The sequence below is a fragment of the Streptomyces sp. NPDC004609 genome (assembly GCF_042873655.1).
Classification (GTDB): Bacteria; Actinomycetota; Actinomycetes; order Streptomycetales; family Streptomycetaceae; genus Streptomyces.
The window spans coordinates 56,861-170,907 of the sequence record NZ_JBIALS010000011.1 but is presented as its reverse complement, the minus strand read 5'-3'; the positions used below and the strand labels follow the sequence as shown (position 1 = coordinate 170,907).

Annotated in this window: 93 protein-coding genes, 1 tRNA gene and 4 pseudogenes (2 of these 98 running past the window's edge); 36 read left to right on the top strand and 62 right to left on the bottom strand. The window is 71.4% G+C overall.

Annotated features, from left to right (window positions below):
- The 4 genes from ACFYT4_RS14170 to ACFYT4_RS14155 all read right to left on the bottom strand — a co-directional run.
- A protein-coding gene (locus ACFYT4_RS14170; protein WP_389268004.1) for a Cys-Gln thioester bond-forming surface protein crosses the window boundary here: on the bottom strand, positions 1 to 239 show its 5' portion. It extends 1,174 nt beyond the left edge of the window; the window shows 239 of its 1,413 coding nt (coding positions 1-239); its start codon is at positions 237 to 239; its stop codon lies beyond the left edge, outside the window.
- Positions 240 to 503: 264 nt separating this feature from the next.
- Positions 504 to 995, bottom strand: a complete 492-nt coding sequence (locus ACFYT4_RS14165; protein WP_389268056.1) for a single-stranded DNA-binding protein — start codon at positions 993 to 995, stop codon at positions 504 to 506.
- A gap of 263 nt (positions 996 to 1,258) precedes the next feature.
- Complete coding sequence (locus ACFYT4_RS14160) at positions 1,259 to 3,235, bottom strand: GTPase (RefSeq protein WP_389268002.1); 1,977 nt, start codon at positions 3,233 to 3,235, stop codon at positions 1,259 to 1,261.
- A complete protein-coding gene (locus ACFYT4_RS14155) occupies positions 3,232 to 4,836 on the bottom strand; it encodes a dynamin family protein (RefSeq protein WP_389268054.1) in 1,605 nt (534 codons plus the stop codon). The genes ACFYT4_RS14160 and ACFYT4_RS14155 overlap by 4 nt, the downstream gene beginning before the upstream one ends.
- Positions 4,837 to 5,146: 310 nt before the next feature.
- Between ACFYT4_RS14155 and ACFYT4_RS14150 the strand changes: the two genes are divergently transcribed.
- Positions 5,147 to 5,219: transfer RNA gene (locus tag ACFYT4_RS14150), tRNA-Arg, on the top strand.
- 98 nt (positions 5,220 to 5,317) lie between these two features.
- On the opposite strand, the gene ACFYT4_RS14145 is transcribed toward ACFYT4_RS14150, so the two are convergent.
- The 4 genes from ACFYT4_RS14145 to ACFYT4_RS14130 form a co-directional block, all read right to left on the bottom strand.
- Positions 5,318 to 5,596 (bottom strand): tyrosine-type recombinase/integrase, encoded by a 279-nt coding sequence (locus ACFYT4_RS14145; protein WP_389268000.1) that lies wholly within the window; start codon positions 5,594 to 5,596, stop codon positions 5,318 to 5,320.
- A 556-nt stretch (positions 5,597 to 6,152) separates the two neighbouring features.
- The gene (locus ACFYT4_RS14140) at positions 6,153 to 6,419 is read right to left on the bottom strand and encodes a hypothetical protein (RefSeq protein ID WP_389267998.1); all 267 of its coding nucleotides are present in this window, start codon (positions 6,417 to 6,419) and stop codon (positions 6,153 to 6,155) included.
- A gap of 795 nt (positions 6,420 to 7,214) precedes the next feature.
- A complete protein-coding gene (locus tag ACFYT4_RS14135; RefSeq protein WP_389267996.1) occupies positions 7,215 to 8,456 on the bottom strand; it encodes a glycoside hydrolase family 18 protein in 1,242 nt (413 codons plus the stop codon).
- A gap of 169 nt (positions 8,457 to 8,625) precedes the next feature.
- The gene (locus ACFYT4_RS14130; RefSeq protein ID WP_389267994.1) at positions 8,626 to 9,669 is read right to left on the bottom strand and encodes a helix-turn-helix domain-containing protein; all 1,044 of its coding nucleotides are present in this window, start codon (positions 9,667 to 9,669) and stop codon (positions 8,626 to 8,628) included.
- A 563-nt stretch (positions 9,670 to 10,232) separates the two neighbouring features.
- On the opposite strand from ACFYT4_RS14130, the gene ACFYT4_RS14125 reads away from it, so the two are divergent.
- Entirely contained in the window at positions 10,233 to 11,477 is a 1,245-nt protein-coding gene (locus ACFYT4_RS14125) for a cytochrome P450 (protein ID WP_389267992.1), read from the top strand.
- A 175-nt stretch (positions 11,478 to 11,652) separates the two neighbouring features.
- Here the strand turns inward: ACFYT4_RS14125 and ACFYT4_RS14120 are convergent, their stop codons facing one another.
- Entirely contained in the window at positions 11,653 to 11,997 is a 345-nt protein-coding gene (locus ACFYT4_RS14120) for a toxin-antitoxin system YwqK family antitoxin (protein ID WP_389267990.1), read from the bottom strand.
- Between the two features lie 198 nt (positions 11,998 to 12,195).
- Between ACFYT4_RS14120 and ACFYT4_RS14115 the strand changes: the two genes are divergently transcribed.
- From ACFYT4_RS14115 to ACFYT4_RS14100, 4 genes are all read left to right on the top strand, one after another.
- Positions 12,196 to 12,966, top strand: coding sequence for an ABC transporter ATP-binding protein (locus ACFYT4_RS14115; RefSeq protein WP_389267988.1), 771 nt, complete (start codon positions 12,196 to 12,198; stop codon positions 12,964 to 12,966).
- Between the two features lie 7 nt (positions 12,967 to 12,973).
- Positions 12,974 to 13,432 carry a hypothetical protein gene (locus ACFYT4_RS14110; protein ID WP_389267986.1) on the top strand — a complete coding sequence of 153 codons (459 nt, stop codon included), beginning with the start codon at positions 12,974 to 12,976 and terminating at the stop codon, positions 13,430 to 13,432.
- Entirely contained in the window at positions 13,429 to 13,593 is a 165-nt protein-coding gene (locus tag ACFYT4_RS14105) for a hypothetical protein (RefSeq protein WP_389267984.1), read from the top strand. The genes ACFYT4_RS14110 and ACFYT4_RS14105 overlap by 4 nt, the downstream gene beginning before the upstream one ends.
- A gap of 195 nt (positions 13,594 to 13,788) precedes the next feature.
- On the top strand, positions 13,789 to 14,799 hold the full coding sequence (locus ACFYT4_RS14100) for an acyltransferase domain-containing protein (protein ID WP_389267982.1): 1,011 nt from the start codon (positions 13,789 to 13,791) through the stop codon (positions 14,797 to 14,799).
- Between the two features lie 266 nt (positions 14,800 to 15,065).
- On the opposite strand, the gene ACFYT4_RS14095 is transcribed toward ACFYT4_RS14100, so the two are convergent.
- The 7 genes from ACFYT4_RS14095 to ACFYT4_RS14065 all read right to left on the bottom strand — a co-directional run bounded on the left by ACFYT4_RS14095 (position 15,066) and on the right by ACFYT4_RS14065 (position 21,627).
- Entirely contained in the window at positions 15,066 to 15,578 is a 513-nt protein-coding gene (locus tag ACFYT4_RS14095; RefSeq protein WP_389267980.1) for a nuclear transport factor 2 family protein, read from the bottom strand.
- A gap of 110 nt (positions 15,579 to 15,688) precedes the next feature.
- Positions 15,689 to 16,450, bottom strand: coding sequence for an SDR family NAD(P)-dependent oxidoreductase (locus ACFYT4_RS14090; protein ID WP_389267978.1), 762 nt, complete (start codon positions 16,448 to 16,450; stop codon positions 15,689 to 15,691).
- Between the two features lie 129 nt (positions 16,451 to 16,579).
- The gene (locus ACFYT4_RS14085; RefSeq protein WP_389267976.1) at positions 16,580 to 17,551 is read right to left on the bottom strand and encodes a 3-keto-5-aminohexanoate cleavage protein; all 972 of its coding nucleotides are present in this window, start codon (positions 17,549 to 17,551) and stop codon (positions 16,580 to 16,582) included.
- Between the two features lie 158 nt (positions 17,552 to 17,709).
- On the bottom strand, positions 17,710 to 18,456 hold the full coding sequence (locus tag ACFYT4_RS14080) for a FadR/GntR family transcriptional regulator (RefSeq protein ID WP_389267974.1): 747 nt from the start codon (positions 18,454 to 18,456) through the stop codon (positions 17,710 to 17,712).
- Positions 18,453 to 19,415, bottom strand: a complete 963-nt coding sequence (locus ACFYT4_RS14075) for a DUF6081 family protein (protein WP_389267972.1) — start codon at positions 19,413 to 19,415, stop codon at positions 18,453 to 18,455. The genes ACFYT4_RS14080 and ACFYT4_RS14075 overlap by 4 nt, the downstream gene beginning before the upstream one ends.
- Before the next feature lie 20 nt (positions 19,416 to 19,435).
- Positions 19,436 to 20,506 (bottom strand): hypothetical protein, encoded by a 1,071-nt coding sequence (locus ACFYT4_RS14070; protein WP_389267970.1) that lies wholly within the window; start codon positions 20,504 to 20,506, stop codon positions 19,436 to 19,438.
- Between the two features lie 167 nt (positions 20,507 to 20,673).
- Positions 20,674 to 21,627: an LLM class flavin-dependent oxidoreductase gene (locus ACFYT4_RS14065; RefSeq protein WP_389267968.1), complete on the bottom strand. Its 954-nt coding sequence runs from the start codon at positions 21,625 to 21,627 to the stop codon at positions 20,674 to 20,676.
- 232 nt (positions 21,628 to 21,859) lie between these two features.
- On the opposite strand from ACFYT4_RS14065, the gene ACFYT4_RS14060 reads away from it, so the two are divergent.
- Genes ACFYT4_RS14060 through ACFYT4_RS14030 form a run of 7 tightly spaced genes read left to right on the top strand, consistent with a single transcriptional unit; the run spans position 21,860 to position 27,485 of the window.
- Positions 21,860 to 23,407, top strand: a complete 1,548-nt coding sequence (locus tag ACFYT4_RS14060) for a Rieske 2Fe-2S domain-containing protein (RefSeq protein WP_389267966.1) — start codon at positions 21,860 to 21,862, stop codon at positions 23,405 to 23,407.
- Positions 23,404 to 24,003 (top strand): 3-phenylpropionate/cinnamic acid dioxygenase subunit beta, encoded by a 600-nt coding sequence (locus tag ACFYT4_RS14055; RefSeq protein WP_389267964.1) that lies wholly within the window; start codon positions 23,404 to 23,406, stop codon positions 24,001 to 24,003. The genes ACFYT4_RS14060 and ACFYT4_RS14055 overlap by 4 nt, the downstream gene beginning before the upstream one ends.
- Positions 24,000 to 24,506: a hypothetical protein gene (locus ACFYT4_RS14050; RefSeq protein ID WP_389267962.1), complete on the top strand. Its 507-nt coding sequence runs from the start codon at positions 24,000 to 24,002 to the stop codon at positions 24,504 to 24,506. The genes ACFYT4_RS14055 and ACFYT4_RS14050 overlap by 4 nt, the downstream gene beginning before the upstream one ends.
- Complete coding sequence (hcaB, locus tag ACFYT4_RS14045; protein WP_389267960.1) at positions 24,503 to 25,360, top strand: 3-(cis-5,6-dihydroxycyclohexa-1,3-dien-1-yl)propanoate dehydrogenase; 858 nt, start codon at positions 24,503 to 24,505, stop codon at positions 25,358 to 25,360. Before ACFYT4_RS14050 ends, hcaB begins: the two co-directional genes overlap by 4 nt.
- A complete protein-coding gene (locus ACFYT4_RS14040) occupies positions 25,353 to 25,550 on the top strand; it encodes a ferredoxin (protein ID WP_389267958.1) in 198 nt (65 codons plus the stop codon). Before hcaB ends, ACFYT4_RS14040 begins: the two co-directional genes overlap by 8 nt.
- A complete protein-coding gene (locus ACFYT4_RS14035; protein ID WP_389267956.1) occupies positions 25,547 to 26,773 on the top strand; it encodes an NAD(P)/FAD-dependent oxidoreductase in 1,227 nt (408 codons plus the stop codon). The genes ACFYT4_RS14040 and ACFYT4_RS14035 overlap by 4 nt, the downstream gene beginning before the upstream one ends.
- Positions 26,766 to 27,485 carry a class II aldolase/adducin family protein gene (locus tag ACFYT4_RS14030; protein ID WP_389267954.1) on the top strand — a complete coding sequence of 240 codons (720 nt, stop codon included), beginning with the start codon at positions 26,766 to 26,768 and terminating at the stop codon, positions 27,483 to 27,485. The genes ACFYT4_RS14035 and ACFYT4_RS14030 overlap by 8 nt, the downstream gene beginning before the upstream one ends.
- Positions 27,486 to 27,585: 100 nt before the next feature.
- Here ACFYT4_RS14030 and ACFYT4_RS14025 read toward each other — a convergent pair whose 3' ends face one another.
- The 8 genes from ACFYT4_RS14025 to ACFYT4_RS13990 form a co-directional block, all read right to left on the bottom strand.
- Positions 27,586 to 28,482: an IclR family transcriptional regulator gene (locus tag ACFYT4_RS14025; protein ID WP_389267952.1), complete on the bottom strand. Its 897-nt coding sequence runs from the start codon at positions 28,480 to 28,482 to the stop codon at positions 27,586 to 27,588.
- A 59-nt stretch (positions 28,483 to 28,541) separates the two neighbouring features.
- The gene (locus ACFYT4_RS14020; RefSeq protein WP_389267950.1) at positions 28,542 to 28,982 is read right to left on the bottom strand and encodes a hypothetical protein; all 441 of its coding nucleotides are present in this window, start codon (positions 28,980 to 28,982) and stop codon (positions 28,542 to 28,544) included.
- A 255-nt stretch (positions 28,983 to 29,237) separates the two neighbouring features.
- Positions 29,238 to 29,681, bottom strand: a complete 444-nt coding sequence (locus ACFYT4_RS14015; protein WP_389267948.1) for a hypothetical protein — start codon at positions 29,679 to 29,681, stop codon at positions 29,238 to 29,240.
- The gene (locus ACFYT4_RS14010) at positions 29,678 to 31,774 is read right to left on the bottom strand and encodes a SulP family inorganic anion transporter (RefSeq protein WP_389267946.1); all 2,097 of its coding nucleotides are present in this window, start codon (positions 31,772 to 31,774) and stop codon (positions 29,678 to 29,680) included. The genes ACFYT4_RS14015 and ACFYT4_RS14010 overlap by 4 nt, the downstream gene beginning before the upstream one ends.
- Before the next feature lie 236 nt (positions 31,775 to 32,010).
- A complete protein-coding gene (locus ACFYT4_RS14005; protein ID WP_389267944.1) occupies positions 32,011 to 32,613 on the bottom strand; it encodes a carbonic anhydrase in 603 nt (200 codons plus the stop codon).
- A 356-nt stretch (positions 32,614 to 32,969) separates the two neighbouring features.
- On the bottom strand, positions 32,970 to 33,629 hold the full coding sequence (locus ACFYT4_RS14000; protein ID WP_361962446.1) for a response regulator transcription factor: 660 nt from the start codon (positions 33,627 to 33,629) through the stop codon (positions 32,970 to 32,972).
- Entirely contained in the window at positions 33,532 to 35,025 is a 1,494-nt protein-coding gene (locus ACFYT4_RS13995) for an ATP-binding protein (protein WP_389267941.1), read from the bottom strand. The genes ACFYT4_RS14000 and ACFYT4_RS13995 overlap by 98 nt, the downstream gene beginning before the upstream one ends.
- Before the next feature lie 48 nt (positions 35,026 to 35,073).
- On the bottom strand, positions 35,074 to 35,538 hold the full coding sequence (locus ACFYT4_RS13990) for a hypothetical protein (RefSeq protein WP_389267939.1): 465 nt from the start codon (positions 35,536 to 35,538) through the stop codon (positions 35,074 to 35,076).
- A 1,720-nt stretch (positions 35,539 to 37,258) separates the two neighbouring features.
- On the opposite strand from ACFYT4_RS13990, the gene ACFYT4_RS13985 reads away from it, so the two are divergent.
- Positions 37,259 to 38,110 carry a class I SAM-dependent methyltransferase gene (locus ACFYT4_RS13985; protein WP_389267937.1) on the top strand — a complete coding sequence of 284 codons (852 nt, stop codon included), beginning with the start codon at positions 37,259 to 37,261 and terminating at the stop codon, positions 38,108 to 38,110.
- 184 nt (positions 38,111 to 38,294) lie between these two features.
- On the opposite strand, the gene ACFYT4_RS13980 is transcribed toward ACFYT4_RS13985, so the two are convergent.
- The gene (locus ACFYT4_RS13980) at positions 38,295 to 39,239 is read right to left on the bottom strand and encodes a YbhN family protein (RefSeq protein WP_389267935.1); all 945 of its coding nucleotides are present in this window, start codon (positions 39,237 to 39,239) and stop codon (positions 38,295 to 38,297) included.
- A 453-nt stretch (positions 39,240 to 39,692) separates the two neighbouring features.
- On the opposite strand from ACFYT4_RS13980, the gene ACFYT4_RS13975 reads away from it, so the two are divergent.
- Positions 39,693 to 40,796 carry a class I SAM-dependent methyltransferase family protein gene (locus ACFYT4_RS13975; RefSeq protein WP_389267933.1) on the top strand — a complete coding sequence of 368 codons (1,104 nt, stop codon included), beginning with the start codon at positions 39,693 to 39,695 and terminating at the stop codon, positions 40,794 to 40,796.
- On the opposite strand, the gene ACFYT4_RS13970 is transcribed toward ACFYT4_RS13975, so the two are convergent.
- From ACFYT4_RS13970 to ACFYT4_RS13960, 3 genes are all read right to left on the bottom strand, one after another.
- Positions 40,771 to 41,265: a DUF1772 domain-containing protein gene (locus ACFYT4_RS13970; RefSeq protein WP_389267931.1), complete on the bottom strand. Its 495-nt coding sequence runs from the start codon at positions 41,263 to 41,265 to the stop codon at positions 40,771 to 40,773. The genes ACFYT4_RS13975 and ACFYT4_RS13970 overlap by 26 nt on opposite strands.
- Before the next feature lie 158 nt (positions 41,266 to 41,423).
- Positions 41,424 to 43,139 carry a von Willebrand factor type A domain-containing protein gene (locus ACFYT4_RS13965; RefSeq protein ID WP_389267929.1) on the bottom strand — a complete coding sequence of 572 codons (1,716 nt, stop codon included), beginning with the start codon at positions 43,137 to 43,139 and terminating at the stop codon, positions 41,424 to 41,426.
- A 134-nt stretch (positions 43,140 to 43,273) separates the two neighbouring features.
- A complete protein-coding gene (locus ACFYT4_RS13960) occupies positions 43,274 to 43,594 on the bottom strand; it encodes a hypothetical protein (RefSeq protein ID WP_389267927.1) in 321 nt (106 codons plus the stop codon).
- Between the two features lie 209 nt (positions 43,595 to 43,803).
- Here ACFYT4_RS13960 and ACFYT4_RS13955 point away from each other — a divergent pair, with 209 nt between their 5' ends.
- Complete coding sequence (locus ACFYT4_RS13955) at positions 43,804 to 44,505, top strand: DNA-binding response regulator (protein WP_389267925.1); 702 nt, start codon at positions 43,804 to 43,806, stop codon at positions 44,503 to 44,505.
- 105 nt (positions 44,506 to 44,610) lie between these two features.
- Here ACFYT4_RS13955 and ACFYT4_RS13950 read toward each other — a convergent pair whose 3' ends face one another.
- A complete protein-coding gene (locus ACFYT4_RS13950) occupies positions 44,611 to 45,468 on the bottom strand; it encodes an ABC transporter permease (RefSeq protein WP_389267923.1) in 858 nt (285 codons plus the stop codon).
- Positions 45,465 to 48,227 (bottom strand): alpha/beta fold hydrolase, encoded by a 2,763-nt coding sequence (locus tag ACFYT4_RS13945; protein WP_389267921.1) that lies wholly within the window; start codon positions 48,225 to 48,227, stop codon positions 45,465 to 45,467. Before ACFYT4_RS13945 ends, ACFYT4_RS13950 begins: the two co-directional genes overlap by 4 nt.
- Positions 48,228 to 48,748: 521 nt before the next feature.
- Here ACFYT4_RS13945 and ACFYT4_RS13940 point away from each other — a divergent pair.
- Positions 48,749 to 49,927, top strand: a complete 1,179-nt coding sequence (locus tag ACFYT4_RS13940; protein WP_389267919.1) for a S8 family peptidase — start codon at positions 48,749 to 48,751, stop codon at positions 49,925 to 49,927.
- Positions 49,928 to 50,028: 101 nt separating this feature from the next.
- Here ACFYT4_RS13940 and ACFYT4_RS13935 read toward each other — a convergent pair whose 3' ends face one another.
- The 6 genes and pseudogenes from ACFYT4_RS13935 to iolC form a co-directional block, all read right to left on the bottom strand.
- On the bottom strand, positions 50,029 to 50,610 hold the full coding sequence (locus ACFYT4_RS13935) for a DUF4291 domain-containing protein (RefSeq protein WP_389267917.1): 582 nt from the start codon (positions 50,608 to 50,610) through the stop codon (positions 50,029 to 50,031).
- Positions 50,611 to 50,763: 153 nt separating this feature from the next.
- Positions 50,764 to 52,266 (bottom strand): CoA-acylating methylmalonate-semialdehyde dehydrogenase, encoded by a 1,503-nt coding sequence (mmsA, locus tag ACFYT4_RS13930; protein ID WP_389267915.1) that lies wholly within the window; start codon positions 52,264 to 52,266, stop codon positions 50,764 to 50,766.
- A gap of 40 nt (positions 52,267 to 52,306) precedes the next feature.
- Positions 52,307 to 54,196, bottom strand: coding sequence for a 3D-(3,5/4)-trihydroxycyclohexane-1,2-dione acylhydrolase (decyclizing) (gene iolD / locus ACFYT4_RS13925; protein ID WP_389267913.1), 1,890 nt, complete (start codon positions 54,194 to 54,196; stop codon positions 52,307 to 52,309).
- A 224-nt stretch (positions 54,197 to 54,420) separates the two neighbouring features.
- Positions 54,421 to 55,344: pseudogene (gene iolB, locus ACFYT4_RS13920) on the bottom strand (5-deoxy-glucuronate isomerase); the annotation flags it as partial.
- Between the two features lie 25 nt (positions 55,345 to 55,369).
- Positions 55,370 to 56,254: a deoxyribose-phosphate aldolase gene (locus ACFYT4_RS13915; protein WP_389267911.1), complete on the bottom strand. Its 885-nt coding sequence runs from the start codon at positions 56,252 to 56,254 to the stop codon at positions 55,370 to 55,372.
- Complete coding sequence (gene iolC, locus ACFYT4_RS13910; RefSeq protein WP_389267909.1) at positions 56,251 to 57,510, bottom strand: 5-dehydro-2-deoxygluconokinase; 1,260 nt, start codon at positions 57,508 to 57,510, stop codon at positions 56,251 to 56,253. The genes ACFYT4_RS13915 and iolC overlap by 4 nt, the downstream gene beginning before the upstream one ends.
- Before the next feature lie 130 nt (positions 57,511 to 57,640).
- On the opposite strand from iolC, the gene ACFYT4_RS13905 reads away from it, so the two are divergent.
- Both ACFYT4_RS13905 and ACFYT4_RS13900 read left to right on the top strand, forming a co-directional pair.
- Positions 57,641 to 58,552, top strand: a complete 912-nt coding sequence (locus ACFYT4_RS13905) for a sugar phosphate isomerase/epimerase family protein (protein WP_389267907.1) — start codon at positions 57,641 to 57,643, stop codon at positions 58,550 to 58,552.
- Between the two features lie 529 nt (positions 58,553 to 59,081).
- Complete coding sequence (locus ACFYT4_RS13900) at positions 59,082 to 59,282, top strand: helix-turn-helix transcriptional regulator (protein ID WP_389267905.1); 201 nt, start codon at positions 59,082 to 59,084, stop codon at positions 59,280 to 59,282.
- Between the two features lie 184 nt (positions 59,283 to 59,466).
- Here ACFYT4_RS13900 and ACFYT4_RS13895 read toward each other — a convergent pair whose 3' ends face one another.
- Both ACFYT4_RS13895 and ACFYT4_RS13890 read right to left on the bottom strand, forming a co-directional pair.
- Positions 59,467 to 60,507 (bottom strand): IS30 family transposase, encoded by a 1,041-nt coding sequence (locus ACFYT4_RS13895; protein ID WP_389268052.1) that lies wholly within the window; start codon positions 60,505 to 60,507, stop codon positions 59,467 to 59,469.
- Between the two features lie 442 nt (positions 60,508 to 60,949).
- Positions 60,950 to 63,325: an MMPL family transporter gene (locus ACFYT4_RS13890; protein WP_389267903.1), complete on the bottom strand. Its 2,376-nt coding sequence runs from the start codon at positions 63,323 to 63,325 to the stop codon at positions 60,950 to 60,952.
- A gap of 162 nt (positions 63,326 to 63,487) precedes the next feature.
- Between ACFYT4_RS13890 and ACFYT4_RS13885 the strand changes: the two genes are divergently transcribed.
- Both ACFYT4_RS13885 and ACFYT4_RS13880 read left to right on the top strand, forming a co-directional pair.
- A complete protein-coding gene (locus tag ACFYT4_RS13885; RefSeq protein WP_389267901.1) occupies positions 63,488 to 64,336 on the top strand; it encodes a TetR family transcriptional regulator in 849 nt (282 codons plus the stop codon).
- A 101-nt stretch (positions 64,337 to 64,437) separates the two neighbouring features.
- Positions 64,438 to 64,752, top strand: a complete 315-nt coding sequence (locus tag ACFYT4_RS13880) for a heavy-metal-associated domain-containing protein (protein WP_389267899.1) — start codon at positions 64,438 to 64,440, stop codon at positions 64,750 to 64,752.
- 882 nt (positions 64,753 to 65,634) lie between these two features.
- Here the strand turns inward: ACFYT4_RS13880 and ACFYT4_RS13875 are convergent.
- The 8 genes from ACFYT4_RS13875 to ACFYT4_RS13840 form a co-directional block, all read right to left on the bottom strand.
- Entirely contained in the window at positions 65,635 to 66,924 is a 1,290-nt protein-coding gene (locus ACFYT4_RS13875) for a citrate synthase (protein WP_389267897.1), read from the bottom strand.
- Positions 66,925 to 67,149: 225 nt separating this feature from the next.
- On the bottom strand, positions 67,150 to 69,357 hold the full coding sequence (locus tag ACFYT4_RS13870) for an ATP-dependent RecD-like DNA helicase (protein WP_389267895.1): 2,208 nt from the start codon (positions 69,355 to 69,357) through the stop codon (positions 67,150 to 67,152).
- Positions 69,358 to 69,667: 310 nt separating this feature from the next.
- A complete protein-coding gene (locus ACFYT4_RS13865) occupies positions 69,668 to 70,669 on the bottom strand; it encodes a hypothetical protein (protein WP_389267893.1) in 1,002 nt (333 codons plus the stop codon).
- The gene (locus ACFYT4_RS13860) at positions 70,666 to 71,241 is read right to left on the bottom strand and encodes a SigE family RNA polymerase sigma factor (RefSeq protein WP_389267891.1); all 576 of its coding nucleotides are present in this window, start codon (positions 71,239 to 71,241) and stop codon (positions 70,666 to 70,668) included. The genes ACFYT4_RS13865 and ACFYT4_RS13860 overlap by 4 nt, the downstream gene beginning before the upstream one ends.
- Before the next feature lie 63 nt (positions 71,242 to 71,304).
- Positions 71,305 to 72,021, bottom strand: a complete 717-nt coding sequence (locus ACFYT4_RS13855; RefSeq protein ID WP_389267889.1) for a hypothetical protein — start codon at positions 72,019 to 72,021, stop codon at positions 71,305 to 71,307.
- 141 nt (positions 72,022 to 72,162) lie between these two features.
- Positions 72,163 to 72,960, bottom strand: a complete 798-nt coding sequence (locus ACFYT4_RS13850; RefSeq protein ID WP_389268050.1) for a sugar phosphate isomerase/epimerase family protein — start codon at positions 72,958 to 72,960, stop codon at positions 72,163 to 72,165.
- A 35-nt stretch (positions 72,961 to 72,995) separates the two neighbouring features.
- Positions 72,996 to 74,540, bottom strand: coding sequence for a dihydrodipicolinate synthase family protein (locus ACFYT4_RS13845; protein WP_389267887.1), 1,545 nt, complete (start codon positions 74,538 to 74,540; stop codon positions 72,996 to 72,998).
- The gene (locus ACFYT4_RS13840; RefSeq protein WP_389267885.1) at positions 74,537 to 75,688 is read right to left on the bottom strand and encodes a Gfo/Idh/MocA family protein; all 1,152 of its coding nucleotides are present in this window, start codon (positions 75,686 to 75,688) and stop codon (positions 74,537 to 74,539) included. Before ACFYT4_RS13840 ends, ACFYT4_RS13845 begins: the two co-directional genes overlap by 4 nt.
- A gap of 491 nt (positions 75,689 to 76,179) precedes the next feature.
- On the opposite strand from ACFYT4_RS13840, the gene ACFYT4_RS13835 reads away from it, so the two are divergent.
- From ACFYT4_RS13835 to ACFYT4_RS13825, 3 genes are all read left to right on the top strand, one after another.
- On the top strand, positions 76,180 to 77,292 hold the full coding sequence (locus ACFYT4_RS13835) for a LacI family DNA-binding transcriptional regulator (RefSeq protein WP_389267883.1): 1,113 nt from the start codon (positions 76,180 to 76,182) through the stop codon (positions 77,290 to 77,292).
- A gap of 721 nt (positions 77,293 to 78,013) precedes the next feature.
- Entirely contained in the window at positions 78,014 to 78,958 is a 945-nt protein-coding gene (locus tag ACFYT4_RS13830) for a GNAT family N-acetyltransferase (RefSeq protein ID WP_389267881.1), read from the top strand.
- Positions 78,959 to 79,056: 98 nt separating this feature from the next.
- Positions 79,057 to 79,845, top strand: coding sequence for a sugar phosphate isomerase/epimerase family protein (locus ACFYT4_RS13825; RefSeq protein WP_389268048.1), 789 nt, complete (start codon positions 79,057 to 79,059; stop codon positions 79,843 to 79,845).
- On the opposite strand, the pseudogene ACFYT4_RS13820 reads toward ACFYT4_RS13825, so the two are convergent.
- Positions 79,730 to 79,987 (bottom strand): annotated as a pseudogene (locus ACFYT4_RS13820) (EamA family transporter); the annotation flags it as partial. The gene ACFYT4_RS13825 and the pseudogene ACFYT4_RS13820 sit on opposite strands and share 116 nt — an antisense overlap.
- 375 nt (positions 79,988 to 80,362) lie before the next feature.
- Between ACFYT4_RS13820 and ACFYT4_RS13815 the strand changes: the two are divergent.
- Positions 80,363 to 82,201 carry a glycoside hydrolase family 3 protein gene (locus ACFYT4_RS13815; RefSeq protein ID WP_389267879.1) on the top strand — a complete coding sequence of 613 codons (1,839 nt, stop codon included), beginning with the start codon at positions 80,363 to 80,365 and terminating at the stop codon, positions 82,199 to 82,201.
- 251 nt (positions 82,202 to 82,452) lie between these two features.
- Entirely contained in the window at positions 82,453 to 83,127 is a 675-nt protein-coding gene (locus ACFYT4_RS13810) for a hypothetical protein (protein WP_389267877.1), read from the top strand.
- Between the two features lie 168 nt (positions 83,128 to 83,295).
- On the opposite strand, the gene ACFYT4_RS13805 is transcribed toward ACFYT4_RS13810, so the two are convergent.
- The 8 genes from ACFYT4_RS13805 to ACFYT4_RS13770 all read right to left on the bottom strand — a co-directional run bounded on the left by ACFYT4_RS13805 (position 83,296) and on the right by ACFYT4_RS13770 (position 94,888).
- On the bottom strand, positions 83,296 to 84,753 hold the full coding sequence (locus tag ACFYT4_RS13805) for a S28 family serine protease (RefSeq protein ID WP_389267875.1): 1,458 nt from the start codon (positions 84,751 to 84,753) through the stop codon (positions 83,296 to 83,298).
- Positions 84,754 to 85,102: 349 nt separating this feature from the next.
- Positions 85,103 to 85,522 (bottom strand): hypothetical protein, encoded by a 420-nt coding sequence (locus tag ACFYT4_RS13800; protein ID WP_389268046.1) that lies wholly within the window; start codon positions 85,520 to 85,522, stop codon positions 85,103 to 85,105.
- A 214-nt stretch (positions 85,523 to 85,736) separates the two neighbouring features.
- Complete coding sequence (locus ACFYT4_RS13795) at positions 85,737 to 89,516, bottom strand: ABC transporter ATP-binding protein (RefSeq protein WP_389267873.1); 3,780 nt, start codon at positions 89,514 to 89,516, stop codon at positions 85,737 to 85,739.
- A 138-nt stretch (positions 89,517 to 89,654) separates the two neighbouring features.
- Entirely contained in the window at positions 89,655 to 90,629 is a 975-nt protein-coding gene (locus tag ACFYT4_RS13790) for a serine hydrolase (RefSeq protein WP_389267871.1), read from the bottom strand.
- Positions 90,630 to 90,891: 262 nt separating this feature from the next.
- Positions 90,892 to 91,731 (bottom strand): serine hydrolase, encoded by an 840-nt coding sequence (locus ACFYT4_RS13785; RefSeq protein WP_389267869.1) that lies wholly within the window; start codon positions 91,729 to 91,731, stop codon positions 90,892 to 90,894.
- A gap of 163 nt (positions 91,732 to 91,894) precedes the next feature.
- On the bottom strand, positions 91,895 to 92,929 hold the full coding sequence (locus tag ACFYT4_RS13780; RefSeq protein ID WP_389268044.1) for an esterase-like activity of phytase family protein: 1,035 nt from the start codon (positions 92,927 to 92,929) through the stop codon (positions 91,895 to 91,897).
- A 199-nt stretch (positions 92,930 to 93,128) separates the two neighbouring features.
- The gene (locus ACFYT4_RS13775; RefSeq protein WP_389267867.1) at positions 93,129 to 93,953 is read right to left on the bottom strand and encodes an ABC transporter permease subunit; all 825 of its coding nucleotides are present in this window, start codon (positions 93,951 to 93,953) and stop codon (positions 93,129 to 93,131) included.
- Between the two features lie 2 nt (positions 93,954 to 93,955).
- Positions 93,956 to 94,888, bottom strand: a complete 933-nt coding sequence (locus ACFYT4_RS13770) for an ABC transporter ATP-binding protein (protein WP_389267865.1) — start codon at positions 94,886 to 94,888, stop codon at positions 93,956 to 93,958.
- A 108-nt stretch (positions 94,889 to 94,996) separates the two neighbouring features.
- Between ACFYT4_RS13770 and ACFYT4_RS13765 the strand changes: the two genes are divergently transcribed.
- The gene (locus tag ACFYT4_RS13765) at positions 94,997 to 96,166 is read left to right on the top strand and encodes a sensor histidine kinase (protein ID WP_389267863.1); all 1,170 of its coding nucleotides are present in this window, start codon (positions 94,997 to 94,999) and stop codon (positions 96,164 to 96,166) included.
- Between the two features lie 266 nt (positions 96,167 to 96,432).
- Positions 96,433 to 97,083, top strand: a complete 651-nt coding sequence (locus ACFYT4_RS13760) for a response regulator (RefSeq protein ID WP_389267861.1) — start codon at positions 96,433 to 96,435, stop codon at positions 97,081 to 97,083.
- A gap of 9 nt (positions 97,084 to 97,092) precedes the next feature.
- Here the strand turns inward: ACFYT4_RS13760 and speB are convergent, their stop codons facing one another.
- Both speB and ACFYT4_RS13750 read right to left on the bottom strand, forming a co-directional pair.
- Positions 97,093 to 98,061: an agmatinase gene (gene speB, locus ACFYT4_RS13755; RefSeq protein WP_389267859.1), complete on the bottom strand. Its 969-nt coding sequence runs from the start codon at positions 98,059 to 98,061 to the stop codon at positions 97,093 to 97,095.
- Between the two features lie 201 nt (positions 98,062 to 98,262).
- A pseudogene (locus ACFYT4_RS13750) lies at positions 98,263 to 98,472 on the bottom strand (sodium:solute symporter); the annotation flags it as partial.
- A gap of 237 nt (positions 98,473 to 98,709) precedes the next feature.
- On the opposite strand from ACFYT4_RS13750, the gene ACFYT4_RS13745 reads away from it, so the two are divergent.
- Together ACFYT4_RS13745 and ACFYT4_RS13740 are read left to right on the top strand one after the other, a co-directional pair.
- Complete coding sequence (locus ACFYT4_RS13745; protein ID WP_389267857.1) at positions 98,710 to 99,867, top strand: acyl-CoA dehydrogenase family protein; 1,158 nt, start codon at positions 98,710 to 98,712, stop codon at positions 99,865 to 99,867.
- Positions 99,868 to 99,895: 28 nt separating this feature from the next.
- On the top strand, positions 99,896 to 100,768 hold the full coding sequence (locus ACFYT4_RS13740; RefSeq protein WP_389267855.1) for an acyl-CoA thioesterase: 873 nt from the start codon (positions 99,896 to 99,898) through the stop codon (positions 100,766 to 100,768).
- An 87-nt stretch (positions 100,769 to 100,855) separates the two neighbouring features.
- Here the strand turns inward: ACFYT4_RS13740 and ACFYT4_RS13735 are convergent, their stop codons facing one another.
- Positions 100,856 to 101,635: a phosphatase gene (locus ACFYT4_RS13735; RefSeq protein ID WP_389267853.1), complete on the bottom strand. Its 780-nt coding sequence runs from the start codon at positions 101,633 to 101,635 to the stop codon at positions 100,856 to 100,858.
- Between the two features lie 105 nt (positions 101,636 to 101,740).
- Positions 101,741 to 102,334 (bottom strand): TetR/AcrR family transcriptional regulator, encoded by a 594-nt coding sequence (locus ACFYT4_RS13730; protein WP_389267851.1) that lies wholly within the window; start codon positions 102,332 to 102,334, stop codon positions 101,741 to 101,743.
- A 97-nt stretch (positions 102,335 to 102,431) separates the two neighbouring features.
- On the opposite strand from ACFYT4_RS13730, the gene ACFYT4_RS13725 reads away from it, so the two are divergent.
- Genes ACFYT4_RS13725 through ACFYT4_RS13710 form a run of 4 tightly spaced genes read left to right on the top strand, consistent with a single transcriptional unit; the run spans position 102,432 to position 108,206 of the window.
- Positions 102,432 to 104,048, top strand: coding sequence for a carboxyl transferase domain-containing protein (locus tag ACFYT4_RS13725; RefSeq protein ID WP_389267849.1), 1,617 nt, complete (start codon positions 102,432 to 102,434; stop codon positions 104,046 to 104,048).
- A gap of 13 nt (positions 104,049 to 104,061) precedes the next feature.
- Complete coding sequence (locus ACFYT4_RS13720) at positions 104,062 to 106,059, top strand: biotin carboxylase N-terminal domain-containing protein (protein WP_389267847.1); 1,998 nt, start codon at positions 104,062 to 104,064, stop codon at positions 106,057 to 106,059.
- Positions 106,052 to 107,035 carry a hydroxymethylglutaryl-CoA lyase gene (locus ACFYT4_RS13715; protein ID WP_389267845.1) on the top strand — a complete coding sequence of 328 codons (984 nt, stop codon included), beginning with the start codon at positions 106,052 to 106,054 and terminating at the stop codon, positions 107,033 to 107,035. The genes ACFYT4_RS13720 and ACFYT4_RS13715 overlap by 8 nt, the downstream gene beginning before the upstream one ends.
- Before the next feature lie 4 nt (positions 107,036 to 107,039).
- Positions 107,040 to 108,206, top strand: a complete 1,167-nt coding sequence (locus tag ACFYT4_RS13710) for an acyl-CoA dehydrogenase family protein (protein WP_389267843.1) — start codon at positions 107,040 to 107,042, stop codon at positions 108,204 to 108,206.
- Positions 108,207 to 108,867: 661 nt separating this feature from the next.
- On the opposite strand, the gene ACFYT4_RS13705 is transcribed toward ACFYT4_RS13710, so the two are convergent.
- Positions 108,868 to 110,301 carry an MFS transporter gene (locus ACFYT4_RS13705; RefSeq protein ID WP_389267841.1) on the bottom strand — a complete coding sequence of 478 codons (1,434 nt, stop codon included), beginning with the start codon at positions 110,299 to 110,301 and terminating at the stop codon, positions 108,868 to 108,870.
- 38 nt (positions 110,302 to 110,339) lie between these two features.
- Positions 110,340 to 111,527, bottom strand: a complete 1,188-nt coding sequence (locus ACFYT4_RS13700; protein ID WP_389267839.1) for a M20 family metallopeptidase — start codon at positions 111,525 to 111,527, stop codon at positions 110,340 to 110,342.
- A 108-nt stretch (positions 111,528 to 111,635) separates the two neighbouring features.
- On the opposite strand from ACFYT4_RS13700, the gene ACFYT4_RS13695 reads away from it, so the two are divergent.
- The gene (locus ACFYT4_RS13695; protein WP_389267837.1) at positions 111,636 to 112,856 is read left to right on the top strand and encodes an Lrp/AsnC family transcriptional regulator; all 1,221 of its coding nucleotides are present in this window, start codon (positions 111,636 to 111,638) and stop codon (positions 112,854 to 112,856) included.
- Between the two features lie 103 nt (positions 112,857 to 112,959).
- A pseudogene (locus ACFYT4_RS13690) lies at positions 112,960 to 113,408 on the top strand (integrase core domain-containing protein); the annotation flags it as partial.
- Here ACFYT4_RS13690 and ACFYT4_RS13685 read toward each other — a convergent pair.
- Positions 113,372 to 114,047, bottom strand: the final stretch of a protein-coding gene (locus ACFYT4_RS13685; RefSeq protein ID WP_389267835.1) for a beta-N-acetylhexosaminidase. Its footprint extends 908 nt past the window's final position; 676 of the gene's 1,584 nt are visible here — the last part of the coding sequence; its start codon lies beyond the right edge, outside the window — the gene reads right to left on this strand; the stop codon is at positions 113,372 to 113,374. The pseudogene ACFYT4_RS13690 and the gene ACFYT4_RS13685 sit on opposite strands and share 37 nt — an antisense overlap.

Here is a 114,047-nt window from a genome sequence, read left to right as displayed (position 1 = left end):
TCGACGGTCATCTCGAACACGCCGGCGTTCATGGTCTGGGGCTCTTCCTCCCCTTTCCAGTAGATCTTGGACCCGTCGAAGGTCTTCAGCCCGTCGAGCGTGGCGACGGCGCCACCCTGGTGCTGAGGACCGTCCGCGGCCGCGGCCGCACCCGCGCCCATCAGCGAGCCCGTCGCGACGAGACCGGTCACCGCCACGGCGGCGGCTATGCGACGAACGGTCGAACGACTGCGTCGCACCGACGCAGAGAACGTGGAAAACACAGAAATCCCCTCCGGGCGAGGCCATTCGCGGTGGTATCGCGTGGGGAGTGTGCCTCGCCTAACTGACTCAAGTGCCCCGTGAGTACCGGGGAATCCTATGGACGCAAGGCCGCACGGTCCCCAGTCATACCGTCAGATAAGCATTCCGACTCAAAATCGTTACCCCAGCGCCCCCGACTCTCTTTCCGAGTCGACAAATCTCCACGCTTTCAAAGGAGATGGAGACTGTTCCGCCCCAGGTCAGGGGCCGGATAGCGGAACCACCGCCACCGCCGCCGGACTTGTCCCGACCGCCGCATTCGACCCTTTTTCCGGATCACGCGATGGCTGATGTCCGGCCGTTTCCGGCGCGGACTTCATCCCCCGCCGGAATGCCGATGTCCCGCGTGAGAGATCATGTCCGACCGCCACCGCCTCGATGTCGACGAACGTCTTGCGCGGCCCGCCCGGCACATCGCCGTATCCTTCCCGGTCGCTCTCACGCACCTTCAGACGGCCATGGACCACCAGTGGTTCACCGACGGAAACGGAACCCGCCAGATTCGTGGCGAGCGACCGCCAGGCGAATACGGTGTAGAAGCTGGTGTGCCCGTCCGTCCAGGTCCCCGTCTGCCGGTCCCACCGTCGCGGTGTCACCGCCATCCGGAACCGCGCGACCCCGCCCGTCGCGCCCTCCTTGTACTCCACGCCCGTGGCGGCATTGCCCACCAGCGTCACCATGGTGTCGTGCACGGCGACCACCTCCCCGTCCAGTCGATCGCGCCGGGCGATCGCTTCGGTCGAACCGGCCGCCCTTGTGGTCCGGCCGGATCTCCATGCTGGACGGGCTCCAAAGATCCCGCCGGGGCCTGTGGACGACCGCGAGCATGTGGAAAACCCCGTCACCCCCACGCCCGCCTCGCACTCTCACGCACGTGTCACGCCCCCGGGGCACCGTCGGCCCCCGAAAGTGCACCCCGGTCCCGGGTCCCGCCTCCGCCGCCCCCCTTGCTCCTCTACCCGCGCCGCGGCGTCCCGTCCGCCGAGGGAACGAGTCCGCCGCGCGCGCCGCCCCCCGGACGCGTGCCGGCACCGCCGGCGCCCGCCCGGCCCGCGACCGTCGCGTACTGCTCCCGTACCTCCCGGTACCGCATCAGCTCCCCGGCGATCGGATCGAGCACCCTCGCCCGCCCACACCCCGCGGCCGCCTCCCGCAACCGGCGCTCGGCGTCCTGTCCGTACCGCCGCGCCGGCCCCCGGACCGCCGCCGTGCAGGCCCACTCCACCAGCGGCCCGCCGACGATCCCGGCGAGCATCAGCAGCGCGGGCAGGATCAGCCCCGGCTCCAGGACCCCGACGATCTGGCCGACCAGCCACAGGCCGCCGTAGATCTGCAGGAGTGTCATCGACGCCTGCGCCAGCACCGCCGCAGGCCACCAGGCGGGCCGCAGCGGGCGCCTGCACGTGGCTTCCGCCTCGCGGGCGGCCAGCTCGTCCAGGGCCTCGGGCAGCCCGTCGGCCCCGCGGACCGCCGCCTCGCGCACCGCCTGCGCCCAGGGCGCGGGCAGCCCGGAAGCCGCCTCGTCCGCGACCGTGCGCACGGCCTGTTCGACGCGCTGGCGTGCCGTCGGCTCCTCCTCCAGGGGAACCGTGACCGGGGACACCCCGCCCCCCGGCGTACGCGTGCGCTCGTACCAGCGCCAGAGCCGCAGCCATGGCGTCCCGCACGCCCGGCCCGCGTGCCTGCGCCACTCCCGCTCGGCGGCCTCGCCCGCGGCCCTGGCGCCGACCGCCTCCGCGAGCCGCGCCGCGAAGTCCTCGCGGGCCCGCTCGTCGAGACCCGTGCGCCCTTCGGCGACATACGCCGGACGCAGCTTCAGCGCCGCCGCGTCCACATCGGCGGCCAGCCGGCGCGCGGCGGCCGTCCTCTCCTGGACGAACGAACCGACGAGGTCTCGCAGTTCCCCGACACCTTCACCCGTAAGAGCGGACACCGCGAGCACGGTGGCCCCGGGTTCGCCGTGCTCGCCGAGCGCCATGCCGTCCTCGTCGAGGAGCCTGCGCAGATCGTCGAGTACCAGGTCGGCGGCCTCCCCGGGCAGCCGGTCGATCTGGTTGAGCACGACGAACGTCGTCTCGGCGTGTCCGGCGAGCGGGCGCAGATACCTTTCGTGCAGGGCGGCGTCCGCGTACTTCTCCGGATCGACGACCCAGATCACCGCGTCCACGAGTGCCAGCACCCGGTCCACCTGCTCGCGGTGTCTGACCATCGCCGAGTCGTGGTCGGGCAGATCGACCAGGACGAGCCCGGACAGCTCCTCCGCTCCCCCCGCGAGCGGTCTGCGGCGCAGCCTCGGCGGGATCGCGAGCCGGTCGAGCAGTCCGGCGGCCCCTTCCGACCAGCTGCACGCGATCGGCGCGGAGGTGGTGGGCCTGCGCAGTCCGGTCTCGGAGAGCGGGACCTCGGCGAGGGCGTTGAAGAGCGTGGACTTTCCGCTTCCGGTCGCACCGGCGACGGCGACGACCGTATGCCGTGAGGAGAGCCGCTGCCGGGCGGCGGCCTCGTCGAGCACCCGCCCGGCCTCGGTGAGCGCGCCGCTCTCCAGTCTCGTACGGGAGAGGCCGACGAGCTCGCGCAGGGCGTCCAGGCGCATGCGCAACGGTCCGCAGTAAGTACCGCCGATCGGTAGGTGCTCGTCGTCCGGCCCGGCGTCCTCCTCCGGCTCTCCCCCGGCCGTGTCGGGCCCGATGGCGCGGCGGGCGATCAGCCCGTCGTCCCAGCGCCCGCCGGCCCGACCGGACCCGTCGTCCCCGCGGTCGCCGGTGCGGCCCTGCGTAAGCTCGCCGAACCTATCTTCCGTACAACCGCCGGAGCCTCCGTCCGCACGGCCGTCCCCCGGGCCGTTCCCGTGCCCGCCCGTACAGCCGTCCGTACGGCAGTCCCCGGACCGGATCTGGTTCTCGTCGCCCGTGATGGCGCTCAACGCCGTCACCTCACCTTCTGCAGTACGGACAGCGCGGCGATCAGTTCGGCCTGTGGTTCGGGGGTCACATCGAGGGCGTCGAGGGGCGCGAGCCGCCGGTCGCGTTCGCTGTTCAGTACGCCGTCGATGTACGTGGTCATCAGCTCGCCGCCCCGGTCGCGCAGCCGGAGCGCGACCTGGGCGCCGAGCCGCTCGGCGAGCTGCTCGCCCGCGCCGCGGGTCCTCCGGCCGCCGAGGAGGGCCGCTGCGACGAGCGCGGCCACGGTCTCGGAGTCGGGCACGGCGCTCGGTTCCAGCCCGCGGACCTCCTCCTCGGCCAGTTCCTCCAGCTCACGGCGCCAGCGGCGTACGGCGATCCCGATGCGCTCGGCCGCCTCCAGATCGAGCCGCCCGTCGAAGGTGACCCCGGCCGCGCCCGGCTCCCTGCGCCAGGCGTCGTGGACATGCTCATCCGCGGCGGCGACGGCGCACTGCACCAGCGCGCACAGACTGCCGACCAGCGCGTCCAGCAGCTCGCCCGAGGAGCTGTCCCGGGGGAACCCGCGCCACCGCGTCCGCGCGTCCCCGGCGAGCACCGCACCCGAGGTGAGCTGACGGTTCACCCGTTCGCGCTCCTTCTCGTACGCCTCCTCGACGACACCCATGAGCCGTACGGCGGCGGCGTACTGCCCCGCGGCGGCCGAGGCCAGCTCGGGCATCCGCGCGTTGAGCGAGTCGATCACCCCCGTCGCCGTCCGCCCGAGTGCCTGCTGGCGGGCGGCCGGGTCCTGCGCCCGGTGGGCGAGCCAGGCGAACAGCGGCGCCACGGCGGTGGTGGGAAGCAGTCCGCTGCCGCCGCCCGCGGACTCCGGCAGCTCGGGGATGGTGAACCGGGGCACCTCGCCGAGCCCGGCCTTGGTGAGCAGGGCCGCGTACTGCCGTGAGACGTCGTTGATCACCTGGTGCGGCACCCGGTCGAGCACGATGATCAGCGTGGCGTTGTACTCCTTCGCGGTACGCAGCAGATGCCAGGGCACGGCATCCGCGTACCGGGACGCGGTCGTGACCATGACCCAGACGTCGGCGGCGCAGATGAGCCGGGCTGCGAGCAGCCGGTTCTTGACGACGAGGGAATCGATGTCGGGCGCGTCGAGGAGGGCGAGCCCCCGGGGCAGATTGGACGCCTTCTCGATCCGCAGCTCGTTCCCGCCGTCCGGTTCGGGGGCGCCCTCGTCGCTCTCCTCGACCGCCTCGTCCTGGTGGGGCAGCCATACGCGGCTGAGCTCGGGCAGCACCCGCATCCCCGCGAACCAGTGGTGATCGTCCGGGTGGCATACGAGAACGGGCGTCCGGGTGGTCGGCCTCAGCACCCCCGCCTCGCTGACCCGCCGCCCCACGAGCGAATTGACCAGCGTGGACTTCCCGGCCCCGGTCGACCCCCCGACCACGGCGAGCAGCGGTGCCCCCGGGGACTTCAGCCGCGGCACCAGATAGTCGTCGAGCTGGGCGAGCAGCTCGACCCGCGTCTGTCTGGCCCGGTGCGCGCCGGGCAGCGGCAGGGGCAGACGCACGGCGGCGACACGGTCGCGAAGGGCGGTAAGGGCGTCGATCAGCTGAGGCCGTGCATCCAAGGTCACCACATGCGAAGAATGCCTAATTTTGGCTGCTTTTTGAAGCGTATGGCCATGCCCTGCGCGCCGGTCGGACACACGGGACAGACGGGATGAGTGGGACGCAGGCATAACGAGTGCACAACACCCACGAGCCGAGGCGTGAAAAGCGATGCAGGAATCGCACCTGCCTGCGATTATCGGTTCGCTTCACCGAACCTCCACAAAGAGCCACGCAGGCGAAGCAACCGGGTCAAGGTGATGGGAGCCCTATCCTTGTCCCCGGCAAGGCCACGGACCCACGGGCTCCGGTATCCGCGGCCACCACCCGGCCCCCGTAGCTCAGTGGATAGAGCAGGCGCCTTCTAAGCGCTTGGCCGCAGGTTCGAGTCCTGCCGGGGGCGCACCGCCTGACCAGCAAAATCGCCCCGGAATGATCACTCATTCCGGGGCGTTTCGCGTCGCCGACGGCAGCGCTGACGGCAACGGCCTCACTCGTCGGTCAGCACTCGTCGGTCAGCAGGTTTCCCAGCCGGTCCAGCGCGGCCCGCTTCTCGGTCATGCCGGCATGCGCGTAGATGTTCATGGTCACGTCCAGCGCGCTGTGCCCGACGATGTCCCGGACGATGTGCGGCGGGACTCCGAGCCCGAGCAGCAGGGTGACGCAGGTGTGCCGGAGGCCGTGGAAGCGGACCTCCAGGCCCGGCCGCTCGCGGATCGGGTAGAAGTGCCAGTTGGGATTCCGCGGCTCGATGGCCGTGCCGCGCCTGGTGGTGAACACACGTCCGGATTCCTGCCAGCGCTCCCCCGCCGCCTTGCGCGCTCCGCCGCCTGGCCGGCCTGATGCCGGAGGAGGGCATCCACGCAGACGGCCGGGAGCGGTACGGGACGCTCCGAGCGGCGCGTCTTGGGAGCGGTCAGCGTCAGCGCGCCGTCGACCCGCTGGAGGGCGGTGCGGATCTCCAGCGATCCCCGGTCAAGCACCCGTCGTCGCTTCCCTCCTCCGGGCAGGCACACGGGCATGAGGTCAGAACACGTCGTGGCTGGGGCGGTCGGCTCCGCGACTTCAGCCAGCCACTTCAGCGCGAGCCTCGAAGATCATGGTCCCAACGTCGTGCTTTACGGGGCCGTGATCACTCGCGCCAAAGCAGCTCCCGGCCAAAGTCGCTACGCCAACCGCGTGCCTCAATGACCGCCGCATGATGAACCGCAGCGAGGCCGAACCTGCCGAAGCCCTGGGAGCCCACCCGGCACAACAGCCGGATCACTCACCTGCCTGCCAACGCCCCGACAAGCAAAACGGTCCGACGGGCGAACCGCCGGACCGCTATGAAAGATCAGTCTCCGAAGGTGATGATGTAGACCGGGCTGTTGGAGCTGCCCTCGTTATGCACTACCGGACAGGACGTCTTCTGCTTGCTGTCCTCGGTCTTGACCTGAATTCCGCAGAAGGGCGAATCGTCCCAGTTGAGCTTGTTGATGTTACTGAGCACGGGGATGTTGTCCCCCCCGTCACTGGGGGCAGCGCTGGCCCCAGTGACGCCAGCGAGAAGGATTCCGCAGGTGGCTACGGCCACCGAGGCAATCTTCTGGACGGTTCTCATATGTTCTCCTCCGCTGCTGTGCCCCGGATCGGGCAGATACATGGAGAACGATGCGCAAAAAGGATCAGAGCGTAACGTCACTCATCTTTTGACCACTCCCACGGCCGCATAAATCATGAAGCAACTGGACGAACTGAGCGGGCAAGAGACCTCGTTGCCCGTCGCGCCTGGCGTGACGCTGTCCAAGCCCGGGCTTATCCCTGGGGCCGTCTGTGGGCCGTCCGAGGGCGGCCGAAGACGACAGTTGAGCTACGGATCAGAAGGTCACACCGCACGAGACGGCTCGGCCACCCACCCGGCCGTCTCAGTTCCCGTCTCGTTCAGCCCCGTTCACGGTCGTTCAGGCGGGACCCGAAGCCCTCCCAGCGCCGAGGGCCAGGCGGCCATGAACGCAGGTGAATGCCCCTGCACACAGCCCTGACAGGCGCCAACACAGGTGGAAAGCGTGCACCTGAATCCGCGTCCTCATCGACGGCAACGATGACGGCAACGGGAGCAGACGAGGACAGCCGTCGGCGGCCAACCACGGCGGCAACGATGGCCTGGTAGGCCGGGTCCCAGGGGTGTGCCCACATCTTCTCAGCGCTTGGCCGCAGGTTCGAGTCCTGCCGGGGGCGCGCACACAGCCTCACCTGCGAAAACGCCGGTGAGGCTTTCTCGTGGCCCGGAGCACGCCGCTCATAGAGCAAGCGCCTTGACCATCCGCGATCGTGGACGGCACAGGCGTCGGCCGGGTTTCCGCCGCAGCCATCCTTCACCTGTGCCGCACGGTGATCCGGAGGAAACCGCCTCCCGTCAGCGGATCGCCTTGATCAGTTCACCGTCCGGGGTGTCGCCGCTCAGGTCCCACAGGAAGGTGCCTCCCAAGCCCTGCCGCTTCCCGTACGCCGCCTTTCCCGCGACCGTGTCCGGGGTGTCGTAGCTCCACCAGTCGGTACCGCAGTGCGCGTACGCGGTCCCGCCGACCCGCCCGGTGGCCGGGCATGTCGCCTTCAGTACGCGGTAGTGGTCGGCGCCCGGCTCGTAGGTGCCCTGCGCCGGGCCCGTCGCCGTTCCTCCCGGCGTCTGCCGGGTGACGCCCGTCCAGCCGTGGCCCTCGAAGGAGATGCCGAGCAACAGCTTGCCGGCGGGGATGCCGAGGTCCTTGAGCTTGCGGATCGCCGCGTCGGTGGTGGCGTACCGGCGCGGGATGCCCGGGTAGGCCCGCAGGGGCGAGTGCGGGGCGGTCGGGCCACGGGTGTGCGACGTGTGGTACAGCCCGTACGTCATCACGTTGAACCAGTCGACGTGGTCGGCCGCGCCCTCGTGGTCGGCCGCGTCGATCCCGCCGCCCGGAGCGGCGTCGGCGGTGATGGTCGCGGTCACCAGATCGTCGTCGAACTCCGCGCGCATCGCGGACATCAGCTTCCGGAGCGACTTCCGACCACCGTTGGGATACTTCCAGTCGATGTCGATACCGTCGAAGACATCGGCCCAGCGCGGATCCTCGACCACCGCGTGACAGGACCGGGCAAGCGCCTTGGCGTCGGCGGGCGCCTCGCCGAGGTCGTTCAACCAGGACCAGCCGTCGAACGACAGGAGCACCTTCAGACCCGGGTTGAGCTTCTTGAGCTTCCGGAGTTGGTTGAAGTTGCCCCACACCCGCTGTTCCCAGGTGTCGGCGACGCCGTCCACACTCTGCGCGGCGTGGTAGAACTTGTTGAAGTCGGCGTAACCATCCCCGAGTTGGCAGCCGGTACTCCCGACATAGCCGTGGAAGTATCGGATATGGGTCAGTTTCGCGGCCGAACCCGATGTCTGGATGTCCTTGACGTGGAAATTCCGGCCGTAGATGCTCCAGCTCGTATAGGTGCCGACCACCTTGTTCCGGGGCGGGGCGATCGGAGCCGTGGCCGCCGGGGGCGCCATCGCCACCGGCTCGCTCTCGCGTGCGGATGCGGTGGGGGTGCCGGTGAGCAGAGTCGCGCCGAGTGCGGCGGTGCAGGCCGCGGCGATCAGAACCCGTAATCGGGTGCGTGGACGGTGGGGAGTGGTCATCGGATCTCCTCAGGGGAGAACGAACGGGTGACTGTCGACCGTCTGGAGCGATGTGGCATGGGCATGGCCCTGCCAGGGGCACCGTAGGAGGACGCGCTCACCCGGTCAATGGGCCCTGCCGGTGCCGGGGCCGCACCCAGGGGAAATCGGCCAGGCCCACGCGGATGGCCTACTCGGGGCAGTCCGCCGAGGGTCCGTGAGGGCGTCGTCGGCCGGCCGGACGGGATGGCCGGCTCTCCGCGCCGGCCGCTCCTCGGCGGGCGTTGTCCCGGTGTTCGCTGGGTGTGATGCCGTACGCGGTGCGGAACGCGCGGCTGAAGTGGGCGTGCTGGGGGAAGCCCCAGCGTGCGGCGATGGAGTGGATCGACCGGGCGGACAACCGGGGATCGGCCAGGTCGCGCCGGACGCGGTCGAGGCGGAGTTCCCGGATGTACGCCGACACGGTGGTACCGCGCCGCTGGAAGTGCCGGTTCAGGGAGCGGGTGGAGATGTGATGGGCCCTCGCGACGGTCTCGGGCCCGAGCCGGGGATCGCCCAGGTGCTGGTGCACGAAGGCATCGATGCGCACGGCGAGTGCCTGGGGGTGGGCCTCGGGCGCGGCGGACGTGCCGAGGTGGTGTCCGAGGAGGGCTACGGACAGGTCGAGGACGACGGTGCCCAGCCGGGCGCTGTCCGACGGCCGCCCATGAAGCGAGGGTTGTGCCACGAGGCCGGTCAGGAACTGGGCGAGGAGCGCACCGATGCCGTCCCGGCCGGATATTCGCTTCCCGATCAGGCGGTCCGCCCTGCCGGAGGGAAGTGGCAGCAACGCCCGCGGAAGGAGAATGTCCTTCATCGCGACCCGGCGTCCGTCAGAGCCGAGCCACCCCTTGTACGGAAGGGATGTGGAGGCGAACCACAGATCCCCCGCCTCCAGCACCGCTTCTCTGCCGGCCTGGACGAAACCGCCCTGCCCCTCCACGACCAGGCACAGGAGATACAGCTCGGGATCGGACCGCCGGACCAGCCCGGCAGTTCGGCGCGCCCGCAGCGGCGGATGGTCGTACGCCGATACACGCACCGCTCCCAGACTCATCACCCCCATCGACGCCCGGAAGTCGGCGGCATGCTCACTGGTCACATCAGTCGGCGCATGAGCCTCGCAGGCCAGCTCCCGCCAGCACTCGAACCGGTCCGCCCGGTCCAGTTCCTCGCCCCGGAACACACTCTCCATCACGACGCATCCCTCCCGAATCCTCCGACGCTCCAGTGGACCGCCCCGGCCCGGCCACGAGACAGACCGCGTTCGGGCAAAGACCGAAGCACGTCGGACAGCGCGCGGGGAGGCCGCCGGGGTGCGCCCCGGAGTGGTGGGCGACACGGAGCACCGGCCGCGGGGACGCGGCGGAGGGTCCGGAATCGGGTGGGTGGTCCTACGTCTGTTGTGCGCGTACGGGAGGCCGGGCTCCCGGCGTCGGGCCATTCGGGTACGTCCGAGCGCCCGTGGGCATCATGGCCGGCACGTAGGCGGCGGGGGACGTTCCGAGGCCGGGGCCGTCCCCCGTCCGGCCCATGTCTCCTCGCACGTCGCCGGGGAAGCAGCAGATCGCCCGCCCCCGGAGGAAGCGACGGTGACCGAAGCCCGTGGTACCGCGACGGCGGGCCCGTGGCGGGAGCCCCGGGAAAGGAGCACGTGCGGTCTGGTGCCGGGGCCGGGGTTCCCCTTTCATGAGGGGCAGGAAATGCGCCTCGTCCCGTAAAGTCCGCAGAATTCCGCACGGCCACGGGAGGTTACCCATGACCAGCCCCCGCACCGATGACCTGGTGAGACTCGACAGCAGTGGCGGCCGACGCGTGTACGAGCAGATGGACCGGCTCCGGGAGGCCGGGCCGGCCGTGCGGGTGGCGTTGCCCGAAGGGGTGGTGGCCTGGTCCGTGACGCGCGGGGATGTGATCAGGCGGTTACTGACGCACCCGGGCGTCACGAGGGACGCGAGGAAGTCCGTGCCGGGGTACCGGCCCGGGGCCGTGAAGTGGCTGTTCCCGTGGGTGGACGTGGAGTCCATGTTCAACGCGGAGGGGAAGGACCACACGCGGCTCCGGAAGCTGGTGGGGCCGGCGTTCTCACCCCGGCGGATCGAGGCGATGCGTCCACGGGTGCAGGCGATCGTCACCCGTCAGCTGGACGTCCTGGCGGCGCGTGCCGGTGAGGAGCCGGTGGACCTGCGGGCCGGATTCTCGTACGGGGTGCCGACCGAGGTGATCTGCGACCTCTTCGGGGTTCCGGAGGACCGGCGGGCCGAGATGATGGAGGTCTTCGGCTCGGTCGCGGACACCGGTGCCACAGAGGAGGAGGCCGCCGCCGTCAACCGCGAGCTGATCTCCGTGGTGCAGCGGCTCGTCGAGCTGAAGCGGCGGGAACCCGGCGACGACATGACCAGCCTGCTCCTCGCCACCCGCGAGGAGGACGAGGACCGGCTCAGCGAGCAGGAGCTGCTGTCCACACTGTTCCTGATGATCGGTGCGGGCAGCCAGACCGCGATCTCCCTCATCGACAACGCGGTACGGGAACTCCTGGCCCACCGCGGGCAGCTCAAGGCCGTTCTGGCCGGGGAGATCGCCTGGCCGGAGGTCGTCGAGGAGACCCTGCGGCTGCATTCCTCGGTCATCCACATGCCGATGCGCTGGGCGACCGAGGACATCGATCTCGGGGAGGGGGTCGTCATCCGGGCCGGCGAGCCGATGCTCATCGGGTTCGGGGCCCCCGGCCGTGACCCCGGGGTCCACGACGATCCCGGCACCTTCGACCTCAGCCGCGAGGACAAGGCACACCTGGCCTTCGGGCACGGCGTGCACTACTGCATGGGGGCACCCCTGGGGCGGCTGGAGGCCGAAGTCGCGCTGCCCGCGCTCTTCGAACGCTTCCCCGTGATCCGGCTCGCCGTGGCGCCGGAGCGGATACAGCCGCAGCGCTCCTTCATAGGCAACGACATCGTCGACCTGCCCGTACTCCTCGGGTCCCCGAGCAGCACCGGGAGCTGACCCGCGTCCTTCGCGGCCCGGGGCACGGCGGGCCCGGGTCACGGCGGCCCGGGGCACGGCGGCGGTGTCGCACCGGGCACGCCCTCCCGGTGACGCCGCCGGCAATCCGGGGCCGTGGGCCGCACGGCGGCGGCGTGGTCAGCGGTGGGTCGTGGGCCCCGGCGGTCCGGCGCGGTCAGCGGTGGGTCCGCCGCCCGGTCTCCTTGCCCGCCTTGTCGTAGGTGACCCATTCACCGGTCTTCTTGCCGGCGTTGTACTCGCCTTCGTCCAGCAGTTCGCCGCTGTCGTGCCAGCGGCGCCAGGGGCCGTGCTGCAGGCCCTCCACAAAGGCTCCCTGCTGCAACAGGCCGCCGCCCTCGCGGTACCAGATCCACTCGCCGTCGAGCCGGCCGTCCTTGTAGACGCCCTCCGCCTTCACCCGGCCGTTCCGGAACCAGAAGGTCCAGGGGCCGGTGCGCTCGCCGTCCGCGTACTCGCCCCTGCCCGACAGGGTGCCGTCCTTGAAGTGCTCCTCAGCCATGGGGCCAGCATAGGAGCGCGGACCTCCGGAGTCCGGACGGCGAACGAGCCCTCCCGGACGGCCGTGGTGCGTCCGGTGACGGTCCCGTCCGGCCCGCGGTGTAGCGGGCTCCACCATCCCTACGGGAGGCAGACGGCTCGTCCCGGCCCACCCGCCCTTCCTAGCGTGTTCCCGAGGGCAAACGGAGGGCATGAATCGATGACAACGGTTGGTTACGCGTCCGCGAACGCGGTGGACTCGGGCACACTCGCCATGCGGCTGGAGTCCGTGACGCGGACGTACGGCACGGGGGACACGGCGGTCACCGCGCTGCGGGATGTCACTCTCGGGGTGCCGCGCGGGTCGTTCACCGCGGTCATGGGGCCGTCCGGATCGGGGAAGAGCACGTTCCTGCACGCGCTCGCCGGGCTCGACCGCCCGACCTCCGGGCGGGTCTACCTCGGGGAGACCGAGCTGTCGGGGCTGAAGGAGTCGGCGCTGACGGCGGTGCGCAGGGAGCGGATCGGCTATGTCTTCCAGGCGTACAACCTGATGTCCGCGCTGTCGGTGCGTCAGAACATCACGCTCGTCCCCCGGCTCGCGGGGAAGCCCGTGGACGAGGAGTGGCTGCGCGAGGTCGTCGACCGGGTCGGGATGAGCGGGCGGCTGGAGCGCAGGCCGCATGAACTCTCCGGCGGGCAGCAGCAGCGGGTGGCGATCGCCCGTGCGCTGGTGACCCGGCCCGACGCGCTGCTCGCGGACGAGCCGACGGGCGCGCTGGACACCCGGACCGGTCAGGAGGTCCTGAAGCTGTTCCGGCAGATCGTCGACGAGACCGGGCAGACCGTGCTGATGGTGACGCACGACCCGGTCGCGGCCTCGTACGCGGACTCGGTGGTGTTCCTGGCCGACGGCCGGCCCGCCGGGGAGCTGGTCCGGCCGACGGCCGAGCGGATCGCGGACCGTATGACCCACCTCGGGAACCGGTGAGCGCGCCGTGTTCGACATCGCGTGGAGCACGATCAAGAATCGCAGGGGCGGGTTCGTCGCCGCCTTCGTCGCCCTGTTCTGCGGGACCGCGGTCGTCACGGCCTGCGGTGTCCTGCTGATGTCGGGGCTCACGTCCGGGGTGTCGCCCGAGCGGTACGCGGGCGCGACCGTCATGGTCGGCGGGCGGCAGCACATGGACGTCGCCGAGGACTTCGACCCGGCGCACGCCGAACGGGTCACCGTGCCCGCCGGGCTGGTCCGCGAGGCGGCCGGGGTGCCGGGCGTTCGGAAGGTGGTCGCCGACCGCACGGTGGAGATGGGCATCGCGGACGAGCACGGGCGCCCGGTCGCTCTGGACGATCCGCTGTACGGGCACGGCTGGTCGTCGGCCGCGCTGGGGCCCTTCCGGCTGCTTGAGGGCGGTGAGCCCCGCACCGGGCGGGAAGCGGTGCTCGACGCCCGATGAAGCGATTGCTCTGGTTCCTGCTGTCGGTCGGCCTGGCCGCCGGTATCTGCGGCGACTTGCTGTTCGAGGGCGGCACCGAGCTCGCGGTGAACCTGAGCACGGACATCGTGGTGATCGGGGCGGCCGTGGGGCTGTTCCTGATGCGGAAGAAGCCCGTCTGAGAACCCGGCGCCGACGCCCTCGGCGCCGTGCGCCCCGCGCCCGGCCGGTCGGGGTCTCCCGGGCCGCTGAGGCGGTGAGCGGGCGGGCCGTGGGGATCACCGGTGAGGGGCGAGCGCGCGGGCCGTGGGCGGACTCGGCGGCTTCCGTACGTGTCGGTGGAGCGCTGCCCGGCCCACGGCCCCCAGCCTGGGGGCATGACACTCATTCATCGGCGCTCGGTGGTCCTGATGTTCCCGGGCACGGGGGCCCAGCATCCGGGGATGGCCGCCGGGCTGTACGGGCACGAGCCGGTCTTCACCGAAGCGGTCGACTCCGTCCTGGGCCTCCTCGGCCCGGAGTGCGAGGCGGTGCGGTCCGACTGGCTGGCGGACGACCCGGTCGAGCCGCTCGACACCGACAGCCGGTCGGCGCCGCTGCTGTTCGCGGTCGCCTATGCGATGGGGCGGCTGGCCGAGAGCTGGGGGCTGCGCCCGGACGCGTATCTCGGGCACAGCATGGGCGAGTTCGTCGCGGCCACGCTCACCGGGGTCTTCCGGCTGGAGGACGCGGTACGGCTGCTGTGGGAGCGCGTACGGATGCAGCGCGGCGTCCCCGCGGGCGGGATGCTCGCCGTGGTGGCCACCCCGGACGAGCTGGCGCCCTACCTCGGGGACGGTGTGGTCGTCGGCGCGGTCAACGGGCCCCGGCACACCGTCCTGTCCGGGTGCACGGAGCCGCTGCGCGCGGTGGCGGGCCGGCTCGCCGCGGACGGGCTCACGAGCCGTCCGCTCGCCACCCGTACCCCGTTTCACAGCCCGGCGCTGGCACCCCTGACGGGGCCGGCCGAGGCGCTGATCCGCGAGCTGGGTCCGGCTTCGCCGCGGACACCCCTGTACTCGGCGTACACGACCCGGCTGCTGAGCCCGGACGAGGCGGCCGACCCCGCGTTCTGGGCGGGCCATCCGACGGCTCCCGTGCTGTTCTGGCCGACGCTGGACCGGATTCTCGCGGACGGCGACCGGCTGCTCGTCGAAGCCGGTCCCGCGCAGAGCCTGTCGGTGATCGCGCGCGGCCACGAGGCGGTACGGTCCGGCCGCAGCGCGGTCCTCCCCCTGCTGCCGGGTCCGGGGGCGGGCCCCGAGGAGGACCGCCGCTCCATCCATACGGCCCGCTCCCGTCTCACCCCCTGCCCGTGGAGGTTCCCGGCGGACCTCCCGGTCTCGTAGGCCGCGTCGTCGACGTCCCGTCTGCCCCCGGGCGGACGACGCTGGTTCGACGGCGCCCCCCGGGCCGACCGGACCCTGCCGATCCGGCGCCCGCGCGGCCCGCGCCTGACCGATCCGACCCCGACCCCAACCCCGACCCCGCCCCCGACCCCGGCCGATCCGGCGCCGACCGACAGGACGGCCGTTCGGCCCGGACGCGCCGGCGTCCCGGCACCCGCCCACCGCGGGGAGACCGGCCCGGCCCGAGCCGGCCCGGCCCCGTCCGCTCAGTGGCCGCCCGCGAGTCCCGTCTCGTCGTCGCCCGCGGTCCAGGCGACCTCGATCTCGCAGCGCCGGATACGCCAGCCCTCGCCCGTACGCCGGAAGCGCCAGAGATAGGTGCCGGACTCGGTGAAGTACACCGCCGGCCGGTCGGCCCGGGGAATGTGGACCGCCTGGAACTTCGTGCGCCCGAAGGCGGTGTCCCCCTCCACGGTGATCTCGGCGTTGCCGCTCATGTGGTGGGTCTTCTCGAACGGCGCGAGCGCGGCCCTGCCCCATGCGCCGAGCCCCGCCGAACCGTCGTAGGACGCGAACGGCATACGGATCTCGGCGTCGGCCGTGAAGCACGCCTCCCAGTCGTCCCAGCGCTTGTCGTCCACACACCAGGCGTACGTGGTCAGCAGCCGCGCGATCTCGGCCTCGTCGACGATCCGCGCGACCGCGGCACCAGCCGCCGCCCCGGGAACATCCGTGCCACCCGTACCCGGAGCACTCGTACCCACTGCCGCAGCACCCACGTCCACTCCCACGTCCGCTCCAGCTTTCGCTTCGGTCTTTACTCCGGCTCCCGCGACGGCCGTACTCCGGCCCGCGCCATCCGGACCCGTACCGCTCCCGTTCGATCCGCTCATACCGCGAGATACCCCCCGTCCACCGAGATCGCCGCGCCCGTGACGAACGACGAGCTGTCCGAGAGCAGCCAGGCCACGGACTCGCCGATCTCGCCCGGCTTGCCGAAGCGGCCCATCACATGCCGCTGCCGCAGGGTGTCGAAGTACGCGGAGAAGGTGGGGTCGCCCGAGAGGCGGGCCACCATCGTCGTCTCCACGATCCCCGGCAGCACGGCGTTGACCCGGATCCCGTGCGTGCCGTAGTCCGCGGCGGCGGCCCGGGTGAGGCCGACGACTCCGTGCTTGGCGGCCACGTACTCGCTCGCGTTGGGGATGGCGGCCTGCCCCAGCGCGGACGCCGTGTTGACGATCGACCCGGCGGTGCCGGCGGCGAGCATGGCCGCGATCTGGTACTTGAGACAGTGGAAGACCCCGGTGAGGTCCACCCGGATCGCCCGTTCCCACTGCTCGCCGGTGAGCCGGTGGAGCGGAGTGGCGCACTGCTCGACACCGGCGTTGTTGAAGGCGCCGTCGAGTCTCCCGTACCGCTCCAGCGCCCCGGCCACGAGGGCTTCCGCCTCCTCCTCCACGCCGACGTCCGCTCTGATGAACTCCGCGTCCCCGCCGTCCTTGCGGATGGCCGCGGTGATCTCCCGGCCCGACTCGCTGATGTCTGTGACGACGACCTTCGCGCCCCGGTCGGCCAGCAGCCGCGCGGTCGCGGCGCCGATGCCACTGGCCGCGCCGGTCACGATGACGACCCGATCCCTGATGTCCATACGTCTGTGCTCCCTGTTCGGTTCGAATTCGGTTCGAAGCCCGGCCCGACGGCGCACCCCGCGGACCCACTCGTGGGTACGGCCGCGGCGACTCGGTTCGCCGCTGGTGGGGAAGTGGCGAAAAAACGTTCAGCCTCGCGGGGGCAGACCGATCTGCACCCGGTACTCGTCGGCCGTGGCGGGTGTGCGCCCCAGCTCCGCGGCGAGCGTGCGCGCCCGGCGGAACAGCTCCAGGTTGCTCGCGATCAGCTCGTCGCTGTTGGGGTTCTTCCAGCAGCTGTCCTCAAGACCGACCCGGATGTTGAGGCCCATCATCGTGGCGAGGGTGGTGATGTAGAGCCCGGCGCGTCCCGCGTTGCAGACGGTGACGGCGGCTCGCGGGTCCAGTCGGCGGATCTGCTCCACCATCAGGAAGAGGTGTGTCGCCATGGACTTGGCGTCGTCGGCCCAGGCGCCGGAGATCAGCGTGCGGCCGACGTCCACCGGAAGCCCGTACAGGATGATCCAGTTGGTCTGTTCGCCCGGCGCGATGATCCCGGTGTCGAACAGCCTGCGCTTGGCGAACTCCACCTCACCGGAGCTGTGGACGACGATCTCGGGGCTCACCCCGCACTCCAGCAGTGTCTTCACGGCCGGGGTGACGAACGCCTCGGGATGCCCGGCGGCGCAGGGCGCGACCTCCGCGAGGCCCTCGCGGGCGGGGCTGAGGCACTCGTCGAAGGTCTTGCCGTTGAGGACGTTCAGATTGGCGACGAAGTCATGGCCGAAGCGGGCCCGCAGCGGCTCCAGGACCAGACCGTATGCCTCGGTGGGCGGCAGATCCCGGTCCAGGCGGCGGCCCCCGGAGTCGGTGACCCAGGTGAAGTCGATATGGACTCCGCACGCGCCGGCCTCGATGACCTGCGACGCGGCGTCCACGTACTCCTCGATGTCCACGGGGTGGTCCGGGGAGCCGGCCGGTCCGGCGCGTCCGGCGACGGCGACGTTGATGGCGATCTTCTCGGGTACGTCCCACTGCGGCTGGAGGGCGGAGTCCGCGACGAACGCGTACTCCTCCATCTCCGCGCGAGCGGCGTCCCAGAGGGAGGGCGGGGTGGTCACAACGGCTTCCCTTGCATGGTGGATCGGACGGTGGAGAGCGAGGCACGACGCCACGGAGGCGTGAAGGTTCGGGGCACGAAAGGATCGGGGCACCAAGGGATCGGGGGGCCGGGGGCCGACGAGCCCGGTGCCGGGGAATCGGGGGTGAACGGGGAGGGTCAGACCGAGTAGATCTCGCCGACCGAGTCCAGGTGCTGGAGCAGCAGCCCGGTGAAGCGCGCGGAGTCGCCGTCCCGCAGCGCGGTCACAAGCCGGCGGTGCTCCTCGAAGAGATGCTCCCAGTCGTGCGGCGCCGAGGCGGAGTTGAAGGCGGGGACCCGCTGTCCCATGCGTACGAGCGCGATGAACAGCGCCTCCAGGACGGGGTTGCCGCTGGCCGTGGCGATGATCTCGTGGAACTCCAGGCTCAGCCTCAGCAGTTCGGCCGGGTCCGCGCCTTCTTCGTACGCCTTCCGCGAGTCGTCGATGTTCCGCTGGAGCCTTCTCAGGTCACCGTCGGTCGCGCCGCTGAGGACGGCGGCGGCCAGCGCCGGTTCCAGGGCGCGCTTGGCGGCGAGGTAGTCGGCGACGGTCACCCCGCTGTGGCGCAGATGGTTCTCCAGCGCCCGGTGCACGGAGTCCGCCCCCGGTTCGGCGACGAAGGCGCCGCCCCCGGAGCCGACCTGCACCTCGACCAGACCCTCGTGTTCGAGATTCATGGTCGCCTGTCTGGCCACCGCCCTGCTGACGCCGAAGGTGCTCATCAGCTCGGGCTCCGTGGGCAGCCGGTCGCCCGGGCGGTACCGCCCCGAGAGGATCGCCTCGCGCAGTTGCCGGGCCACGTCCTGGTAGAGGCGGAGGTGGCGCGCGGGCCGGAACCCGGGCGCGCCCGCGCCCGCCGCCGGGGAAGGCTCCGCGGACGTCACGATGCTCCGTTCTCCGTACGCCCGGCGGGCCCGTCCGGTCCACCGGGCCCGTCCGGTCCGGGGGTACGGCCTCCGGGTCCCGCGCCCCCGCCGGACCCGACGGAATCCCCGTACGCGACGGTGAGACCGCTCCACGCGGCCGAGACGCCCTGACCGTTCACGGACCGGCTGCCGTCCGGGCCGACGGGGTGCAGGGTGAAGATGCCGAGCCCGACCCGTACGCGCGAGGGGAAGGCGATGCCGTTGGCCTGATGGATCATCCGGCCGTCCACGACCCAGCGGACATGGCCCCCGGCGGTGTCGATCACCACCTGGCAGCGGCGGACGGCGCCCGTGCCCGGTGCCACCCCGGCGAACGGGTCCTCCACCATGCGGGTGAACGGCTCCTCGGGGGCGCCGGGCACCGGCAGCATCTCGTGGATGGCCCAGACGTGCTCGCTGTTGGCGGCCACGTCGAAGACCGAGCCGGTCTCCATGTCCAGGACGTTGAACGCGGCCACGCCGTCCCGGTAGTCGTGCCGGTCCCCGCCCCGGGAAGTGGCCCTCATGTCCACCGTGAAGACCGCCCGTCCGGCGTCGGGCAGGGCGAACTCCTCGGTGGACAGCAGCAGATACTTGGGATTGTCCATGATCTGTACGGTGTCGTGGGCGAGCCGGAAGCGCTCGATGTCCACCGCCAGGGTGCCGTCGCCGACGGCGGTCACCGCGCCGGGGTCGGCGCACCGCCAGGGCGGGCCGACCTGCATCGGGTACTCCAGATGGGTCCACTTGGCGGTGTCGAGTCCCGGCCCTGCGAAGTCGTCGTACGTCCGGGGCCCGGAACCGGGGGCCTCAGCCCCGGGAGTCCCGGTCACGGGGGCCTCCGCGTTCAGGGCCGCTGTCGCCGGGTCCGGTGTTTCCGGAACCCGTGTGTCCGGATCTGTCGTCCCCGGCACCTCGGTCAGGGGGGTTTCGGTCATGAGAGGTCTCCTCCGGGAGGTCAGGACGCCGGTCCGGCGGCCGTGGTGGGTGTCCTGGGCTCGAAGAAGTCGAACTGCCCGGTCTCCATGACGGCGCCGATGTCCCGGCCCGCCGGGGTCAGCGAGAGCGCGGCACGGGTCTCCAGCAGGAACGCCCGGTATCCCTCGGGCACCTCTTCCTCGGGGCCGTGGTGGATCAGGCCCTTCGGGGTCCACAGGACCGTGCCGGGCCTGTCGACCGCGCCGTAGTTCCCGGGCCCGGCGACGTAGAAGATGACCTCGTCGTAGTCCGCGTTGTGATGCACCGGAGGCCGGTCGCTGCGGCGGTTGCCGAGGTGGAAGACGAGGGTGCGGGTGCTGGAGTCGTTGAGCAGCCGTGGCGGCATGAGCCCGCCCTTCTCGACGCCGAGACCGTGCACGTTCTCCATGTTGAAGCGGCGCACGACGGGTGCGCCCGCCGTGGCGAGACAGGGCACCGGGTCGTAGTCGTAGAAGTACGTGGTGAACTCGCGGCCGTGTCTGATGATCACCTCGTAGTCGCCGGGCGGCCCCGCCGCGGGGTCCGGCACCGGGGCGTCGACGTGGAGGTCGACGTTGAGGACTCCGGGCGCGTTCTCCGGGTCGACGCGCATCTCGCTCTCGGTGACGATGAGGATCTCCCGCAGGGGCGAGGCGATCTCGCCGTAGCGGTAGGTCACCGAGCGCGGCAGCAGCACCATGTCGCCCGCCCGGACGTCGAGCACACCGAAGTCGGTCTCCAGCCGGCCCTCGCCCTCCAGGACGTAGTGCACCTCGTCCGCGAGGACGTTGCGGAAGGCCACCGCGCTCGGCTCGGCGCGCCGGGACACCTCCACGCTGACGCCGTCGCCTTCGAGGATCGCCACCGGCAGGGAGCGGCCCTCGGTGAAGGCGCCCTCGGACAGGTCGCCCACATCGAGGCGGTGGGGTGCGTAGGTGCCGCGGACGGCGGTGTACGCCGGGGAGTACTGGGCGCGGACGATGGTCGCCATCGGGCCGCTGAATCCGTTGCGGGTGTAGAGGTCGACGTTCGGGGGGCCCGCGGGGGCGGGTCCGTTGTCCGGGCTGGTCATGGTCGTTCTCCTTGGGGTCCTTGAGGGTCCTCGGGCGGCCGTGAGGGTCCGGGAAGGGCTTCCTCGGCGGGTTCCGGAGGGGATGTCCGACGGGATGGGCCGGGGGAGATGTCGCGTCGTGGGGCCGAGAGGCGGTGGGCCGTGGGCGGCGGCCCCGGGACGGCGCGTCAGAGCCGCGACGGCGCCTGCGCCGGCTGTCCGAGCCGGGGGATCACGGACATCGCGACGGTCTCGACGTCCCGGGCGAGCCCGGTGCTGAAGAGCAGGACGTTCACATGACGGGCTCCCGCCTCGCCGAACCGGCCGATGGTGTCCACCCAGCGGTCGGGAGTGCCGTACAGGCAGGCCGTTCCGTACTGGTCGAGTCCGCCCCCGAACAGACTCCGCAGGGCGGGTTCGAGTACGGCCTCGGCCCGGCCGGGCTCGGTGGCGATGGCGGCGAAGACATACGCGGCGGGGGTGAGGCTTCCCGGGTCCCGCCCCGCCGCCTCCGCGTGGTCGAGCACCCGCGCCCAGCCCGTACGGAACCGGTCGGGCCCGGCGAAGACGGAGAGCCAGCCGTCGCCGAGCCGCCCGGCACGTGCGTACGCCCCCGGTGAGTTGCCGCCGATCCACAGCGGGACGGGGGCGGCGGGCCGCGGGGCGAGGCCGATTCCCGAGCAGCGGAAGCCCGCGCCTTCGTGGTCGACCGACTCCTCCCGCCACAGCCGCCGCATCAGGCCGATGTACTCGTCGGTGAGCGCCGCCCGGCGGGCCATCGGCACCCCGGCGATCTCGTACTCGGCGGGTTCGAGGCCGCCGAGCCCGATGCCCGCGACCAGCCGGCCGCCGGAGAGATGGTCCGCGGTCGCGAGGGCGTGAGCGGTGAGCACCGGATTGCGGCGGGCCACCGACAGGACGGAGGTGCCGACGCGCACCCGGGTGGTACGGGCCGCGAGGGCCCCGAGCAGGGTGTGGGCCTCCAGCCATGGTGTGTTCGCGATGGTCCGGTCGGTGACCCAGACCGAGCCGAATCCGCTCCGGTCGGCCGTCTCCACGGCGGGCCAGAGCTGGTCGGGGTGGGCAGCGGGTGGAAGGACCAGCCCGAGTTCGGGAACCCGGGACGAGGGTGAGACCGGCACGACGCCTCCTTGCGCCTCCAGCATGTGCGACGTCCGTCACACCCCTGCATCAGAATCGACCAACCGTCGAAACGTCAAGCCTTAGAAGAAATCTTTTCTTTCACAGCGGGAGTTTTTCCGGGACATGAGGGGAGGCTTGACGCCAGAACCCTTCAAGGTCTCTACTGATCAGAGAGCTTCTCTTCTCAGCAGAGACTAAGGCCGACTGTATGGCCGGGACGGATGACAGTCGATGACAGACCAGACCGCGGTGCTGCGGGATGTGCGCCGGGGCATGATCCCCGCGCACATCTACAACGACACCGAGATGTTCGCCCTGGAGAAGGAGCGCCTGTTCGCCCGCGCCTGGATGTTCGTGGCCCATGAGTCCGAGATCGCCGGGCCGGGCGACTATGTGGTCCGGCGCGTGCTGGAGGACTCCTTCATCGTCACCCGCGACGAGCAGGGCGAGATCAGGGCCCACTTCAACATGTGCCTCCACCGGGGCATGCAGGTGTGCCGCGCCGAGATGGGCAACGCCTCGCACTTCCGGTGTCCGTACCACGGCTGGTCGTACCGCAACGACGGGCGGATCGTGGGGCTGCCCTTCCACCGGGACGCGTACGGCGGCGAGGCCGGATTCCGGCGCTCGGGGCAGCGGCTGCTGCCCGCGCCCGGCCTCGCCGTCTACAACGGGATGATCTTCATCAGCCTGGACGAGAACGCGCCTCCGCTGGAGGAGTTCCTCGGCGACTTCCGGTTCTACCTGGACTACTACACGAAGCAGAGCCCCAGCGGCATCGAGCTGCGCGGCCCCCAGCGCTGGCGGATCAAGGCCAACTGGAAGATCGGCGCGGAGAACTTCGCCGGGGACATGTACCACACCCCGCAGACGCACACCTCCGTCGTGGAGATCGGGCTCTTCCGCGAGCCCAAGGCGGAGAAGCGCAAGGACGGCTGCACCTACTGGGCCGGGAACGGCGGCGGCACCACCTACAAGCTGCCGCCCGGGGGCCTCGACGAGCGCCTGCGCTATGTCGGCTATCCGCAGGAGATGGTCGACCGGATGAAGGCGGCCTGGTCGCCCGAGCAGCTGGCGGTCATCGGCGACAACGGCTTCATGATCTCGGCGGCCTCCCTCTTCCCCAATCTCAGCCTGGTCCACAACTGGCCGCGTGTCGCCGACTCCGAGGACGTCCTGCCCTTCATCTCGATCCGGCAGTGGCAGCCCATCAGCGAGAACGAGACCGAGGTCCTGTCCTGGTTCGCGGTCGACGCGGAGGCCCCGGAGGAGTTCAAGGCGCTGTCGTACAAGGCGTATCTGATGTGCTTCGGCTCCACCGGCATGTTCGAGCAGGACGACGTGGAGAACTGGGTCTCCCTCACCAATACGGCGGCCGGGCCCATGGCACGGCGGCTGCTGCTCAACAGCCGGATGGGGCTGCTGGAGGACGGCGAGCCCGTGGTGCCCGCCCTCTCCCCCGGGCAGTTCGCCGGTCCCGGCACGGCCCGCACCGGCTACAGCGAGTACAACCAGCGCGAGCTGCTGAACCGCTGGGCCGACCATCTGGAACGTCCGCCGGCACGGGCGGCTTCCGTCGAGGTCGGGACGGGCAAGGGGGCGGGCGCGGGCACGGCGTGCGCAGGCCCAGGAAGCAAGGGCGCGGCCCCGGGCGCGGCAGACACCGCCGGCACCGGCCCGGGCACGGGTTCGGGCGCCGCGGACGACACGGACCGTACGGACCATCGGGCCGGCATCGGCGGCACCGGCAGCGCCCAGGGTCAGGGGGTCCGGGCATGAGCGACAGCACTCCCCCGCCCGTCGGCCGCTTGTCCGCGCTCTCGGTGCTCGGCCGCAACGCCCCCCGCCACCAGCGCACCGGCCGCCCGCTGCCCTTCGCCGACGAGCGCCACGCGCAGGCCCACCAGTGGCTGGTGGACGAGGCGTATCTGCTCGACGCGCAGGAGTACGAGGAGTGGCTGGAGCTGCTGACGGAGGACATCCACTATCTGATGCCGGTCCGGGTCACCACCGCGCTGGGCTCCGGCTACGACACCTCGCCCGGCATGGCCCACTTCGACGAGGACAAGTACTCACTGTCCCGCCGGGTGGCCCGCTTCCTGACCGAGCACGCCTGGACCGAGGACCCGCCGTCCCGTATGCGGCACTACGTCACCAACGTCCGCACCTTCGCCACCGCCGACCCGGACCACCTCGTGGCCGAGTCCGCCGTGCTGCTCTTCCGCAGCCGGGGCGATGTCAACGAATCGGCTCTGGTGTCGGCCGGGCGGGAGGACCTGCTGCGGCGCGGCCCGGACGGCTGGCTGCTCGCCCGCCGGACCATCCTGACGGACGAGTCCGTCCTGCGGATGCAGAATCTGGCGGTCTTCCTGTGAGCGGGGACCCCGGCCGGGACGGCGCGGGGGCGCGGCGGCCCGGCGGTGCCGCGCGGTCGGCCGCCGAGGAGCACGCCGGGCTGCTGGCGGCGGCGGACAGCGAACCGGTCACCGTGGCCAATGAGTTCGCGGAGATCCGGGTCGTCCGGGTGCGGACCCGCAACGGCGCCCGGCTGCTGGTCGAGTCGCCGCGGTCCGGCCAGTGGGTGACCCTGTGTCCGCTGGAGCTGGAGGCGCTGACCTGGCAGAACACGGCGACGTTCTCGGCGATGATCGGCAACCCGTTCGCCCCGCTGATCGGCGAGCCCGTCGAAGCCGTGGAAGCCGCCGGGTCCGACGATCCCCCGGGGCCCGGCGCTCCCGCCGAACCGGCCGAACCCGGTGTGTCCGGTGTATCCGCCGAGAGCGGCCGGGGTGGTGGCGACGACGGCGCGATTCCCGGGGCGGCTCCCGGCCGCTCGGAACCGGCCTCCGGACACCCCGAGGGCGGCGAGGCCGGATGAGCGGGGCGAACAGCGCGAACGGGGCGACCGGGACGGGCCGGATGAGCGGGAACGGCTGGCTGGCAGGGCGCCGGGCGCTCGTCGTCGGCGCGGGCTCCGGCATCGGCCGGGCCGTCGTGGACGCCTTCCGCGTCGAGGGCGCCCGTGTCGCCGTCCTCGAACGCGACCCGGACAAGAGCGCGCGCCTCACCGCCGAACTCCCCGACGTCCCGGTCACCGTCGGCGACGCGACCACCCCCGGGGCCAACAGCGCGGCCGTGACGGCCGCCGTGAACGCGTTCGGCGGGCTGGACGTCCTCGTCAACTGCGTCGGTGTCTTCGACTTCTACCGGGGCGTCGCAGAACTCGACGCCGAGGTGATCGACCGTGCCTTCGACGACATGTTCCGCGTGAACGTCAAGAGCCATCTGCTCTCGGTCAAGGCCGCCCTGCCCCATCTGCGGGCCTCCCGCGGCTGCGTCCTGCTGACCGAGTCGACGTCCGCGTACTACCCCGGGCGCGGCGGGGTGCTGTACGTGGCCTCCAAGTTCGCCGTACGCGGCCTGGTCACCGCGCTCGCGCACGAACTCGCGCCCGAGGTGCGGGTCAACGGCGTCGCGCCGGGCGGCACGCTCGGCACCGATCTGCGCGGCCTGCCCGGCCTCGGCCTGGAGGACCGGCGGCTCGACGACACCCCCGGCCGCGCCGAGGCCCTCGCCGCCCGGACCCCGCTGGGTGTCGCCCTCTCCGGCGACGACCACGCCTGGTCGTACGTCTTCCTCGCGTCCGAGCGCAGCCGGGGCATCACCGGCGGCTCGGTCCACCCCGACGGCGGCATGGCCGTTTCCACCGCAAGGAGAGAAGAACATGCCTGAACTCACAGCGGATCCGACCGCCTGCCAGGGCTACGCGAACTGTGTCGTCGCCGCGCCCGACACCTACGACATCGACGACGATGGGCTGGTGGTGCTGCTGCGCACGAGCATCCCGGAGGAGGACCGGGGGCGGGTCGCGGAAGCGGCCCGCAGCTGCCCGGTGTCCGCGCTGACGATCGAGGACCGGTGAACGGCACGGCGGTTGTCGTCGGGGCCTCCGTCGCGGGGGTGCGGACCGCGCAGGCGCTGCGCCGCGAGGGCTGGCGGGGGCGGCTGGTCCTGGTGAGCGACGAGCACCACACCCCGTACGACAGGCCACCGCTGTCCAAGCAGCTCCTGACCGGCGCCTGGGACGCGGCGCGCGCCGGGCTGCTCGACGAGGCGGCCGCGCGCGAGTCCGGAATCGAGCTGATCCTGGGCGCTGCCGCCGAACGGCTCGACCCGGCCGGGCGCGAGGTCCACCTCGTCGGCGGTTCCGTGCTCCCGTACGAGATCGTGGTGCTGGCCACCGGGGCCGCCGCCCGGCCCTCGCCGTGGCGGCCCGCCTCCGGGCTGCACGTCCTGCGCACGCTCGGCGATGTCACCGCGCTGCGGCGCGATCTGGAGCGGCCGGGCCCGGTGGTCGTTGTCGGGGGCGGTTTCATCGGCGCCGAGGTCGCCTCGGCCGCGCGGGCCCTCGGACGGGAGGTGACGGTCGTCGATCCGCTGCCCGTCCCGATGGGCCGGGCCATGGGCGACGCGATCGGGCGGCTGTTCACCGGGCTCCACCACCGCCACGGTGTCGCCACCGCCTTCGGAGTGGGGGTCGAGGACGTGACCGGTGAGGCGGGCGCGCTGGACGTGCGCCTAGGCGACGGGCGTTCCCTGCCCGCCGCCACGGTCGTGGTGGGCATCGGGGCCGTACCGAACGACGGCTGGCTCCGGGGGTCCGGGCTGCCGGTGGACGACGGTGTGCTGTGCGACGAGCACGGCCGGGTGCCCGGACACGACGGGGTGTACGCGGTGGGGGACGTGGCGCGCTGGCACCATCCGGGGCGCGGCGGGCGGGTGCGCGTCGAGCACTGGACCAACGCGGTCGAGCAGGCGGCCTGTGTGGCGCACACCGCCGTCCACCCCGGGTCGCCCCGGGCCCACGCGCCCGTCGAGTACGTCTGGAGCGATCAGTACGACTGGAAGGCGCACATCGTGGGCCGGCCCGCTTCCGCCCCGACGCACCGGATGATCGGGGACCCCGGCGGGACCCCGGCCCGTTTCGCGGCCCTCTGCAGCGACGACGGATCGCGGCTGACCGGGGCGGTGGTGGTCAACTGGCCGAGGGCGATGCTGCGGGCCCGCCGGATGACGGCCGCGGGTACCGGCTTCGCCGCGGCGGTGGAGGAGCTGTCCTCGACGGTGGTGGCCGCCCGTGCGTGAGCGCATCGCGACGGCGTGCCGGGTGCTGGCGGCCCGCGGCCTGGCCGACGGCATCCTCGGGCACATCAGCGTCCGCACCGGTGAGGACGAGGTCCTGGTGCGCTGCCGGGGACCCCGGGAGCGGGGTCTGGCCTGGACCGAGCCGGCCGACATCCACGCCGTCGGGCTCGACGGGGTCCCCCGGGACGGCATCGGGGACTGGTCGGTGCCGAACGAACTCCCGCTGCATCTGGAGGTGCTGCGGTCGCGCCCCGATGTGACGGCGGTCGCGCACGCCCATCCGCCCGCCGTGGTCGCCGCCGATCTCGCCGGGCTCGCGATCCGGCCCGTCGTCGGCGCGTACGACATTCCGGGGGCCCGGCTCGCGGCCGGGGGTGTGCCCGTGTATCCGCGCGGGGTGCTCATCCGCACCCGGCGGCTGGCGCGGGAGATGACCGACAGCCTCGGGGACCGGCCGGTCGTCGTGCTGCGCGGCCACGGCCTCACCAGTACCGGCGCCACTCCCGAGGAGGCCGTGCTGCGCGCGATCTCCGTGGACACGATCGCCCGGCTGTCGCTGACGATCGCCTCGGCGGGCGGTACCCCCGCCGATCTGCCGGCCGAGGACCTGGCGGAACTCCCCGACCTGGGGGGCGCGTTCAACGAGAGCGTCGCCTGGCGGCACGAGGTCGCCGGACTCCAGCCCGAGGGCGGGGGCAGGCCCGGTTCGTGATCCGGCCCCGGGCGCCGACGTCCCGGCGTCACGGGCGTGGTGTCCCGGGGCCTGCGTCGCGGGCGCCGGTGTCCCCGGCGCCCGGATGCCGTGCTGTGGGTCAGTGCAGGAGCCGGGACGCCTCCTCGACGGTGCCGACGAGCAGCTCCCCCATCCGGCGCTCCCCGGCCCGGTCCATCCGCCCGACCGGCACGGCCACATTGAACGCGATCTGCACCGGCAGCCGCCGGGCCGGGAACGCGACCGCCACCGAGGCGACCCCTTCCTCGCTCTCCTCGTCACTGGTGGCGTATCCGCGCCGCCGGATGCCCTCGATCTCGTGCTCCAGCTCCTCCCGGCTGCGGATCGAGTTCGCGGTCAGCCCCTCCAGCTGCTCGTCCGGGTACAGCCGCCGCAGCTCGTCGTCCGGTAGCTGCGCCAGCATGGCCTTCCCGGTCGAGGTGCAGTGCGCGGGCTTCGACTGCCCGAGCCGGGAGGCGACCCGTACCGCCCGGGGGCTCTCGATGGCGTCGATGAAGCGCACGGTGGTGCCTTCCAGCATCCCGGTGTGCACGGTCTCGGCCACGGCCTCGTTCACCCGCTGGAGGAACGGCCTCAGAGTGTCGCGTACGTCGAACCGCTGGAGGATCGAGAAGGCCACCCCGGTCAGGGCCGTCCCGGGAAGGTACGCCTTGGAGCGGGGGTCCTGGCGGATGAATCCCCGGTAGTGCAGCATGGCGAGCAGCCGGTGAGCCGTCGACGACGCCACCCCGAGGAAGTCCGAGACCTCCGTCAGCCGCAGTTCGTCGCGCTCGCCGAGCAGGAGCAGAATCCTCAGCGCGTTGTCGACCGACTCGATCGGATACTGGGGCGCGGGGCCCACGCCCACGGCCGTGCCCGCGTTCCGGGCCGCCCTCGGTCTCCTCCCCGCAGTCGGGGTCGGGTCCGGGACCGAGTCAGGGGCCGAGCTCGTGTCCGAAGCCGGCATCGAGTCCGTCACCGCAGTGGATTTCTTCATAGCAGAACTCTACGCCCTCATTGTTCTGCATCTCGAAGGCCCGGCGGACAGGGCACCCGTCACACGCCCGCCTCCGGGGGCTCACCGGCCAGTGCGCGGGCGGCGGTGACGGCGGGCCCGTCCAGGCCCCACTGCCCCTCGTCCCGGCGCTGCTCGGACTGCTCGTCGATCCAGCGGCTGTGGGCCTCCCAGGCGGCCTGCTTGCTGGTGCCGAGGGCCGCGCCGATCTGGGACCAGGAGGCGCCCGCGCGCCGGGCGGACCGTACGGAGAGCTGGCGGCCGTATCCCGCCTTGCGGGCGATCAGCTCGCCCAGCGCCAGGAGTTCCAGCGCCTCGGCCCGGGTGAGGGGCTCGGCGTCCGGGTCGAGCGGCTCGGTGCCGTCGGGGCCGTCATGACCTCCGGGCGGTGCCGCGAGGGCGTCACGGGTGCGCAGCGCCTCGTGGCGGGCGACCGCGGTCAGCAGCGTGAGTCGGCGTTCCAGCTCGTCGGGAGTTGCCATGAGCCGAGCATGCGCGTCAGGCTGCCTTGACGTCAAGCCCTCCTCACGTCAAGACAGCCTGACAGCCTGGGGTTCCGCCGGCCGGGTGGCGGCCGGACGGTCGAGAGCCCCCTCCCTGCACGGGGGACAGTGGAAGGGGCTCTCAAGGGCCTAGTGGGGGAAGCGCGTTACCGCTCAAAGGCCCTGGGGGTCGCCCACGGACCCTGGGGATAGTCGGTTCCGTGGGCGACGCTCTGGGAGGCCGCCGGGGGCGTTCTACGGCTGGGTGCCGTCGTCCGCCTTCCGGTCGGCGTGGCCCACGGACTCCGCGTGCTCCGCGGAGCCCGTGTGGCCTGCCGTCGCAGCGTCCTGCGGCGCTGTGAGGAACTGGTGCATGGACTTCAGGAAGAGGAACAGGGTGTCCTCGTCCTGGTCACCGGAGCCCTGCCCCGACCGCCGCCGGCCGTCCGCGTGGAACGCGGTTCCACGGCGGTCGCCGTCCGTCTCGCAGCGATCCGGGGTCCGGTAGTCCGTGCCCGGGTGGTCGGCCCTGCGGCCGTCCTCCTCCTGCGCCTCGTCCCTCAGGAGGTCGAGACCGCAGGGTTCCATGCCGCACCTGGCCCGGCCGAGTTGATGCCGGTGGTGCCGCAGATCTCGCAGTTCCCGTAGCTCCCGGAGGTACAGGGCGTCCGCCAGGGCCGTTCGCAGGGGGCGCTTCATCGGCGCGTCCCTTCGCCGTACGCCTGGACAGCCCAGTCGTCCTCCGGTCCCCAGTAGTTGACGTCAGCGGGCTGGCCGTATCCCTGGGGCTGCTGTTGCTGGGGATAGCCCTCGGGCATCGGCTGGCCCTGCCCCGGGTACTGCTGGTCGGGGTACTGCCCCTGGGGAGGCGGCCCCTGTTGGTACTGGGGCTGGTGCTGGGCCTGGTGCTGTGGGTACTGCGGCTGGTGATGGTGCTGGTACTGCGGGTACTGCTGGCTGTGCATCCCGTGCGCCTGGTGGGGCAGGTGCACCTGGGACTGCTGCGCGTGCTGGGGCTGTGGGTGTGCCCCTCGGCCGTACATCTGGCCGCCGTGCTGATGCTGCTGAGCATGCTGGTGCTGCCGCGCGTACTGGGTCCCGTGCGGTAGATGGCCGTGCGTGTATCCCTGTCCCATGGAGTGCTGGAACTGGAAGTTCGGCTGGGCCTGTGGCACATACGGCCGGAAGGTCTCCGGCTGCGGGTACTGATGCTGCCCCGGGTGCGGTTGCTGCCCCGGATGCGGCTGCTGCTCCTGGCCGGCCCCGGCCTCGGCCCCGGTCTCGGCACCGACGGAAGCCGGTACGCGCTCCTGCTCCAGGGTCTCGGACGTCTCGGACTCCTCGGACTTCTCGGCCGCCTTGGCGGCGTCGTCGCCCGGCATCAGCAGTTCCAGATCCTCGTGGCCGGCCTTGCGCTGCTGGTCGGCCCATTCCTGCAACTGAGCCTTGCAGGCCATGTCGAGGTGCGAGATGCCCCGCGCGTCCACGACGATCCGCCCCTTGTCGGCGACGGACCCCAGCGCGTCGATCAGCTTCGGCATCCGCAGGAAGGTCGCGTTGCCCCTGAGCTCCAGGCGGGCGCTGTCGCCGTCCGTGGTCTTGCGGATGGTCATGTGCGACATGCGCATCGCGGTGAGGACGACGGCGACCGCGAGACCGCCGATCACGCCCTCCAGGAGGTCCGTCATCACGATGGCGCCGGTGGTGATGAACATGACCAGGCCCTCGCCGCGGTCCGTCTTCCACATCTTCACGAAGGCGGGCGGGTTGAAGAGCTTCCACCCCGCGTGGAGAAGGACACCGGCCAGGACACAGATGGGGATGAATCCGAGCAGGCCCGGCAGCAGCAGGGCGAAGCCCAGGAGCCAGGCTCCGTGCAGGATGCGGGAGAGCTTGGTCTTCGCGCCAGCGTTGAGGTTGGCCGCGCTGCGGACGATGACCGCGGTCAGAGGCATCGCACCGAGCAGCCCGGACACCGTGTTTCCGACGCCCTGGGCGAAGAGCTCCTTGTTGTACTCGGTCCGCGGACCGGTGTGCATACGGTCCACCGCCGCCGCGCTGAACAGGCTCTCGCAGGAGGCGATGACGGTGAAGGTGATCACCATCGTCAGCACCTTCACATCGAGCAGACCCGCCATGTCGGACGGCCCGACGAAGTTGATGGCGTCGGTCAGGTTCTCGACCTTCACCTTGTTGACTTCCAGGGCGGGCATCGCGGCGATCACACAGCCGACCAGGACCACGACCAGCGGGGCGGGAACCTTGCTCAGCGGCGCGGGAACCTTGTACCAGAGGAAGCAGACCACGACCGCCATCACGCCGAGGAGCAGCGCCCCGACCTTGTGGGGGTCGTTGAGAACATCCGAGGCCAGTTCGGGGAGACCCGCGATGTTCTTGGGAGCCGTGCCGTGCTGCTTGGAGTCGACCAGCGCGTACGTCTGACTGAGCATCAGGGGAAGCCCGATGCCGGCGAGCATGCCCTGGACGACCGACAGGGAGATGGACTGAAACGCGCGGCCCATCTTGAGCATCCCGAGGCCCATCTGGAGCAGCCCGCTCATCAGCACGACAGGACCGAGCATCGCGACGGTGTGTTCGGTGACGAACTCCAGGACGAGCACGGCGAGTCCTGCGGCGGGACCGCTCACCTGGAGGGAACTTCCGGGCAGGAAGCCGACGATCAGACCACCGATGATGCCGGTGATGATTCCGAGGGCGACGGGCACGCCCGAGGCAGCCGCGACGCCGATGCACAGGGGCAGGGCGACGAGGAAGACGACGATGGAGGCCATGAAGTCAGTGCTGAAGGAACCGCGGGAGGAGGCCTTCTTGGGGGAAGTTGGCGACGGGCTGGCGCCACTGCTCCTTCTCGCGTGTCGCCCCGCACCGGGACGTATTCGTTCAGTTGACACAGTGTTCCTTTCGCCGCATCCGGGACCGGTGCGCCGGGTAAGAAGCACCCGGAGGGTTTCGCGACCGGTGGTCCGATGCGAGTGGGGGGTGTGAGATCCGGGTTGGGGCCCGGGTATCAGTTCCGGTGGAACACTCCGTGGAGCTCGTCGAGCTCAAGGACCTCGGCGGTGTCGACGCGGTAGTACCAGCCGTGCAGCTTCAGCCGGCCGGCGTCCACGGCGGCACGCACGCTCGGGTAGTTGCGCAGCGTCTCCAGCTGCGCCATGACGTGACGCTGGACGAATTTGGCGAGCGTCGCGTCGTCCGGCGGCGTGCCCAGCATCGGGGCCAGAGCGGGCCGCGCGAAGGCGACCCACTGGGCGACGCTGGGCAGGTCGGTCAGGTCCTGGTCGTTGGCCAGGGCGCCGACGGCTCCACAGTGCGAGTGACCGCAGACGATGATGTCCCGGACCTTCAGGACCTGGACCGCGTACTCGATGGTGGCGGCCTCGGCGGACTCCCGCTTGGGCTCGTACGGGGAGATGATGTTTCCGGCGTTGCGCAGTTCGAAGACCTCACCGGGGACGGCACCCGTGATGAGGGCGGGGATGACCCGGGAGTCGGAGCAGCTGATGAACAGGGTTCCCGGGGTCTGACCGGCCGCGAAACGCCGGAAGGTCTCGCTCTCGGGGGCCACACGGTGGCGGAAGTTCCGGGCGTTGGTAAGCAGTCGCTTCATGTCACGCTCCTCGCTGATCCAGCTGAGAACAGCTGGGACGGCAGAGACATCCGGGGTGGATGTCTTGGCCCGGAAGCATGCGCCCGAGTCATGAGTCATCTGTGAGATCACAGTGAGAGAGTTCTCACCGCTCTGACAACGATGTCAGCCAGGCGGGCCGGGCCCCGTGAACGGGGCTGCCGACCCATACCCCGGCAGGTCACAGGGCCATCGTCAAGGTGGAGAGATGGACATCGTCACCTCGGGCACGAGCCCGTTTTGCCGCGGATCAGGAAAGAGATGAACCGGTAGGAATCACATGACACCGGTAGTGCGGGAAATACAGTAAAAAACAGGTACTTGTCGATACGCCGGAATCAGGCCCGCAGCCGGTATCCGACCCCCCGGATGGTCTCCACCCGGTCGGGTCCGAGCTTGCGCCGCAGATACCTCACATATACGTCGACGATGTTCGACCCCGGGTCGTAGTCGAACCCCCAGACGCGACTCAGTAGTTGCTCGCGCGTCAGGACCTGGTCAGGATTTCGCAGGAATACTTCGGCCAGAGCGAACTCCCGCGCCGAGAGCTCGGCCACCCGTCCCTCCACATGGACCCTGCGCGTACGCAGATCGAGGACGAGGTCGCCCACCCGGAGCACGGATGCCTCGGGTCCGCCCTCACCGCGCAGCCGCAGCCGTACCCGTGCCAGTAATTCCTCGAAGGCGAACGGCTTGGAAATGTAGTCGTCCGCCCCTCCTTCGAGTCCCGCCACGACGTCCGAGACGCTGTCCCGGGCCGTCAAGATGACCACCGGAAGTGTGACGCGAAGCTCACGAAGCTTGCGCAGGACGGTCAGTCCGTCGACCGCGGGCAGCCCGAGATCCAAGATCATCAGATCGCAGTCACCCGCTCTGGCGTGCTCGTATGCCGACAGGCCGTCACCCACCACCGCCGTCACGAACCCGTTGCTCCGCAAGCCCTTTTCGACGAAGGAAGCGATTCCTGCCTCGTCCTCCGCTATCAGAATCCGTTGCATGGTGTCCTCTCTGCCAAGGGAAATAAGCCGGCAAGTCCAGCACAAAACGGGCACCGCCCGTCTCGGCGTCCTCCACCCACGCGGTACCGCCGTGCGCCTGGGCGATCTCCCGCACGATGGCGAGCCCCAGCCCGATCCCGGTACCGGCCTGGGCGGGTGAGGTGACCCGGCCCGCCTGGACGAACCGGCCGAAGATCCGTTCGCGGTCCACGGGCCCCACTCCGGGTCCGGTGTCGCGGACCCACAGGAGCACCCGCCCCTCCCGTACCGCCGACCCCATCTCGATGAGGTCGCCGTCCAGCGTGTGGCGTACCGCGTTCGCCGCCAGCTGGATCAGGCCCTGGGTGAGCCGCTGCCCGTCGACCAGGACGGTCGCCTCGGAAACGGCCGCCACCCGCCAGTGCCGTGGACCGAGCGCGCGCGCCTTGGCGACCACGTCCACGATCAGATCGGTCAGATTGGTCTCCCCCACCGTGAGGAAGTCCGGGCGCTCCGCCCTGGCCAGCAGCAGGAGGTCGTCCACGATCCGGCTCATCCGGTCGAGTTCGTCGACCACGAGCGCGCGGGTGGTGTCCCACTCCCCCGCCCAGTCGCCCGAGCCCTCCTCCATCAGCTCCAGGTGTCCCCGTACGACGGTGATGGGGGTACGCAACTCGTGCCCCACCTCGTCGAGGAACCGGCGCTGGGTGGTGAAGGCCCTCTCCAGCCGGTCCAGCATGTGATTGAAGGTGTGTGCCAGGGCGGCGACGTCGTCGTCACCGCGCACGTCGAGCCGCTGGGTCAGATCCGACTCGCTGATCCTGGCGGCCGTCTGCCGTACCAGCCGCACCGGGGCCAGGATCCGTCCCGCCACCAGCCAGCAGGCGAAGCCCGCGAAGACCAGCGCGCCGAACCCGGTGAACAGCAGCAGCTTCGCCAGCCTGCGCTCCTCGCTGAGCTGACGGTCGCGGAACTCCAGGATCACCAGGCGTACATCCTGGGTGTCACCGGCGACCTTCACCGGCACGACGCCGTAACGCACCTTGCCTGCGGCCGAGTCGAGCCAGCCGACCCGGGTGTCCCGTCCGCCCTTGACCGAGGACAGCTCGCGGACGACTTCCGGGTCCCGGTCGAGCCGTACGGGGGCGTCGTTGACGTTCGGGCTGACCAGATGGGCCCTGCCGTCCACGATGCTGAAGAACGTCTCGTCCCGGTTCGGAAGGTAGGTCCTCATATAGTCGCGCAGGAGTGCCGCGCCGTCGGTGCCGGGAGTCTGCGCTTCCGCCTGAGCGTGTGTACGCAACTGTTTCACCTCCTGCTGAAGCTGAGCGTCGACCTCGTCGTCGAGCTGTGCCTGCCAGACCACGGTGAGTCCCACCGTGGGGGCGGCCAGCGCCGCGCCCACCAGCAGAAGCATCCAACCGACAATCCGAGATCTTGCGCTTGCTGTGCGCCGCCGCACTGTCTACCTCTCATCGCTTTCGTCGTCGGAGTCTCCTCCGCTGCTGCCACCGCCACCGCCACCGATGCCGCCGTCGTCACCGTCGTCACCGTCGTCGTCTCCCCCCGTCCCCGGACCGGGGCCCGGCGTGGACGGCGTGGCTCCGTCGGTGCTGTGCGGCGGAGTGGGGGTTCCCGCGGGACTGCCCCCGGACCCTTGGGAGAACGGGGGCTTGGACGGTACGTACGGGGGCGGGTCGTAGGAGGGTGGGGAGGATGTGGTCGGCGGTGGGGGTGCCGAGGTTCTCGACGTCGCCGACGGCAGCGGTACGGAGGGTTCCTCCGGCTGCGGGCTCGTCTTCTGCACGATGATGACGGGACCGAGGTCCAGAGGTTCCGGATTCCCCGCCCAGACGCGTCCCGCCACCATGCCGGCGCCCGCGAGGGCACACACCGCCGTGATCACCAGATTCGCTTTTCTCAGCCTCATGCGGAGAGTCTGCGCGGTGGATCGAACGGGTGAATGAAAGAGGAGAGCATTCTCATTTCCCGCCCTGTGGCGTGCCTTCACGCGCGGGGAGGGGACCGTTCCGGATTCCGCTTCCGAGTCGGAGTCCGCGCTTGTCGGGTGGGGTGCAGCGGGCCCCGGACGCGTGCTCTCACCGGGGCCCGCTCGATGTCTCGTTCGGTGTCTGCTTCTGTGAGAACGCAGGGCCGCGATGACGGAACGGAAGCGCATCCTTCTTCACCATTCTCTGGTCGGTCGTGGTGGCCGTCGGGGCGTTCGCCCGGGCGCCGGGCGGGTGTGGATGTCGGTGGTCGCGTCGGTGTCGGTGGTCGTGCTGATGCCGGCTTCGGTGGTCGTGCCGGTGGCCGTCTCGCACGCGGTGCCGTCGGTCGTGTCGTCCCCGTCTCGTTCCTCGTGTTGTCCCGGGTCACATGGGCGGTCGCCGGGAGATACGGCACAACGCCCCCGAAAACTCAGAAGGCGTCCCAGGCAACACATGCGGAACCCTCCCTACGCAGACAAATGAATGAATTCGGGTTGATCTGAGGGGATTTACTCCGGGGCTACGGGGGTGGCGCGGTACACCCGGCGGGTCGCTGGGACGCCTCCAGAGGGCCGACCGGGAGCACCCGGCGGAGCACTCGGGCAGTCAGGGCGATCCAGCGACCCGGGTGTGGGCCGTCAGCGGCCGGGCGCACGGTGCTCCCGGCCCGGAAGCGGAGGCCGTCCGACTCAGGAATGACCGTTACGGGAGGTTCTGTCAGGTTTTCCACGACGGTCTCGGCGCCGGCCGTCGACGCCGGTCCTCCGTGCGGGCCTTCCTCGTCGGCCGGAACCCGGGTGCGTACAACTGCGCATCCCCGGCCCGGTACGGGAACGCGGGACGCCCCGCAAACCGGACTCGGCGCTATATTCCGTCCTCAAATGCTCACCGAGCCGCTGCGCACCATCGCCTCCTCCGCCAGGGGAGCCGGGCCGGGGGGAACTGCGACTCCGGAAGGACGGCGTCCTGGAGTACGGGGTCGCGACCCGACCACCGCGCTCACCCGGGCCGAACGGCTGCGTATCGGCGGGGGACTGCTGTCGGCGCCACTGCGGGAGGGAGCGCTGACCGCGATGGAGCCCGCCCCTACTGGACCGGTTCGCCCCCGAACAACCGCTTTCGGGGGCGGCCACGGCGTCCGGAGCCGGTTGAGTCGGCGTCGGCACCCACGCCAGGTCGCCGTTCACTCCCACGCTCGTCGACGAGGAGCGCGATGGCGGGCCTCACCGGTCACCACCCGGTGGTCGTACGTCTCCACACGGCGAACCGGCCCGGATGCGGAGCCGGTCGTCCGAGCCCGGACTCGGCGGCTGGAGCGACGATCCGCCCGGCCTCGCCTGCCGCGCGAGGAAGTGCCCACGGCGACGAAAGCCGTCCGCCGGCCGAACGATACGGAGACCGACCCACGGTCCGCCGGCCCACGGCCGATCAGTCCCGCCCAAGGGGTTGTGTCCGCGTCACGGCCGAGGACGTCCGGCCACTGGCGCCGCTGACGGGAAGGAGGTGGCTGGTCGCCCGGCCCCCGGGAGCCGAAGGTGTCCGGACGCCGATGACCGGGCAGCCGAGGGGACCGGCCTCCGGTGACCGGTCTCCAGGGTGCCGGCGGCCGGGGCGTAAATCGTGTTGAGCCGGGTCAGGGGCCGGTGACAACCTAACCCGATGGCCGATCGCGCTTTTTCGGAACCCGCTCTCGCCGCCCTCTACGACCTGCTCAACCCACAGGAGGAACGGGACGACTTCTCCTTCTATCTCCCCATCGTCATGGCTGCGCGATCTGTCCTCGACGTCGGCTGCGGTACGGGAGCCCTGCTGCACTCCGCCCGCCTCGCAGGTCATACGGGACGGCTCGTCGGCCTCGACCCGGCGCCCGGGATGCTGGAACAGGCCCGTACCCGTACCCCTGCTCCCGGCGCCCGTCCGCCTGTTCCCGGTGGGGACCCCGTCGGCGCATCCGCCGTGCCGGACATCGAGTGGGTACTCGGTGATCTCCGGTCGTTCCGTCCGCAGGGCGAGTTCGAGCTGATCGTGATGTCGGGCCATGCCTTCCAGGTGTTCCTGGAGGACGAGGAACTGCGGGACGCGCTGGCCGCGATCGCCTCCGCCCTGACCGACGAGGGCCGCTTCGCGTTCGAGACGCGCAATCCTCCCGCGCGGGCGTGGGAGTCGTGGAACACCACCGAGGCGTACGACAGCGAAGTCATCAGCCCTTCCGGTGAGCCGGTGCGAACGGCCATCGAGGTGGAGACCCCGGTGACCGGGGACATCGTCTCGTTCACCTACACGTACTCCAGTCCGGCCTGGCAGAGGCCCGAACGCAGCCGCAGCAGCCTGAGGTTCCTCGGCGTGGACGCCCTGTCCTCCCGTCTCTCCGAGGCCGGGCTGACGGCCGAGCGGCAGTACGGGAACTGGGACCGCACCCCGGTGACCGGCACCAGCCCGGAGATCATCACCATCGCGCGCCGCCGCCACACCGCCGGGAGCCATCGGCACCCGGGGAGCGCCCCGGCGTAACAGGTGCGCCGGGTTCCGTACGGAAGTCCGGGTCCTCGTAGCGCCTGGCCAGGGAATGTGCCCAGGTCCGCAGCTCTCGACGGCCCAGATCTCGGGGGATCGGGTCCCGCAGGACCGGAGGCTCCCGGTCGCGGGGCCCAGGGTCGCGGGGCCCCGGTCGCGAAGTCCCGGAGTCGCGGAGTCATCACAGGATCCGTCGGCGGACCAGCACCGCGAGCACCGCCACTCCGGGCAGCAGGGGCAGCCACACGGTGAGGAAACGGAAGCCGATGACGGTGGCCGTCGCGACGACCAGCGGCGCACCGGCCGTCATCAGCGAAACGGCCAGGGCCGGTTCGACCGAGCCGATACCGCCCGGCGCGGGGATCAGCCCGGCCGCCATGCGCGCCGTCAGATGGGCGATCACGATGTACGCCCAGGGCAGGGACAGCCCCAGTGCGAACGCGACGCACACCAGCACCCCGGACTGGAGCAGGGGAAACGCGAACGCCCCTCCCCACAGGGCCAGCGTCCGGACCGGCATGGCGTGCAGGGTGCGCGCGTCCGTCAGTGCCGTACGCAGAAATCCGGCGACGATCTCGCGCAGCCTGCGGACGGTGAACAGGACGGCTCCCACCAGCGCGATCACCCCGGACACGGCACTCGCCACGGCCAGCAGGGCCTGCCCCGGCGGCAGGAGTTCATGCAGCCGCAGCGCTCCGGGGAACGCCATCACCAGCCCCGCCAGGAGCGCGACCCTGGCGACCGCCTCGACCAGGGTGTAGAGGGCGAGCGCCGCGGTCGACCGGCCCAGCGGAATGCCACAGCCACGCAGAAAACGCAGGGTGACCACATGCGCGCCCAGCCCGACCGGGAGCAGATGGTTGGCGGCACCGGCCGCGAACTGCGACGCCAGCAACCGCCCGGCGGGCAGCCGTTCCACGATCGTTCCCTGCCGTACGCAGGAGGCGGCCACCCAGCACAGTCCGGTGAGCACACCTCCCATGACCAGCCAGCCGGGGTCCGCCGCGCCGAGACGACCGACCCCGGAGGCGACCAGGGACCAGTTGCCGAACGTCCAGGCCACGACCAGCGCGAACGGCACCAGACAGACGATCCGCCGCACGGGCAGTCGACGCCCCCACCGCACCGAGGACTCCCGCCGCGTCCCACCCTCCGGGGAGAGGACACCGGCCCCTGCTCCTGCCTCGGTCGCGGCCCCTGCTCGCACGCCGATCCCGGCCCGGAGGTCTACCCCTGCCTGGGAGTCGGTTCCTGTCTGACTACGGGTCCGGGACATGGCCACGCTCTCGACCGTCCTTCTTGCTCCGGGGACTGCTCTGACGTTCAACGGCCGGCTTCCCGCTTCGGTTCGTTCTCTTCGGAACGGCGGGGCCGCTCTCTCTGCAGGAACCTTTCGTCATGGCCGGCCTCCCGAAGCCGGACTCGTCATCCGTTGAACAGGCCGACGGCAGGAGCAGGTCATGCTCCTGTGTACGGCCGGGACACGGACGGATACTCAGAAACTTCGATGAGGACTCACTCACCTGCCGAGTAGCTGCACGGATACCGCCCTTCGGACCGTGCCCAGAGGCTGATACCCATGAACAGGCGACTCAAGAACGTGCACTGGGCCACAATGCGGCTCCTGCTGGGAAGCGTCGGGCGGCTCAGCGAGGGCATCGGCATCGGATACCGCCACGGCTTCGACAGCGGATCGATGCTCGACTACGTCTACGTCAACCAGGCCCGCGGCCGTCTTGGTGTCGGGCGGCTCATCGACCGCGTCTATCTGAACGCCATCGGCTGGCGCGCCATCCGCGCCCGGCGTGAACTCCTCAAGGACATCCTCCGCCAGGAGATCACCGACCGCGCGGGCGCGATCGGTGAGCCAGATACGAGCGGGGCGGCCGGTGCCGTCGGCGCAGTCGGCCCGACCGGGGCCGCCGGGGCGGAGGCGGAGTCCGGGGCACGCGGGGCCGCCGAACCGACCGACCCCCGAAGCAGCGAGCCCGGCAGCGCCGGACCCGAGCCCATCGGGAACGAGACGATCGGCGCTGAGACCGTCAGGACCGAGAACTCCCGGTCACACCGGCAGGGCGGGTCTCTCGGTCGGGCCGTCCCGGCCGGGAGCGCAGGCCGGCCCGGGCCGACCGGGCCCCGGGGCAGCCGGTCGGCCGGACGGGCCAGGCCGGTCGCGATCCTGGATGTGGCGTCCGGGCCGGGCCGCTATCTGCAGGACGTCGTCGAGGAGTTCGCCTCCGGAACCGTACGGGTGGAGTGCCGCGACCTGGACCGAGCCGGCCTCGCCCAGGGCGAACGCCGGGCCCGCGAACGCGGACTCACCGGCATCACCTACTCCCCGGGCGACGCCCTCGACCCCCGGCCCGGCGACCCCGCCCCCGATGTGATCGTCGTGTCCGGGCTCTACGAACTGCTGCTCGACGACTCCGTCATCGCCGCCTCCATCGCGCGGCTGCGGAACATGCTGGCGCCCGGCGGTGTCCTCGTCTTCACCACCCAGACCCGCCACCCTCAACTGGAGTTCATCGCTCATGTTCTGCCCAATCGTGACGGCGCTCTGTGGGTGATGAAGTGCCGTTCGGTCGAGCAGGCGGAACGCTGGGCCACCGACGCCGGCTTCACCCGGGTGGCCAGCCGCCGGGAGTCGGTGGGCCTGTTCACGGTGACGACAGCGCGGAACTGACCAGCAGCACGAACGCCGCAATCGTGAACAGGGTCCGGACAAGGTGGAGCCTGTTCCAGCGCGGCTCGAAGGCAGCCCTGGCCTCGCTGTCGGCCCGATCGCCCCCGGTCCCCGGTGCCCCTCTCTTCTCCGATGCGGCCAGCGCGTTGTTCAGCGGGATGTTCCCGGCGATGGTGATGACGTGGTTGACCACTGAACAGGCCAGGCCCGCCACCAGGAGCCAGAGCGCGGTGTCACTGCGCTCGTCGACGGGCACCACGAGACACACCGCCGGGAACACGATGATCCCGAAGAAGGTCGACAGGAACAGCGGGCGCGGCACGACTTCGTTGATACGACGCATGGCCGCGAGGAACTGTTCGTCGGAGAGCCGGGCGAGCGCGGGCATGACCCCGGTCCGGAACGTCAGCATGAAGCCCCCGTACAGGCCCGTCGAGATGATCGCGAGAGCGAGAAGCACAGTGGCCATGGCACCCATGATGGCCCCTCATCCCGCGCTGATCACCCCTCACTCACACCGATCCGCTCCCGTTCCTCATGCACGCTCCCCCCTTGCTCCGTGCTTCTCCGGTCCACCGCGCCGTCCGCCGGTCCTTCCCACCCGGACTCCCCGTCCCGCCCAAAGACTCAGTGCCTGAGCCGTTGCGCCTGCCCGATCGCGTCGGCCAGCTGACGCACCTCCTTGTCCTCGGTCCTGCTCGCCAATTCCCTTGCCAGTCCTGCCAGCTCACCGAGCTCCGGTGCGCCCGGCATCTCTCCGTCTCGCAGCGACTCGGCGAAGTAGGCCGCGACCGCCGTGACCTGGAAGCGGGCCGACGCCTCGCTCCACAGCGCCTGGTCGACCGCATCGGTCGCGATCGAGCCCGACTCCTCGTGCGGATCCCGGGTCGACGGGTCGAGCCAGCGGACGGTCGCCGTCGCGAGATGACCGCTCGCCCCCGCGCGGAGCCGTACGGCGTACAAGGCCGTCACCGTGTGGTCGGCCCCCACCTCACCGCCGTCCACCCGGTCGTTGCGGAAGTCCTCGTCCGCCACATCCCGGTTCTCGTACCCGATGAGCCGGAACTGCCGCACGGTCTCGGGGTTGAAGGCCACCTGTGCCTTGGCGTCCCGGGCCCGTAGCTCCACCTGCGTGGGCAGGGTGTCGCGGAAGACCTTGCGGGCCTGCTCACTGGTGGACACATAGGTGGTGTGCCCGTCGCCCTTGTCCGCGAGCCGTTCCATGAGCGCGTCACCGTACGTACTGCCGACGCCCACTCCGAACAGGGTGATGCCGTAGGTCCGCCGCGCGTCCTCGATCCGGTCCAGGATCGTGTCGGCCCGGGTCGCTCCGGTGTTGGCGAGAGCGTCGGAGAGGAGCACCACCCGGTTGGTGGCACCGCTCCGGCGGCCCTTGACCGCCGTGTCGTAACCGGTCCGCACACCCGCCTCGACATTGGTGGACTCGGCCGGCTCCAGGCTTTCGATCACCTCTCGGACCCGGTCCCGGTTTCCGTCGAGCCTGGTCATCGGCAGTCGTGTCCTCGCCGTGTCGCTGAAGGTGACCACCGCGACCGAGTCGTCGCCGCGCAACTCGTCGGTGAGGATGCCCAGCGACTCCTTCACCAGGTCGAGCCGGCCGGGTTCGCCCATGGAACCGGAAATGTCGATGACGAAGGTGAGGGCGGCGGACGGCCGTTCGCCCGTGCGGTCGGAGGGGCGGGTGGAAAGCCCGACCCTCACCAGGGACCAGTCGTCGCCGCCCTCGTCCTCCCGTCCGGCCTCTCCCCGGATCTCGCCGTCGGTGCCCCGGGGGTGGGCGCCGTCGACGGTCACCGAGAAGCCGTTGCCTTTCGGCCTCGGATAGTCCTGCCGGAAGCTGTTGATGAACTCCTCGGGCCGGATGGCGTCCACAACCGGCCGTTTTCCGTCCTCCAACGTGCGGCGGGCGTAGCCGTACGAGGCGGTGTCCACGTCGAGCGCGAACGTCGAGAGGTAGTCCGCCCGCGGTCGGGTGCTCTCAGATGACCGGTCCCGCTTCTTTCCCTCCGCCCCGTCCGCCGAGCCGTCCGGACCGGTCGCGGGCGCTCCGCCGCCCCCGCCGCCCGGGAGCGGGGGCGCTATCGCACCGTCGTCGCGCGGCAGGGAGGTGTCGGACGAGGATTTCTGGTTGCTCCCGTCGTCGCTGCATCCGGCGGTCAGCAGCACCGCGCCGGCCAGCAGTGCGGCGAGCAGTCCTCCCGCCGCCCGTGTGCCGGACGTCCTCGCACCGTGCGCCCGGACGCGGAGGGAGTTCGGTGCGCAGAGGGACGTCCTGGCGCCGGACCTCCGTGCATCGCTGAGCTTCCTTGTGCTGGGCTTCATCCGGACTCCCCTGAATCGTCGGCACTTGTGACTGTGACGTCCGGGGCGGTTCGCAGGAGCCGACGGCAGAGTTGCGGATGGATCTCAATGCGGCAACAGGCGGAAGCTGTTGCTCCGGGTCGCGCGGCGCTCGGTCAGCCTTCTTCCCAGCTCACACTGCCCACCCCGCTCCCTCCTCCGCAGGTCGCCGACGACCAGCCGGACTGGCCGGGGCTGAGCGTGATCCACCTGCCGTTCGCGTCGGGCCACAAGCCGCAGACGACGACGGCGCGGAAGGCGACGACCTGGCTGCTGTGGTTGGAACAGTCCGCTCTGCCCGTCCGGCCGTCGGTGCTGGTGCTGCACGACAGCAGCGCGGGCCGCGGGGCGGACTCCGCCGCGTGGGCGGTCGGGCTCACGGCGATCAGCGGCAGCGCGGCGGCGGAAAGCGCCATGGCGGTGATACGACGGATCATGCTGAACTCCCCTTCGCTGAATGACCTCACTCGGGTCTCGTGTCTTCAAGCGTGTCCAGCCGGGCGCCGGAATCAAAGCGAGTGGCTAGGATTCGCCAGTCTCTGACCAGGCCCTTGTCACGGTGTGCTGCCGTGTGCGTACATGGAGTCGCGCGCGGGTCCGGGGGGACGGACCGTGTGTCAGCGGGAATAGCGGGGGATGATGTGCCATGTCAGTGGCGGTGGTTCCGGGCTCCGCGCTCGGCGGGGAAGTATCGAGGTCTGTCCTGCGGGAGGCGCCGGGACAGCCCGTTCAGGGAGTCACGCGCGTCAGAGCGGCCCTGGCGGGCCTGGTCCGCTCGGCACGCCATGAGCTTCTGAGCTTCGACGATCCGGCGGGCGCGCTCGGCCAGGGCGTTCCCGAGCCCTTTCTGAGATTCGCCGGGACCTGTGTGCGGACGGCCGCCGCCCGGACGACGACGGTGCGGCGGATCGCTCCTCGCCATGGTCTGACGCATATCCGCGAACCCTGGCGCTGCCCCGGCGAGGCCAGGGTCACGGACTCCATCCCGTTCAAGATAATCGTCGCGGACCGCTCGGTCGCCGCCGTGCCGCTCGATCTCGATCTGCACTACAACGGCGTGCTGCTGATCCGGGACCCCGTCGTCGTCCAGACCCTCGTGCGCACGCATCGTGCCTGGTGGGACGGCGGTGACGACCTGACCAGGCATGTGCTGCCCCATGCGATGCCCGCCCATCTCCAGCCCGTCCTCCAGGCCATACTGGCCGGCCTCACGGACGATGCCGCCGCGGCCCGTCTCAATATGTCCGGACGGACCTACAGCCGTCGGGTGGGTGAGCTGCTGGCCGCTCTCGGCACGACGAGCCGCTTCCGTGCCGGAGCGGAAGCGGCTCGTCGGGGCTGGATCTAGCCACGGTCCATCCCTCCGGCCGTCGACCGGTGCCCGGGCCGCTGAGGGCGGGGCTCGGCCGGCTTCCTGGAAACAAGGAAGGGCGCACCGGGCGGAGGAGCGGTGCTAGGACACGATGTCCTTCCGGGCGAAGTTGCGGAAGGCCAGAGCGAACAGCACCAGCGCGTAGGCCACCGAGACGGACGCGCCCTTCACCATGCCGCTCCACTCCAGCTGGGGCTGGAGTGCGTCGATCCAGGCGAACTGCCAGTGCGCGGGCAGGACATCGCGCCAGGAACCGAGTGCGGTGACCGCGTCCAGCACATTGCCGACGATGGTCAGCCCGACCGCGCCGCCGACCGCGCCGAGTGGGGCGTCGGTCTTGGTGGACAGCCAGAACGCAAGCCCTGCCGTGACCAGTTGGGAGAGGAAGATGAAGGCCACCACCAGCGCCAGACGCGGCAGCGTCTCGGCGGTCGCGAGAGAGCCGCCCGTGGGCAGCTTCAGCGGCCCCCAGCCGTAGGCGATCGTGCCCGCCGCCAGGGCGACCAGCGGCAGCAGCACCATCGCCGCGGCGCTGAAGCCGAGTGCCACCGCAAGCTTGGACCACAGCAGCCGGGTCCGCGGGACGGGCGCGGCCAGGAGATAGCGCAGGGAGGACCAGTTCGCCTCGGATGCCACGGTGTCGCCGTGGAACAACGCGACCGGGACCACCAGAAGAAAGCCCGCCGAGGCGAACAGACAGGTGGCGGCGAAGTTGGCGGCCGATGCGGTGGCCGTGTCCATGAGGGTGATACGGCCGTTCTCCCCGCCGTCGGGTGAACCGCCGATGGCGAAGGCGACGATCAGCACGAGGGGCAGCGCTGCCAGCACCCCGGCCATCACCATCGTCCGCCTGCGCTTCAGCTGCCGTACCGCCTCCACACGCAGCGGCAGGGTGTGCCCGGCCCGGTAGCCGGGTGCCGAGTCGATCAGCGTGCTCACGCGGAACCTCCGATCAGGGTGAGGAAGGCATCCTCCAGGCGGCGATGCGGGCCGACTCCGGTCAAGGGGACGTCCATCCGGACGAGTTCGCTGATCAGCACGGTGGAGGTGGTCCCGTCCAGCCGGATGAGGAGCCCTTCGTCGACGCGCGCGGCGGAGCCGATTCCGGGCAGCGCGCCGATCTTCTCGACGACCGGGTCGGACACCTCGGCGGAGGTGGTGACGAGGAGGGTGTCGCTCTCGCCCGTGATCTCCGCGACCGGCCCGGCCTGGATCAGCCGGCCTCGGTCCATGACGACCAGATGGGTGCAGGACTGTTCGACCTCGGAAAGGAGGTGACTGGAGACGATCACTGTGCGGCCCCCGGCCGCGTACCGGATCATCACATCCCGCATCTCGCGGATCTGTGGCGGGTCGAGTCCGTTCGTCGGCTCGTCGAGGATCAGCAGATCCGGCATACCGAGCATGGCCTGGGCGATGGCGAGCCGCTGCCGCATGCCCTGGGAGTAGGTGCGTACGGCGCGGGCGAGAGCATCGCCGAGACCCGCGATCTCCAGGGCCTCCTCGATATGGGCGTCCTCGGCGGGGCGGCCGGTGGCCCGCCAGTACAGCTCCAGATTGTCACGGCCCGAAAGATGCGGCAGAAAGCCGGCGCCTTCGACAAAGGCACCCACCCGGGAGAGCACGGGCGCGCCCGGCCGGATGGCATGGCCGAAGACACGGATCTCGCCCTCGTCGGGCCGGATGAGACCCATCAGCATCCGCAGGGTGGTCGTCTTGCCCGCGCCATTGGGCCCGAGGAGGCCGAGGACCTGGCCCCTTTCGACGCGGAAGGAGACATCTCGTACGGCATAGCGGTCGGCGGACTTCGCGTACCGCTTGGTGAGTCCGGTGATCTCCAGGGGGACTCCGGCGAGCTCGGGGTCGGGTGCCGGGGCGACGGTGCGCCTGCGGGCGGTGAACAGCAGCACCGCCGCCACCAGCGCGCCCGCGGCCGGGAGGCCCCAGGTCCACCAGGGCAGTCCGGCGGCCTCGGTCTTCACGGTGGGCGCGGTGGGCACGGTCAGTGTGCCGGGCCCGGTGAGGGCGACGGTGTACGTGGCGGGTTCGGCCGGGGAGGCATAGCCCAGGTCGGTGGCGGAGAGCACCAGCCGCAGCCGGTGGCCTGCGTCGACCTCGTGGTCGACGGCCGGCAGGGTCAGGGCGACGTCCTTGCCCCGCTGGGCGTTCTCGACGCGGACGGGGGCGACGAGCTGGGAGGGCAGGATCTGTTCGCGGCCGTCGGGGCCGACGTCGTACACCTTTCCGAAGAGGACGGCCTCTCCGGTGGTGGAGGTGATGTTGACGCGGACGGTGGGTGAGCCGGTGATCCGCAGTGACCGCGGAAGGGGCTCGGAGTCGAAGCGGGCGTGCTGGCCGGGGAAGTCGAGGGAGAGTCCGACGCCCAGTGAGGAGAACTGTCCGAGTCCGCCGCTGAGGCCGGGGACGGCGGAGATGGCGGGCGGATTGGCGCCGGCCGGGTTGGCGAAGCTCTGTTCCCGGCCGGAGAGTGTGACGGGCCGCGGGCCACTGTCGAGTCCGGGGTAGCGGTTGGCCGTCGCGCCGCGCAGCAGGGCCTGGCCGTCGGTGGAGTCGACGCCTCCGGTCCGGCTGACGCGGAAGGCGGGTCCGGTGTCGGTGCCGGTGTCCTGCTGGAGATGGCGGTCGAACCAGGACGTGACACGGTCTTCGATGCGGTCGGTCTCGCGGTCGCCGCCGTCGTGACCACCGGCGATCCAGTCGACGGCGACGGGTGCGCCGTTGGCGCTGATGCGCTGGGCCATGGCGTCGGCCTGCCCGAGCGGGAAGAGCGAGTCGGCCTGGCCCTGGACGATCAGGGTGGGCACCTTGATCCGGTTGCCCACGGCGGAGGGGCTGCGGCTTTCGAGGAGGCGCCGGGCCTCGGCGTCCGGCTTTCCGGCGACGGCGACCCGTTCGTACATGGTGCAGAGTTCCGGCTGGAAGCGTCCGCAGCCGCCGGGGTTCGCCGGGTCCTCGGCGGGGCCGGATCCGGGTGCGGTGGCGCCCGCCGTGCCCGCGGGCGGGTCGGCGGGGGCACCGGTGGGTTCACCGGGGGACGGGCCGGTGATCGGGGTGCCCGCCGAGCCCGTGGAGAAGAAGATCCCGGCCCACAGCTTCTTGAAGACGCCGTCCGGGAAGAGCGCGTCCGACAGGTTCCAGTAGGTGATCGCGGGCGCGATCGCGTCCACCCGGTCGTCGTGACCGGCGGCGAGCAGGGAGATCGCTCCACCGTAGGAGGCCCCGGCGACGCCGACGCGCGGGTCGCCGTCGGCGTCGAGCCGGACCTCGGGGCGCTTCGCCAGCCAGTCGATCAGCCGGGTGACGTCCTTGACCTCGAAGTCCGGGTCGTTGAGTCCGATCTGCCCGGTGGATTCGCCGAAGCCCCGGGCGGACCAGGTCAGCACGGCGTAGCCGTCACGGGCCAGGTTCTCGGCCTGGGCGCGCACATCGTCCTTGCTGCCGCCGAATCCGTGGGCGAGAAGGACGGCGGGTCGCCGTTCGTCCGTGTCGCCCGAGGTGAAGTAGGAGGTGTCGATCTTCGCACCGGGCATGTTCTGCGTCCGGTCCTCACGGTGGACGGGCGCGGCGGTGTCGTCGGCGACCGCCGTCCAGGTGCCCGCACCGGCGAGGGCGGCGAACGCGGCGGCGCCCGCGAGCCATCGGCCCCGCGAGCGTGGCCGGGGAAGTCGGATCTGCATGTTTGAAACCTTAAGCGGTCCTTCTGTGGGCCTTCCGCTGCCGCCAGGGGGAAGTCGGCGGCATCCCTGAGGAGTAGACGGCGCGACCGCCTACAGCGGACGTGGTACGGGCCGGGGTGCTCTCCCCCTCAGTCACCGGGTGCTCCCGGGGCCGGCGCCACCCGCACGGGGCCGGCGCGAGGCACGCGTCCCCGGCTCGGCGTCCACCGCGGCCGGTTCACCCGACGTCATTCACCCTGCACACGGCCAAGTTCGCACCGCTCACCCGCACACCCGCGTACTCGCGCCGCACACCGTGGGGTCCGCCCCCTCCACGATCACGGCGCGCAGCCCGCCCGGCGGCCCGCCGCGTGCACCGCGCGCACTTCTCATGGACAACTGCCCCCGGCTCTCTTGTGTCATGTTTCATGTCACGAGACTCTGTTCGGCGCGACGCGCGTTCCGAGCGTCGGCATTCACCTTGGCACCCCGCACGACCGTACTTGCCCGTAACCCGGTCGACGAAAGGTCTGGTGCACGAGATGAGAAGAATGGCCCGCCGCTTGGGCGCGCTGCTACCCGCGATCGCTCTCGCCGCCGGTATCCAGTTCGCCGTGTCCCCCGCCGCGCAGAGCGCGCCGGTCGGCGACCTCCGTCTCGCCCCCACGGCAACCGCCTTACCCGACAGCTGGATCGTCGTCCTGAAGGACGGCTCGACGCGCGCCTCCGATTTCGGCGTCACCCCGAAGCACACCTATCGCAGCGCCCTCAGGGGCTTCTCCGCAAGGCTGACCGCGGCGAAGGCGGCGCAGCTGGCCGCGGATCCCCGGGTGGCGTATGTGGAACAGGACGAGAAGGTCCGGCTCAACGCCACCCAGTCGAACGCCCCCTGGGGCCTCGACCGTATCGACCAGCGCGATCTGCCGCTGTCAGGGACCTATACGTACAGCACCCCGGCGACAACCGTGCACGTGTATGTCATCGACACCGGAATCCGCACCTCCCATCGTGAGTTCGCCGGGCGCGCGAGCGTCGGCGCGGACACGGTGGGCGGCGGCCAGAACGGGCAGGACTGCCAGGGCCACGGCACGCATGTCGCCGGCACGATCGGCGGCAAGACCTACGGCGTCGCCAAGAACGTCAGCCTCGTCGCCGTCCGGGTCCTGGACTGCCAGGGCGCCGGCAGCACCGCCGGGGTCATCGCGGGCATCGACTGGGTGACCGCCAACGCCAGGAAGCCCGCCGTGGCGAACATGAGCCTGGGCGGCGGAAGCAATGCGTCCCTGGACAGCGCGGTGAGGCGTTCCATCGGCTCGGGCGTCAGCTACGCCGTCGCCGCGGGCAACGGCAACTTCCTGGGGCAGCCGCAGAACGCGTGCAACTACTCCCCGGCCCGCGTCCCCGAGGCGATCACGGTCGGTGCGACGGACCGTACGGACCGCAGGGCGTCCTTCTCCAACTACGGCACCTGCCTGGACCTGTTCGCACCGGGCGTGGGCATCACCTCGGCATGGCGTACGACCGACTCCGCCACCGCCACGATCTCGGGCACCTCCATGGCCGGCCCGCACGTCGCGGGAGTCGCGGCGCTCCATCTCGCGCGCAACCCCAACGCCTCCCCGGCCCAGATCAGGAACACCCTGGTCAACAACGCGACCAACGGCAAGGTCGCCGACCCGCTCACCGGTTCACCGAACAAGCTGCTGTACTCGGTGTTCTAGCCCCGCCCGGGGGCTGAACCAGGCCCCGCTGCGAGAAAGCCCCCGGACACGGGCCGGCACCACACCGTGCCGGGGGCCGGGCACCACCGTGCGGGGCCTTCTCAGCCGCCCCCGACCGTCTCGTAGCGACGCTCGGCGGGCAGCAGCGCGGCCGCCGCCTCACGTTCTCCGTCCCGTACGAGCGCGTGGATCCGGTGGGCCAGCGGGGTCACGTCCCTGATGGCCACGGTCCACTCGTCCGCGTACCGCCGCGCGGCCTCCCCCGAGAGCCCCAGCTGAAGCGAGCGGTACGGCAGCGGCCGGAGGTCCAGATCGCGTTCGGGATCCCACTGCACCCGCACCGGTGACCGCCGCAGCTCCTTCCGCCAGGCCGCCCGGTCGGTGTGCCGGTCGCTCGCGTAGTGCGAGAGGCACGCGTTCCGTACCGCCCAGTCGAAGCCCTCACGGGTGATCTCGACGGCGAGAACGGTCTCCTGGTTCTCCTTCAGCCCCCAGCCGCAGCGGTACATCATCCACAGGAACGAGGGCTTGATCCATGTCATACGGTCCCGCTTCCACGATGCGGGAAAGCGGCCGTCGCGGGCTGCGGGGACGCCGATCGACGGGGTGTACGCCTGGTAGACGGTGATCGTCGACGCGGTGTGGAGCGCACGGATCCCGCGCTGTGGTTCTCGGACTTCCATACGCGACAGCATGCAGGCGGCGCGGCGAGCGGGGCCAGTCGTTTCCGGTGCCCCGGCCGTGAAGGGCCGGGGCATACCGTCCGCCGGGCCGTCCGATCCTCGGTCCCCGCACACCCGGGCCGGGGAACCGGCGGACCCGGACGGTGAGCGAGCTCAGTGGTTGCGGGGGAAGCCCAGGTCGACGCCCGCGGGGGCTTCGGACGGGTCCGGCCAGCGGGTGGTGACGACCTTGCCGCGGGTGTAGAAGTGCACGCCGTCGTTGCCGTAGATGTGGTGGTCGCCGAAGAGCGAGTCCTTCCAGCCGCCGAAGGAGTGGTAACCGACGGGAACCGGGATCGGCACGTTCACCCCGACCATGCCCGCCTCGATCTCCATCTGGAAGCGGCGGGCGGCGCCACCGTCACGGGTGAAGACGGCCGTACCGTTGCCGAACGGCGAGGCGTTCATGAGCGCCACACCGTCCTCGTACGTCGCCACCCTCAGCACGCACAGCACCGGGCCGAAGATCTCGTCGCGGTAGGCGTCGGAGTCGGTGGAGACCTTGTCGAGGAGCGAGAGACCGATCCAGTGGCCGTCCTCGTACCCCTCGACCGTGTAGCCGGTGCCGTCGAGGACGACCTCGGCGCCCTGGGCCGCCGCTCCCGTGACATAGGAGGCGACCTTGTCGCGATGGGCCCTGGTGATCAGGGGGCCCATCTCGGACGACGGGTCGTTGCCGGGGCCGATCTTGATCTTCTCGGCACGCTCGCGGATCCTGTCGACCAGCGCGTCCGCGACGGAGTCCAGGGCGACGACCGCGGAGATCGCCATACAGCGCTCGCCCGCCGAGCCGTACGCCGCCGAGACAGCGGCGTCGGCCGCCGCGTCCAGGTCCGCGTCGGGGAGGACCAGCATGTGGTTCTTGGCGCCGCCGAGCGCCTGGACGCGCTTGCCGTTGGCGGATGCGGTGGCGTGGATGTAGCGGGCGATCGGAGTGGAGCCGACGAAGGAGACCGCGGCGACGTCCGGGTGCTCCAGCAGCGCGTCCACCGCGACCTTGTCCCCGTGGACCACGTTGAGCACACCGTCGGGCAGCCCGGCCTCGGCGGCCAGCTCCGCCAGCAGCACGGCCGCGGACGGGTCCTTCTCACTGGGCTTGAGGACGAAGGTGTTGCCGCAGGCGATGGCCAGCGGGAACATCCACATCGGCACCATCGCCGGGAAGTTGAACGGGGTGATGCCCGCGACGACCCCGAGCGGCTGGCGGATCGAGGCGACATCGACCCGGCTGGAGACCTGGGTGGACAGCTCGCCCTTGAGCTGAGTGGTGATGCCGCAGGCCAGCTCCACGATCTCCAGACCGCGCGCCACCTCGCCGAGCGCGTCGGAGTGCACCTTGCCGTGCTCGGCGGTGATCAGCGCGGCGATGTCGTCACGGCGGGCGTCCAGCAGCGCGCGGTAGCGGAAGAGAACGGCGGTGCGCTGGGCGAGCGAGGACGTGCCCCAGGTCGCGAACGCCTGCTTCGCCGCGGCGACGGCCGCGCCGACCTCATCGGCCGAGGCCAGCGCCACGCGGGTGGTGACGGCGCCGGTCGCCGGGTCGGTGACCGGGCCCCAGTTGCCGGACGCGCCTTCGACGGTCTTGCCACCGATCCAGTGGTTGACGGTCTTCGTCATGACGAAAGGCTCCTTCACAGTTACCAGATGCCCGGTTTGTTCATAGATAGCGGCGTCGGGCTGCGATCTGTCGCTCGTACTCCTCCCGGGCCTTGACCGCGGACGGACGAGTCGCGGTCGCTGCCACGGGAACATCCCACCACGCCTGCGCCGGGGGCGGGCCCGACACAGTGTCTGCCGTTTCGGTCTCGACGTAGACACCTGTGGGCACGTCCGACCAGCGTGCCTCGGCCAGCGCTTCACCCAGGTCACCCACCGTCCGGGCGCGGATCACCCGCAGGCCGAGCGCCGCCGCGTTGGCGGCGAGGTCGACGGGGAGCGGCGCCCCCGTGTAGGTGCCGTCCTCGGCGCGGTGGCGGTAGGCCGTACCGAACCGCTCCGCGCCGACGGATTCGGACAGACCGCCGATCGAGGCGTACCCGTGGTTCTGGATGATCACCAACTTGATCGGTACGTTCTCCTGCACGGCCGTGACGATCTCGGTGGGGTTCATCAGATACGTACCGTCGCCGACGAGCGCCCAGACGGGCCGGCCGGGCGCCGCCATCGCGACACCGATCGCCGCGGGGATCTCGTAACCCATGCAGGAGTAGCCGTACTCGACGTGGTACTGGTCGGCGGAGCGGGTGCGCCACAGCTTGTGGAGATCCCCGGGGAGCGAGCCCGCCGCGTTGATCACGATGTCGTCGCCGGTGACCAGGGAGTCGAGCGCGCCGAGCACCTGGGACTGGGTGGGGCGGGCGTTCGGGCCGTCCGCTTCGTACGCGGCGTCGACGCGGCGCTCCCAGCGCTCCCTGGCCGCGCCGTACTCACTCTCGTACGAGGACGGGACGCGGAAGCCGTCGCCCAGCGCGGCGGTCAGCTCGCCGAGGGCGGCTCGGGCATCGGCGACCAGCGAGGTCCCGGCCATTTTGTGGGCGTCGAAGGAGGTGACATTGACGTTGAGGAAGCGGACGCCCGGGTTCTGGAACAGGGTCGAGGACGCCGTGGTGAAGTCCGACCAGCGGGTGCCGACTCCGATCACCAGATCGGCCGTACGGGCCAGGTCATCGGCGGTGGCCGTGCCGGTGTGGCCGATTCCGCCGACGTCGCACGGGTGGTCGTACGGCAGCGAGCCCTTGCCCGCCTGGGTGGAGGCGACGGGGACCCCGGTCGCCTCGGCGAACGCCCTGAGGGCGTCCTCCGCCTCGCTGTGGTGGACACCGCCGCCCGCGACGACCAGCGGTCGCCGGGCCGTGGACAGCGCGTGAACGGCCCCGGCGAGCGCGTGGCGGTCGGGCCGGGCGCGTCCCACCTGCCAGACACGTTCGGCGAAGAAGTCCTCGGGCCAGTCGTACGCCTCCGCCTGGACGTCCTGGGGAAGCGCCAGCGTCACCGCCCCCGTCTCGGCCGGGTCGGCGAGGACGCGCATCGCCTGGAGGGCGGTCGGCATCAGCGCTTCCGGGCGGGTGACGCGGTCGAAGTACCGGGAGACGGGGCGCAGGGTGTCATTGACCGACATGTCGCCCGCGTACGGGACTTCGAGCTGCTGGAGCACCGGATCGGCGGGCCGGGTCGCGAAGACGTCGCCGGGCAGGAGGAGCACCGGCAGCCGGTTGACGGTGGCGAGCGCCGCGCCGGTCACGAGGTTGGTCGCGCCGGGGCCGATGGAGGTGGTCACGGCGTGGGCGGAGAGCCTGCGGGACTGGCGGGCGTAGCCGACGGCCGCGTGGACCATGGCCTGTTCGTTGCGGCCCTGGTGGTACGGCATCGCCGCCCGCGGTCCGGTACCCGACTCCAGCAGCGCCTGGCCGATGCCGGCGACATTGCCGTGGCCGAAGATGCCCCAGGTGGCGGCGATCAGCCGTCGGCGCCGGCCGTCCCGCTCGGTGTACTGCCGGGTGAGAAAGGTGACGAGTGCCTGAGCGGTGGTGAGTCGGCGCGTTGTCATCGGTGGCCTTCCTCGGGGGTGATTCCGGATACGGCGTCGGGCTCCGGTTCGGTGGCTCCGGTTTCGGCGGGTCGGACTCCGGTGGTTCCGGGTTCGGGCCGGGGACTGGGCCTGGGGCCGGGCCTGGACGCGGCGGGTCCGGTTTCGGGTCCGGCGGGTCCGGATCCGGAGGGTCCGGTTTCGGGCTTGGGGTGGGGCTCGGACTCGGCGGGTTCGGGGTGGGGCGGGACGGAATCGGGGTGGCCGGTGCGGGCCCGGTAAACCCCGTACAGCGGAAGCCGCGGGTCCACGGGCTGTGCCGGCCAGGTGCCGCGGATCCAGCCGTGGTCGGGATGGTCGCTGATCAGCCACGCGCGGTCGGCGCCCGGACCGGCCATCACATTGAGGTAGTACATGTCACGGCCGGGCGAGGCGATCGAGGGCCCGTGCCAGCCGTCGGGGATGAGGACGACGTCCCCCGTGGCGACCTCGGCGAGTACGTCCGTACCGCCCGCACGGGACGGCGAGACCCGGTGATAGCCCAGTCCGCCCCCCTCGATCTCGAAGTAGTAGATCTCCTCCAGCTCCGATTCGACGCCGGGCCGGTGCTCGTCGTGCTTGTGCGGCGGGTAGGAGGACCAGTTCCCGCCGGGGGTGAGCACCTCGACCGCGATCAGCCGGTCGCAGTCGAAGGTGTCGGCGGCGGCGAAGTTGTTCACCTGGCGCGAGCAGATGCCCGAGCCGCGCAGTTCGACCGGTACCTCCGGCGCGGGGCCGTAGCGAGCGGGGAGTCGTCGCTCGCACTTCGCTCCTGCCAGGGCGAAGCGGCCTCCCGCACCGGAGGCGATCTGTGCGTGGGCATCGCGCGGCAAATAAGCGAAGTCACTGACTCCGCTGAACACACTTTCCCTGCCCAGCAGTTCGAAAAACTCGCCCTGGACCCCTACCGTGCAGCCGCCCCGGAGGGGCAGCACGATCCATTCGCTGTCCCCGGTGGCGAAGGAGTGGACTCCGCCGGGCTCCAGTTCCACCACCCGGATCCCGGTGTACCCCCAGCCGGCCCGCCCGGGATCGATCCGCAGCGCGTACGGACCCTCGGCCGCGCTGCCCGCCGGTACGTACAGCTCCTGGAGCTTCTCGTCCTGATTCCGCGTTCCGCCGGCGCTCATGACGTCTCCGTACTCCCTGATTCCTCTAGAGCAGTCCCACGGCCGTGTCGACCGCCCCGGCCACGTCTCCGTCGACGGGGTAGAGCAGCGAGCGTCCCACCACCAGACCCTGGACCGTGGGAAGTCGCAGCGCACCGCGCCACTTTTCGTACGCGCCGTCCTGGTCGTCGCCTATCTCCCCGCCGAGGATGACCGCGGGGAGCGTCGAGGTCTCCATCACCGTCGCCATGTCGTCGGGGTCGTCGGTGACGGGGACTTTCAGCCAGGTGTACGCGGAGGTGCCGGCCAGCCCGGACGCGATCGCTATCGAGCGGATGACGGCCTCGGCGCTCAGATCGTTGCGAAGGCGACCGTCGACCCGGTGGCAGATGAACGGTTCGACGAACACCGGGAGCCGGTGCTCCGCCATCTCGTCGACCGCGCGGGCGGTCGCGTACAGGGTGTCGAGCGACCCGGGGTCCTGGTAGTCGATCCTCAGCAGCAGCTTACCCGCGTCGAAACCGAGGCGGTGCAGATCCCGCGCGCGGTGACCGGTGAAGCGGTCGTCGAGTTCGAACGCGGCGCCCGCGAGGCCGCCGCGGTTCATGGAGCCGATGACGGCCTTGTCGTCGAGCGCGCCGAGCAGCAGCAGATCGTCGAGTACGTCGGCGGTGGCGAGTACGCCGTCGACGCCGGGACGGGAGAGGGCGAGGCAGAGCCTCTCCAGCAGATCGAGGCGGTTGGCCATGGCCAGCCGCCTGTCCCCGACGGCGAGCGCACCGCGCGCCGGGTGGTCGGCGGCGATGATCATCAGCCGGCCGCTCGCGCCCATCAGCCGGGGCCGCTTACGACGGCGGGCGGCCGCCTCCGCGACGGCCTCGGGGTGGCGGGTGCGGATCCCGACCAGCTCGGCGATGTCGACCCGGCTCACGACAGGGCCTCGGGGCCGTCCCGGTCCGGCCGATGGGACGCGGCGGGTGGTACGGAAGGGGGCGGCGGTACGGGCTGCCCCCGCCGGGCGGGCGGGTTCGGTGGTACGGGCGGGTCCGTCGGTACAGGCGGGTTCAGCGGTACGGGCGGGGGCGTGGGCCGCCGCCGGTTTCCGGGCTCCGGCGCGGCCCCGGACGACGGCGCAGACACGGGTACAGGTGGTGGTACGGGTACGGGAGGTGGCCCAGGTACGGGTGGTGGCATGGTCTCCGGCGGGATCGGGCCGCCCGCCAGCACCTGCTCGACCTCGTGCGGGTACGGCATCGCGGCCGAACAGGAGAGGCGGGACGCCACGATGGCGCCGGCGGCATTCGCGTACCGCATGACCCGCTCCGGCTCCCAGCCCGAGAGGAGCCCGTGGCACAGCGCACCACCGAACGCGTCCCCCGCGCCCAGTCCGTTGACCACCTCGACGGGGACGGGCGGTACTTCGGCCCTGGTGCCGTCACGGTGCACGGCGAGCACGCCCTCGGGACCCCGTTTGACGACGGCGAGTTCGACCCCGGCGGCCAGGAGCGCGCGGGCCGCCGCGTCCGGGTCGCGCTCCCCGGTGGCGATCTCGCACTCGTCGGCGTTGCCCACGGCGACGGTCGCCCGGGCCAGCGCCTCGCGGTAGTACGGCCGTGCCGCTTCCGGGTCCGGCTCGGTGTCGGCGCCCCACAGCACGGGCCGCCAGTCGAGGTCGAAGACGGTGATGCCGGCGCGGTCGCGGTGGGCGAGAGCGGCCAGCGTCGCGCCACGGCTCGGTTCGGCGGACAGTCCGGTGCCGGTCACCCAGAAGACACGAGCCGCGCGGATCGCCGCCGAGTCCAGCTCATGCTCGTGGATCTCCAGGTCGGGGGCCCGGGGCTGCCGGTAGAAGTAGAGGGGAAAGTCGTCCGGCGGGAAGAGCTCGCAGAAGGTGACCGGAGTCGGATACGCGGCCACCGGCGTCACCCAGCGGTCATCGACGCCGAACTCGCCCAGCGCCTGGTGGAGATAGTCCCCGAACGCGTCCTGCCCGGTGCGGGTGATCACGGCGGTGCGTCTGCCCAGCCGGGCGGCGCCGACGGCGACATTGGTGGGCGAGCCGCCGAGGAACTTCCCGAACGTGTCGACCCGAGCCAGGGGAACCCCGGTTCGCAGCGGATACAGGTCCACCCCGATCCGGCCCATCGTGATCACGTCGTACGGCTGAGGGTCGTACGGCTGAAGCATGCGCGTCCCTTCGGTTCGACGCCCGGTTCTCACCAGGTCTAGTGCTCGTTCCCGAACCCTGTCAACATTTTGTCCTGACATTCGGACGAAGGCTTGACACCCTTCCGAGACGGCCGGAAAGCTCGTCGCCATGAGCTCCTCCGTCCCCTCCCTGAACCGCATCCGGGTCGGCTCGGCCCCCGATTCCTGGGGTGTGTGGTTTCCCGACGATCCCCGGCAGGTCCCCTGGCGGCGCTTCCTCGACGAGGTGGCGGAGGCCGGTTACGAGTGGATCGAACTGGGTCCCCACGGCTATCTGCCGAGCGACCCGGCCGTGCTCGCCGAGGAGACCGCCCGGCGCGGGCTGAAGGTCTCGGCGGGGACCGTCTTCACCGGGCTGCACCGCGGTCCGGCCGTCTGGGAGGAGACCTGGGCCCATGTCGCGGACATCGCGGCACTCACCCGGGCCATGGGCGCGGAGCATCTGGTCGTCATCCCTTCTTTCTGGCGGGACGACAGAACGGGCGAGGTACTGGAGGACCGCACTCTGACGCCCGCGCAGTGGCGGGATCTGACCACGCAGACGGAGCGGCTGGGCCGGGAGGTACGCGAACGGTACGGCCTGCGGATCGTCGTCCACCCGCACGCCGACACCCATGTCGACAGCGAGGAGAACGTGAGCCGCTTCCTCGACGCCACCGACCCCGGTCTGGTCTCGCTCTGTCTGGACACCGGGCACTACGCCTACTGCGGCGGCGACAGCGTCGAACTGATCAAGACCTACGGAGAACGGATCGGCTACCTCCACCTCAAGCAGGTCGACCCCGAGATCCTCGCCGGGGTCGTCGCCGACGGCGTGCCGTTCGGCCCGGCGGTCGGCCGCGGCGTGATGTGCGAACCCCCGGGCGGGGTGCCCGCGCTGGAGCCCGTACTGTCCGCGGCCCAGGCCCTGGGCGTCGAACTCTTCGCCATCGTCGAACAGGACATGTACCCGTGCCCGCCGGACAAGCCGCTCCCGATCGCCCGGCGGACCCGCCGGTTCCTGCGCTCCTGCGGAGCCTGAGCCATCCCGACCGAGTCGAGCCGCGACATCGGAGTTCGCTGACCGGCCCGCCGTCCGCGGGCCGTGTCCCCGGGACGGCATCCCCGTGACGGAGTCCTCATGCCGAAGTAGTCCGCGTGAGGAAGTCCCATGAGGAAGTAGTCCCCGTGACGGCGCTCCGCCGGAGGCGCCTCCCGGCCCCCGCAGCCGGGGTAGCCGTCATGAGTCGTCGTCCTGTCCGCTTGCTCCCGGTGCTGCCCGTGCCCGCGGCCGCCCGCGGGAACCCCGTCAGCCTCCTCGTCCCTCCTCACCCGGGGCTTCCGGTGACGGTCGGCGCCTTCCCCCGAGTCGGCTCCGCCATAGTTATCGTCTGCTCATCACGTATATCTCCATTACGCGGGTTTTCCGTCACAGCCGGTCGACAGGCCCGCCCCGCCCTCCTCTCCCGTCGTTCAACGGGCGCAGGCTCAAGATCGCCAGCTTCCGCGCGACAGCTCCCCCGTCGGCCCCCTGCCGCCGCTGCCGCGCGTACCAGGGAGGTGCCACACAGATGACGGACCGCAGGCTCTGGTCGTACAAGGAGATCGCCGCTCATATCCGGGTGCAGCCGGACACCGTCCGCTCGTACCGCAAGCACGGCCTTCTCCCACCGCCGGATCATGTGGAAGGCGGCAGGCCCTACTGGTACGCGGAGACCGTCCGCGTCTGGGTGGCCAAGCGCCCCGGAAACAGAGGCCGCAGAGACGGCTGACCCCCGCCGCCGGTTCCGCCCGTCCCGCATCCCTTCCGGGGTGCGGGACGGGCGCTCCCCCGCTTCCACGCACCTGCCCGGCTCCCGGCGGGTGCCCGGCGGAGAGCCCGGGCGCCGGCGCCCGCTGCGTGATCCGGGCCCCGCCCCACTTGGGTTCCAGTGGTCGTTGCAACACCGTCGGTTTTCAGGTGGTGAGTAGATCACGTAGACGCTCGGCTGGGGTATCCCAGCCGAGCGTCTTGCGTGGGCGTCCGTTGAGTTCCTGGGCGACGTGTTCGAGGTCTTCGGGGCTGTGGACGCTCAGGTCGGTGCCCTTCGGGAAGTACTGCCGCAGCAGCCCGTTCGTGTTCTCGTTCGAGCCGCGTTGCCAGGGTGAGGCGGGGTCGCAGAAGTAGACGGGCATGCCGGTGGCCATGCTGAACTGTTTGTGGCGCGCCATCTCGCTCCCCTGGTCCCAGGTCAGGGAGCCGCGCAGGTGTGCGGGCAGGGTCTGGATCGTGGCGACCAGGCCGTCGCGGACCGTCTCGGCGTCGTGGGCTCCGCCCGGGAGATGGACCAGCATGGTGTAGCGGGTGCTGCGCTCGACCAGGGTGGCGATCGCGGAACGGCCGCCCGCGCCGATCATCAGATCGCCTTCCCAGTGCCCGGGCACGGCCCGGTCCTCGACGTCGGCGGGACGGTCACTGATCATCACCATCGGGTCGGTGAACCGTGACGTGCGCCGCTCGGGGTCCCGGCGTGGTTTGCGGCGGGTCCGGCCGGAGCGGACCGCTGCCTGTACTTCCCTTTTCAGCCCGCCGCGTGCCTGGAAATACAGCGCCTGGTAGATCGTCTCCACGCTCACCCGCATGCTCTCGTCGTCGGGATGCTCCTGAACCAGAGCGTGGCAGATCTGCTCCGGGGACCACCGTCTGCGCAGTCGGTCCCGGACGAAGCGGCGCAGGCGGCCCTCGCGCAGCAGCTTGCGCTCCCTGGGCCGGGGCCTGCGTGCGGCGGCTGCCCGGTGGGCCGCATAGGGCTGGTAGCCCTCGGTGCCGGAGTTCGCGTCGATCTCCCGCTTGACCGTGCTCGCCGGCCGTCCCAGGGCGCGTCCGATCGCCCGCAGCGGCCGGCCTGCCGCGCGAAGATCACGGATCCGCTCCCGCTCGGCCAGTGACAGGAACCGCGGGTGGAGCTGCTTCTCCAGGGCTGTCAGGCCCACCGGTGCTGTGGTCACGCCGCCCATCGTGACGGTCCCCGCCGCGTAGTCGACACGGCGGCCGTCGGCATAGGTACGCGTCGTCGCGGTCTTCTTGACGCCCTGGTCCCAGTCCCGGGCTGTACGCTCGTTCACGCCGACCTGCCTGGCCGCCACGGACTGCGCGACACCCTCGGCGCGAAGCCGCTCATACGCGTCCCGCCGTGGATGCCGCCGCGGCAGACGTACCGAGCTCCGTCCGGCCTTCCTGGCCCAGCCGAACGCGGTGTTCTGGTTCACCCCCAGCTCACGCGCTACCACGGTCACGTTCCCCACGACATCCAGCCGCACAAGGAAACACTCCCTCAACCCCGCAAGATCAACCCGCTCAACGCCCACGGTCCTCGCAACTCCCACAGATCGCGGGTGTTGCGAGGACCGTTAGAACCCAAGCCATCGGCAGGGCCCCGGTCCGTGGGCCTTCCGTCCGTCAGCTCCGGGGCCCGTCCCCCGCCGTGGCCTTGTCCCGCGCCGGGGATTCCGGCTCCGGTCCCGCGGCGGGGCCCGTGGACCGGGCAGGTCCCCGCGCGGGCTCGGGTATCCCGCCCTCGCTCAGTCCGAAGCGCTCGTGGAACCGGCGCAGCGGACCGGGCGCCCACCAGGTCCACCGGCCCGTCAGCTTCATCACCGAGGGCACCAGCAGAGCGCGCACCACCATGGCGTCCATCAGCACGGCCAGCGCGATGCCCAGTCCGAGCATCTTGGTGTTGGTCACCCGTGAGGTGCCGATCGCCACCATCACCACCGCCAGGATCAGGGCGGCGGCCGTGATCAGCCCGCCGGTGCGCTGGAGGCCGAACCGCAAGGCGTGCTCGTGATCGTGCGTGCGGTCGTACTCCTCCTTGATACGGGAGAGCAGAAAGACGCCGTAGTCCATCGAGAGGCCGAAGGCGACACAGAACATCAGCACGGGCAGATTCGTCTCGATGTCACCTGTGGAGGTGAAGCCGAGCAGCCCGGACAGATTGCCGTCCTGGAATACCCAGACCACGGCACCGAACATGGCGGTCAGACTCAGGCCGTTGAGCACCACCGCCTGGAGAGGGATGACCACACTGCCCGTGAGCAGGAAGACCAGCAGCAGCGTCACCACCACGATGATTCCGAGCGCCAGGGGCAATTGCTCCCCGATCGCCGCCTTGGAGTCCTCCAGCACGGCGGCCCGGCCGGTCACCGACGTCTCGAACGGAGCCGGTATGTCACGGATGTCGTGCACCAGGCGCTGGGCGCCCTCACCGACCGCCTCCCCCTCGGGCTGCACCGTGAAATACGCGGTCCCGTCCGAGGTGACCGGCCCTTCCACGCGCAGCACACCCGGGAGGTCCTCGACCCGGTCGCGGTAGCGGGTGTAGTCGGCGGAGGTCGCGCCGACCGTGCCCTTGCCCTCGGCGAGAATCTCGATGCCGCCGTCCGGGCTGCCGGGGAAGCCGTCGCGGATGTGCTGCTGGACCACATGCGACTCGGCGGTCGAGGGCAACTGCCGGTCGTCGGGTGTACCGAACTTCACCCCCAGGAACGGCAGTCCCAGCAGCACCAGGCCGGCGGTGGTGGTGAAGGCGAAGAGCGGCGCGCGGCGCATCACCAGATCGGCGAGCCGCGCCCAGCCCGCTCCTGCCTCCCGCCCGCCCCCGGGACGGCCGTCGGCGGTGCTCCCGGCCGGCGCACCGGACGCGCCGACCGCACCCGCCGCTGCCTGGCCGCGTCCGCGCCGCCGGAACAGCGCGCGTACGTCCAGGGCGTTGACACGCGGACCCAGCAGCATCAGGGCGGCCGGCAGCAGGACGAGCGCGGCGGCAGCGGCGAGAAGCACCACGGCGATGCCCGCGTAGGCGAAGGAGCGCAGGAAGTACTGCGGGAAGACCAGCATCGCGGCCAGCGAGACGGCCACCGTGAGTGCCGAGAACAGAACCGTGCGCCCCGCGGTACGCAGCGTGGTGGCCACCGCGTCCCGTACGTCGGCACCCGCGGTCAGTTCCTCCCGGAATCTGCGGACGATGAACAGGGCGTAGTCGATGGCGAGTCCGAGCCCGAGGGCGGTGGTGAGGTTCTGCGAGAAGACCGAGACGTCCGCGAACTCGGTGATACCGCGCAGTACCGCGTTCGTCCCCAGGATGGCGACGATGCCGACGGCCAGCGGAAGCAGCGCGGCGACCACGCTGCCGAAGACCATGATCAGCAGCACGAGTGTCACCGGCAGGGCGATCAGCTCGGCCCGCAGGAGGTCCTCCTGAATGGTCGTCGTCATGTCGTGTTCGACGGCGACGGGCCCTCCGATCGAGACCTCGACCGGACCGTGCTCACCCCGGAATTCCGACGCTATCCGGTCCAGGACCTCGGCCCTGGCCTTCTCGTCACCCCGGATGCGGGCCGCGATCAGCGCCTCGCGCCCGTCCTCGGAGCGGAGCGCGGGCGAAGGGGTCTGCCAGTAGGACCCGACGCCGGTGACATCCTCTTCCGCGGCGAGCCGCTCGGTCAGCCGGCGCCCCTCGGCCGCGACCGCCGGGCTGTCCACGCTCTCCCGGCCGCCGTCGACCAGCAGCAGGAGATTCGGCTGGGAGGCCGGGAACTCGCGCTCCAGCGCCGCGGTCGCATAGGTCGATTCCGCTTCCGGATCCTGCCAGCCGCCGCTGCCCATCCGGTCGGCCGCCCCGCTTCCCGCGAACACGGCGAGCACGGTGATCACCAGTGCGGCCAGCAGCGCCAGGCGCGGCCTGGAGGTGACGAACCGCGTCCATCCCCCCTGCCGTGGCGCGCCTCCCGCGGGAGTCCGGCCCCCTGCCGGATGCGGGCTGTTGACTTCAGACATCGTGCGGTGTCCCCTTCACCGTGGCCCACGCGGGCCTGCGAGCAGGCAGCATGGATCGATCAGTAGCCAAGACACTGGCAAATACGAGCGACCGCTCGCATTCCCTTAGAATGCGAGCGGGGACTCGCGTTTGTCAACCGCACCAGGAAGCTGGGGATTTCAGTGCCGGAGCCCACGAGGCAGGAGCGGACGGGATCGGGCCGCACGAAACCGCAACCGGACGAACAGCCGACCGGGAGGCAAGGACGCCCCGCCCCGGCACCCGCCGCACCCTCCGCACCCGAGGGAGCGACCACCCGGGGAACCGGAACCACGGCCGCCGCCCCCGGACCCCCGGGGCGGGGGACCACCCCCGCCAAGCCGCGACGCCGGCAGGCCCGCGGCGAGCGGCGGATCGCCCAGCTCCTGGATGCCGCCGCATCCGTCTTCTGCTCCTCCGGCTACGCCGCGGCCTCCACCAACGCGATCGCGCGCGAGGCCGGCGTCTCCCCCGGCACGCTCTACCAGTTCTTCCCGAACAAGGAGGCCATCGCCATCGAACTCGGCGGCCGCCTCCTCGAACGGTGGCGGGAGTCCCACGGCGAGGTCCTGGTGGCGGCCGGGCGTGATCTCCCGCTGGAGGAACTGCTGGACGCGGTGCTCGACCCGCTCTTCGCGTTCAACTACGAGAATCCGGCCTTCGCCGTGCTGATCAACGGGCCCGATACCCCCGGTCAGATTACCGAGGAGTTCGAGACCCTCCACGCGGGGCTCCTCATGGGCCTGACGGCGATCATCGGAGGCCACCTCCCTGACGCCTCCCCCACCGAGCTGTCCCTCATCGGGAACACCGCGATGGCCATCTTCAAGGCCGGCCTCGACCTGGCACTGAGCCATGAGGGCGCGGAGCGGGAGGCGTACGCGACGGAGATCAAGCAGGTCATGTTCCGCTATCTGGAGCCGATTTTCCCCGACGACGGCGAGAGCTGCGCACCCCGCGAGATCGCCCGAGAGCCGAGAAATACCCCCTAGGGGTATAGTATGGTGAGTGTCACGGACCCCGGGGGCCACCACGGCCCCGGCGCGCCCGGAACGTGACGAACGCTGCTCTCATGCCTTACGAGGAGAACGACATGACCGCGAAGTCCGAGATCGAGATCACCGACGCCTCCGCCTCCAGCTGCTGTGGCGGCGACTCCTGCGGCACCGGCGCGGCCGATGTCCAGGCAGAGGGCTCGGTCACCACCGTCTACAAGGTCACGGGAATGACCTGCGGCCACTGCGAGGGCGCCATCTCCGGCGAAATCTCCGCCCTCCCGGGTGTCACCTCGGTCACCGCCGTCGCCTCGACCGGGCTCGTCACCGTCGTCTCGGAGGCCCCGCTCGACGAGTCCGCCGTGCGCGACGCGGTGGACGAGGCCGGCTACGAGCTGGCCGGCCAGGCCTGAGTCCGCGCGCCTGCCCGCACGGGCAGGCGCGCCGCCGGGCGCGGAATCGCCGCCCGCCGCGCAACCCGGGGCCGAGCCCGGCCGGGGAACGGCTGTACGGCCCTCTGCGCGCCCGGGAACGGCCCGGCCACTCATCGACCCCGCCCCCGCAGGAACAGCCGGGGAGAAGGGCACCGAGGCCGTTTCCCCGGGCGCCGGGGCAGGGCCCCGCCCCGGCCACTCCGCCCGGACCACGGAGCGCGTGGAGGCGGACCCACCCGCAGCCCTGAAGCGGCGATCCCCCGTCCCGTACGAAGGTGATCTGCGTCTCGCGGAGGGCCGGATCCGTCTCGCACGGCGGACACCCGGGGCGACCGAAGGCAATCTTTTCCGGACCCTCGGCCGTGATGCAAAATTCCCCGAGCTGACGACATCAAGCCAGCTCAAACGCATGATCACGAAATTCACCCCGGTCTTTTCGTCCGCGTTTGCGATAACGGGCGACCGGCGCTCGCACACCCTGGCGAAGCTACATGTGAGGCACAGGACCTTCACAAAGAGACCTAGATCACAGATATTGAGGGGTAACCATTGAGGCCTCTCGCGGGTCTAAATGGACGATGCCACGAACGTCTTGGGGGACGTTCATGGGATGTCTTGGGGGACATCCCAGGCAAGCGTTGGCCGGGGCACGTGCCCGGGGAGCTTTGAGCGGCCCTCCCGTGCGTACGTACCCCGGCAGACCGCGTGAGCTTCTGCGGTTGCAGACACCCGGCCGGATCCCGTGGGGGGAATCCGCTCCGGGGATATGGGAAGCGCCCCGCTCGCCGACCCGTGGGGGGATCGGCGGTGGGGCGCTTTCCGCTTTGCTGTCCGGAGTCGCGCGGAGCCTCGCGGAAGGGGTCAGCGGGCCTCGACCGGAACGAAGTCCCGAAGGACCTCACCCGTGTAGATCTGCCGCGGACGGCCGATACGGGAACCCGGCTCCTTGATCATCTCGTGCCACTGGGCGATCCAGCCGGGAAGCCGCCCGAGCGCGAAGAGCACGGTGAACATCTCGGTCGGGAAGCCCATGGCCCGGTAGATCAGGCCGGTGTAGAAGTCCACGTTCGGGTAGAGCTTGCGCTCGACGAAGTAGTCGTCGGCCAGCGCGTGCTCCTCCAGCTTCAGGGCGATGTCCAGCAGCTCGTCGGACTTGCCGAGCGCCGACAGGACGTTGTGCGCCGCTGCCTTGATGATCTTCGCCCGGGGGTCGAAGTTCTTGTAGACGCGGTGCCCGAAGCCCATGAGCTTCACGCCGTCTTCCTTGTTCTTCACCTTGCGGATGAAGGTGTCGACGTCGCCGCCGGTCGCCTGGATGCCCTCCAGCATCTCCAGCACCGACTGGTTGGCGCCGCCGTGCAGGGGCCCCCAGAGGGCGGAGATGCCCGCGGAGATCGAGGCGAACATGTTCGCCTGCGAGGAGCCCACCAGGCGCACGGTGGAGGTCGAACAGTTCTGCTCGTGGTCCGCGTGCAGAATGAGCAGCTTGTCCAGCGCCGAGACGACGACCGGGTCGAGGTCGTACTCCTGCGCGGGGACCGAGAAGGTCATCCGCAGGAAGTTCTCCACGTACCCGAGGTCGTTGCGCGGGTAGACGAACGGGTGACCGATCGACTTCTTGTACGCGTACGCCGCGATCGTGGGCAGCTTGGCGAGCAGCCGGATCGTGGAGAGATGGCGCTGGTTGTCGTCGAACGGGTTGTGGCTGTCCTGGTAGAACGTGGACAGCGCGCTGACCACGGAGGACAGCATCGCCATCGGGTGTGCGTCGCGCGGGAAGCCGTCGAAGAACCGCTTGACGTCCTCGTGCAGCAGCGTGTGCTGGGTGATCTCGCCCTTGAAGGCGGCCAGCTCGTCGACCGTCGGAAGCTCTCCGTTGATGAGCAGATACGCCACCTCCGTGAAGGTGGAGCGCTCCGCGAGCTGCTCGATCGGATAGCCCCGGTACCGCAGAATCCCCTCCTCACCGTCGAGGTAGGTAATCGCGGATTTGTAGGCGGCGGTGTTCCCATAGCCGCTGTCCAGGGTCACGAGACCGGTCTGGGCTCGCAGCTTGCCGATGTCGAAGCCCTTGTCGCCGACGGTGCTCTCGACCACCGGGTAGGTGTACTCGCCGTCCGCGTACCGCAGTACTACAGAGTTGTCGCTCACGTCATCCCTCACCGACGTAGTGCCTCTTCTTCGAGGTGCCCTGACTGTCTCTACCATCCCCCATTTGGCGCATGAGAGTGCACTCGGGGTCGACCATCGGGCCCCATTGGCGGCACTCAGTGCCGCCAACCTGCTCATCCTGCCCCGTACGCCCCGATTCCGGAAGTCGGGGTGCCATTTCCCACCCATGGGACGGGTGGGACGGGGGCGGGTGAGCCGCTCCGCTCAGCGCCCGGCGAGCCGGTGGTCCAGCGATGTGAAGCGTCTGCCTGCGGAAACCGTCCGCACCGCCTGCCCTATCGCCTTCCGGGAACCCACCAGCACCACGAGTTTCCGGGCCCGGGTGACCGCCGTATAGAGAAGATTCCGCTGGAGCATCATCCACGCTCCGGTGGTGACCGGGATCACCACCGCGGGGTACTCGCTGCCCTGCGAACGATGAATGGTCACTGCATACGCATGGGCCAATTCGTCCAGTTCGTCGAAGTCGTAGGGCACCTCCTCGTCCTCGTCCGTCAGCACGGTCAGACGCTGATCGTCCAGGTGAAGCGAGGTGACCACCCCGACGGTGCCGTTGAAGACGCCGTTTTTCCCCTTCTCATAATTGTTTCGGATCTGAGTGACCTTGTCGCCGACCCGGAACACCCGGCCGCCGAAGCGCTTCTCGGCCACATCGGGCCGGGCGGGGGTAATCGCCTGCTGGAGCAGGCTGTTGAGGGTGCCGGCGCCCGCCGGGCCCCGGTGCATCGGGGCGAGGACCTGCACATCTCTGCGCGGGTCGAGTCCGAATTTGGCCGGAATTCTGTGGGCAGCCACCTCCACGGTCAGCCGTCCCGCGTCCTCCGTCTCCTCCTCCACGAAGAGGAAAAAATCGGAGAGGCCCGAAGTAATGGGCTGTACACCGGAGTTGATCCGGTGGGCGTTGGTGACGACGCCGGACTGCTGGGCCTGGCGGAAGATCCGGGTGAGCCGGACGCGCGGCACCGGGCCGCCGTCCGCGAGCAGATCGCGCAGCACCTCGCCGGCACCGACGCTCGGAAGCTGGTCGACATCGCCGACGAGCAGCAGATGGGCACCGGGCGCGACCGCCTTGACCAGCTTGTTGGCCAGCAGGAGATCCAGCATGGACGCCTCGTCGACCACGACCAGGTCGGCGTCCAGCGGGCGGTCCCGGTCGTACGCGGCGTCGCCGCCGGGCCTCAGCTCCAGCAGCCGGTGCACGGTGGACGCCTCGGCGCCCGTCAGCTCGGAGAGCCGCTTGGCCGCACGGCCGGTGGGTGCGGCGAGCAGCACCTTGGCCTTCTTGGCCCTGGCCAGCTCGACGACGGACCGCACGGTGAAGGACTTACCGCAGCCCGGTCCGCCCGTCAGCACCGCGACCCTGCTGGTGAGGGCGAGCCGGACGGCCTCCTCCTGCTCGGGGGCGAGCTCCGCTCCTGTACGGTCCGCGAGCCAGGCGAGAGCCTTGTCCCAGGCGACGTCCCGGAAGGCGGGGAGCCGGTCCTCCGGCGCCCGCAGGAGCCGGGTCAGCTGTCCGGCGAGGGACAGCTCCGCCCGGTGGAAGGGCACCAGATACACGGCTGTCACCTCCTCTCCTCCGTCGGGCCCGGGGACGCGCTCGCGGACAACGCCCTCCTCGTCCGCCGCCAGCTCGGCGAGGCACTCGATGACCAGACCGGTGTCGACCTGGAGCAGCTTGACGGAGTCCGCGATCAGCCGCTCCTCGGGCAGGAAGCAGTGCCCCTGGTCGGTGGACTGCGACAGGGCGTACTGAAGGCCCGCCTTGACCCGCTCGGGGCTGTCGTGGGGTATGCCGACGGCCTGGGCGATCCGGTCGGCGGTCAGAAAGCCGATGCCCCACACATCGGCCGCGAGGCGGTAGGGCTGGTTCCTCACCACCGAGATCGAGGCGTCCTCGTACTTCTTGTAGATGCGCACCGCGATGGAGGTGGAGACGCCGACTCCCTGGAGGAAGACCATGACCTCCTTGATCGCCTTCTGCTCCTCCCAGGCGGTGCCGATCAGCTTCGTCCGTTTCGGGCCCAGGCCGGGGACCTCCACGAGCCGCTTGGGCTCCTGCTCGATGACGTCGAGGGTTTGGACGCCGAAGTGGTCGACGATCCGCTCGGCGATCCGGGGACCGATCCCCTTGATCAGGCCGGAGCCGAGATAGCGGCGGATGCCCTGGATCGTGGCCGGGAGGACGGTCGTGTAGTTCTCGACCGTGAACTGCCTGCCGTACTGGGGGTGGGAGCCCCAGCGGCCCTCCATGCGCAGGGATTCGCCCGGCTGCGCGCCGAGCAGCGAGCCGACCACCGTGAGGAGATCGCCGGAGCCGCGGCCGGTGTCGACCCGGGCCACGGTGTATCCCGTCTCGTCATTGGCATAGGTGATCCGCTCCAGGACACCTTCGAGCACTGCCGGATTGGACATGCCCCGAAGCTACCCCGGAGGTCCGACAGTCCGGATCGCCTGTGGACAACTCCGCACGGGCCGCTTGTGGATAACTCGGGCCCCGTCGGCCGGTTTCCCTACAGTGATCACACGGGCCCGGACGCCGGGGAGCCCGGCCGGTGCGGGCCGGGTGCCGCACGACCTGCACGTCCCGCACGCGGCCGGGCCCCGATCCCCGGACAGGACCCCACTCCTCTATCCCTATATCTCTGTATCTCCATATCCCCCAGGAGCCTCGATGATCTCCACAGCACGGCGGACGCGGAAAGCACAGTACGGCCACGAGCGGTCACCGCTCGGGGATCCTGCCTCCCACACCGCTGCCCACACCGTCGAACTCTCCCCGTGCCAGGACGCGTCCGTCCGCCGCGTACGCGGTGGCGGTGTACCAGTCCCCGCCGCTCTCCGTGAAGACGTGGTACGTGCCCCAGCCGCTGTCCCCGCTCAGGCGCAGGAGCGTCGTCCGGTACTCCTTCCCCTCGATCGTCCGCACCGTGATCAGAGCGGGCACGGTATCGGTACGGAAGGCACCCACGACGAGCCCCGTTCCGGGGTGGAACCCGCCGCTGAGGCTGTCCGGCGGGAGGTCGTCGCCTGCGGCCCGCCGGGCCTCGGTGACATCGGCCCGGAGGTCGCCGGAACCCACGACATAGTTCTGGTCCCCCTCCGGCAGCAGTGCCAGCCCGACGCCTCGCCCGATGTCGACGGCCCGGTACGGCTCCACCGTCCGCACACCCCGCTGCTCCCCGGACGGCGGGAGGCCGGGCTTCTGTCCCTCCGTCGGACTCGTCTCCCGGCTCGCGTCCGGGTTCGTGTTCGCGGTCGGCCCGGGAGACGGGACGACGGACGGGGCCGACGTGGAACCGAGCGAGGGTGGGGCGGGGGTGGCCGGCGTGGCGCTCCCCCCGGCACCCGGTACCGCGAGGTGGGCGGCGAGGGAGAGCGCGGCCACGGCCACGACGGCGCTGCCCGCCCCCGCGATCCGGCGCCGGCGCACGGACCGGCCCCGGCGCACCACGTCGTCGACCGGCGCGGGGCCCACCGGGTGGATGTCGGCCTCACGGCGCAGTGCCAGGGTGAGACCCTCGTCCGTGCCGATGCCGCGCTCACCGTCGGGCAAGGCACCGGAACCGCTCCCGAGGAGATCGCCGACGCCCGCGCGGCCGTGGGTGTGGCCGAAATGGCCGCTGCCGCCGAAGCCGCCGACGGCACCGAGGTCATCGGCGATGGGGGAGCCGCCGGTGGTGCCGAAGTCACCGGAGTCGGCCGAGGGCGGCCGGTGGCCGGTCACCGGCGGACCTCCTCGGACCGCAGCCCGCCCCTGGGCGCCACCGTGCCCCCCGCACCCGCCTCGGCGTCGGCGTCGGCATCGGCGCCGGTCATGCCGGGCTGGACGCGGAGCGCGCGCAGGGCGCGCGCCGCATGGCTGCGCACGGTGCCGACGCGCGTTCCGAGCAGTCCCGCGACCTCGGACTCGCTGCGGTCCTCCAGGTACCGCAGGACGATCACCGCCCGCTGCCGGGGAGGCAGCCGGTGAAGCGCCTCGGCGAGAACGCTGCGCTCGGCTATGCGCTCCGTGCCGTCCGGTGCGGCCGTCTCGGGAAACCGGTTGGTCAGCCACTCCCGTACGCGTGTGCGCCGGAGCCGGTCCACATTGGCATTGATCATGATGCGCCAGACGTAGGCATCAGGGTCGTCGGTGCGCTGGATGCGCTCCCACTTCACGTACGCCTTGGCCAGGGCTGCCTGCACCAGGTCCTCCGCGTCATGGTGATGGCCGGTCAGGAGGCGGGCGGTCCGGAGCATCCGGGGCCAGCGGCTGGCCACGAACGCCCGGAATTCCGCCTCCTCGCTCGTCTTCAATCAAGGTCCTCTGGCAGCGGCCGCTGTTCGCTTTCGGGGTCCATGGTCAAAGGTGGTGACGCCTCACCGCTTCGGGTTGTCCGCCCTCAGGCTCGCGAGGACCTTCCCGTCCGTGGCGTAGGCGGTGACCGTCACGGTCTCGGTCAGCGATCCGGCGCCGGGCGCGTTGAGCCAGTAGGTCCCCCAGCCGGGCCTGCCCGGCAGCCGGAGCATCGCAGCGGGCCGCGCGGGGCCTTTCCCTATCCGCACGGTCATCCGCGCGGGCACGGCGTCCGTGCGCCAGGCACCGGTGAACAGGACGTTCCCGCCCTCGCTGAGGGTGCCCCCGCTGAGGCTGTTGGGCCGGATGCCGTCGCCGATGTATCCGGGGGCCTTGGCCTGCCGGAGGCTCTCCCTGAACTCCGCGTCGCCGAATGCCACGACATAGTTCTGCCTGCCCTCGGTCAGGAGTGCCATCCTGGCGCCGCCCGGGGCGATGCGGACCGGCTGGTCCGGCCGGACGACTCGCGGGCCGGCGCCGGTTGTGCCGGATCCGGTGGCGGCGCCGGTTCCCTCTCCCGAGTCGACACCCCGCTCCGCACCCGCGAGTTCCGCACTCGCGTGGGTGTCCGCCTGCGCCTGCGTGCCCGTGTTCACGCGTGGCTTCCCGGCGGGCCGGCCCTCGGACCCGGCCCGTGGCGCCGCCGACGTCGACTCCTCGCCGACGGCGATGGCCGCCCCGGCACCCACCGCGAGTGCGAGCGCCAGCGCCCCCGCTGTGACGAGCCGCTTCGTCCCCATGATTCCTCCAGGCTGAGCAGGACGATCACCGTTACCTGTGACCGCGTACACCTCTCAGACGGAGCCCGGCCCCGATGTCTATGTCACAGAGGACGCAGGAGTTTTCGCGTGGACGTGCCCGGGGAGAGGGGCGGCGCCGTGTCACCGGGTGTGCTCGAAGAAGCGCTCGGCCGTCTCGGTCAGCACCTCCACCCCGTCCCGTGCCCACAGCCGTTCGTTGAACAGCTCCACCTCGATCGGGCCCCGGTATCCGGCCGCGTCGACCCGCTCCCGCCACGCGCGCAGATCGACGCAGCCGTCCCCGAGCGGTCCCCGGCCGTTCAGAACGCCTTCGGGCAGAGGGGTCGTCCAGTCGGCGAGCTGGAAGGCGTGGAGGCGCCCGGCCGCGCCCGCCCGGGCCACCGCGTCGGGGGCCGTGTCGTCCCACCAGACGTGATACGTGTCCACCACCACGCCCACCTGGGAGGACGGAAACCGTTCGGCGATGCCGAGTGCCTGCGCCACGGTGGAGACCACGCACCGGTCCGCCGCGTACATCGGGTGCAGCGGTTCGATCGCCAGCCGTACGCCCCGCTCCCCCGCGAGGGGCGCGAGTACGGACAGGGCGTCGGCGATCCGTTCCCGGGCACCCGTCAGATCGCGGCTGCCCGGGGGCAGTCCGCCGGAGACGAGGACGAGGGTGTCCGTGCCCAGGGCCGCCGCCTCGTCGATGGCCGCGCGGTTGTCGTCCAGGGCCCGGGCGCGCTCGTCGGGGTCGGTCGCCGTGAGGAAGCCACCCCGGCACAGGCTGGTCACCGTCAGACCGGCGTCCCGGACGAGCCGGGCGGCCGCGTCGACGCCGTACGAGCGGACCGGCTCCCGCCACAGGCCGACACCGCCGATACCGAGCCGCCGGCAGGCGGCGGTCAGTTCGGGGAGGGACAGTTGCTTGACGGTCATCTGGTTGATGCTCAACCGGTCGAGGCGGTGGCCGTTCACCGGTCGACTCCGTACACCGTGAGAAGGGACGCCATCCGGGCCTCGGCCAGCGCCGGGTCGGGGAACAGGCCGAGGCCGTCGGAGAGTTCGTACGCCCGGGCCAGATGCGGCAGCGAGCGGGCCGACTGGAGTCCCCCGACCATGGTGAAGTGCGACTGATGGCCGGCCAGCCAGGCCAGCAGCACCACGCCGGTCTTGTAGTAGCGGGTGGGCGGCTGGAAGAGATGACGGGCGAGCTCGACGGTCGGGTCCAGGAGCGCGCGGAACCCCCCGGTGCCGGCGACGGCACCGGCGTGATCCGCGCCGTGTTCGGCACGCACGGCAGCCGCGGGAGCCGGAGTGGGCGCCGGGCCGGGAGGAGGCGCTCCCTCATCCCGGCGCGCTCCCCGGCCGGGGGCCCTCGTCCCACCGGCCGCCCCGGGCCGGCGGGACGCCTCCGCGGTGCTCTCGGCGCCCTTCGGGTCTGGAGCGGCCGCCTCCGCGGCGCCCGCTGGACCCGCCCCGCCTGTGGCACCCGCTGGACGTGGGGCGGGCGCCGGACCCGAGCCGTTCACGGGATTCGGTGCGGCGGCCGGACCCCTGGCGGCCGGCGCGTGCGCGGAATCCGGGGTTTGGGCGGAATCCGCGGCATGTGCCGTGGCCTCGCCGCGCGAGGTTTCCTCGTCCAGCGTCCGTACGGCGTGCGCGGCCAGGGGAGCCAGCAGGTCGAAGACGCCGAGCAGGGCGTGGCTGAAGCCGTGTCCGTCGCCCGCGATGAGCTCCGGATAGTGGAAGTCGTCGCCGGTGTAGCACCGTACGCCGGCGGGGAGCCGTCGCCGCAGGGCGATCTCGTGGTCCGGGTCGAGCAGCGAGATCTTGACCCCGTCGACCTTCCGGGGGTGCGCGGAGACGACCTCCAGCAGGGTGTCCGCGGCGGCGACACGATCGGAGCCGCCCCAGTAGCCGGCGAGCGCGGGGTCGAACATCGGGCCCAGCCAGTGCAGGACGACGGGCTCGGCCGCCTGCCGCAGCAGTTCCCCGTACACATCGAGGTAGTCGTCCCGGGTGCGGGCCGCGGCGGCGAGCGCGCGGGACGCCATCAGGACGGCCCGGGCGCCCGTCTCCTCGACGAGGGCGAGCTGTTCCTCGTAGGCGCGGCGGACGGCGGAGAGGTCGCCGGGGCCAACGGAACCAGTCAGCTGGTCCGTTCCCACCCCGCAGACGATGCGACCGCCCACGGCCCTCGCCTCGGCGGCGGAGCGCCGGATGAGTTCGGCGGCGGCCGGCCAGTCCAGGCCCATGCCCCGCTGGGCCGTGTCCATCGCCTCCGCCACGCCCAGTCCGTACGACCACAGGTGGCGGCGGAAGGCGAGTGTGGCGTCCCAGTCGACGGCGGCGGGCGCGTCGGGGCGGCCGGTGTCGGCGCGGGGATCGGCGACGACGTGCGCGGCGGCGAAGACCGTACGGGTACGGAGCGGGCCCCCCGTCCCGTACCGGGCGGGCTCGGCGCGCGGGACATGGACCCGCAGGGTGCCGTCGGGGCCCGGCAGGTGGATGGTCACAGCGTCAGCTCCGGTACGTCGATACGGCGGCCCTCGGCGGCCGATCTGAGGCCGAGTTCGGCGAGCTGCACACCGCGGGCGCCCGCCAGCAGATCCCCCTGGTACGGCGTGCCCAGGGCGACATGGCGGAGGAACAGCTCCCACTGGGCCTTGAACCCGTTCTCGAACGTGCCGTTGTCCGGGATCTCCTGCCACTGCTCGCGGAACGGCTCGGTGGCGGGCAGATCCGGGTTCCACACCGGTCTGGGGGTGGCGGAGCGGTGCTGGGCGCGGCAGCGGCGAAGACCGGCGACGGCGGAGCCGTGGGTTCCGTCGACCTGGAACTCCACGAGTTCGTCGCGCATCACCCGTACCGCCCAGGAGGAGTTGAGCTGGGCCACGGCTCCGCCCTCGAGTTGGAGGATGGCGTACGCGGCGTCGTCGGCGGTTGCCGCGTACGGCCGGCCGTCCTCGTCCCAGCGGCGCGGGACGTGCGTCGTCACCAGGGCGGTCACGGACGTCAGCCGGCCGAACAGTTCGCCGAGGAGGTACGCCCAGTGCGGGAACATGTCGACGGTGATACCGCCGCCGTCCTCGGCGCGGTAGTTCCACGAAGGGCGCTGGGGCTCCTGCCAGTCGCCCTCGAAGACCCAGTAGCCGAACTCGCCGCGCACGGAGAGGATCTCGCCGAAGAAGCCGCCGTCTACGAGGCGTTTCAGCTTCAGCAGGCCCGGCAGGAAGATCTTGTCCTGGACGACACCGTGGCGGATGCCGGCGGCGTCGGCGAGACGTGCCAGTTCCAGGGCGCTCGCGAGATCGGTCGCGGTCGGCTTCTCGGCGTAGACGTGCTTGCCCGCGGCGATCGCGCGCCCGAGTGCGGTCACGCGAGCGGAGGTGGCCTGGGCGTCGAAGTAGACGTCGACGGTCTTGTCGGCGAGCACGGCGTCGAGGTCGGTCGTCCAGTGCGGGAGGTTGTGGCGTTCGGCGATGGCGCGCAGCGCGGGTGCGCGGCGGCCGACGAGGACGGGCTCGGGCCACAGGGTCCGGCCGTCGCCGAGATCGAGTCCGCCCTGGTCACGGATGGCGAGGAGGGAGCGCACCAGATGCTGGCGGTAGCCCATCCGGCCGGTGACGCCGTTCATGGCGATCCGCACGGTCCTGCGTGTCATGAAGCTGCCTCCGGTCTCGCTGGTCGCGCCGGTTTCACCGGTCGTGTCGGCCCTGCGGGCCTGCCCGGCCGATGGCGGGTTCGCGGATCGAGGGACGGGCGGGTTCGCGGATCGACGGGACGGTGGGCGGGCGCCGGGAAGGGGGACGTACGGGCCGCGGGACCGGCGGGGGCTGCTGCGGTGGCGGGTGGGCCGGTGATCCGCGCGCGAACCGGTGGGCAGGCGGGCGGGTGCGGGATGCCGTGCGGGGGGCGCCGCCCGTGGGATCCACGGGCGGTGCGACGGCGTGCGGTATGGCGGACGGGATCGCGGATCGATCGGCGGACGGGTCCCTGGGGCGGGTCCGTCCGTGGTGACTGTGGTGCTCCTGGTGACCGTGGGCGTCCCGGTGCGGGACCGGCAGAACAGCAAGCGCTTTCCACGCCAGGGGACGCTAGCCTGCCGCCAGCGGCACGGACAAGGGTCCCGGCCAGTTCCCGCGGAGGAAAGCCATGACAGTCACCCTGGCGGATGTCGCGGCTCGTGCCCGGGTGTCCCCGGCCACCGTCTCCCGTGTACTCAACGGCAACTACCCGGTGGCGGCATCGACGCGGGAGCGGGTCCTGCGGGCGGTCGACGACCTGGACTATGTGCTCAACGGCCCGGCGAGTTCTCTGGCCGCCGCCACGTCCGACCTGGTCGGCATCCTGGTGAACGACATCGCCGACCCCTTCTTCGGGATCATGGCCGGGGCCGCGCAGACCGAGATCAGCGGGCGGCCGGGCGCGGGACACGGAGGCCCGGGGCAGTCGGGCGCACCGCACCGGGGCTCGCCACGGGCGGGCGGCGAGAAGCTGGCGGTCGTCTGCAACACCGGCGGTTCGCCGGACCACGAGCTGAGGTATCTGACACTGCTTCAGCGGCAGCGCGCGGCGGCGGTCGTGCTGACCGGCGGGGCGCTGGAGGACCCGGCCCATGTCGCCGCGGTGTCCGCGAAGCTGGCGAGGATCGCGGACGCCGGCACGCGGGTGGTGCTGTGCGGCAGGCCGCCCCTGCCGGGGCCGGGCAGCGATGTCATCCACGCCGCGCTCGCCTTCGACAACCGCGGGGGCGGACGGCGGCTCACCGAGCATCTGGTCGCGCTCGGGCACCGCCGGTTCGGCTATCTCGCCGGGCCTGCCGGGCGCACCACGACCCGGCACCGGCTGGAGGGCCACCGGGCGGCGCTCGCCGCGGCGGGCATCGAGGAGGACGGGGACCGGCTGACGGTCCACGGGCCGTACGCGCGCCGTTCCGGTTACGACGGGACGCGCGAACTGCTGCGGCGGGAGCCGGGGCTCACGGCGATCGTGGCCGCGAACGACACGGTCGCGCTGGGCGCGTGCGCGGCGCTGCGGGACCACGGGTTGCGGATCCCGGACGACGTCTCCGTGGCCGGTTTCGACGACCTGCCCTTTTCGGTGGACGCGGTTCCCGCGCTGACGACGGTACGACTGCCGCTGGCCGAGGCGGGGGCGCGGGCAGGACGGCTGGCGATGGACAGGGAGGAGCCACCGCCGGGCGGTGTCGCGACGATCGCGGCGGACCTCATGGCACGGTCTTCGACGGCTCCCCCGCGCCGCTAGGGCGCTTCTGACGGATCTTGCTGGGATCGCGTGCCCTGGTACCGCGCCTCGCCCCCGTGGCCCTGCGGGCACGGGGGTACCCCCACCGCAGTGGCTCTCCCCCGGAGCTTCGCCCGGGAGGTACCCCCATCCTCCGCCTTGCGATCCACGGCACCAGACCCCGCTCACCGACCCAGCCTGACCCATCAGAAACGCCCTAGTTTCCGTACGACTCCGAGCACCCCATCGGCCCGGGCTCCCGCACCCGGGGTCCCCATCCCGGCCCGGTTCCGCCCGGGGCTCCCGCCGCCGGGCGCGGGGCGGCGCCCTGTGGCCCGTACTCCCGCGGGCGCCCGGTCCGGTCCCGCGCGGGGCGGCCCCGGAACCGACGGAACCTGAAGGAGTCCCGGAGCCGGCGAGGGCTGCTTCTCCCGAGGTCCCCGCCCCGCCCCCGCCCGAAAAGTGCCGCCGCCGGGCGCGGTTCCGCCCGCCCGCGGCGCCTACCCGGCGCGCCCCCTGCAGCCCGGCGCCGAACCCGGGACCGATCGCCTGACCGGTACCGGGCTGCTCCTCCGTCCTCCGTATCGGACGGGCAGGGAGTGACCGCCATGGACCCGTCGACCGCACGCACCCCGCACACCCGCACCCGCACACCCCGCCCCTTGCGGACACGGCAGCGGACTCATACCTTTGACTGAGTCAAAGGTATTTCGGGACACAGGTACGGAGTGAGCCGACCACCATGCCGATCCAGGAAATCCGCGCGTTCAACCGCTTCTACACCAATCTCATCGGTGCACTGGACTACGGCAGGCACCTCTACACGCCGTACACCCTCACCGAGTCCCGGGTGCTGTACGAGCTGGCGCACAGCCCCCGTACCGACGCCGCCGACCTGCGGGCGGAGCTGTCGCTGGACGCGGGGTATCTGAGCAGGCTGCTGGCGAAGTTCGAGCGGGACGGGCTGGTGGACCGGGGACCGTCCGAGGCGGACACACGACGGCAGCGGATCACCCTGACGCCCAGGGGGCGCGAGGCGGCCGCGCTGCTCGACGAGCGGTCGCGGGAGGCCGTGGGCACGCTGATCGCCGAGGTGCCGCAGGAACGGAGAGCGCGGCTCGTGGAGGCGATGCGGACCGTGCGCGAGACCCTGGGCCACACCCGGCCCGTTCCGCACGAGGGTCCCGTACTGCGCGACCCGGGGCCCGGCGAGCTGGGCTGGGTGGTGCAGCGCCACGGGGCCCTCTACGCCGCCGAATACGGGTGGAACGCCGACTTCGAGGGCCTGGTCGCCCGTATCGTCGCCGACTTCGCCCAGGACCACGACCCGCACCTGGAGCGGGTGTGGATCGCCGAGCTGGACGGGCGTCCGGTGGGCTCGGTGATGTGCGTACGGGACGACGCGCCCGCCACCGCCCGCCTGCGGCTGCTGCTCGTCGAGCCGGAGGCGCGCGGTCACGGCCTCGGTGATCTGCTCGTCCGGTCGGTCGTGGATTTCGCGCGTGATGTGGGGTACCGGGAAGTCGTGCTGTGGACCAACGACGTACTCGCCGGAGCGCGCAGGCTCTATCAGCGGGCCGGGTTCACGCTCGTCGCGGAGAAGCCGCACCGTTCGTACGGAGTGGACCTGGTCGGCCAGGACTGGCGGCTGCCGCTCCGTCAGAGCCAGGAAGGATCAGCCGGATGACCCGGAACGACCGCCTCACGACCGGGAACGACCGCAGGATGAGCGGGAATGACCGTCAGCCGTTCCCGGACGACCGCCAAACGCCCCGCGGGGACGGGATGGCGTTCGCCTTCTCGACCCTCGGGGTGCCGGGCATGCCCGTGGCGGAGGTGACCGCTCTCGCCGCCGACACCGGATACCAGGGCGTGGAGCTGCGCGCCCACCCCGAGGAGCCGGTCCACCCCGGGCTCGGACGGGACGAGCGGGCCGCCGTGGTGCGGGAGTTCGAGCGTGCGGGCGTGGCGATCCTGAGCGTGTGCGGCTACACCCGGGTCGGCGGGGCGGGTGACGACGCGCCGGTGCTCGACGAGATCGGTGAACTCCTCGTCCTGGCCGCCGACCTGGGCGCGCCGTATGTGCGGATCTTCCCCGGCGGCGGGGACCAGGACCCGGACACCGCCGACGCGACGGCCGCCCGCCGTCTCGGCGCCGCCGCGGAGACCGCGGCCGGCCTCGGCGTACGGATCCTGCTGGAGACCCATGACTCGCACCGGTCGGGCGCCGATGTCTCCCGCGTCCTCGGCCCGGTCGGGCACCGGCACGCCGGCGCGCTGTGGGACGTGCTGCATCCGTGGCTGCGCGGGGAGGAGCCTGCGGTCACCCATGCCTCGCTCTCTCCCTTCCTCGGTTATGTCCAGGTCAAGGACGTGGCATCGGCCGAGGACCTCGCGCCGCTCCCGCTCGGCGCGGGTGTGCTCCCGCTCGCCGGATGTCTGGAGACCCTCACGGCGCGGACCTGGCTGAGCTGGGAGTACGAGAAGCGCTGGTATCCGGGGGCGGCGGACCTTCCGGATCTCCTGGTTCCCGGGCGGAAGCATCTGGAGCGCCTTCTCGCGACAGCGAGGTGAGCGCGACCCCGCCGACCAGCAGCGCCGCGGCGCCCCACCGCAGCGGGCCGACGGCCTCGCCCAGCAACAGCGCCGCCGAGGACATCCCGAAGACCGGTACGAGCAGCGAGAACGGCGCGACGGCGGACGCGGCGGCCTGACGCCACGGACGCGGTGACGGGCCGGAGACGGGCACGGTGACGAGCGGACGACGGGCACGGTGACGGGCCGGGGACGGACGCGGTGACGGACGGGAGACGGGCAGGGAGACCCGTACGGCCACACGCACCCTCCAGTGGTCCACACCAAGTGGTCCACACCATTACTCAACAGGTCCACACCACCCCATCCCCATAACTTCCACAATCTTCACAATCTCCGCCAGAGTCATCACCTACATGCCGGTGACCTCGTAGTTTTTTGCGCGCGGGTCTTATTGCCCTCTTCACGATCTGGCAGTTATTTTCAGGGCTGCCCACGGGTTATCGGGCTTTTCCTTCAACTCCCTTGCCAGCAAGGCCGGAAGGAGCACTCCCCCATGAACGACCAGCACCTTTCCAGACGCACTCTCCTGACCGCGACCGCGGTCGCCACGGCTGCCGTCACCGCGGGCGCCACCCCCGCACTCGCGCGCACCCCCCAGCAACGCGCGATCAGCGACCGTCCGCTGAAGCAGATCATCGACCGCATGACCCTTGAGGAGAAGGTCGGCCAGCTCTTCTCCACCTATGTCTTCGGATCCTCCGCCACCGACCCGGCCGAGCGCGACGTCAATGACAACCTGAGCCTCCTGGGCGTCCGCAGCGCGGCGGAGCTGGTCGCCAAGTACCACCTGGGCGGCATCATCTACTTCGGCTGGTCGCGGAACATCGTCAGCCCGCGCCAGCTCGGCGAGATGTCCAACGCCATCCAGACCGTCGCCACCGCCCAGCGCTCACCCGTGCCGGTGCTGCTCTCGATCGACCAGGAGCAGGGCAGCATCGTCCAGCGCCTGGGCCCGCCCGCGACGCAGTTCCCCGGCGCGATGGCCATGGGAGCCGGCGGCTCCCGCCGTGACGCCAGGACGGCCGGCCGTATCTCCGGACTCGAACTGGCCGCCACCGGCGTCTACCAGAACTACGCGCCCGTCGCGGACGTCAACATCAACCCGGCCAACCCGGTCATCGGCATCCGCTCCTTCGGCTCGGACCCGAACACCGCCGCGGCACTGGTCGCCGCCCAGCTCACGGGCTACCAGAGCGCCGGTGTCTCCTCGTGCGTCAAGCACTTCCCCGGCCACGGCGACACCGGCACCGACAGCCACAGCGACCTCCCGCTCATCACGCACACACGCGAGGAGTGGAACCGGCTCGACGCGCCGCCGTTCCGGGCGGCCATCGCCGCCGGGGTCGACTCGATCATGACCGCGCACATCCAGATCCCCGCGCTGGACCCGAGCAACGACCCGGCCACGCTCTCGCGGCCGATCATCACCGGGATCCTGCGGGAGCAACTGGGCTTCGACGGGCTGATCGTGACCGACGCGCTCAATATGCGCGGTGTCCGGGTCAAGTACGGCGACGAGCGCATCCCCGTACTCGCGCTGAAGGCGGGTGTGGACCAGCTTCTGTTCCCGCAGAACCTGGCCGTCGCCTGGAACGCCGTCAGGGACGCCGTCCGCAACGGCGAGCTGACCGAGGCGCGCCTCGACGAATCGATCCTGCGCCTTCTGCGGATCAAGCAGAAGGTGGGGCTGCTGAAGGACCCGCTGATCGACGTCGGCAGGATCGACCGGGTGGTCGGCAACCGCAGGCACCTCGCGCTCGCGGAGGAGATCACCGAGAAGACCACGACGCTCCTCGTCAACAGGAACAACACCCTGCCCCTGCACCGGCGCAGGCAGAAGAACGTCCTGGTCGTCGGCGCGAACCCGCCGCGTCCGAACGACACCGAGTCCTGGACCACCGAGGTCATCGCCTCGACCCTCAACGGACTGGGCTTCACCGCGACCGAACTGCCCACCCCCCGGGGCGAGGCTCCGACCGCGGCGCTGATCGACCAGGCCGTGGCGGCGGCGAGCGGCAAGGACGCCATCGTCGTGGCGACCCAGAACGTCTCGGCCACCAGCACCCAGCGCACGCTGGTCGCCCGGCTGGTCGCCACCGGTGTCCCGGTCGTCGCGCTGCACATCGGCAACCCGTACGACATCGCCCGGCTCGACGGTGTCGCCGCCGCGCTCGCGTCGTACGGCTGGACGGGCAACGAGGTCCGGAGTGCCACCCGGGTGATCGCGGGCCGCGTCGAGCCCGAGGGACGGCTGCCCGTGCCCATCCAGCGCGCCGACGACCCGTCGCGGGTGCTGTTCCCGGTCGGCCACGGCCTGGAGTACGACGACTGACGCGCGGAAAGGTCTCGTACGCCTGACCTCGCCGGGAGCGTACAACCGACCCACGCGGACGGAGTGTCGTACAGCTGGCGTAGGCAAACCGGTCATGCGTCACCTTGACACTCCGTCATCCGGCCCCCGGCCACCCGGCGCGGCTGGCGTGGTCCGCTCCGGCGGGCCACCCTGGTCCCACCGGCCGGGCGGCCGGGTGCACGACGGGGGTCCGTATGGCACGGCGGCGGTCCACAGGAGTTGCTGGCGCGATGGGAGCATCACGAGCAACAGGGGTACGGGTACTGGGCCCGCTGCTGATCCTGGTGCTGCTCGCCACGGGCTGTCGGGACACCGGTGGAACGCCGTCCGCGACCCCGTCCCCTCCCGTCTCCCCGAGCACCGGACACGGCTCGGTCTTCCTCGGCACCGGCGACTGCGGCTCACGCGGCAAGAGCTTCCGCGAGGTGCCCTGCACCAGTGAGAAGGCGGTCGCCCGGGTGCTCGCCCGGCACGGCGGACGCCCCGCGACCGGACCCGCCTGCCCGGTGGACACGGACTTCGTGCTCCACATCTCCGAGAGCCGGGTGACCACCGACGAGGACGGCGACGGCATCGTCGGCCAGGGATACGCCTGCATGCGCAATCTGGAACCGCCGCATCCGGGCGATCCCGGCGGGGGCGGCGGCCCGCACACCGTCACCGGTGACTGCGTCTACGACGCGGGCGGCGGACGGGTGAAGGAGACGGCCTGCGACGGCTCGGGCAAACGGCCCCCGGCCTTCCGGATCGGGTCGGCGGTGGCGAGGAAGGCGCAGTGCCCCACGTCGACGGATCTGTATGTGCGGCTCCGCGGCGACAGGCCGGTGGGCTGCGCCCACCACGTCCGGCCGCCCGGGGATGCCGCCGGGAAAAGCGCCGAACGGGCTCCGGAACCCACCGGATGAATCGGTCCGTCAGACCCCGGTCCGGCCGATCGCCTGCCCGTCAGTCCTTCCCGCCCGCCTTCCCGCCCGCCCGGCGGACACGCGCACGGACGGAAAGGACGGACGGAAAGGACGGGCGGGCGGACGGAAGGGCGGTGCGCTCTAGAGCGACGCCGTCGTCCCGCGTGCCTACGGGCGCAGGGTCGGACCCCGCTCGATGTCCTTCTGGTCGAGCCTCGCGTCGAACCCGGCCAGCGGCCCGGCCTTCGACTCGTCCTGCCGGACGGCAGCCGGGGCGACGCCCGCCCAGGTCAGGATCGCGGCCGTCGCGGCGGCCCGCTCGTCGGGGACCAGATCCGCCACATCGGCTCCGTGGTTGGCACCGGGCGCGGTGTAGACATGGCTGTCCCGGCTGCCCCCGCCGAGGCGGAACCGCTCCGCTCCCCAGGGGTCGTTCTCGCCGTAGACGAACATCATCCGGGTGGCGTGGTGCCGCACCCACCGGTCTATGTCCTTCATCGCCTGCTTCCTGAAGCGCATCGGGATCTCCCGCGGCACGTAGTTCCGCGGCGGCTGGTACCCGTACCGGCTCAGGCCCTTGAGGTGGGGCTGCTCGATGTCCGGTGAGCCCAGTTCCGTACCGGCCTGGTAGTAGTACGGCGTATACGGTTCGAGGCCCTGGTCCGTGTAGTACGAGAAGCCGGAGATCGTGTCGACGGTGTCCCACAGCTCCTGGTCGGTCGCGGTCGCCGCGGCCGGGATCGTCGCGCAGTCGGCGGCCGGGCTGTACTGCCAGAACGCCCAGGTGTAGTCCAGCACGACGGCCTCGAACGCCCGGTCCATGGAGCCGACCGTGTTGAAGGTGTAGTCCTTCTCCGCCGCGTACCGCGTGTACAGCTTCTTCATCGGCTCACGGCGGATCAGAGCCTCGCGCTGTACGGCGTTCAAGCGGTCGCGGCACTCCTTCGTACCGACCCGGGAGAGGAAGCGGTCGTACGCCGAGTCCTCGTCGTCCTTCACGTCGTTGGGGGCGACGTAAGCGACGACACCGTCCATGTCACCCGGGTGGAAGCGCTCGTAATAGGTGGCGGTCATACCGCCCTTGGAGCCCCCGGTGGCGAGCCACTTCCTGTCGTAGATCCGCTTCAGCGCGGTGTGGACGCGGTGCTGGTCGGCGGCGGCCTGCCGGATGTCGAGGGCGGACCAGTCGGCCGGGGCGGGCCGGGAGGGAGTGAAGTACCGGTACTCCAGGGACACCTGGTTGCCGTCGACGATGGCCGTCGGCTCGCTGCGGCGCGGTTTGACGTTCAGCCCGTAACCGGAGGTGAAGAAGACGGTCGGGCGGCTGGTGTCCTTGTGCAGCACGGTGAGCCGCTGCTGGAAGGTCCCCTTCCGGGGGTTCCGGTGATCGACAGGCTGGGTGTATTCGAGGATGAAGAACCTGTATCCCGGAGTCTGCTTCTCCTCTAACAGGCTCATGCCCTCGATGGCGAGAAGCCGGTCCTTGATGTCCACCGTCGCCGGTGCACGGGTGTTGCCGCCGGGCTCCGGCCCCGCGGCGGTGGCCGCTTTGGCCGTGGCTCCGGTCGCACTCGCGGTGCCGATGAGCAACGCGAGCGACAGCACTCCTCTGAGCGCCTTGCGCATGAACCCTCCCCTGCATTCCTTCTGTGGGTCGCCGCGAACCTAGCGCCGCGGCACCCCGGCCGCCAGACCCGGTCGGGCCGCGCGTACACAGAAGCGAACACCGGGCGGCGGACAAGAACGGCCTATGCGGAGGAACCCGCGCCGGGCCTCCCGGAACCGCGCCCGCGCCCGCCGACCGCCCCCGGGACCGGCGCCCTGCCCGGACACCGGTCGGCCCCGAACCGCGCCCCCGCCCCGGCCCGTCGGCCCGGCCCCCGGCGTCGTGTCGTCCCGTGTTCCCGTGGCCCTCGCGGCCCCTGTCCACGGCCGTTCCATGGCTTCCCATGGCTTCCCGCGGCTTCCCGCGCCGTCAGCAGGAGATCCAGCCGGTCGAACGGCCGACCCCGGCGACCGAACCGGAGGCGCGGACACAGCGGTTGAGGGCGAATACGGAGACCGGGCCCGCCTGGCGGCGGAAGGGCCCCTTCTCGACGACGGCCCGGCCACCGCGCGCCTGGATGGAGACCACCATCGCCCGCCGGGCCCCGGGCCTCTTGGCGACCGTGACGGCACAGGCCGACTGCCGGTTCCGGTAGACGCGCACCTCGCCGGTGGCGAATCCGACCGTTTTCAGATGCCGTCCGGAGCAGAGCGCGAAGGCACCGACGGAGTCCGGTGCCCCGGCCGGCTCACCGTGCCGGGAGACGGAGGCGACGGGAGCGGCGGCGACCGGGCCCGCGCCGGGCCCCGCCAGGAGGAACGCGGCCACGGCCAGAACGAGGGCCGGCAGCCGGGACGGTGTCCCCCGGACCCGCCGTGTCCCCGCCCTCCCGCCGTCCTCCTTCCCCCATGCGCTCCCGCCGCCCTCCGCACGCCGCTTCCCCAGGGCACCCGTATCACTCAACACGCTTGCTCTCCCTCGCGTTTCGCGCCTGTACCCGGCTACGACGCGACAGGGGTGCGAAGGGTTCACGCACGGTGCGAGAAGCGGCCGGGACGACCGGTCACACCACCACGGGCTGGTCCTCGGGCTCATCCTCGCCCGTGAAGGTGCGCCACAGGGTCGCGTACTGCCCGTCCCGTGCCAGGAGTTCGTGGTGGGTACCGTCCTCCGCGACCCGGCCGTCGGCCATCACGATCACCCGGTCGGCGCGGGCGGCGGTGGTCAGCCGGTGGGCGACGACCAGCGTGGTGCGGCGGCCGGTCAGCCGGTCCGTCGCCTGGTTGACCTGGGCCTCGGTGGCCAGATCCAGAGCGGCGGTCGCCTCGTCGAGGAGCAGGATGTCCGGGGCGACCAGTTCGGCGCGGGCGAGGGCGATCAGCTGGCGCTGGCCCGCGGAGAGATTGCGCCCCCGCTCGGAGACCTCGTGGAGATAGCCGCCGTCCAGCGTGGCGATCATCTCGTGGGCGCCCACCGCCCGGGCGGCGGCCTCCACCTCGGCGTCGCTCGCGCCGGGACGGCCGTACGCGATGGCGTCCCGTACGGTCCCCTCGAAGAGATACGCCTCCTGCGGTACGACCCCGAGCCGGTGCCGGTAGGCGGTCAGGTCCAGCTCCCGCAGGTCCGTCCCGTCCGCCGTCACCCGGCCGCGGGTCGGGTCGTAGAACCGCGCGACCAGCTTGACCAGCGTCGACTTGCCCGCGCCGGTCTCGCCGACGAAGGCGACGGTCTGACCGGCGGGTATCCGCAGATCGATACCCGACAGGGCCGCTTCCGCACTGCCCGAACCGTCCTTGCCGTACGAGAAGCCGACGTCCTCGAACACGATCTCGCCGCGCAGCGAGCGCACCTCGACGGGCCGGTCGGGCGGGGTCGTCGAGGGCCGCTCCTCCAGGAGTTCCTGAATCCGCTTCAGAGAGACGGCGGCCTGCTGATACCCGTCGAAGACCTGGGAGAGCTGCTGGACGGGGGCAAAGAACAGGTCGATGTAGAGGAGGTAGGCGACCAGCGCGCCCGTGGTCAGCGTGCCGGCCTCGATCCGGTTCGCGCCGACGATCAGCACGGCGGCCGCGGCCACCGACGCCAGCAGCTGGACGAAGGGGAAGTAGACCGAGATCAGCCACTGGCCCCGGATCCGGGCCCGGCGGTAGCTGTCGCTGCCCGTCACATAGCGGTGGTTGCCCTGCTCCTCGCGGCGGAACGCCTGCACGATCCGCAGCCCGGAGACGGACTCCTGGAGATCGGCGTTCACGACGCTGATGCGCTCACGGGCCAGCTCGTACGCCTTCACGCTCTGCTTGCGGAAGAAGTACGTGCCGACGATCAGGACGGGCAGGGTCGCGAAGACGACCAGCGCGAGCTGGACGTCGATGACGACCAGGACGACCATGATCCCGAAGAACGTGACGACGGAGACGAAGGCCGTGACCAGGCCCGTCTGGAGGAACGTCGACAGCGCGTCGACATCGGTCGTCATCCGCGTCATGATCCGGCCGGTCAGCTCGCGCTCGTAGTAGTCGAGCCCGAGCCGCTGGAGCTGGGCGAAGATCCGCAGGCGTACGGAGTACAGGACCCGCTCGCCGGTACGGCCGGTCATCCTCGTCTCGCCGATCTGCGCAGCCCACTGCACGACGACGGCGATCAGCGCCAGACCGGAGGCCGCCCACACCGCGCCGAGCGCGGCCTGCTCCACACCCTGGTCGATGCCGTGCCGGATCAGCACCGGCAGCAGCAGGCCCATCCCGGCGTCGATCGCCACCAGGAGCAGGCTGACCAGCAGGGGCGCCCCGAAACCGCGGAGCAGCATCCGCAGTCCCCGCCCCTCGCCGCGGGACCGCTCGGCGCTGGTCGCGCGCCTCTCGTCGATGTCCGGGGTGTCGTCGGCCGGGGGCAGCGCCTCGACCTGGGCGAGCAGTTCGGGGCTGGCGTCCGGGGTCTTCGCCTCCGCGGCGTTCTCGTCGCGGACCCAGAGCCGGGGGGTGATCCCGCGCTCGGCGTCGAACGCGGCCTCCATCTCCTCCCGTACGGCCATCTCCTCCCGTACGGTGCGGTCGTCGCCCGGCTCCGTCTCCAGCGGCGGGGCGTGGCCCGGGGAGACGCCGCCCAGTTCGTCCGGGTCGGTCAGCAGCCTGCGGTAGAGGGCCGAGCGTGCGGTGAGTTCCTCGTGGGTGCCGATGTCGGCGAGCCGGCCGCCGTCGAGCACGGCGATGCGGTCGGCGAGATTGAGCGTCGAGCGGCGGTGGGCGATCAGCAGGGTGGTGCGCCCGGTCATCACCGAGCGGAGGGCCTCGTGGATCTCGTGCTCGACCCGGGCGTCCACGGCGGAGGTGGCGTCGTCGAGGAGGAGCAGCCGGGGGTCGGTGAGGATCGCACGGGCGAGGGCGATGCGCTGGCGCTGGCCGCCGGAGAGGGTGAGTCCCTGCTCGCCGACGCTGGTGTCGTATCCCTCGGGCAGTTCGGCGATGAAACGGTCCGCCTGGGCGGCGCGCGCGGCGGCCTCGATCTCCTCCCGGCTCGCTCCGGGCTTTCCGTACGCGATGTTCGCGCGCACGGTGTCGGAGAAGAGGAAGCTGTCCTCCGGTACGAGCCCGATGGCGGCGCGCAGGGATTCGAGGGTGAGTTCGCGCACGTCGTGGCCGCCGACGAGGACCGCGCCGCCCGTCACGTCGTAGAAGCGGGGCAGCAGCAGCGACACGGTGGACTTGCCGCTGCCGGACGAGCCGACGACGGCGACGGTCTCGCCCTCGCCGATCTCCAGGGAGAAGCCGTCGAGGACGGGCCGCTCAGGGTCGTATCCGAAGGTGACCGCGTCGAACTCGACGGTCGCGGGGGCGTCCGCCGGGAGGTCCTTGGTGCCGTTCTCCAGCGTGGGTTCGGTGTCGATCAGCTCCAGCACGCGGTCGACGCCCGCACGGGCCTGCTGGCCGACGGTGAGGACGACGGCGAGCATGCGGACGGGTCCGACGAGCTGGGCGAGATAGGTGGAGAAGGCGACGAAGGTGCCGAGGGTGATCTGGCCGCGGGTGGCGAGCCAGCCGCCGACGGCGAGCATCGCGACCTGGCCGAGGGCGGGGATGGACTGGAGCGCCGGGGTGTAGCGGGAGTTCAGCCTGATGGTGCGCAGTCGTCCGGCGAAGAGCCTGCGGCCTGCGTCGCGCAGTTTGCCGGTCTCCTGCTCCTCCTGGCCGAAGCCCTTGACGACCCGTACGCCCGAGACCGCGCCGTCCACGACACCCGCGACATGGGCGGCCTGGCTCTGGGCGTACCAGGTGGCGGGGTGGAGGCGGACCCGGCTGCGCTTGGCGATCCACCACAGGGCGGGGCCGACGGCGAGGGCGATCAGGGTGAGCGGCGGCGACAGCCAGGCCATGATCGCGAGGGAGATGAAAAAGAGCAGGACGTTCCCGATGGTCATCGGGAGCATGAAGAGCAGGCCCTGGATGAGCTGGAGGTCGCTGGTCGCGCGGCCGACGACCTGTCCGGTGGAGAGCTCGTCCTGGCGGCGCCCGTCGAGTCGGGTGATCGTCGCGTACATCTCGGTCCGCAGATCGTGCTGGACGTCGAGCGCGAGACGGCCGCCGTAGTAGCGGCGTATATAGGTGAGGACGTAGACGACGAGGGCGGCGGCTATGAGGAGGCCGGTCCATACGGCGAGCGACCGGCTGCCGTTCCCGATGACGTCGTCGATGACGACCTTGGTGATGAGGGGGACGAGCGCCAGGACGGCCATGCCCGCGAGGGAGGAGCCGAGGGCGAGGAGGACGTTGCGCCGGTATCGCCAGGCGTATCCGGACAGTCGCCGTGCCCAGCCCTGGGCCCCTTCAGCCGCCTTCGCCGCCGCCACGTGATGCCTCCCGTTGGTTTCTGTTCCACCGGAAGGCACCAACGCGGCGCGGGGCGGATTTCATCCCGCCGCAGTGATCGGCTACGGAGTGTTACGGGCGGTTGTCGGGGCCGCCGGCCCGGGTCAGCAGGCCCGGGGTCAGCGGGTCGCCGGTACCGGGTCCTTCGCGGACTGCTCCGGGGTGGCGGGCACCGCCTCGTGCGGAACCGCGCTCGGGGTGAAGGCACCCCGCGTGGTCGCCGCCGGGCCGAGACCCTTGTGGATCGCGCGGGCCACGGCCTGGATGGTGTTCACGCCGTCGTTCATGGTGCGGTTGCCCTGGGTGAGGACCGTCATCGTGTAGTCGTGCTTCGCCCCCGTGAACGCGCCGATGCTGTGGACGCGCCAGCCGTGGGTGGCCCGGGGTACCCAGCCGTTCTTGACCTGGATGGTCGCGGTGGCGGGGGCGCCGGCCGGGGTGCCCCAGCGCTGGGACGGCACGACCTCGCGCATCAGCTTGAGCACGTAGGCCCGGGAGGCGTCGGTGAGGACCGTGCCCCGGGTGGTGAGCAGATGGAGCAGGCGCTGCTGGTCGCGGGCGGTGATCTGGGTGAGTCCCCAGTAGCCGCCCGAGCCGGGGACGGTCTGCGTCATCGTGGCCGCCGTGAGGAAGCGCTGGATCTTGGTGACTCCCAGCTGCTTCCACAGGGTGCTGGTGGACGCGTTGTCCGACTGGGTGATCATGGCCTTGGCGAGGCCCTGTTCACGGGAGGTCAGGCTCCGGTTCTGCTTCTGCGCGTCCATCAGCAGGGCGCCGAGCACGGTCACCTTCACGACGCTGGCCGAGTCGAACTTCTGCGCGGCCCGCAGATGGCAGCTGGTTCCGGTGGCCCGGTCCGTGAAGTAGATCGCGGTGGTCGACGTACGGCCCTTGAGCGCCGCGTTGATCCCCTTCGTCAGCGTGCTCGCGAGACCCGCCTTCTTGGACGTGCAGACGACCTGCGGTGTCGCGGCGGCGGCGGGCGCCGAGGCCGTGGTCATGATCACGGCGACCGGCGCGAGTAATACCGCGGCGAGCGCGGCGGCGACGGTACGAGGACGGCGCGGCGCGCCGGGTGTGCGGTGGTGAGTCATCGAAATGTTCCTGTTTCCCCTGTTTGCGGCCTGTGGGGTGCGGCCTTTCCGTACGGCTGGCGCACCTGTCCCTGATGACCGCCGGTCGTACGAAAGGTTGCACGATTTCCGCGCAACTCTTCGAACAGTTATGGAGAGGTGACAGAAATCGGTGCCTCGCGGTGACCGACGGCCTCCGGGAACCTTCGGCGGGCCGCGTCTCCGAAGGACCGCGTCATCGGTCGACCGCGCCTTCCGTCGATCGCGTCATCGGTCGACGGCGTCACAGATTCCGGTGCAGGGCGCGGGAGATCGCTTCGACGGTTTCGACGCCGGAGGCCATGGTGGCGTTGTCCTCCGTGAGCACCGCGATCGTACGGTCGTGGCCGTCCTCGGTGAACGCGCCGATGCTGTGGACGCGCCAGCCGTGGGTGGCCCGGGGCAGCCAGCCGTTCTTGATCTGAGCGGTCGCGGTGGCGGGGGCGCCGGCCGGGGTGCCCCAGCGCTGGGAGCCGGTCACCTCGCGCATCAGCGTGAGGGCGTACGCCCGCGAGGCGTCGGTGAGCACATCGTTCGGCGCGGTCAGCAGCCGCAGCAGCCGGTACTCGTCGCGCGCGGTGATCTGCGTGAGCCCCCAGCGGCCGCCCGTGCCGGGGACGGTGTCCTTCATTCCGGCCGCGTTCAGGAACGCTTCGATCCGGTCCGTGCCGAGCTGCCGCCAGAGGGTGTCGGTCGAGGCGTTGTCCGACTGGGTGATCATGGCCCGTGCGAGCCCGTGCTCACGTGCCGTCAACGCCCGCCCCCGGTCTTTCGCCTCCATGAGCAGCGCGCCGAGCACGGTCACCTTGACCACGCTCGCCGAGTCGAACGTCCGGTCCGCCCGCACCTCACAGCTGATGTCGCTGAGCCGGTCGTCGAAGTGGAGCGCGGCGGTCGAACGGCTGCCGTCGAGCGCCTCCGCGATGTCCACCAGCAGCTTGAACGCGAGGGAGACATCGCGCGAGGTACAGGCGATGGCCGGCGTCGTGGCCGCGTCGGCGGGAGTCACGGCCACGACGGTGGGGAGGAGGACGACGGCCGCGACGAAGGCGGCGCGGATACGGCGTATTCCGCGAGAGGCCATGACGGAATTGACTCACGCCTTCCTGTGAGCCTTCCTGTGAATCGCGCCGTGATCCCTGTTCCCCGCGGTGAGCGCTGTGGTGAGCGCTTCCCGGGGCGCCCGCGCCGGGAGCCGGGGCGGGCAGGCGGGACGGGCGCCCGGTCGGTCGGCGGGCCCGGAAAGGTCAGCGACGGTGGGGCGGTTTCACCGTGAGCCGGTAGAAGCGGGTGGTCTGGGCGGCGTTCTGGTTGTCGTCGCTGGCGAGGAGCACCCGGAGCCCGCCGTGCGGGGCCCGCCCGGTGACGGCCATGGCCTCGATGTTGTCGAGCAGCGGATTGGGCTGGGGCTGCTTGGCCGGCGCGCCCAGGGAGGGGCAGTCGGCGAGGTCCGCGAGGAGGGTCTTCGGCATGAGCCGTACGTCCGCCTGCCCGGTGAGGTTCACGACGTCCCCCACATCGTCGGCGCCGCGCGGATCGGCGAGGTAGAGCCGGACGGTGTTCCCCACGCCGGACGTGAACCCCCGCTCCAGCACCAGCAGCCGCCCGTCCCCGGCGGCGGTGATCTCGCTGACGCCGAGCCCCGCGTCGGTGCGGTAGCCGTACTGCGCCGCCGGGCGGAAGTCGTGCCTGCCGCGCTGCCAGGTCTGCATCCGTACGATCCCCGCGCTGTCCCCGGCGATCGCCCCCTCCATCGCGGCGACGAGGACGCGCCCGCCGGGCTGCGCCGTGAGCCCCTCGAAGGTGAGATTCCGTACCGCGCGCCCGGCCGGGGCCACCTTCAGCGCGTCCGGCACGTCCAGACTCCCGAGCAGCCTCCCGTCCCGCGCGTACCGTCGTACGGACGGCTCCCCCTCCGAGGCGACCAGCCGGTTTCCGTCCCTCTCCACGACCAGCCCCTCGGAGTCGAGCGGCGCCCCGCCCTCGTCGGCGAGCCGCACCACGCCCACCGGCCGCAGACTCCCGCGGTCGAGCCCGAACAGCTCCGACCGGTCGGACAGCGCGGCGATCCGCCCGCCTCCGTCGACGGCGAGAGCCGAGATGTTCCCGACGAACACCCCCTGGTACTCCGTCTTGTCGAGCGCGTCGGAGTACCCCTCGATCCCCACCCGCCCCGAACACGCGTGTCCGCCCCCGGCGCCTTCCCGGGCGGACGCGGTCCCCGCCCCGGCACAGAGGGTCGCGACGGCGGTGAGAGCGGCGAGTACTTTGCGCGTACGCATCGATAGGGGCACGGACCCACGCTAGGGCAGTCCGGGTCGGGGGCGGGCGAACTTCCGGTGAACGTCGGCCCGTTGACGCACTCCGGGTCGCGAGCCCTGCTCCGTTCGCGGGACTTCGCGGGACACCGACACCAACGCCTGCACCGACACCGACGCCTGCACCGACGCCGAGGCCGACCGCGTGCAGGCCGGGCCCGGGTCACGCGTCCCGGCGGAGGAAGGAGCTTCCGCCCGCCCAGACCCCCGCGGACACCCACAGGATCAGCACTCCGAGGCCGCCCCAGGGGCCGAGGGTGCCGGTGGGGTCCTGGAGAAGGATCTGCTGGCCCGCGTGGTCGGGGAAGTACTCGATGAATCCGGACTCGCCGGGGCCGCCGAGGACGAACGAGACCACGATCAGGAACGAGATGAGGATGCCCATCACCAGGGGCGCGCTGCGCAGGAGCACGGTGAGGGCGGCGGCGAGGAGGGTGATCAGCGCGATGTAGACGCCACCGCCCGCCATCGCGCGGACCGCTCCCTGGGAGCCGGGGCCGACGCCCTCGTCGCCCAGGAGCGACTGCGCCGTGAAGAAGCAGGTGACGCTGGTGACGAGGCCGACGAGGAGCGCCAGGGCGCCGATGACGGCGAGCTTCCCCGCGTACAGGAGGCCACGGCGTGGGACCGCGGCCAGGGAGACGCGGATGGCGCCGGTGCGGTACTCCGCCGCGACGGCCAGCGCGCCGAAGCAGATCGCGGCGATCTGCCCGACGGCGAGGCCGGTGAACGAGGCGAACACCGGGTCGAAGTCCGGTTCGCCGGTCGTCTCGGCGGGCATCGTCGCGGTCGCGAGGACGGTGAAGCCGGCCGTGGCGGCGAAGACAAGGGCCAGGGCCGTGCACAGGGACCGTACCGAGCGGATCTTCAGCCACTCGGAGCGCAGGACGGCGGCGAGGGGCGAGGCCGGAGCACGGCCGGTGCCGACGGTACCGGCGGACGGGGTGGCGGCCGACGGGGTGGGCGCGGAAGGAGAGGTGCTGGTCATGATCATGCCTCCGGGGTCGCGGTGCCGGCAGCGGCGGTGAACTCGGCCTCGCCCGCGGTCAGGGCGAGATACGCCTCCTCCAGGGAGGGTTCCTCCGCCGCCAGTTCGAGTACGGGAATGCCCTCCCGGACGGCGAGCCGGCCCACGTCGTCGAGCCGCGCCCCCTCGACGGTCCACAGACCGTCGTCGTCCACGGACGGCGCGTACCCGTCGGCGGTGAGAGCCGTGCGCAGCCGCTCGCCTTCGGTGGTCCGCAGCCGCACCTTCCGGGCGGTCCAGGTGACGACGAACTCCCGCATCGGGGTGTCGGCGAGCAGTTTGCCCTTCCCGAGCACCACGAGGTGGTCCGCGAAGGTGGCCGTCTCGCTCATCAGATGGCTGGAGACGAGGACGGTCCTGCCCTCCCCCGCCAGGCTCCGCATCAGCTCGCGGATCCAGATGATCCCCTCGGGATCGAGTCCGTTGGACGGTTCGTCCAGGATCAGGATCCGGGGATCGCCGAGGAGCGCCGCCGCGATCCCCAGCCGCTGGCGCATACCGAGCGAGAAGGTCTTGGTCCTGCGGTTCGCGACACTCGCGATCCCCGTCTGCTCCAGGACCTCGTCCACCCGGCGCTCCGGAATCCGCCCGGCCGCCGCGAGGATCCGCAGATGGGCGCGGGCGGTGCGGAAGCCCGGCGCCGCCTGTGCGTCGAGGAGCGCGCCGACCGTGCGCAGCGGGTCGTCGAGCGCGGCGTAGGCGTGGCCGCCGATCGTGGCGGTGCCGGAGGTGGGCCGGTCCAGGCCGAGCACCAGGCGCATGGTGGTGGACTTCCCGGCTCCGTTCGGGCCGAGGAAGCCGGTGACGGCTCCGGGCCGGACACGGAAGCTCAGCCCGTCCACGGCCCGGGTGGTGCCGTACTCCTTCGTCAGGTTCGCTACGTCGATGCTGGTCATGGCCTTGAGCCTGGCCGCTGAACCCCGGGCGGTGCCTCCCCCGGCCGGGGAGACCCGCTCCCCCGCGCGGGGGAGCCCCCGTCCTCCGGGCCCTGGCACGATGGCGGAATGCTCCGGTTTCTCCGCCCGCTGATCCGCGCCGTCACCTACACCCGCGTGCTGCATCTGCTCATCGGGCAGATCGTCTTCGGGATGTGGCTGTTCGTCTCGGAGAGCGATCCGTACGTGCCGTTCCTCCTGATGGCGCTGGTGGGTCTGGTACCGGCGGCGCGGCTGGCCGAGGGTCTTCAGGCCCGGCTTCTGCTCACCTCGCACGGCTTCAAGGACCCGGCGTCCGGCATCGTCGCCGCTCCGTCGCGGACCTGGGCCGATCGCGGACGCACGGTGCTGTGGCTGGAGCTGCGGATGGTGCTCGGCCTGCTGACCGGCTATCTGATCGTGAATCTGCTCGCGCTCACCGTCGATCTGGCGCGCGGGACCGCCGGCAGCCCGGCCCGGACCTCCCTCATCGAACTGCCGGGCGGGCCCGACTGGTACGTCCTGCTCACTCCCCTGCCGGTCGTCGTGCTGGCCGCGTATGTCGTGGGGGTCGGCGAACTGATCACCGCCCTCGCCCGGCGACTGCTCGGCCCCTCCCCTCAGGAGCGGCTCGCCACGCTCGAAGAGCGCACGGAACAGCTGCTGGAACGCAACCGGATCGCCCGGGAGCTGCACGACTCGATCGGGCACGCGCTGACGATCGCGGTGGTGCAGGCGGGTGCCGCCAAGGCGGCGGGGAGCGCGGAGTTCACCGACCGCGCCCTCACCGCCATCGAGGAGACCGGGCGGGCCGCGCTGGAGGATCTGGAGCGGGTGCTCATCGTCCTGAGGGAATCGGAGCAGCCCGTGAGCAGCAGGCCGACGCTCTCCGACACGGACCGCCTGCTGGAGTCCGCGCGGGCGTCCGGCGCCGAGGTCGACGCGGAGGTGACGGGTCCGGTCGGGCTCGTTCCGGGGCCGGTGTCACGCGAGGGGTACCGGATCCTCCAGGAGGCGCTGACGAATGTGCTGCGGCACATGGGTCCGGTGCCGACCCGGGTCCGTATCGCCGTCGACGACGACCGGCTCGAACTGGAGGTGTTCAACCCGCTGGACCGCCCCGTCGTTCCGAACGGCCGGGGCAGCGGACTGCGCGGGATCCGGGAGCGGGCCGCGCTGCTCGGCGGCGAGGCCGCGACCGGCCCGTACGAGGGTGAATGGCGGGTCCGCGTCGGACTGCCGCTGAAGGGGCCCGGGTAAGAGGTTCCGGGTGAAGTCCGGGCGTGAAAGGTCCCGGGTGTGAGGTCCCGGTGAGGGCCCTCTCGGCGCGCGGACCCGGGCGCGGCCCCGGCGCGCACCGGCCCGGCCCGCGTGTCGCCCGGAGTGGCCGTCCCGAACGCCCGGAGACTCCGTACCGCTTCGGGACGCCGCGTACCGGGCCGGGAGGCCCCCGTACCGCTCCGGGCCTGCGGGGCCGCGCCCGGGTCCGCGCGGTCCCACCCGTGCCCACCGCCTAACCTGGCCTGATGCCGATCTCCGTGCTTCTCGTCGACGACGAGCCTCTCGTACGGGCGGGCCTGCGCGCCGTCCTGGAGGCGCAGCCCGACATCGAGGTCGTCGGCGAGGCGGCCGACGGTGCCGCCGTGATCCCGCTGGTGCGGCGGCTGCGGCCCGATGTGGTCGCGATGGACGTACGGATGCCGCTCCTCGACGGCATCGAGGCGACCCGCGCGGTCCTGAGAACCGTCGACGATCCGCCGAAGATCCTCGTCATCACGACCTTCGAGAACGACGAGTACGTGTACGAGGCGCTGCGCGCGGGCGCCGACGGCTTTCTGCTCAAGCGGGCCCGGCCCGCGGAGATCGTGCACGCCGTGCGGCTGGTCGCGGAGGGCGAGTCGCTGCTCTTTCCGGCCGCGGTGCGGTCGCTGGCCACCGAGTACGGAAGCAGTGCCGCACGCGCGGCGATGGAGCGCGCGGCACTGACCGAGCGGGAGGCGGCGGTACTGCGGCTGATGGCGCGCGGGCTGTCCAACGCGGAGATCGCCGGACAGCTCCACGTCGGCACGGAGACCGTGAAGACCCATGTGAGCGCGGTACTCGCCAAGCTGGGCGCGCGGGACCGTACGCAGGCGGTGATCGCCGCGTACGAGTCGGGGTTCGTCACGCCCGAGTGACCCCCGGCGTCACTTGGCCCTGCCCTCCGCGATCTGACGGGTCATGATCGTGGTCAGCTCGTACGCGGTGTGGGAGGCCGCCACCGAGGTGATCTCGGCGTGGTCGTACGCGGGCGCGACCTCGACGACGTCCGCGGAGACGAGGTGACAGGAGGCGAGCCCGCGCAGGATCTCCAGCAGTTCGCGGGAGGTCATGCCGCCGGCCTCGGGCGTACCGGTGCCGGGCGCGTGTGCCGGGTCCAGGCAGTCGATGTCGATGGAGATGTACAGCGGGCGGTCCCCGATACGCTGCCGCAGCTGGTCGGCGATCTCGTCGGCGCCCCGCCGGTAGACGTCGGCGGAGGTGACGATCCCGAAGCCCAGCTTCTCGTCGTCGGTGAGGTCCTGCCTGCCGTACAGCGGGCCGCGGGTGCCGACGTGCGAGAGGGCGGAGGTGTCGAGGATGCCCTCCTCGACGGCCCGGCGGAACGGGGTGCCGTGGGTGTACTCGGCGCCGAAGTACGTGTCCCAGGTGTCGAGGTGGGCGTCGAAGTGGAGCAGCGCGACCGGGCCGTGCTTCTTCGCGACCGAGCGCAGCAGCGGGAGGGCGATGGTGTGGTCGCCGCCGAGCGTCATCAGACGCGCGCCCGTGCCGAGCAGCTCGTCGGCCGCGGCCTCGATCGTCTCGACGGCCTCGTGGATGTCGAACGGGTTCGCCGCGATGTCCCCCGCGTCCGCGACCTGCGCGAGCGCGAAGGGCGAGGCGTCCTGCGCCGGGTTGTAGGGGCGCAGGAGGCGCGACGCCTCACGGATGGCGTTTCCGCCGAAGCGGGCGCCGGGCCGGTAGGAGACCCCGGCGTCGAAGGGCACTCCCACGACGGCGACTTCGGCACTGCCGACCTCGTCGAGGCGGGGCAGCCGGGCGAACGTGGCGGGTCCGGCGTACCGGGGGACGCGGGACGAGTCGATCGGGCCGCGCGGCTGCTCGTTGCTGCTCATGTGACATGCCTTCTTTCCTGCCGCTTCCATGCGGTTTCGACTGTATCCAGGTGACCGGATATCCGGCTGTCCAGGGTGGGACCACGGGGAGGGGGTGGGGAGGGGTTCGTACGACGGGACCGGGACCACGGGACCCGGCTCTCACACGACGGGACTCGTACGACGGGACTCGTACCGCGCCGTGGAGCTCGGCGCGCGGGATCAGACCGCCGCAGGTTCGCTCCGTCCCGCGTCCTCGCCCGCGTCCTCGCCCTCGCCGCCCCGGCCCGCGGGCCGCTCCCGCCAGTTGGCCGGCACGGCCGCGTCGGCGGGCCTGGTGAGCAGGCTGACGACCGCGTAGACCGCGAGCGAGGAGAGCAGGCCGTAGAAGTCGGGCCCGTCGGCGAGGATCCCGTACCCGGCCATCAGGCCATCAGGCCGATGACGGCCGGACCGCCGACCTGATTCGCGTCACCGCCCCCGCCGTCCCAGGTCCCGGTCTCGTCGCCGTCCCCGGTCTCATCCCCGGTCCCGGCCGGAGGGGGACGGCACGGGGATACCTCTGGACAGCCTCGGTGACCAGCGGGTAACTTGATGCTGAGCAAGCGCTTGGCCACCACGCGTGGCCCGACACCGGACCCGGCCCCACGGCATGCAGAGGAGGCGTTCGTGCGCCGCAGCGTTTACAGCGAGGACCACGAGGCGTTCCGGGAGACCATCCGCGCCTTCATCGAGGCCGAGGTCGTCCCCGTGTACGACGAGTGGTACGCGGCCGGCCAGGCGCCCCGCGACTTCTACTACAAGCTCGGTGAGCTGGGCGTCTTCGGCATAGAGGTCCCGGAGGAGTACGGCGGCGCCGGGGAGTCCTCCTTCAAGTTCCAGGCGGTCATCACCGAGGAGAGCGCCCGCGCCGGCGTCTCCTTCGGCGGTTCCGGGGTGCATGTCGCGCTCTGTCTGCCGTACCTCCTGGAGTACGGCACCGAGGAGCAGAAGAAGCGCTGGCTCCCCGACTTCGTCTCGGGCGCGGCCATGTACGCGATCGCGATGACCGAGCCCGGCACCGGCTCCGACCTCGCGGGCATGAAGACGACCGCCCGGCTCTCCGACGACGGCACGCACTACGTCCTCAACGGTGCCAAGACCTTCATCACCGGCGGGGTCCACGCCGACCGTGTCATCGTCTGCGCCCGCACGGACGCCCCGAGCGCCGAGGACCGCCGCCACGGCATCTCTCTCTTCGTCGTGGACACCAAGCTGGAGGGGTACGCGGTCGGGCGCAAGCTCGACAAGCTGGGCCTGAAGACCTCCGACACCGCCGAACTGTCGTTCACGGATGTCAAGATCCCCGCCGAGGATCTGCTCGGCGAGGAGAACAAGGGCTTCTCCTACCTGGGCCGGAACCTCCCCCAGGAGCGTCTCGCCATCGCCGTCGGCGCCTATGCGCAGGCCGCCGCCGCGATCCGCTTCACCCAGCGGTACGTCGAGGAGCGCACGGTCTTCGGCAAGACCGTGGCGTCCTTCCAGAACACCAAGTTCGAACTGGCCGCCTGCAAGGCCGAGGTGGACGCCGCCGAGGCGGTCGTGGACCGTGCGCTGGAGGCGCACGACGCGGGCGAGCTGACGGCGGCCGAGGCGGCGTCGGCGAAACTGTTCTGCACCGAGGTGGCGCACCGCGTCATCGACAAGTGCCTCCAGCTGCACGGCGGTTACGGCTATATGAACGAGTACCCGATCGCGCGCCTGTACGCGGACAACCGCGTCAACCGCATCTACGGCGGGACCAGCGAGGTCATGAAGTCGATCATCGCCAAGTCCATGGGTCTGTAGCGTCCCGGCGCCCGGTTACCGTCACCTCATGAGTTCAGCACTTGACGACCTCCTCGATCTGCTCGACCTGGAGCAGATCGAGGAGAACATCTTCCGAGGGCGGTCGCGCACCGCCGTCATCCCCCGGGTCTTCGGCGGCCAGGTGGCCGCCCAGGCCCTGGTCGCGGCGGGCCGCACGGTCCCCGACGACCGCTCGGCGCACTCCCTGCACGCCTACTTCCTGCGCATGGGCGACCCCGGCGCGCCGATCGTCTACACGGTCGACCGCATCCGCGACGGCCGCTCCTTCACCACACGCCGGGTGGTCGCCGTCCAGCACGGCCAGCCGATCTTCCATCTGTCGGCGTCGTTCCAGGTCTACGAGGAGGGCCTGGAGCACCAGGCCCCGATGCCGCCCGCACCCGCCCCGGAAACCCTGCCGACAGCGGCGGAGAGCCTGCCCGCGTACGCCGAGCACTTCATCGACCCCGGCGTCGCCGACCGCCTCCTGGAGGCGCGTGCCGCCGTCGATCTGCGCTATGTGGGCGCCCCGCCGTACGGAGCCGTCGGCGAACCGCGCGACCCGCGCTCACAGGTCTGGTTCCGCGCAGGCGGCAAACTCGCGGACGACCCTCTCCTGCACGTCTGCCTCGCCACCTATGTCTCCGACATGACCCTCCTGGACTCGGTCCTCCTGGCACACGGCCGCGGCGGCTGGACCGTCGGCGACGTCGTGGGAGCGTCCCTGGACCACGCCATGTGGTTCCACCGTCCGTTCCGCGCCGACGAATGGCTCCTGTACGACCAGGAGTCACCGTCCTCCTCGGGCGGACGCGGGCTGGCCCAGGCACGCATCTACACCCAGGACGGCCGCCTGGCGATCACGGTCATCCAGGAGGGCGTGGTCCGGGTGCCGCGGTGATTTCTGTGGTTCCTTCTCCCCCGGACGGAGTCTGGGGGAGAAGGAACCACAAAAAACACAGCCCCCAGTCACCCTCCAAGCTCCCCCTCACATAAGGCCCGCCGAGTAGAGCAGGTAGTCCGTCATCGGGTCGTAGAAGCGGGGGTCGGTGACGTGGTCGTCAAGGGGGACGGTCACCTGAACGGTGCCTTCCGCCTCGCCGATGAAGAGGGCCGGGTCATTGCAGTCGGCGTAGCCCACCGCGTCGAGGCCGCGCCCGCCCGCGCAGCCGGTCCAGCCGTGGTCGGCGACCACGAGGTCCGGCTGTGGTCTGCCCTCGCGCTCCAGGCCGTCCAGGACGGCGGCCATCGGCGCCGGGGAGTGGGTGTGCCAGAGGGTCGCGCCGCGCTCCAGCATCGCGACGTCGGCGAACTGGAAGACCATGCCCTCGTCGGCCATCAGCCCGCCCGGGATCCGGACGATCTCGCAGCCCGCGGCGCGCAGGGCCTCCGCGGTGCGGCGGTGCACGTCGAGGAGGCCGCCGGGGTGGCCGGTGGCGAAGAGGACCCGCTCCTTCCCGGCGGCGGCCTTGCGCAGGCGGGCGGCGAGCCGGTCCAGGCCGGCGACGGTCAGTTCGGGGTCGATGGTGTCCTGGCCGGTGCGGTGCGCGGGGTCGTCGCTGACACCGCAGCGCTCGGCCATCACGGCCAGGACGTCCTGCTCGTCCGTCCAGCGGTCGCCCAGCTCCAGGCCCAGCCAGAAGTGCCGGTCGCCGTTGGCGAGTTTGCGGTAGTGGGAGAGGTTGTTGTCGCGCGGGGTGGCGACGTCTCCTGCGATACGGGTGCGGACGAGGTGATCGACGAGGGCGGCACGGCTGGGTATCGGCATGCCCTCTATTGTGCCGCCCTGTCCCCGTGGCGAAACGGTACGTCCCGAACGGTGGACGCCGTCCACATGGCGGGACGAAGCATGCGCGGCGCCCGCGCGCCCCGGCTACGGGGTGAGCGAGGCGAACGCCCCGTGCGCCAGCCGCCGCAGCAACGTTTCCGTCGCGGCGCGCGCGGGGAGCCCCCCGCCGTGCGACCCCAGGTGGGGGGTCGAGTTCAGCAGCCCGAACACGGCGTGGACCGCCGCCCGGGCCTCCGACTCGGGCACCTCGGGGTGGAGGTCCCGGACGGCCGTGACCCAGAGCTCGACGTACTGCCGCTGGAGCTGGCGCACGAGCTTGCGGTCGCTCTCGCGCAGCCGGTCCAGCTCGCGGTCGTGGAGGGTGATCAGGGGACGGTCGTCGAGGGCGAAGTCGATATGGCCGTCGATCAGGGAGGCGAGCAGCGCCTCGGGGTCGGATGCCGTCTCCGCCACCCGCAGCCGGCCGCCGCTCAGGAGCCGCTCGCTGATGCCGACCAGCAGCTCGGCGAGCATCGCGTCCTTGCCCGCGAAATGGCGGTACAGACCCGGGCCGCTGATCCCCACGGCGGCCCCTATCTCGTCGACCCCCACGCCGTGGAATCCGCGCTCCGCAAAGAGCCGGGCCGCCTCTTTGAGGATCTGCTCGCGGCGGGTCGGCGCGTCCGTCCTGATGCTCATGGGACCCGATTCTAGACAACGCCGTTAGCGGTCGTTAACCTGTGGAGGGAGTTAACGTTCATTAACTGACGTTGTACGGGCAAGGGGGTTCGACTCGATGCAGCAGGCACCCGTGCTGACCAGCGCGGCAGACCCGGCGTCGGCGGCCTGGCAGGCCAATGAGGCCGCCCACCGGGAGCTGGCCGACGTGCTGCGCGCCAAGCTCGCCGCGGCCCGTCTCGGCGGGGGCGAGAGGGCCCGCGACCGGCACACCGCGCGAGGGAAGCTGCTGCCGCGGGACCGGGTGGACACCCTGCTCGACCCCGGCTCGCCGTTCCTGGAGCTGGCTCCCCTCGCGGCCCACGGGATGTACGGCGACCAGGCCCCGGCGGCGGGTGTCATCGCGGGCATCGGCCGGGTCAGCGGGCGCGAGACCCTGATCGTCGCCAATGACGCGACCGTCAAGGGCGGCACGTACTACCCGATGACGGTCAAGAAGCATCTGCGCGCCCAGGAGATCGCGCTGGAGAACCGGCTGCCGTGCGTCTACCTCGTGGACTCGGGCGGTGCGTTCCTGCCGATGCAGGACGAGGTCTTCCCCGACCGCGAGCACTTCGGCCGGATCTTCTACAACCAGGCCCGGATGTCGGGCGCGGGCATCCCCCAGATCGCGGCGGTCCTCGGCTCCTGCACGGCCGGCGGCGCCTATGTGCCCGCGATGAGCGACGAGGCCGTGATCGTACGGAACCAGGGGACGATCTTCCTGGGCGGCCCGCCCCTGGTGAAGGCCGCGACCGGCGAGATCGTCACCGCCGAGGAGCTGGGCGGCGGCGAGGTCCACTCCCGGGTCTCCGGTGTCACCGACCATCTCGCCGAGGACGACGCCCACGCCCTGCGGATCGTGCGGAACATCGTGGCGACCCTGCCCGCGCGCGGCCCGCTGCCCTGGTCGGTCGAGCCGTCCGAGGAGCCCAAGGCCGACCCCGCCGGGCTGTACGGCGTGGTGCCGGTCGACTCCCGTACGCCCTACGACGTGCGCGAGGTCATCGCCCGGATCACCGACGCCTCGCGGTTCGCCGAGTTCAAGGCCGAGTTCGGGCAGACGCTGGTCACCGGCTTCGCCCGGATCCACGGCCACCCCGTCGGCATCGTCGCCAACAACGGCATCCTGTTCGCCGAGTCCGCCCAGAAGGGCGCCCACTTCATCGAGCTGTGCGACCAGCGCGGCATCCCGCTGCTGTTCCTCCAGAACATCTCCGGCTTCATGGTCGGCAAGGACTACGAGGCGGGCGGCATCGCCAAGCACGGCGCGAAGATGGTCACGGCGGTGGCCTGCACCCGTGTCCCCAAGCTGACGGTCGTCATCGGCGGTTCGTACGGCGCGGGGAACTACTCGATGTGCGGCCGCGCCTACTCCCCCCGCTTCCTGTGGATGTGGCCGAACGCCAAGATCTCGGTCATGGGCGGGGAGCAGGCGGCGTCCGTGCTCGCCACGGTCAAGCGCGACCAGTTGGAGGCGCGGGGCGAGACCTGGTCCGCCGAGGACGAGGAGGCGTTCAAGGCCCCGATCCGCGGCCAGTACGAGCAGCAGGGCAGCGCGTACTACGCCACCGCCCGCCTCTGGGACGACGGAGTGATCGACCCGCTGGAGACCCGCCAGGTGCTGGGTCTGGCCCTGACCGCCTGCGCCAACGCCCCCCTGGGCGACCCCGGCTTCGGCGTCTTCCGGATGTAAGGGACTTCACACCATGCCGATGTTCGACACAGTCCTGGTGGCCAACCGGGGTGAGATCGCGGTCCGGGTCATCCGTACGCTGCGGGCGATGGGCATCCGCTCGGTCGCGGTCTTCAGCGACGCGGACGCCGACGCCCGGCATGTGCGGGAGGCGGACACCGCGGTCCGGATCGGTCCCCCGCCCGCCGCCGAGAGCTATCTGTCCGTGAAGAGCCTGCTGGACGCGGCGGTGCGCACGGGCGCGCAGGCGATCCACCCCGGCTACGGCTTCCTCGCGGAGAACGCGGCGTTCGCGCTGGCGTGCGCCGACGCGGGCCTGACCTTCATCGGGCCGCCGGCGGAGGCGATCTCGCTGATGGGCGACAAGATCCGCGCCAAGGAGACGGTGAAGGCGGCCGGGGTCCCGGTGGTACCGGGCTCCTCCGGCTCCGGTCTGACGGACCGCCAGCTGGCCGACGCGGCCCGTGCGATCGGGATGCCGGTCCTGCTGAAGCCGTCGGCGGGCGGCGGCGGCAAGGGCATGCGCCTCACCCGGGTGGAGTCGGCGCTGCTGGAGGAGATCGCGGCGGCCCGCCGTGAGGCCCGCGCCTCTTTCGGAGACGACACACTGCTGGTGGAGCGGTGGATCGACCGGCCCCGGCACATCGAGATCCAGGTCCTGGCCGACGCGCACGGCCGGGTGGTCCACCTCGGCGAGCGCGAGTGCTCGCTCCAGCGCCGCCATCAGAAGATCATCGAGGAGGCCCCGTCCGTCCTCCTCGACGAGGAGACCCGCGCGGCCATGGGCGAGGCGGCCGTGCAGGCGGCCCGCTCCTGCGGCTATGTGGGCGCGGGGACGGTCGAGTTCATCGTCCCCGGCACCGACCCGTCCTCCTACTACTTCATGGAGATGAACACCCGCCTCCAGGTGGAGCACCCCGTCACCGAGCTGATCACGGGACTCGATCTGGTGGAGTGGCAGCTGCGGGTCGCCGCGGGCGAACCCCTGCCGTACGAACAGCGGGACATCACCCTCACCGGCCACGCGATAGAGGCACGGATCTGCGCCGAGGACCCCTCGCGCGGCTTCCTGCCCTCCGGCGGCACGGTCCTCGCGCTGCACGAGCCCCAGGGCTGGGGTTCCCCCCGGCTCGAAGGGCCTGGAGGAGGGGTGCGCACCGACTCGGGCCTGAGCGAGGGCACCGAGGTCTCCAGCCTGTACGACCCGATGCTGTCGAAGGTCATCGCGTACGGCCCCGACCGCCCCACGGCGCTGCGCCGGCTGCGCGCGGCCCTCGCCGAGACGGTCACGCTCGGCGTCCCGACCAACGCGGGCTTCCTGCGCCGGCTGCTGGCCCATCCCGCGGTGGTCGCGGGCACGATGGACACCGGCCTGGTGGAGCGGGAGGTCGACGGCCTGGTGCCGGACGGCGTCCCGGACGAGGTGTACGCGGCGGCGGCGGCCGTACGGAAGGCGGAGCTCGCGCCCCGGCCGGACGCGAACGGCTGGACGGACCCGTTCTCGGCGCCCAGCGGCTGGCGGCTCGGCGGCGATCCCCCGCCGCTCGCCTTCCCCCTGCGCGTCCCCGGTTTCGAGCCCAGGACGGCCCGGGTGCCGGAGTCCTCCCGGGTCACCGCAGACACGGTCACCGTCACGGCGGAGGGGATCACCCACACCTTCCGCCGCGCGGCCGACTGGCTGGCCCGTGACGGCGACTCCTGGCACGTCCAGGACCACGACCCGGTCGCCGCGTCCCTCAGCGGCGCCGCCCACGCGGGCGCGGACACGCTCGCCGCGCCGATGCCCGGGACGGTCACCGTCGTCAAGGTGGCCGTCGGCGACGAGGTGGACGCCGGCCAGAGCCTGCTCGTGGTCGAGGCGATGAAGATGGAGCACGTCATCTCCGCGCCGCACGCGGGGACGGTCACCGAGCTGGACGTCGGCCCGGGCACCACGGTCGCCATGGACCAGCTGCTGGCCGTGGTCGCCCCGCACGAGAGCGCGAAGGACCGGGAGGCGGGCGATGACTGACGCGAGGACGGCGAGCGGCGGACCGGCCGGCGGACCGGCGCCCGGCGGGCTGCCCATGGAGGTCCCGGCGCAGGACCTTCCGCCCCGGGTGCGCATCCACGAGGTGGGCCCGCGCGACGGTCTCCAGAACGAGAAGACGGTCGTACCGACCGAGGTGAAGGCGGAGTTCGTGCGCCGCCTCGCCGACGCGGGACTGCGGACCGTGGAGGCGACGAGCTTCGTCCATCCCTCCTGGGTGCCGCAGCTCGCCGACGCCGAGCAGCTGTTCCCCCTGCTCGGGGGCATGAAGGGCGTGTCCCTGCCCGTCCTCGTACCGAACGAACGCGGGCTGGACCGCGCGATCGCGCTCGGCGCCCGGTCGATCGCGGTGTTCGGCTCGGTGACCGAGACCTTCGCGCGCAAGAACCTCAACCGCACGGTCGCCGAGTCGCTCGCCATGTTCGAGCCGGTCGTCGCCCGCGCCAAGGACGACAAGATCCATGTCCGCGGCTATCTGTCGATGTGCTTCGGCGACCCCTGGGAGGGCCCGGTCCCGATCCATCAGGTGGTCCGGGTGGCCCGGCAGCTGAGGGAGATGGGCTGTGACGAGCTGTCCCTCGGCGACACCATCGGCGTCGCCACCCCGGGCCATGTCCTCGCCCTGCTCGCCGAGCTGAACGAGGAGGGCGTGCCGACCTCCGCACTCGGTGTGCACTTCCACGACACCTACGGCCAGGCGCTCGCCAACACCTTCGCCGCGCTGGAGCACGGCGTCACCACCGTGGACGCCTCCGCGGGCGGGCTGGGCGGCTGTCCGTACGCCAGGAGCGCCACCGGAAACCTCGCCACCGAAGACCTCGTGTGGATGCTCCACGGCCTCGGGATCGACACCGGGGTCGACCTCGGCCGGCTCACCGCCACCAGTGTGTGGATGGCCGAGCAACTGGGCCGACCCAGCCCTTCCCGTACCGTTCGCGCCCTCTCCCACAAGGAGTGACCCCATGTCCCTGGACCACCGGCTCACACCCGAGCACGAGGAGCTCCGCCGTACGGTCGAGCAGTTCGCGCACGAGGTGATCGCTCCGAAGATCGGTGATCTGTACGAGCGGCACGAGTTCCCGTACGAGATCGTCCGCGAGATGGGCCGTATGGGCCTGTTCGGGCTGCCGTTCCCCGAGGAGTACGGCGGCATGGGCGGCGACTATCTCGCCCTCGGTATCGCCCTGGAGGAGCTGGCGCGCGTCGACTCGTCCGTGGCGATCACCCTGGAGGCGGGGGTGTCGCTGGGCGCGATGCCGGTCTTCCGCTTCGGTACGGAGGAGCAGAAGCGGGAGTGGCTGCCGAGACTCTGCTCGGGCGAGCTGCTGGGCGCGTTCGGGCTGACCGAGCCGGACGGCGGCTCCGACGCGGGCGGCACGAAGACCACCGCCGTCCGGGACGAAGCCGCGGGCGAGTGGGTGATCAACGGCTCGAAGTGCTTCATCACCAACGCCGGCACGGACATCACGGGACTGGTGACGGTTACCGCCGTCACCGGCCGCACGGAGGCGGGCAAGCCGCTGATCTCCTCGATCATCGTCCCGTCCGGCACCCCCGGGTTCACCGTCGCCCCCGCCTACTCGAAGGTCGGGTGGAACGCGTCGGACACCCGTGAGCTGGCCTTCGACGAGGTGCGGGTGCCGCTGGCGAATCTCCTCGGCGAGGAGGGCCGGGGGTACGCGCAGTTCCTCCGCATCCTCGACGAGGGCAGGATCGCCATCTCCGCGCTCGCCACGGGTCTCGCGCAGGGCTGTGTGGACGAGTCGGTGAAGTACGCCAGGGAGCGCCACGCGTTCGGCCGGCCGATCGGCGACAACCAGGCCATCCAGTTCAAGATCGCGGACATGGAGATGCGGGCGCACATGGCCCGGGTCGGCTGGCGGGACGCGGCCTCCCGGCTGGTGCAGGGCGAGCCGTTCAAGAAGGAGGCGGCGCTGGCGAAGCTGTACTCGTCGACGATCGCGGTGGACAACGCCCGTGAGGCCACCCAGATCCACGGCGGTTACGGCTTCATGAACGAGTACCCCGTGGCCCGGATGTGGCGTGATTCGAAGATCCTGGAGATCGGCGAGGGCACGAGTGAGGTGCAGCGCATGCTGATCGCCCGGGAGCTGGGGCTCACGGGCTGATCCGCCCCGGATATCCACGGCCGTCCGCGGCGGGAGTACGCGGCCGGACGAACCCCGGGGGCAGTGGGCACGGGTCCAACCGGCCCGTGCGAGCCGTACGAGCCGTACGGGAAGGTCACCCGCCCCATGGCCACGGCGGCGCCGGCCGTCCCGTGGCCCGGTACGCGCGAGATCCGGTCCCCGCCGGTACCGGTACGGTCGGCACGCGCGTGCACGGCCTCCGCCCGGGGCCGCCGCCCGGTCCGGGCGGCGGCCCCGAGTGGTGCCCGGGCCGGACCCCGCGGCCTTGAGCGACCGTACGGGCCGGACAGGCCAAGGCCCCCGGCCCTCCGGCTCCGGCTCCGGCTCCGGCTCCGGCTCCGGCTCCGGCGCAATCGTTTCCGAAGTACCGCCCTTGACGGGCGATGTCGACACCTCCGGCAGGTGAAGAACACCATTTCAGCGGCGCCCCCGAAGGGGCGGGCACCCCCGAACACGGTCCCTCGGGGGCGCCCGTCCCTCTTCTCGGTGCGGCGCGCGGCAGACAGGAGCAGGGGACTGCGGACAGAGGCCCCGGCAGTAACGGCACCTTCCGCAGGTGCCGCGCAGCCAGGCCCCGCCCGCCCGGTCACCGACGCGGACAGAGGTCGGAGGAGCGCGGGGCGCCGGAGGCCGACCCGCCCTACGCGGTTCCTTCGGGAACACCGCCGGTCCGGCCCCGCGCGGTCCGGGACACGTGGGTCAGCGCCGCGATGAGGGCGATGAGGGCCATCGCCGACTGCGCGATCCACACAAGGGTGTACGCGCTCCCGGTCGGGATGGTGCCGTGGAGGTTCGCCGCGAAGATCGCACCGAGCACCGCGCTGCCGATCGCGGCCCCGATGACGATGGAGAGCTGGTAGACGCCCTGGCCCGTGGACATCTCGTGCCGGCGGAGCTCGCCGACCATCACGGCACGGGCGGATCCGGCGACGAACCCCAGCCCCGCCGTGCCGAGCATCGCGAAGACGAGGTATTCGGCGATCGAGTCCCGGAAGAAGATGAGCCCGGTGGCGTTGACGGCGACGCACGCGCTGCCGATGACCATGATCCAGGAGAATCCGATCCAGCGGCTGAGCGGGGCGCTCAGCGCCGCCGTCAGCACCGCGAGGCCGATCTTGGGAATGAGCATCAGACCGATCTCGGAGGCGCTCAATCCCAGTTCGAGGCCCATGAACATCGAGTTGGCCATCTGTCCGCCCTCGATCGCGAAGTACACCCCGCCCCCGACGACGTACACCGGCACCAGCCGGGGCCGGAACAGGAACCGCAGGTCGGCGAGGGGCTGGTCGACGCGGAGTTCGACGATCACCCAGGTCACGAGCAGCAGTAGCCCGAGGCCGAGCGGGGCGAGAATGCCCGCGGAGGTCCAGCCCCAGGACGGGCCCTGGTTCAGTCCGAGCAACAGGCAGACGAGGCCCAGACCGAGCAGCGCCGCCCCGGCCCAGTCGACGCGCGCCTCCGGGTCCCTGACCGTGTGCTCGTGCCCCAGCCAGAGCAGGCCGGAGCCGATCACGGTGCCGACGACGGGGATCCACAGCACCCACTCCGGGCCGCCTGCCGCCTTGACGAGCTGGCTGGTGGCGATGGCCCCGATCAGTCCGCCGAACAGCAGACACGAGGTGAGATAGGCGACGGCGCGGCGTGTGACGTCGGCGTCGAACCGTGAGCGGATGAGGCCGAACATCAGCGGCAGCAACGCGGGAAAGAGGCCCTGGAGTGAGCGGCCCACGAGGAGGAATCCGAAGTTCGGGGCGATCGCGATGACCAGGGACCCCAGCGAGACGAGGCCGAGGTTGACCCGCAGGATCCGGCGATGGCCGTAGAGGTCGCCGAGCTTGGCGAGCAGGGGGGTGCCGAGCGCGCCGGCGATGGTGAACACGGTCAGCGCCCACGCCAGTGAGCCGGCGTCGACACCGAACTCACGGGAGAGCCAGGGGTAGAGGGGGACGAAGTAGATCTGGAGGACGCCGCTGAAGAACTCGATGAACAGCAGGGGCAGCAGCACTGCGAGGGGCTTGCTGGACCAGCCTGAGGGGGCCGGTCTCTTCGCTGTGGACGTTATCGCTTCGGACATGGCGGGCTCCTGGTCTGGGTGTCGGGGGTGCCAGGTGTTCAGGCGGCGAGTCTGCGGAGGGCGAGTTCGCCGTAGAGCGCGGCGCCGTCGGCGAGGACGCCGTCGTCGAAGACGGCGAGCGGGGAGTGGTTCATCGGGCCGGTGCCGTCGGTGCCGGCGGGCACGGCGCTGAGAAAGACGTACGCGCCGGGTATCTCGGCGAGCACCCGGGAGAAGTCCTCGGCACCGGACACCGGCTGGGGGACCCAGGCGAACCGGTGCTCGCCGTGGACGTCCGCGACGACGCCCGCGGCGAACTCGGCCTCGGTGTCGTCGTTGACGGTCACCGGGTACTCCTCGGTGTAGTCGATGTCCACCTCCAGTCCGTGGGCGGCGGCGATCCCCCGGCACACCCGGAGCACTCCCTCCCTGACGCGCTCCTGGGTCCCGGTCGAGAACGTCCGCACCGTCGCGTCGAACCGGGCCCGGTCCGGGATCACATTGCTCGCGGTGCCGCTCCGGAACGCGCCGACCGTCAGCACCAGGGGGTCGAAGGCGTCGAAGGTGCGTGCCACGAAGGTCTGGAGAGCGGTGACCATCTCGCAGGCGGCGGGGATCGGATCGAGCGCGAGGTGCGGGGCGGCCCCGTGCCCGCCCCGGCCGCGCACGGTCACGCGGACGGAGTCGGATGCCGCGAGCAGCGGTCCGCGACGTGTCCCGAACACCCCGTTCGCCGTCTTTCCGAGCCCCACATGCAGGGCGTACGCGGCGACGGGCCGTGCCCCGGACGCTTCGAGGACACCCTCCTCGATCATCAGGCGCGCGCCGTCGCACCCCTCCTCGCCGGGCTGGAACATGAACACCACATCGCCGCTGAGCTCCGCCCGGCGGGCGCACAGCAGCTTCGCGGCGCCGACGAGCATCGCGGTGTGCAGATCGTGGCCGCAGGCGTGCATCTGTCCTGGGATACGGGAGGCGTACTCCAGCCCGGTGCTCTCCGTTACGGGGAGCGCGTCCATGTCGCCGCGCAGGAGGACGGCCGGGCCCGGCCGGCCGCCGCGCAGGACGGCGGTCACCGAGCTGAGCGCGGTACCGGTGGTCACCTCCAGCGGGAGACCTTCGAGTGCGGCGAGCACCTTCTCCTGCGTACGGGGCAGGTGGAGGCCGATCTCGGGTTCGGCGTGCAGGGCGCGGCGCAGCCGCACGAGATCGCCCTGAAGCGTCTTCGCGTCGTCCAGAATCGTCACGGATCACTCCTCGCGTGGTGTACCGGCTCCTCCGGCGGTAGGGCATTGTTTTGCCGAAGATCCGTGTTGGCGCGAAAATCACAGGATTGTGCCGAGGGGGCTCAAGCCATGCAGGAATCTGCCGCTCACCCCGATGAGCTGGACCTCGCCCTGATCCATGCGCTGCAGCTCGATCCCCGGGCTCCCTGGTCCCGGGTCGGCGCCGCCCTCGGGGTGGACCCGGTCACGGCCGCGAGGCGGTGGTCACGGCTGACGGAGGCGGGAATCGCCTGGGTCACCGCCCATCCGGTCGGTCTGCTCCGGACCGTCGCGCTCGTCGAGGTCGACTGCGAGGCGGGGCATGTGCTCGCCACCGCCGCCACACTGGCCCGCTGGCCCCATGTGCTCAGCGTCGAGCACACCAGCGGCGCCCACGACCTGCTCCTGACCGTGGCGACACCCGGTCTGACCGCGCTCTCGCGCTATCTGCGCGACGCCATCGGGACCGTGACAGGGGTCCGGTCCACCCACACCCGGCTGGTCACCAGGGCGTACGCACTGGGCGGCGACTGGCGGCTCAGGACTCTGGACGCCCGGCAGCTGGAGCGGATGGACTCGCCGGTGCATCTCGGCACCGGCACGGTCAGACCGCTGCCCGAGGTGGAACACCGGCTCTTGCGGATGCTGTCCCGCGACGGCCGCGCCTCGCTGACGAAGCTGGCCGCCGGTCTCGGGTGCGGGCTCAGCACCGTACGCCGCCGGCTGCGGTCGATGGTCGCCGTCCGGGCGCTGGTGCTCCGCTGCGACGTCGCCCAGCCGCTGTCCGGCTGGCCGGTCTGCCTGACGCTGTCGGCACAGTCGCCCGCCGCCCGGCTGGAGGCGATCGCCAACGGCCTGGCCGCCCTCCCCGAGACCCGCTCGTGCGCCATCACCGCCGGCGGATCGAGCAATGTCCTGCACAGCGCGTGGCTGCGCTCCCTCGATGACGCCCACCGGCTGGAACTCCTGCTGGCCGATCGCTATCCCGACCTGCGCATCACCGACCGCGCGGTGACGCTCGGACACGTCAAGCGGATGGGACAGCTGCTGGACGACGAGGGCCGCAGCATCGGGGTCGTCCCGATGGATGTGTGGACCGATCCCGTCGAGGCCGCGAGAGCGGCGGGCCTCAGCCGGTCGGACGGCCGGGCTGGACAGTGCCGGTGGGCTCCACCGTCTGCCGGGCCCACCAGCATGCGGCAGGAGCCAGGAAAACCAGGAAATGGGGACGGCTGGCCGGTCCGAGCCCGAAGACCACGCACTCGGACGCTCTCGCGGCGGCCTGAGCACGAAGGTCCGTCTGGCCAGTGACAGCCCGGCACGGCCTCCGGCTCTCCATATCACCGCAGGCCGGACGGGGAATGCGCCGGCCTTCGAGGCCGTCATGGCCAGGATCCGGGTTCTGCGGGGCGGACCGGCCTCGCGTGGGCGCTGCGTGGAGGATCCGATCCTGCGCCTGCGCCGCGAGCACCGGATCGGCCCGCTGCGACCGGCCGTCCGCCGCGGATCGCGCCCTCGACCGCCCACCGGATCCTCGCCCGGCACGGCCTGGCGGCCCTGGACCGGGCCACCCGCGAGCCCGTCCGACGCTGCGAACGCGCCCGGCGACCCCAGACCAATGGCAAGCTCGAACGCCTCCACCGCACCCTGCTCGGCGAGTGGGCCTACCACCAGCCCTACAGCTCGGACACCGAACGCCGGAACGCGTTCACCGACTGGACCGACGGGTACACCTGCCACCGACCCCACACCGGCATCACAGGCCGCACACCCGCCGGCCGCATCACCAGCCTGTCCCCACAGCACCCCGCGCCGGGAGAGCCCCGCTACTCGGGCCAGCGGACCTTCGGGGAACGGTGGTAGGCCACCCCCCGCGCCTCCAGCCTCGGCCCCTGCTCCGCCAGCCTCACCGCGTACTCCTCCCAGGAGCCGGCCCGCGACCACCCCTTCTCCGCCACCCCGAGCAGCCGGGGGAAGGCCATCCACTCCAGCTGCGCGCTCGTCGTGAGGGTCTCCGACCACAGCGGCGCCTCGACGCCGAGGACCGCGTCCCCGGGGACGCCCGCGTCCGCGAGGTACGCCGACGGGTCCCAGTCGTAGGACCGGTCGACCCCGACCAGGCCCGCCCAATCGAGCCCCAGCTGCGTACCGGAGTCGTACTTCATGTCGAGATAGGTCCGGTCCGCCGGGGAGAGGATCAGCCGCGCGCCCTTCTTCACCGCCGCCGCCACCTCCTCCCGCTCCCCGGAATCCGTCGTGTCGGTGCCCCAGTACTGGGCCACCGCCCCCTTCACCAGGTCCGCGCCCGCGATCTGGTGCCAGCCGATGACGGTCTTGCCGTACCGGCCGACCGCGGCCTGCGCCTTCGCCATGAAGGCCGCGTAGTCCCCGGGGTCGGTGCTGTCCGCCTCGTCGCCGCCGATGTGGAGGTACCGGCCGGGGGTGATCGCGGCGATCTCACGGATCACGTCGTCCACGAAGTCGTACGTCGCGGGCTTGTCC

What these genes read in the sequence shown, in the direction of transcription:
- ACFYT4_RS13955 (WP_389267925.1), top strand. Translation starts at nt 43,804, where the DNA reads ATGTCAGTGGCGGTGGTTCCGGGCTCCGCGCTCGGCGGGGAAGTATCG.
- ACFYT4_RS13855 (WP_389267889.1), bottom strand. Translation starts at nt 72,021, where the DNA reads ATGGGGACGAAGCGGCTCGTCACAGCGGGGGCGCTGGCGCTCGCACTC.
- ACFYT4_RS13760 (WP_389267861.1), top strand. Translation starts at nt 96,433, where the DNA reads ATGCCGATCTCCGTGCTTCTCGTCGACGACGAGCCTCTCGTACGGGCG.
- ACFYT4_RS13815 (WP_389267879.1), top strand. Translation starts at nt 80,363, where the DNA reads ATGAACGACCAGCACCTTTCCAGACGCACTCTCCTGACCGCGACCGCG.
- ACFYT4_RS13905 (WP_389267907.1), top strand. Translation starts at nt 57,641, where the DNA reads ATGAGCTCCTCCGTCCCCTCCCTGAACCGCATCCGGGTCGGCTCGGCC.
- ACFYT4_RS13770 (WP_389267865.1), bottom strand. Translation starts at nt 94,888, where the DNA reads ATGACCAGCATCGACGTAGCGAACCTGACGAAGGAGTACGGCACCACC.
- ACFYT4_RS14130 (WP_389267994.1), bottom strand. Translation starts at nt 9,669, where the DNA reads ATGGAGAGTGTGTTCCGGGGCGAGGAACTGGACCGGGCGGACCGGTTC.
- ACFYT4_RS13735 (WP_389267853.1), bottom strand. Translation starts at nt 101,635, where the DNA reads ATGCCGATACCCAGCCGTGCCGCCCTCGTCGATCACCTCGTCCGCACC.
- iolC (WP_389267909.1), bottom strand. Translation starts at nt 57,510, where the DNA reads ATGCTTCAGCCGTACGACCCTCAGCCGTACGACGTGATCACGATGGGC.
- ACFYT4_RS14005 (WP_389267944.1), bottom strand. Translation starts at nt 32,613, where the DNA reads ATGAAGCGACTGCTTACCAACGCCCGGAACTTCCGCCACCGTGTGGCC.
- hcaB (WP_389267960.1), top strand. Translation starts at nt 24,503, where the DNA reads ATGAGCGGGGCGAACAGCGCGAACGGGGCGACCGGGACGGGCCGGATG.
- ACFYT4_RS13825 (WP_389268048.1), top strand. Translation starts at nt 79,057, where the DNA reads ATGGCGTTCGCCTTCTCGACCCTCGGGGTGCCGGGCATGCCCGTGGCG.
- mmsA (WP_389267915.1), bottom strand. Translation starts at nt 52,266, where the DNA reads ATGACGAAGACCGTCAACCACTGGATCGGTGGCAAGACCGTCGAAGGC.
- ACFYT4_RS14125 (WP_389267992.1), top strand. Translation starts at nt 10,233, where the DNA reads ATGACCAGCCCCCGCACCGATGACCTGGTGAGACTCGACAGCAGTGGC.
- ACFYT4_RS13935 (WP_389267917.1), bottom strand. Translation starts at nt 50,610, where the DNA reads ATGGAAGTCCGAGAACCACAGCGCGGGATCCGTGCGCTCCACACCGCG.
- ACFYT4_RS13730 (WP_389267851.1), bottom strand. Translation starts at nt 102,334, where the DNA reads ATGAGCATCAGGACGGACGCGCCGACCCGCCGCGAGCAGATCCTCAAA.
- ACFYT4_RS13780 (WP_389268044.1), bottom strand. Translation starts at nt 92,929, where the DNA reads ATGCGTACGCGCAAAGTACTCGCCGCTCTCACCGCCGTCGCGACCCTC.
- ACFYT4_RS14105 (WP_389267984.1), top strand. Translation starts at nt 13,429, where the DNA reads ATGAAGCGATTGCTCTGGTTCCTGCTGTCGGTCGGCCTGGCCGCCGGT.
- ACFYT4_RS13850 (WP_389268050.1), bottom strand. Translation starts at nt 72,960, where the DNA reads ATGACCGTCAAGCAACTGTCCCTCCCCGAACTGACCGCCGCCTGCCGG.
- ACFYT4_RS14135 (WP_389267996.1), bottom strand. Translation starts at nt 8,456, where the DNA reads ATGACCACTCCCCACCGTCCACGCACCCGATTACGGGTTCTGATCGCC.
- ACFYT4_RS13705 (WP_389267841.1), bottom strand. Translation starts at nt 110,301, where the DNA reads ATGTCCGAAGCGATAACGTCCACAGCGAAGAGACCGGCCCCCTCAGGC.
- ACFYT4_RS13870 (WP_389267895.1), bottom strand. Translation starts at nt 69,357, where the DNA reads ATGTCCAATCCGGCAGTGCTCGAAGGTGTCCTGGAGCGGATCACCTAT.
- ACFYT4_RS14040 (WP_389267958.1), top strand. Translation starts at nt 25,353, where the DNA reads ATGCCTGAACTCACAGCGGATCCGACCGCCTGCCAGGGCTACGCGAAC.
- ACFYT4_RS13965 (WP_389267929.1), bottom strand. Translation starts at nt 43,139, where the DNA reads ATGAAGCCCAGCACAAGGAAGCTCAGCGATGCACGGAGGTCCGGCGCC.
- ACFYT4_RS13880 (WP_389267899.1), top strand. Translation starts at nt 64,438, where the DNA reads ATGACCGCGAAGTCCGAGATCGAGATCACCGACGCCTCCGCCTCCAGC.
- speB (WP_389267859.1), bottom strand. Translation starts at nt 98,061, where the DNA reads ATGAGCAGCAACGAGCAGCCGCGCGGCCCGATCGACTCGTCCCGCGTC.
- ACFYT4_RS13890 (WP_389267903.1), bottom strand. Translation starts at nt 63,325, where the DNA reads ATGTCTGAAGTCAACAGCCCGCATCCGGCAGGGGGCCGGACTCCCGCG.
- ACFYT4_RS13775 (WP_389267867.1), bottom strand. Translation starts at nt 93,953, where the DNA reads ATGACCAGCACCTCTCCTTCCGCGCCCACCCCGTCGGCCGCCACCCCG.
- ACFYT4_RS13725 (WP_389267849.1), top strand. Translation starts at nt 102,432, where the DNA reads ATGCAGCAGGCACCCGTGCTGACCAGCGCGGCAGACCCGGCGTCGGCG.
- ACFYT4_RS14120 (WP_389267990.1), bottom strand. Translation starts at nt 11,997, where the DNA reads ATGGCTGAGGAGCACTTCAAGGACGGCACCCTGTCGGGCAGGGGCGAG.
- ACFYT4_RS13940 (WP_389267919.1), top strand. Translation starts at nt 48,749, where the DNA reads ATGAGAAGAATGGCCCGCCGCTTGGGCGCGCTGCTACCCGCGATCGCT.
- ACFYT4_RS14015 (WP_389267948.1), bottom strand. Translation starts at nt 29,681, where the DNA reads ATGAAGCGCCCCCTGCGAACGGCCCTGGCGGACGCCCTGTACCTCCGG.
- ACFYT4_RS13975 (WP_389267933.1), top strand. Translation starts at nt 39,693, where the DNA reads ATGAACAGGCGACTCAAGAACGTGCACTGGGCCACAATGCGGCTCCTG.
- ACFYT4_RS13945 (WP_389267921.1), bottom strand. Translation starts at nt 48,227, where the DNA reads ATGCAGATCCGACTTCCCCGGCCACGCTCGCGGGGCCGATGGCTCGCG.
- ACFYT4_RS14025 (WP_389267952.1), bottom strand. Translation starts at nt 28,482, where the DNA reads ATGAAGAAATCCACTGCGGTGACGGACTCGATGCCGGCTTCGGACACG.
- ACFYT4_RS14090 (WP_389267978.1), bottom strand. Translation starts at nt 16,450, where the DNA reads ATGGACATCAGGGATCGGGTCGTCATCGTGACCGGCGCGGCCAGTGGC.
- ACFYT4_RS14140 (WP_389267998.1), bottom strand. Translation starts at nt 6,419, where the DNA reads ATGAGAACCGTCCAGAAGATTGCCTCGGTGGCCGTAGCCACCTGCGGA.
- ACFYT4_RS14010 (WP_389267946.1), bottom strand. Translation starts at nt 31,774, where the DNA reads ATGGCCTCCATCGTCGTCTTCCTCGTCGCCCTGCCCCTGTGCATCGGC.
- ACFYT4_RS13835 (WP_389267883.1), top strand. Translation starts at nt 76,180, where the DNA reads ATGACAGTCACCCTGGCGGATGTCGCGGCTCGTGCCCGGGTGTCCCCG.
- ACFYT4_RS14070 (WP_389267970.1), bottom strand. Translation starts at nt 20,506, where the DNA reads ATGACCAGCCCGGACAACGGACCCGCCCCCGCGGGCCCCCCGAACGTC.
- ACFYT4_RS13740 (WP_389267855.1), top strand. Translation starts at nt 99,896, where the DNA reads ATGAGTTCAGCACTTGACGACCTCCTCGATCTGCTCGACCTGGAGCAG.
- ACFYT4_RS13830 (WP_389267881.1), top strand. Translation starts at nt 78,014, where the DNA reads ATGCCGATCCAGGAAATCCGCGCGTTCAACCGCTTCTACACCAATCTC.
- ACFYT4_RS13710 (WP_389267843.1), top strand. Translation starts at nt 107,040, where the DNA reads ATGTCCCTGGACCACCGGCTCACACCCGAGCACGAGGAGCTCCGCCGT.
- ACFYT4_RS13695 (WP_389267837.1), top strand. Translation starts at nt 111,636, where the DNA reads ATGCAGGAATCTGCCGCTCACCCCGATGAGCTGGACCTCGCCCTGATC.
- ACFYT4_RS14060 (WP_389267966.1), top strand. Translation starts at nt 21,860, where the DNA reads ATGACAGACCAGACCGCGGTGCTGCGGGATGTGCGCCGGGGCATGATC.
- ACFYT4_RS14000 (WP_361962446.1), bottom strand. Translation starts at nt 33,629, where the DNA reads ATGCAACGGATTCTGATAGCGGAGGACGAGGCAGGAATCGCTTCCTTC.
- ACFYT4_RS13790 (WP_389267871.1), bottom strand. Translation starts at nt 90,629, where the DNA reads ATGACTCACCACCGCACACCCGGCGCGCCGCGCCGTCCTCGTACCGTC.
- ACFYT4_RS13720 (WP_389267847.1), top strand. Translation starts at nt 104,062, where the DNA reads ATGCCGATGTTCGACACAGTCCTGGTGGCCAACCGGGGTGAGATCGCG.
- ACFYT4_RS13715 (WP_389267845.1), top strand. Translation starts at nt 106,052, where the DNA reads ATGACTGACGCGAGGACGGCGAGCGGCGGACCGGCCGGCGGACCGGCG.
- ACFYT4_RS14115 (WP_389267988.1), top strand. Translation starts at nt 12,196, where the DNA reads ATGACAACGGTTGGTTACGCGTCCGCGAACGCGGTGGACTCGGGCACA.
- ACFYT4_RS13765 (WP_389267863.1), top strand. Translation starts at nt 94,997, where the DNA reads ATGCTCCGGTTTCTCCGCCCGCTGATCCGCGCCGTCACCTACACCCGC.
- ACFYT4_RS13810 (WP_389267877.1), top strand. Translation starts at nt 82,453, where the DNA reads ATGGGAGCATCACGAGCAACAGGGGTACGGGTACTGGGCCCGCTGCTG.
- ACFYT4_RS14100 (WP_389267982.1), top strand. Translation starts at nt 13,789, where the DNA reads ATGACACTCATTCATCGGCGCTCGGTGGTCCTGATGTTCCCGGGCACG.
- ACFYT4_RS14055 (WP_389267964.1), top strand. Translation starts at nt 23,404, where the DNA reads ATGAGCGACAGCACTCCCCCGCCCGTCGGCCGCTTGTCCGCGCTCTCG.
- ACFYT4_RS13785 (WP_389267869.1), bottom strand. Translation starts at nt 91,731, where the DNA reads ATGGCCTCTCGCGGAATACGCCGTATCCGCGCCGCCTTCGTCGCGGCC.
- iolD (WP_389267913.1), bottom strand. Translation starts at nt 54,196, where the DNA reads ATGACAACGCGCCGACTCACCACCGCTCAGGCACTCGTCACCTTTCTC.
- ACFYT4_RS14020 (WP_389267950.1), bottom strand. Translation starts at nt 28,982, where the DNA reads ATGGCAACTCCCGACGAGCTGGAACGCCGACTCACGCTGCTGACCGCG.
- ACFYT4_RS13960 (WP_389267927.1), bottom strand. Translation starts at nt 43,594, where the DNA reads ATGATCCGTCGTATCACCGCCATGGCGCTTTCCGCCGCCGCGCTGCCG.
- ACFYT4_RS13805 (WP_389267875.1), bottom strand. Translation starts at nt 84,753, where the DNA reads ATGCGCAAGGCGCTCAGAGGAGTGCTGTCGCTCGCGTTGCTCATCGGC.
- ACFYT4_RS13995 (WP_389267941.1), bottom strand. Translation starts at nt 35,025, where the DNA reads ATGCTTCTGCTGGTGGGCGCGGCGCTGGCCGCCCCCACGGTGGGACTC.
- ACFYT4_RS14075 (WP_389267972.1), bottom strand. Translation starts at nt 19,415, where the DNA reads ATGACCGAAACCCCCCTGACCGAGGTGCCGGGGACGACAGATCCGGAC.
- ACFYT4_RS13900 (WP_389267905.1), top strand. Translation starts at nt 59,082, where the DNA reads ATGACGGACCGCAGGCTCTGGTCGTACAAGGAGATCGCCGCTCATATC.
- ACFYT4_RS13970 (WP_389267931.1), bottom strand. Translation starts at nt 41,265, where the DNA reads ATGGCCACTGTGCTTCTCGCTCTCGCGATCATCTCGACGGGCCTGTAC.
- ACFYT4_RS13895 (WP_389268052.1), bottom strand. Translation starts at nt 60,507, where the DNA reads ATGGGCGGCGTGACCACAGCACCGGTGGGCCTGACAGCCCTGGAGAAG.
- ACFYT4_RS13985 (WP_389267937.1), top strand. Translation starts at nt 37,259, where the DNA reads ATGGCCGATCGCGCTTTTTCGGAACCCGCTCTCGCCGCCCTCTACGAC.
- ACFYT4_RS13990 (WP_389267939.1), bottom strand. Translation starts at nt 35,538, where the DNA reads ATGAGGCTGAGAAAAGCGAATCTGGTGATCACGGCGGTGTGTGCCCTC.
- ACFYT4_RS13840 (WP_389267885.1), bottom strand. Translation starts at nt 75,688, where the DNA reads ATGACACGCAGGACCGTGCGGATCGCCATGAACGGCGTCACCGGCCGG.